This window comes from Treponema vincentii F0403, assembly GCF_000412995.1.
In the GTDB taxonomy this organism is placed as follows: Bacteria; Spirochaetota; Spirochaetia; order Treponematales; family Treponemataceae; genus Treponema; species Treponema vincentii.
On sequence record NZ_KE332512.1, the window covers coordinates 1,491,707 to 1,607,049 of the forward strand.

96 protein-coding genes and 2 tRNA genes (2 of these 98 running past the window's edge) are annotated in these 115,343 nt (G+C 45.5%); 41 read left to right on the forward strand and 57 right to left on the reverse strand.

Features of this window, described 5'->3' with window-relative positions; genetic code table 11:
• Nucleotides 1–1,037, reverse strand: the 5' portion of a protein-coding gene (locus HMPREF1222_RS06550) for a hypothetical protein (RefSeq protein WP_016518734.1). The gene continues 427 nt to the left of window position 1, outside the view; the window shows 1,037 of its 1,464 coding nt (coding positions 1–1,037); it begins with the start codon at nt 1,035–1,037; its stop codon lies off the left edge, out of view.
• Nucleotides 1,038–1,304: 267 nt separating this feature from the next.
• Complete coding sequence (locus HMPREF1222_RS06555) at nt 1,305–1,844, reverse strand: flavin reductase (RefSeq protein WP_016518735.1); 540 nt, start codon at nt 1,842–1,844, stop codon at nt 1,305–1,307.
• Between the two features lie 190 nt (nt 1,845–2,034).
• Between HMPREF1222_RS06555 and HMPREF1222_RS06560 the strand changes: the two genes are divergently transcribed.
• From HMPREF1222_RS06560 to xdh, 6 genes are all read left to right on the forward strand, one after another.
• The gene (locus HMPREF1222_RS06560; RefSeq protein WP_016518736.1) at nt 2,035–3,513 is read left to right on the forward strand and encodes a C69 family dipeptidase; all 1,479 of its coding nucleotides are present in this window, start codon (nt 2,035–2,037) and stop codon (nt 3,511–3,513) included.
• Nucleotides 3,514–3,894: 381 nt separating this feature from the next.
• Nucleotides 3,895–4,107, forward strand: coding sequence for a GNAT family N-acetyltransferase (locus HMPREF1222_RS06565; protein WP_244870127.1), 213 nt, complete (start codon nt 3,895–3,897; stop codon nt 4,105–4,107).
• Between the two features lie 255 nt (nt 4,108–4,362).
• Nucleotides 4,363–6,894, forward strand: a complete 2,532-nt coding sequence (locus HMPREF1222_RS06570; RefSeq protein ID WP_016518737.1) for a hypothetical protein — start codon at nt 4,363–4,365, stop codon at nt 6,892–6,894.
• 649 nt (nt 6,895–7,543) lie between these two features.
• The gene (locus tag HMPREF1222_RS06575; protein ID WP_016518739.1) at nt 7,544–7,915 is read left to right on the forward strand and encodes an ArsR/SmtB family transcription factor; all 372 of its coding nucleotides are present in this window, start codon (nt 7,544–7,546) and stop codon (nt 7,913–7,915) included.
• Nucleotides 7,916–8,159: 244 nt separating this feature from the next.
• Nucleotides 8,160–10,442 (forward strand): heavy metal translocating P-type ATPase, encoded by a 2,283-nt coding sequence (locus HMPREF1222_RS06580; RefSeq protein WP_016518740.1) that lies wholly within the window; start codon nt 8,160–8,162, stop codon nt 10,440–10,442.
• A gap of 207 nt (nt 10,443–10,649) precedes the next feature.
• The gene (gene xdh, locus HMPREF1222_RS06585; RefSeq protein WP_006187677.1) at nt 10,650–13,265 is read left to right on the forward strand and encodes a selenium-dependent xanthine dehydrogenase; all 2,616 of its coding nucleotides are present in this window, start codon (nt 10,650–10,652) and stop codon (nt 13,263–13,265) included.
• A gap of 114 nt (nt 13,266–13,379) precedes the next feature.
• Here the strand turns inward: xdh and HMPREF1222_RS06590 are convergent, their stop codons facing one another.
• The 8 genes from HMPREF1222_RS06590 to HMPREF1222_RS06625 form a co-directional block, all read right to left on the reverse strand.
• Nucleotides 13,380–15,158, reverse strand: a complete 1,779-nt coding sequence (locus tag HMPREF1222_RS06590) for a P83/100 family protein (protein ID WP_016518741.1) — start codon at nt 15,156–15,158, stop codon at nt 13,380–13,382.
• A gap of 127 nt (nt 15,159–15,285) precedes the next feature.
• Nucleotides 15,286–17,058 (reverse strand): outer membrane protein assembly factor BamB family protein, encoded by a 1,773-nt coding sequence (locus HMPREF1222_RS06595; protein ID WP_016518742.1) that lies wholly within the window; start codon nt 17,056–17,058, stop codon nt 15,286–15,288.
• On the reverse strand, nt 17,055–18,197 hold the full coding sequence (locus HMPREF1222_RS06600; protein WP_016518743.1) for a class I SAM-dependent RNA methyltransferase: 1,143 nt from the start codon (nt 18,195–18,197) through the stop codon (nt 17,055–17,057). The genes HMPREF1222_RS06595 and HMPREF1222_RS06600 overlap by 4 nt, the downstream gene beginning before the upstream one ends.
• Before the next feature lie 127 nt (nt 18,198–18,324).
• Nucleotides 18,325–19,251, reverse strand: coding sequence for an NAD(+)/NADH kinase (locus HMPREF1222_RS06605; protein WP_016518744.1), 927 nt, complete (start codon nt 19,249–19,251; stop codon nt 18,325–18,327).
• Nucleotides 19,251–20,261, reverse strand: a complete 1,011-nt coding sequence (locus tag HMPREF1222_RS06610; RefSeq protein WP_016518745.1) for an SPFH domain-containing protein — start codon at nt 20,259–20,261, stop codon at nt 19,251–19,253. The genes HMPREF1222_RS06605 and HMPREF1222_RS06610 overlap by 1 nt, the downstream gene beginning before the upstream one ends.
• Nucleotides 20,262–20,312: 51 nt before the next feature.
• Nucleotides 20,313–21,251, reverse strand: coding sequence for a hypothetical protein (locus HMPREF1222_RS06615; protein ID WP_016518746.1), 939 nt, complete (start codon nt 21,249–21,251; stop codon nt 20,313–20,315).
• A 195-nt stretch (nt 21,252–21,446) separates the two neighbouring features.
• On the reverse strand, nt 21,447–22,637 hold the full coding sequence (locus HMPREF1222_RS06620; RefSeq protein WP_006187670.1) for a glycine C-acetyltransferase: 1,191 nt from the start codon (nt 22,635–22,637) through the stop codon (nt 21,447–21,449).
• A gap of 76 nt (nt 22,638–22,713) precedes the next feature.
• Nucleotides 22,714–23,688 (reverse strand): L-threonine 3-dehydrogenase, encoded by a 975-nt coding sequence (locus tag HMPREF1222_RS06625; RefSeq protein WP_006187669.1) that lies wholly within the window; start codon nt 23,686–23,688, stop codon nt 22,714–22,716.
• A 379-nt stretch (nt 23,689–24,067) separates the two neighbouring features.
• Between HMPREF1222_RS06625 and HMPREF1222_RS06630 the strand changes: the two genes are divergently transcribed.
• Nucleotides 24,068–24,769: a queuosine precursor transporter gene (locus tag HMPREF1222_RS06630; RefSeq protein ID WP_016518747.1), complete on the forward strand. Its 702-nt coding sequence runs from the start codon at nt 24,068–24,070 to the stop codon at nt 24,767–24,769.
• A gap of 582 nt (nt 24,770–25,351) precedes the next feature.
• Here the strand turns inward: HMPREF1222_RS06630 and HMPREF1222_RS06640 are convergent.
• The 5 genes from HMPREF1222_RS06640 to HMPREF1222_RS06660 all read right to left on the reverse strand — a co-directional run bounded on the left by HMPREF1222_RS06640 (nt 25,352) and on the right by HMPREF1222_RS06660 (nt 31,476).
• Complete coding sequence (locus HMPREF1222_RS06640; RefSeq protein ID WP_016518749.1) at nt 25,352–26,407, reverse strand: lipoprotein TP_1001-related protein; 1,056 nt, start codon at nt 26,405–26,407, stop codon at nt 25,352–25,354.
• Nucleotides 26,408–26,540: 133 nt separating this feature from the next.
• Entirely contained in the window at nt 26,541–27,368 is an 828-nt protein-coding gene (locus HMPREF1222_RS06645; RefSeq protein ID WP_425314953.1) for a hypothetical protein, read from the reverse strand.
• 82 nt (nt 27,369–27,450) lie between these two features.
• Nucleotides 27,451–28,950, reverse strand: a complete 1,500-nt coding sequence (rpoN, locus tag HMPREF1222_RS06650; protein WP_016518751.1) for an RNA polymerase factor sigma-54 — start codon at nt 28,948–28,950, stop codon at nt 27,451–27,453.
• 2 nt (nt 28,951–28,952) lie between these two features.
• Nucleotides 28,953–29,990, reverse strand: coding sequence for an omptin family outer membrane protease (locus HMPREF1222_RS06655; protein WP_016518752.1), 1,038 nt, complete (start codon nt 29,988–29,990; stop codon nt 28,953–28,955).
• A gap of 46 nt (nt 29,991–30,036) precedes the next feature.
• The gene (locus HMPREF1222_RS06660) at nt 30,037–31,476 is read right to left on the reverse strand and encodes a small ribosomal subunit Rsm22 family protein (RefSeq protein WP_016518753.1); all 1,440 of its coding nucleotides are present in this window, start codon (nt 31,474–31,476) and stop codon (nt 30,037–30,039) included.
• A 238-nt stretch (nt 31,477–31,714) separates the two neighbouring features.
• Between HMPREF1222_RS06660 and HMPREF1222_RS06665 the strand changes: the two genes are divergently transcribed.
• Nucleotides 31,715–32,455, forward strand: a complete 741-nt coding sequence (locus HMPREF1222_RS06665; protein WP_016518754.1) for a rhodanese-like domain-containing protein — start codon at nt 31,715–31,717, stop codon at nt 32,453–32,455.
• A gap of 21 nt (nt 32,456–32,476) precedes the next feature.
• On the opposite strand, the gene map is transcribed toward HMPREF1222_RS06665, so the two are convergent.
• From map to HMPREF1222_RS06680, 3 genes are all read right to left on the reverse strand, one after another.
• Nucleotides 32,477–33,241 (reverse strand): type I methionyl aminopeptidase, encoded by a 765-nt coding sequence (gene map / locus HMPREF1222_RS06670; protein ID WP_016518755.1) that lies wholly within the window; start codon nt 33,239–33,241, stop codon nt 32,477–32,479.
• 78 nt (nt 33,242–33,319) lie between these two features.
• Nucleotides 33,320–34,237: a J domain-containing protein gene (locus HMPREF1222_RS06675; protein WP_051122494.1), complete on the reverse strand. Its 918-nt coding sequence runs from the start codon at nt 34,235–34,237 to the stop codon at nt 33,320–33,322.
• Nucleotides 34,206–34,616, reverse strand: coding sequence for a hypothetical protein (locus HMPREF1222_RS06680; RefSeq protein ID WP_016518757.1), 411 nt, complete (start codon nt 34,614–34,616; stop codon nt 34,206–34,208). The genes HMPREF1222_RS06675 and HMPREF1222_RS06680 overlap by 32 nt, the downstream gene beginning before the upstream one ends.
• Nucleotides 34,617–34,930: 314 nt before the next feature.
• Between HMPREF1222_RS06680 and HMPREF1222_RS06685 the strand changes: the two genes are divergently transcribed.
• The 13 genes from HMPREF1222_RS06685 (at nt 34,931) to HMPREF1222_RS06745 (ending at nt 46,770) form a co-directional block, all read left to right on the forward strand.
• Nucleotides 34,931–35,929 carry a VWA domain-containing protein gene (locus HMPREF1222_RS06685; protein ID WP_016518758.1) on the forward strand — a complete coding sequence of 333 codons (999 nt, stop codon included), beginning with the start codon at nt 34,931–34,933 and terminating at the stop codon, nt 35,927–35,929.
• A complete protein-coding gene (locus HMPREF1222_RS06690) occupies nt 35,929–36,891 on the forward strand; it encodes a vWA domain-containing protein (RefSeq protein WP_016518759.1) in 963 nt (320 codons plus the stop codon). Before HMPREF1222_RS06685 ends, HMPREF1222_RS06690 begins: the two co-directional genes overlap by 1 nt.
• Nucleotides 36,892–37,000: 109 nt before the next feature.
• Nucleotides 37,001–37,570 (forward strand): tetratricopeptide repeat protein, encoded by a 570-nt coding sequence (locus tag HMPREF1222_RS06695; protein ID WP_244870168.1) that lies wholly within the window; start codon nt 37,001–37,003, stop codon nt 37,568–37,570.
• Complete coding sequence (locus HMPREF1222_RS06700; RefSeq protein WP_016518761.1) at nt 37,522–39,192, forward strand: SH3 domain-containing protein; 1,671 nt, start codon at nt 37,522–37,524, stop codon at nt 39,190–39,192. Before HMPREF1222_RS06695 ends, HMPREF1222_RS06700 begins: the two co-directional genes overlap by 49 nt.
• 88 nt (nt 39,193–39,280) lie before the next feature.
• Entirely contained in the window at nt 39,281–40,279 is a 999-nt protein-coding gene (yedE, locus tag HMPREF1222_RS06705) for a YedE family putative selenium transporter (protein WP_016518762.1), read from the forward strand.
• Nucleotides 40,280–40,422: 143 nt separating this feature from the next.
• Nucleotides 40,423–40,632: a sulfurtransferase TusA family protein gene (locus tag HMPREF1222_RS06710; protein ID WP_016518763.1), complete on the forward strand. Its 210-nt coding sequence runs from the start codon at nt 40,423–40,425 to the stop codon at nt 40,630–40,632.
• Entirely contained in the window at nt 40,629–40,898 is a 270-nt protein-coding gene (locus HMPREF1222_RS06715; protein ID WP_016518764.1) for a putative Se/S carrier protein, read from the forward strand. The genes HMPREF1222_RS06710 and HMPREF1222_RS06715 overlap by 4 nt, the downstream gene beginning before the upstream one ends.
• Before the next feature lie 22 nt (nt 40,899–40,920).
• Nucleotides 40,921–41,988, forward strand: a complete 1,068-nt coding sequence (gene selD, locus HMPREF1222_RS06720) for a selenide, water dikinase SelD (RefSeq protein ID WP_081636883.1) — start codon at nt 40,921–40,923, stop codon at nt 41,986–41,988.
• Nucleotides 41,989–42,040: 52 nt separating this feature from the next.
• The gene (locus tag HMPREF1222_RS06725; protein ID WP_016518766.1) at nt 42,041–43,111 is read left to right on the forward strand and encodes an ABC transporter ATP-binding protein; all 1,071 of its coding nucleotides are present in this window, start codon (nt 42,041–42,043) and stop codon (nt 43,109–43,111) included.
• Nucleotides 43,112–43,124: 13 nt separating this feature from the next.
• A complete protein-coding gene (locus HMPREF1222_RS06730; RefSeq protein ID WP_016518767.1) occupies nt 43,125–44,018 on the forward strand; it encodes a carbohydrate ABC transporter permease in 894 nt (297 codons plus the stop codon).
• Nucleotides 44,019–44,085: 67 nt separating this feature from the next.
• Nucleotides 44,086–44,841 carry a carbohydrate ABC transporter permease gene (locus HMPREF1222_RS06735; RefSeq protein ID WP_244870129.1) on the forward strand — a complete coding sequence of 252 codons (756 nt, stop codon included), beginning with the start codon at nt 44,086–44,088 and terminating at the stop codon, nt 44,839–44,841.
• 18 nt (nt 44,842–44,859) lie between these two features.
• Complete coding sequence (locus HMPREF1222_RS06740) at nt 44,860–46,221, forward strand: ABC transporter substrate-binding protein (protein WP_016518769.1); 1,362 nt, start codon at nt 44,860–44,862, stop codon at nt 46,219–46,221.
• A gap of 3 nt (nt 46,222–46,224) precedes the next feature.
• Nucleotides 46,225–46,770, forward strand: coding sequence for a CD3072 family TudS-related putative desulfidase (locus tag HMPREF1222_RS06745; protein ID WP_016518770.1), 546 nt, complete (start codon nt 46,225–46,227; stop codon nt 46,768–46,770).
• Here HMPREF1222_RS06745 and HMPREF1222_RS06750 read toward each other — a convergent pair.
• Nucleotides 46,767–48,521, reverse strand: a complete 1,755-nt coding sequence (locus HMPREF1222_RS06750; RefSeq protein WP_196799924.1) for a hypothetical protein — start codon at nt 48,519–48,521, stop codon at nt 46,767–46,769. The genes HMPREF1222_RS06745 and HMPREF1222_RS06750 overlap by 4 nt on opposite strands.
• An 89-nt stretch (nt 48,522–48,610) precedes the next feature.
• Here HMPREF1222_RS06750 and HMPREF1222_RS06755 point away from each other — a divergent pair, with 89 nt between their 5' ends.
• Both HMPREF1222_RS06755 and HMPREF1222_RS06760 read left to right on the forward strand, forming a co-directional pair.
• Nucleotides 48,611–49,909 carry a glycosyltransferase gene (locus tag HMPREF1222_RS06755; protein ID WP_244870130.1) on the forward strand — a complete coding sequence of 433 codons (1,299 nt, stop codon included), beginning with the start codon at nt 48,611–48,613 and terminating at the stop codon, nt 49,907–49,909.
• Nucleotides 49,910–50,099: 190 nt separating this feature from the next.
• Nucleotides 50,100–51,299, forward strand: a complete 1,200-nt coding sequence (locus HMPREF1222_RS06760) for a glycosyltransferase (RefSeq protein ID WP_016518772.1) — start codon at nt 50,100–50,102, stop codon at nt 51,297–51,299.
• Nucleotides 51,300–51,338: 39 nt separating this feature from the next.
• Here the strand turns inward: HMPREF1222_RS06760 and HMPREF1222_RS06765 are convergent, their stop codons facing one another.
• The gene (locus tag HMPREF1222_RS06765; protein ID WP_016518773.1) at nt 51,339–52,349 is read right to left on the reverse strand and encodes a M23 family metallopeptidase; all 1,011 of its coding nucleotides are present in this window, start codon (nt 52,347–52,349) and stop codon (nt 51,339–51,341) included.
• Between the two features lie 234 nt (nt 52,350–52,583).
• Here HMPREF1222_RS06765 and HMPREF1222_RS06770 point away from each other — a divergent pair, with 234 nt between their 5' ends.
• Complete coding sequence (locus HMPREF1222_RS06770) at nt 52,584–54,155, forward strand: phosphohexomutase domain-containing protein (RefSeq protein ID WP_016518774.1); 1,572 nt, start codon at nt 52,584–52,586, stop codon at nt 54,153–54,155.
• A 184-nt stretch (nt 54,156–54,339) separates the two neighbouring features.
• Here the strand turns inward: HMPREF1222_RS06770 and HMPREF1222_RS06775 are convergent.
• The 5 genes from HMPREF1222_RS06775 to HMPREF1222_RS06795 all read right to left on the reverse strand — a co-directional run bounded on the left by HMPREF1222_RS06775 (nt 54,340) and on the right by HMPREF1222_RS06795 (nt 57,935).
• Nucleotides 54,340–54,411, reverse strand: a tRNA-Pro gene (locus HMPREF1222_RS06775).
• 64 nt (nt 54,412–54,475) lie between these two features.
• Nucleotides 54,476–54,550 (reverse strand) — tRNA-Asp (locus tag HMPREF1222_RS06780).
• Nucleotides 54,551–54,574: 24 nt separating this feature from the next.
• The gene (locus HMPREF1222_RS06785) at nt 54,575–55,600 is read right to left on the reverse strand and encodes a permease (RefSeq protein ID WP_006187637.1); all 1,026 of its coding nucleotides are present in this window, start codon (nt 55,598–55,600) and stop codon (nt 54,575–54,577) included.
• A gap of 11 nt (nt 55,601–55,611) precedes the next feature.
• Complete coding sequence (locus tag HMPREF1222_RS06790) at nt 55,612–56,802, reverse strand: THUMP domain-containing class I SAM-dependent RNA methyltransferase (RefSeq protein ID WP_006187636.1); 1,191 nt, start codon at nt 56,800–56,802, stop codon at nt 55,612–55,614.
• Between the two features lie 812 nt (nt 56,803–57,614).
• Complete coding sequence (locus tag HMPREF1222_RS06795; protein ID WP_155997591.1) at nt 57,615–57,935, reverse strand: lipocalin family protein; 321 nt, start codon at nt 57,933–57,935, stop codon at nt 57,615–57,617.
• 209 nt (nt 57,936–58,144) lie between these two features.
• Between HMPREF1222_RS06795 and HMPREF1222_RS06800 the strand changes: the two genes are divergently transcribed.
• Nucleotides 58,145–59,737: an ATP-binding protein gene (locus HMPREF1222_RS06800; RefSeq protein ID WP_006187632.1), complete on the forward strand. Its 1,593-nt coding sequence runs from the start codon at nt 58,145–58,147 to the stop codon at nt 59,735–59,737.
• A gap of 192 nt (nt 59,738–59,929) precedes the next feature.
• Here the strand turns inward: HMPREF1222_RS06800 and HMPREF1222_RS06805 are convergent, their stop codons facing one another.
• The 3 genes from HMPREF1222_RS06805 to HMPREF1222_RS06815 form a co-directional block, all read right to left on the reverse strand.
• Nucleotides 59,930–60,817, reverse strand: a complete 888-nt coding sequence (locus tag HMPREF1222_RS06805; protein WP_016518775.1) for a DUF368 domain-containing protein — start codon at nt 60,815–60,817, stop codon at nt 59,930–59,932.
• Between the two features lie 116 nt (nt 60,818–60,933).
• Nucleotides 60,934–61,896, reverse strand: coding sequence for a GGDEF domain-containing protein (locus HMPREF1222_RS06810; protein WP_016518776.1), 963 nt, complete (start codon nt 61,894–61,896; stop codon nt 60,934–60,936).
• Nucleotides 61,896–62,885 (reverse strand): GGDEF domain-containing protein, encoded by a 990-nt coding sequence (locus HMPREF1222_RS06815; RefSeq protein ID WP_244870131.1) that lies wholly within the window; start codon nt 62,883–62,885, stop codon nt 61,896–61,898. Before HMPREF1222_RS06815 ends, HMPREF1222_RS06810 begins: the two co-directional genes overlap by 1 nt.
• A 177-nt stretch (nt 62,886–63,062) precedes the next feature.
• Here HMPREF1222_RS06815 and ychF point away from each other — a divergent pair, with 177 nt between their 5' ends.
• Nucleotides 63,063–64,169 carry a redox-regulated ATPase YchF gene (ychF, locus tag HMPREF1222_RS06820; protein WP_006187627.1) on the forward strand — a complete coding sequence of 369 codons (1,107 nt, stop codon included), beginning with the start codon at nt 63,063–63,065 and terminating at the stop codon, nt 64,167–64,169.
• A 149-nt stretch (nt 64,170–64,318) separates the two neighbouring features.
• Here the strand turns inward: ychF and HMPREF1222_RS06825 are convergent, their stop codons facing one another.
• Nucleotides 64,319–64,552, reverse strand: coding sequence for a response regulator (locus HMPREF1222_RS06825; RefSeq protein ID WP_016518778.1), 234 nt, complete (start codon nt 64,550–64,552; stop codon nt 64,319–64,321).
• A gap of 183 nt (nt 64,553–64,735) precedes the next feature.
• Between HMPREF1222_RS06825 and HMPREF1222_RS06830 the strand changes: the two genes are divergently transcribed.
• A complete protein-coding gene (locus HMPREF1222_RS06830; protein ID WP_425314948.1) occupies nt 64,736–66,121 on the forward strand; it encodes an MATE family efflux transporter in 1,386 nt (461 codons plus the stop codon).
• Nucleotides 66,122–66,188: 67 nt separating this feature from the next.
• On the opposite strand, the gene HMPREF1222_RS06835 is transcribed toward HMPREF1222_RS06830, so the two are convergent.
• A complete protein-coding gene (locus HMPREF1222_RS06835; RefSeq protein ID WP_016518780.1) occupies nt 66,189–68,027 on the reverse strand; it encodes an ABC transporter ATP-binding protein in 1,839 nt (612 codons plus the stop codon).
• A gap of 345 nt (nt 68,028–68,372) precedes the next feature.
• Entirely contained in the window at nt 68,373–70,286 is a 1,914-nt protein-coding gene (htpG, locus tag HMPREF1222_RS06840; RefSeq protein WP_016518781.1) for a molecular chaperone HtpG, read from the reverse strand.
• A gap of 234 nt (nt 70,287–70,520) precedes the next feature.
• Between htpG and HMPREF1222_RS06845 the strand changes: the two genes are divergently transcribed.
• Both HMPREF1222_RS06845 and HMPREF1222_RS06850 read left to right on the forward strand, forming a co-directional pair.
• Nucleotides 70,521–71,453 carry a 2-dehydropantoate 2-reductase gene (locus HMPREF1222_RS06845; RefSeq protein WP_016518782.1) on the forward strand — a complete coding sequence of 311 codons (933 nt, stop codon included), beginning with the start codon at nt 70,521–70,523 and terminating at the stop codon, nt 71,451–71,453.
• Between the two features lie 65 nt (nt 71,454–71,518).
• Nucleotides 71,519–72,577 (forward strand): PTS sugar transporter subunit IIC, encoded by a 1,059-nt coding sequence (locus HMPREF1222_RS06850; RefSeq protein WP_006187619.1) that lies wholly within the window; start codon nt 71,519–71,521, stop codon nt 72,575–72,577.
• Between the two features lie 301 nt (nt 72,578–72,878).
• Here the strand turns inward: HMPREF1222_RS06850 and coaD are convergent, their stop codons facing one another.
• The 3 genes from coaD to HMPREF1222_RS12740 all read right to left on the reverse strand — a co-directional run bounded on the left by coaD (nt 72,879) and on the right by HMPREF1222_RS12740 (nt 75,775).
• Nucleotides 72,879–73,364 (reverse strand): pantetheine-phosphate adenylyltransferase, encoded by a 486-nt coding sequence (gene coaD / locus HMPREF1222_RS06855; protein WP_016518783.1) that lies wholly within the window; start codon nt 73,362–73,364, stop codon nt 72,879–72,881.
• A 769-nt stretch (nt 73,365–74,133) separates the two neighbouring features.
• The gene (locus HMPREF1222_RS06865) at nt 74,134–75,522 is read right to left on the reverse strand and encodes a tyrosine-type recombinase/integrase (RefSeq protein ID WP_016518784.1); all 1,389 of its coding nucleotides are present in this window, start codon (nt 75,520–75,522) and stop codon (nt 74,134–74,136) included.
• 94 nt (nt 75,523–75,616) lie between these two features.
• Nucleotides 75,617–75,775, reverse strand: a complete 159-nt coding sequence (locus tag HMPREF1222_RS12740; protein ID WP_155997593.1) for a hypothetical protein — start codon at nt 75,773–75,775, stop codon at nt 75,617–75,619.
• 160 nt (nt 75,776–75,935) lie between these two features.
• Between HMPREF1222_RS12740 and HMPREF1222_RS06870 the strand changes: the two genes are divergently transcribed.
• From HMPREF1222_RS06870 to HMPREF1222_RS06885, 4 genes are read left to right on the forward strand one after another with little or no spacing between them, the layout of a single operon-like run.
• Nucleotides 75,936–76,187, forward strand: a complete 252-nt coding sequence (locus HMPREF1222_RS06870; protein ID WP_016518785.1) for a hypothetical protein — start codon at nt 75,936–75,938, stop codon at nt 76,185–76,187.
• Nucleotides 76,169–76,783: an ImmA/IrrE family metallo-endopeptidase gene (locus tag HMPREF1222_RS06875; RefSeq protein WP_016518786.1), complete on the forward strand. Its 615-nt coding sequence runs from the start codon at nt 76,169–76,171 to the stop codon at nt 76,781–76,783. The genes HMPREF1222_RS06870 and HMPREF1222_RS06875 overlap by 19 nt, the downstream gene beginning before the upstream one ends.
• A gap of 38 nt (nt 76,784–76,821) precedes the next feature.
• Nucleotides 76,822–77,493: a hypothetical protein gene (locus tag HMPREF1222_RS06880; protein WP_016518787.1), complete on the forward strand. Its 672-nt coding sequence runs from the start codon at nt 76,822–76,824 to the stop codon at nt 77,491–77,493.
• Between the two features lie 20 nt (nt 77,494–77,513).
• The gene (locus HMPREF1222_RS06885; RefSeq protein ID WP_016518788.1) at nt 77,514–78,107 is read left to right on the forward strand and encodes a hypothetical protein; all 594 of its coding nucleotides are present in this window, start codon (nt 77,514–77,516) and stop codon (nt 78,105–78,107) included.
• Nucleotides 78,108–78,197: 90 nt separating this feature from the next.
• On the opposite strand, the gene HMPREF1222_RS06890 is transcribed toward HMPREF1222_RS06885, so the two are convergent.
• The 7 genes from HMPREF1222_RS06890 to HMPREF1222_RS06920 form a co-directional block, all read right to left on the reverse strand.
• Nucleotides 78,198–78,416 carry a hypothetical protein gene (locus HMPREF1222_RS06890; protein WP_016518789.1) on the reverse strand — a complete coding sequence of 73 codons (219 nt, stop codon included), beginning with the start codon at nt 78,414–78,416 and terminating at the stop codon, nt 78,198–78,200.
• Nucleotides 78,417–78,422: 6 nt separating this feature from the next.
• A complete protein-coding gene (locus HMPREF1222_RS06895) occupies nt 78,423–78,716 on the reverse strand; it encodes a hypothetical protein (protein ID WP_016518790.1) in 294 nt (97 codons plus the stop codon).
• 223 nt (nt 78,717–78,939) lie between these two features.
• Nucleotides 78,940–79,518 (reverse strand): GIY-YIG nuclease family protein, encoded by a 579-nt coding sequence (locus HMPREF1222_RS06900; RefSeq protein WP_016518791.1) that lies wholly within the window; start codon nt 79,516–79,518, stop codon nt 78,940–78,942.
• Entirely contained in the window at nt 79,487–79,957 is a 471-nt protein-coding gene (locus HMPREF1222_RS06905; protein ID WP_016518792.1) for a DUF6884 domain-containing protein, read from the reverse strand. Before HMPREF1222_RS06905 ends, HMPREF1222_RS06900 begins: the two co-directional genes overlap by 32 nt.
• A 93-nt stretch (nt 79,958–80,050) precedes the next feature.
• Nucleotides 80,051–80,788, reverse strand: a complete 738-nt coding sequence (locus HMPREF1222_RS06910; protein WP_016518793.1) for a hypothetical protein — start codon at nt 80,786–80,788, stop codon at nt 80,051–80,053.
• A 510-nt stretch (nt 80,789–81,298) separates the two neighbouring features.
• Nucleotides 81,299–81,850, reverse strand: a complete 552-nt coding sequence (locus tag HMPREF1222_RS06915) for a hypothetical protein (protein WP_038076956.1) — start codon at nt 81,848–81,850, stop codon at nt 81,299–81,301.
• An 18-nt stretch (nt 81,851–81,868) separates the two neighbouring features.
• Nucleotides 81,869–82,270 (reverse strand): hypothetical protein, encoded by a 402-nt coding sequence (locus tag HMPREF1222_RS06920; RefSeq protein WP_016518796.1) that lies wholly within the window; start codon nt 82,268–82,270, stop codon nt 81,869–81,871.
• 271 nt (nt 82,271–82,541) lie between these two features.
• Here HMPREF1222_RS06920 and HMPREF1222_RS06925 point away from each other — a divergent pair, with 271 nt between their 5' ends.
• Both HMPREF1222_RS06925 and HMPREF1222_RS06930 read left to right on the forward strand, forming a co-directional pair.
• On the forward strand, nt 82,542–82,799 hold the full coding sequence (locus HMPREF1222_RS06925; RefSeq protein WP_016518797.1) for a type II toxin-antitoxin system Phd/YefM family antitoxin: 258 nt from the start codon (nt 82,542–82,544) through the stop codon (nt 82,797–82,799).
• Nucleotides 82,792–83,052, forward strand: a complete 261-nt coding sequence (locus tag HMPREF1222_RS06930) for a Txe/YoeB family addiction module toxin (protein ID WP_016518798.1) — start codon at nt 82,792–82,794, stop codon at nt 83,050–83,052. The genes HMPREF1222_RS06925 and HMPREF1222_RS06930 overlap by 8 nt, the downstream gene beginning before the upstream one ends.
• A 130-nt stretch (nt 83,053–83,182) precedes the next feature.
• Here HMPREF1222_RS06930 and HMPREF1222_RS06935 read toward each other — a convergent pair whose 3' ends face one another.
• Nucleotides 83,183–86,665, reverse strand: coding sequence for a UvrD-helicase domain-containing protein (locus HMPREF1222_RS06935; RefSeq protein WP_016518799.1), 3,483 nt, complete (start codon nt 86,663–86,665; stop codon nt 83,183–83,185).
• A 93-nt stretch (nt 86,666–86,758) separates the two neighbouring features.
• On the opposite strand from HMPREF1222_RS06935, the gene HMPREF1222_RS06940 reads away from it, so the two are divergent.
• On the forward strand, nt 86,759–88,537 hold the full coding sequence (locus HMPREF1222_RS06940) for an ABC transporter transmembrane domain-containing protein (protein ID WP_038076959.1): 1,779 nt from the start codon (nt 86,759–86,761) through the stop codon (nt 88,535–88,537).
• Between the two features lie 134 nt (nt 88,538–88,671).
• On the opposite strand, the gene HMPREF1222_RS06945 is transcribed toward HMPREF1222_RS06940, so the two are convergent.
• The 7 genes from HMPREF1222_RS06945 to HMPREF1222_RS06975 all read right to left on the reverse strand — a co-directional run bounded on the left by HMPREF1222_RS06945 (nt 88,672) and on the right by HMPREF1222_RS06975 (nt 100,545).
• On the reverse strand, nt 88,672–89,505 hold the full coding sequence (locus HMPREF1222_RS06945; protein WP_016518801.1) for an SPOR domain-containing protein: 834 nt from the start codon (nt 89,503–89,505) through the stop codon (nt 88,672–88,674).
• Nucleotides 89,506–89,513: 8 nt separating this feature from the next.
• Nucleotides 89,514–90,146, reverse strand: a complete 633-nt coding sequence (gene coaE, locus HMPREF1222_RS06950; protein ID WP_016518802.1) for a dephospho-CoA kinase — start codon at nt 90,144–90,146, stop codon at nt 89,514–89,516.
• 70 nt (nt 90,147–90,216) lie between these two features.
• Nucleotides 90,217–94,284 carry a FlgD immunoglobulin-like domain containing protein gene (locus HMPREF1222_RS06955; protein WP_016518803.1) on the reverse strand — a complete coding sequence of 1,356 codons (4,068 nt, stop codon included), beginning with the start codon at nt 94,282–94,284 and terminating at the stop codon, nt 90,217–90,219.
• Between the two features lie 74 nt (nt 94,285–94,358).
• Complete coding sequence (locus HMPREF1222_RS06960) at nt 94,359–95,516, reverse strand: LysM peptidoglycan-binding domain-containing M23 family metallopeptidase (protein ID WP_016518804.1); 1,158 nt, start codon at nt 95,514–95,516, stop codon at nt 94,359–94,361.
• A gap of 37 nt (nt 95,517–95,553) precedes the next feature.
• On the reverse strand, nt 95,554–97,404 hold the full coding sequence (locus HMPREF1222_RS06965; RefSeq protein ID WP_016518805.1) for a methyl-accepting chemotaxis protein: 1,851 nt from the start codon (nt 97,402–97,404) through the stop codon (nt 95,554–95,556).
• Nucleotides 97,405–97,464: 60 nt separating this feature from the next.
• Nucleotides 97,465–98,805 (reverse strand): branched-chain amino acid transport system II carrier protein, encoded by a 1,341-nt coding sequence (gene brnQ / locus HMPREF1222_RS06970; protein ID WP_016518806.1) that lies wholly within the window; start codon nt 98,803–98,805, stop codon nt 97,465–97,467.
• Between the two features lie 75 nt (nt 98,806–98,880).
• Nucleotides 98,881–100,545 carry a formate--tetrahydrofolate ligase gene (locus HMPREF1222_RS06975; RefSeq protein ID WP_016518807.1) on the reverse strand — a complete coding sequence of 555 codons (1,665 nt, stop codon included), beginning with the start codon at nt 100,543–100,545 and terminating at the stop codon, nt 98,881–98,883.
• 220 nt (nt 100,546–100,765) lie between these two features.
• On the opposite strand from HMPREF1222_RS06975, the gene HMPREF1222_RS06980 reads away from it, so the two are divergent.
• Nucleotides 100,766–102,604, forward strand: coding sequence for a phosphotransferase (locus HMPREF1222_RS06980; protein ID WP_081636901.1), 1,839 nt, complete (start codon nt 100,766–100,768; stop codon nt 102,602–102,604).
• The gene (locus HMPREF1222_RS06985; RefSeq protein ID WP_038076581.1) at nt 102,582–104,129 is read left to right on the forward strand and encodes a BCCT family transporter; all 1,548 of its coding nucleotides are present in this window, start codon (nt 102,582–102,584) and stop codon (nt 104,127–104,129) included. Before HMPREF1222_RS06980 ends, HMPREF1222_RS06985 begins: the two co-directional genes overlap by 23 nt.
• A 31-nt stretch (nt 104,130–104,160) precedes the next feature.
• Here HMPREF1222_RS06985 and HMPREF1222_RS06990 read toward each other — a convergent pair whose 3' ends face one another.
• Nucleotides 104,161–105,351 carry a MalY/PatB family protein gene (locus tag HMPREF1222_RS06990; protein WP_016518810.1) on the reverse strand — a complete coding sequence of 397 codons (1,191 nt, stop codon included), beginning with the start codon at nt 105,349–105,351 and terminating at the stop codon, nt 104,161–104,163.
• Nucleotides 105,352–105,469: 118 nt separating this feature from the next.
• Here HMPREF1222_RS06990 and dnaA point away from each other — a divergent pair, with 118 nt between their 5' ends.
• Together dnaA and HMPREF1222_RS07000 are read left to right on the forward strand one after the other, a co-directional pair.
• The gene (gene dnaA / locus HMPREF1222_RS06995) at nt 105,470–106,864 is read left to right on the forward strand and encodes a chromosomal replication initiator protein DnaA (RefSeq protein WP_016518811.1); all 1,395 of its coding nucleotides are present in this window, start codon (nt 105,470–105,472) and stop codon (nt 106,862–106,864) included.
• Nucleotides 106,865–106,998: 134 nt separating this feature from the next.
• On the forward strand, nt 106,999–108,033 hold the full coding sequence (locus HMPREF1222_RS07000) for a hypothetical protein (protein WP_016518812.1): 1,035 nt from the start codon (nt 106,999–107,001) through the stop codon (nt 108,031–108,033).
• A gap of 52 nt (nt 108,034–108,085) precedes the next feature.
• Here HMPREF1222_RS07000 and HMPREF1222_RS07005 read toward each other — a convergent pair whose 3' ends face one another.
• The gene (locus tag HMPREF1222_RS07005) at nt 108,086–109,117 is read right to left on the reverse strand and encodes a PTS sugar transporter subunit IIC (protein WP_016518813.1); all 1,032 of its coding nucleotides are present in this window, start codon (nt 109,115–109,117) and stop codon (nt 108,086–108,088) included.
• A gap of 466 nt (nt 109,118–109,583) precedes the next feature.
• Between HMPREF1222_RS07005 and HMPREF1222_RS07010 the strand changes: the two genes are divergently transcribed.
• Nucleotides 109,584–111,212: a malolactic enzyme gene (locus HMPREF1222_RS07010; protein ID WP_016518814.1), complete on the forward strand. Its 1,629-nt coding sequence runs from the start codon at nt 109,584–109,586 to the stop codon at nt 111,210–111,212.
• Between the two features lie 172 nt (nt 111,213–111,384).
• On the opposite strand, the gene HMPREF1222_RS07015 is transcribed toward HMPREF1222_RS07010, so the two are convergent.
• The 6 genes from HMPREF1222_RS07015 to HMPREF1222_RS07040 all read right to left on the reverse strand — a co-directional run.
• Nucleotides 111,385–112,134: a YfcE family phosphodiesterase gene (locus HMPREF1222_RS07015; RefSeq protein ID WP_016518815.1), complete on the reverse strand. Its 750-nt coding sequence runs from the start codon at nt 112,132–112,134 to the stop codon at nt 111,385–111,387.
• Complete coding sequence (locus HMPREF1222_RS07020; protein WP_016518816.1) at nt 112,131–113,003, reverse strand: hypothetical protein; 873 nt, start codon at nt 113,001–113,003, stop codon at nt 112,131–112,133. The genes HMPREF1222_RS07015 and HMPREF1222_RS07020 overlap by 4 nt, the downstream gene beginning before the upstream one ends.
• Nucleotides 113,004–113,020: 17 nt before the next feature.
• Nucleotides 113,021–113,953, reverse strand: a complete 933-nt coding sequence (locus tag HMPREF1222_RS07025; RefSeq protein ID WP_016518817.1) for an ABC transporter permease — start codon at nt 113,951–113,953, stop codon at nt 113,021–113,023.
• A gap of 17 nt (nt 113,954–113,970) precedes the next feature.
• Entirely contained in the window at nt 113,971–114,387 is a 417-nt protein-coding gene (locus tag HMPREF1222_RS07030) for a PIN domain-containing protein (protein ID WP_006187596.1), read from the reverse strand.
• Nucleotides 114,371–114,604, reverse strand: a complete 234-nt coding sequence (locus HMPREF1222_RS07035) for a hypothetical protein (protein ID WP_006187595.1) — start codon at nt 114,602–114,604, stop codon at nt 114,371–114,373. The genes HMPREF1222_RS07030 and HMPREF1222_RS07035 overlap by 17 nt, the downstream gene beginning before the upstream one ends.
• A gap of 81 nt (nt 114,605–114,685) precedes the next feature.
• Nucleotides 114,686–115,343: the 3' portion of an ABC transporter permease gene (locus HMPREF1222_RS07040; RefSeq protein ID WP_016518818.1), read on the reverse strand. Its footprint extends 200 nt past the window's final position; only the last 658 of its 858 coding nucleotides appear in the window; its start codon lies beyond the right edge, outside the window — the gene reads right to left on this strand; it ends in the stop codon at nt 114,686–114,688.

Sequence of the window (115,343 nt, forward strand, 5' to 3'; positions counted from 1 at the left end):
GAATAGGAGCCGCCGAGCGTCGCTTGGAAGAAGGGCTTATTCTTTACCGTATAGGACGTCAGTGCCGCATCATCCTTATAATACGTATAATCGCTGCCCCATGCAAACACCCCTTCGGCAAAGACGGCGACTTTACCTGCAATACTACCGGAAAGTGTGGAGATAAGCCGCGGCGCTTTTTCGTAACGGTACCAGCCGCCGATTCCCCACTCCCAGTCGCCGAATACAAACTCCGCCTTTGCAGCTCCCGCCGTATACTGCGGTTTAAAGGTTGTTGTGTCGGGCAGCAGGTACAGCCAAATATTGTACTGCGTATTGGGAATAACGATATGCGTCCGCAGCGATACCGGCCCTTCGCGATCTTCGGTCGGTTTTTCGGGATCTATCCGCGAAATATTGATAACATCCGCCGGACTGTAAAAATAGCCGGTACCCCATTTAACCGTATGTTTCCCGAAACGAAAAAAAGCAATATCCTTCGTCGAAAAATCGGTATACATCTCCCAAATTTTGAAGTTCGGTGAACCGTTTACGCTTACAGGGATATCCGCACCGTTTGGAGGAAGAAGCGATTTAGGTACGGTGAGTGCTCCGTTCAAGCTCTTTTCAAATGGAAACTCGAACAAAAACTTTCCGTACAGCTTTAAATCCTGCACCGGACGTGCGTCAAAAAAGAGATTTGCCCCGATTGTCGGCTGCAGCTGCGCAACGGCAGGATTTAAAAATGCCTCTTTTGGATTGCTTTTCTTTGTGTACGGATCCGTCCACACATATTTAAGCCCCAGTTCGGCATTTAACGAACCGCCGATACGCAATTTGTTGCTTTCAAGTGATAATGATGCAGTATTAAGATCTCCCGTTAAAGAAATGCCCTTTTTTTGAGATTCGGCATTTGCCTGCTCCGGCGTTACAAGCATTTCGGTATCGCTGTCGCTGCCGAAAAGTTCATCTTCAAGGCTGCTGCTTTCAGCCGCTTCCTGCGCAAATCCGGCGCTCAACAGTAGTACCATAAAAACTAATGCACTTATTTTTTTCATATATACCTCTCATGGGGTTAAACGCATCAGGCGATTTCTTTAGCAGCCCCGCAGAAAAATTGAGTCTGCTCGACCAGAGTTGAACCACTTTGCGGTTCAAATGGTCTCGCAGTCTCAATTTTTCTGCGATTTTTATCTACTCTGCCTGATGCGTTTGCCCTTCTTTGAATAAACTGTGCGAAATTTTATTCAAAATTTCGCACAAAAGGGAAGGTAACCTCTTAACAAACGTCTGAGACGGTTACCTTATTATTGTATATCAGTGTTCTATTTGCTGCGAAGGTAGGCGTCGCGGATTTCGCAGAAATAGACGTAGTGAAAATCTTTTTTGGGGTAGCAGTCGATGATAACCTGCGGATCTAAAAACAAATCCATATCGAATTGGCTCCGGTAGAGCTTCCGGCACGATACGGTGAGCACGGCTTCTTCAAATCCGATAACGGTATTGTCATGGTAGACCGGCGTAATCCCTGCACGGGTGGCTTTATCCTCATCCCTACCCGACACGGTACCGCAAATTTTGAGAGCTTCGCGCATTTTTTCATCGGCAGTATCCAAGAAAGACACGCTCAAATAGTCTTCTTCTTCGGCAAATAGGGCGGTATGCCGCTGCGGTCTGATAAATAACGCCGCCATCGGCCGGTTCCATAAATGTCCCATCAGCGCCCACGATGCAGTCATCGTATTCCACTCGCCGCGTTCCGTTCCGTGTCCGGCGCTTACCAGCACGCCGTGTTCCGCCAATGCGGAAAAAGGTTTTATCACCTTGTCTACTAATTCCGGTGTTACTTGCAAAGATTCAAACATACATTCCTCCCATTGACGGCCTATTATATCAAATCTCTCTAAAAAAAACAAAGACTCGTACGGCTGTAGTTTCTTTTGACAGGTGTCAAATCGCATGATATAATCCTTTTCATATTTATTGCCTCTTTTAAGGCAAGTGTGATTTTATCCGGTAGTGTTTGCCGGATTATTTTTTACAGGGAGTACATTTATGAAAAAAATGTGTCTGTTTTTATTGGTTGCCGCAGCCGGAGTATGGGCAGGAATGTCTAATGCCTTCGGCTGTACGGGATTTGTTGCAGGAAAGGATGCAACAGCTGACGGCTTTCGTATCATTGCACGAACGGAAGATTTAAGCGGCGCCCATAACAAAACCTTTAAGGTATATCCGCATCAAAAAAACAGAAAGCCGGTACAGTTTACCGACTCAATCGGCTTTAAAATCGAATTACCGAAAGAAAGCTATCGGTATACGGCAATTTGCGATGCCGAACAATCGGAAGGTATTTACGACGAAGTCGGTTTTAACGAGCATGGCGTCGCAATGAGTGCGACCGTGTCGGCATCTCCGGGAAAAGCCGCGGAAGAAGCCGATCCGCTTGTTGAAAACGGACTTTCGGAAGCGTCCATGACAACGGTTGTGCTTCCGTATATCACCACTGCACGGGAAGGCGTTCAACGTATTGCGGACATCGTAGATAAATACGGCTCTGCGGAAGGAAATGTTATTTTTATCGCAGACGATAAAGAAAGCTGGTACATGGAAATTTATTCCGGTCATCAGTATGCGGCGGTAAAAGTACCCGATGATATGTATGCGGTAGTGCCCAATCACTTTTTGCTCGGATATGTTGATACGGCAAGCAAAGATGTTATCGCCTCAAAGGACTTAATCAATTTAGCTAAAGCAAAAGGCTTTTACAAAGAAGTTGACGGCAAATTCCATGCGGCACTGACTTATGGAGAAGAAATGACCGACTACGACCGTGTACGGCTTTGGGGAGGTCAAAACAAACTGTCGCCGTCCGCTAAGGTCGCTTACGACACCGAATTATTCTCTCTGTGGAGAAAGGCCGATAAGAAGATTACGCTCGAAGATGTCATGGAACTGCAGCGCTACCGCTATGAAGATACCGATAAAAATGCAAACTTACCGGAAAATGCAGGAGTTCGTGCAATCGGTACACCGACTTCTATGGAGTGCCATATTATTCAAATGAAAGATACCTTGCCTAAATCAATCGGCGGGGTGATGTGGATGGCGATGGCAAATGCAGAACATTCGGTGTATCTGCCTTTCTATGGCAACATTACGGACACCTACTCTGCGTATAAAGTAAACAATGAAATGTATACCCCCGATTCGTTTTACTGGCTGATGCGGACTATCAATGTCTTTTCGGCTTTAAACAGGGATATGTACGGAAAAAATGTCCGCAGCTATTGGAAAGCGTATGAGCAAAAGCTGATTAAAGAGCAGAAAGACAAAGATGCTGAAATCGCACGGCTCTATAATCAAAAAGGTGAATCCGCTGCGGCAAAATATGCAACCAAATTAGGAACTGACCAAGCAGCCGATGTGTTTGCAAAAGCACAGAAAATATATACGGAGCTGGTCGGTTTTGCGGCACAGAACGAAGGTAGAACTCCTAAAAAAGCTTTTGAACCGTCTGTAGCAAAAGAAAAATAAAAGTGTATTTTAAGCGACTTAAATATCGCCGCTTAAAAACACACCGAGTTTGCCGTCCGGTAAACATCGCTTATTGACGTGTGCGCTTTTCGCGCACTAATGCAACAGTTTCCAAAGTGCATACTTTGTTCAACTGTTGCATTTTAAGGAAATCAACACCCCCGACGCAAGCGTCGGGGTATTAAAACCTCCGCACGAATAAAATTTCGCACATTTTTCCAGCAAGGGGTAAATGCATCAGGCAAAGTAGATATAAATCGCGGAAAAATTGAGACTGTGAGACCATTTGAACCGCGAAGAGGTTCAACTCTGGTCGAATAGTTTCAATTTTTCCGCGGGGATATAAAAAAATCAGACTGATGCGTTTACCATGGTGCCATATTGGCAGGAAATGACGGAAGACGCGGATATATATACCATACAGCCGTCCATCCGGAATATCGGAGACAACACATAGGTTCTCAACTGATTACAACGGCGATGAATGCCCTAAAACGGCTTGGAATACACAAAGTTGCATTGGTGGTATTTGCTAAAAATAAAAGCGGTAATAACTTTTGGGAAAACGAAGGTATAACTTCGGCAACCAAATAAGGCTGCCTCGTTAACCGATGAGTTTGCCACAAGGCAAACTCACTTATTGACGTGTGCGCTACCGCGCACGAATTGAACAACTTCCAAAGTTGATACTTTGTTCAGTTGTTCAATTTTAAGGAAGGTTTTTCCGCTAGAGACGATTTAGTTTATCGCAATAAAGCGCTTACGGAAATGAAAAGAATAGACACCTAGGACAGCTTTTAATTTAATACAGAATATTTTACAGAACTTCAGTATTTAAAGGAGGATTTTATGAAAGGAACCGAGAGAACGGCAAACGTGTTGTGTTTTGCAGCAGTGCTGATGTGTGCTGCCGCGGTAATGTGGAGCGGCTGTCAGGGAGCAAATGATCTGAAAAAGGATATAGAACACGGAAACACCGGCACAAAAATCCTTCTCAAGTATGATGAGACAGTAATGTGGGTATGGCATGAAACTGAACCGCATCGCTATTCTCAACTATCTCCCAATTCTGAAGTTTTAGAAGGTACATCGTTACTCTTTGAGTCTAAAAATCTTCCTGATGGAAAACAAGTTGACAAATGGCAGGTAAACACAAAAGAGCTTACAGATGATAAATATACGGTTAATTCTGCCGACGCAGTTACCGAAGGTGGACAAAAAGTTATTACAGTAGCGTATACAACCAAAGCGGCGGAAGCAATCGTGATACGGTTTAACGAAAGCACTATTACAGTACAGAAGAGCGGCGGCAAAAGGATAAATTCCGGCGATACTGTTTACGAAGGGCACTGGATGAGATTCCGTGCTGTAAATCTTCCTGCAGGACAACAAGTTGACAAATGGAAGATAAACGATAGGGAACTGAATGGGAGCAGGTATACGATTAATTCTGCCGACGCAGTTACCGAAGGCGGGCAAAAAGTTATTACGTTAGCGTATACAACCAAACCTGCGGAAGCAATCGTGATACGGTTTAATGAAAACGAACTTGAAGTGCATAGGAGCGGCAGCAGTGAATTTATCTATGACAGAGATACTATTTACGAAGGAGCCGGCATCTGGTTCAATGCTATCAATCTTCTCCCAGGACAGCAAGTTGACAAATGGAAGATAAACGATAAGGAACTTAATGATGCTTGGTATACGATTAATTCTGCCGACGCAGTTACCGAAGGCGGACAAAAAGTTATCACGGTAACGTATACAACCAAGGCAGCCGAAGCAATTGTGATAAAGTTTGATAAAAATAAGATTGAAGTGCATAAGAGTATCAGCGATGAATCTATCCATAATGGAGACATTATTTACGAAGGAACCAAGATTTGGTTCCGTGCTGTAAATCTTCCTGCAGGACAGCAAGTTGATAAATGGAAAATAAACGATAGGGAACTTAATGATGCTTGGTATACGATTAATTCTGCCGACGCAATTCCCGAAGGTGGGCAAAAAGTTATTACGTTAGCGTATACAACCAAACCTGCGGAAGCAATCGTGATACGGTTTAATGAAAACGAACTTGAAGTGCATAGGAGCGGCAGCAGTGAATTTATCCATAACGGAGATACTATGTACGAAGGTGCCGATATCTGGTTCCGTGCCGTAAATCTTCCTGCAGGGCAGCAAGTTGACAAATGGACAGTAAACGATAAGAAACTTAATGGGTATAGATATACAATCGATATTGCCGATACAGTTACCGAAGGCGGACAAAAAGTTATTACAGTAACGTATACAACCAAAGCTGCGGAAGCAATCGTGGTACGGTTTAATGAAAACGATATTAAGGTATATAAGAATGGCAGCGGCTCCATCAAGAACGGAGCTTCCGTTGACGAAGGGTCAAGGTTATTGTTCTATACTGTAAATCTTCCTGCAGGACAGCAAGTTGATAAATGGAAGATAAACGATCGGAAACTTAATTATGATTGGTATACGGTTAATTCTGCCGACACAGTTACCGAAGGTGGGCAAAAAGTTATTACGGTAGCGTATACAACCAAAGCGGCGGAAGCAATCGTGATAAAGTTTGATAAAAATAAGATTGAGGTATATAAAGAAGGTGAAGATACCTCCATCCAAGATGGAGACACCGTATATGAAGGGACTCCTATATGGTTCGGCCTGGCAAATCTTGCTGAAGGGATTCCTGCAGGACAGACATTTAACGGCTGGACGATAAACGGCAAGGAATACAATGACAGTGCTTATACGGTAACACTTGCCGACGCAGTTACCGAAGGTTCTCAGAAAGTTATCACGATTGCATATACTGCAAAACCCGGCACCGATCCTGTAGTTATTAAATTTGACCCTGCCTTTGTTAGGGTATACCATCGGGATGCTAACACTCCCGTACAGAACGGACAAACGCTTTATGCGGGAACAGAATTACGGATTCGCAAACGCAAGGTAAATGCCATCAATAAATGGCTTATCAATACGAAAGAATATTGGGGAAAATCTTCTGCATATAGCATAAATTCTGCCCATGCAATCGAAGAAAACGGGCAAAAGGTTATCCGCATAAGTTTTACCGTTTCCCCTGTTCAGATGATGACCGTTCAATTTGATCCGGCTTTAATCGAATGTAAAACCGTTACCGGCAAAACCATAACCTCCGGCTATGAAGGGCCTGCCTATTTGTACGCAATACTCACGGCAAAACTACCGTCCGGTAAGAAGGTAAAGCATTGGGAGATAAACGGACGGAAAATCCCCGGCTCGGAAGGGCAGAAAACGCTTGAAGGGCAGGCAGATCCTGATTTTGCCGTAGAGGAAAACGGTAAGAAAGTTGTAAAAGTGAATCTTGTTGTAGAATAAGCGTCTTCCGCTTAATTTCACGGACATCCTCGCCCCAAAATACACCTCCTTGCACATCTTTGGGCTGCAAGTTTACACAGCAAACTTTTATTCAGCGAAGTACATAGACGTACTTCGCTGAGCAAGCAACGCCGTAGATGTGCTGTATATTTCAAAAGGGCACCTTTTGAAAATAGGCGGTGCAGATACAAGGAGTTAGCGGAAAATAAAGCGGAGACGTACTTGTTGTACGTTGAGCATTTATTTTCCGCGTGCGACGCAGTAGATGTGCCGCATACTGTACAACCATCCCTTTTGAAAATACCTCTTCCGTAAGCCTTTTGAAATAGACAGTACAGATACAAGGCGCTTAGCAAATTCCAACCGCAGGCGTATCTATGATACGTTGAGGATTGGAATTTGCGTAGCAACGCCGTAGATGTGCTGTATATTTCAAAAGGACTTGACATAGCGTTTAGTTGCTCATATACTCAAATAAACAATTGAACATCTGTTCATATGTTTGTTTAAGCATAAAACTATACGGCTGTTCTGCGAAGGCAGAACTGCAAAGTATGGCAGGGATATCCTACAAGTAATCAACGTTTGGGGCATCATCAGTTAAGGAATTGCCCATGAGATTAATTCCTTGACGCAAGGAGGCAGCGTAATGGAAAATCAAGTCGAACCGATCAATGAAGAGACAACGGAATATTTTGACCCCGATGCCGTAGCGCATGCACGTTCAAAGATCCCCGATGAGGACACGATGACCGCATTGAGTGATTTTTTTAAGAACTTCGGCGATTCAACCCGTATTAAGATTGTGTCTGCGCTGATGGCTGGCGAGCTGTGTGTTGCCGACATTGCGGAGGTACTCGAAATATCCGCATCGGCAATTTCCCACCAACTGCGCATCCTAAGGCAGGCAAAAATGGTGCGGTCACGGCGAGTAGGAAAGCAAATCTACTATTCTATAGAAGACAATCACGTTGGCATCTTGTATACCGTCGGCATGGAACATATTCAGGAAGGGCGCTAGACCAAAGGAGAGGTGACAAAAAGCGCTGTCTAAAATATCGCCCTCATCAACTGATGAACGTCCTTGTCCATCAGTTGATGGCGAATTTTGACAAAGCAAAATATCGCTTCTGCTATAACAACCGCCTTCCGTGGCGGTCAAGTTTGCGCTGCAAACTTGTTTATTTACGTGTACGCGTAACGCGCACGACTAAAAACTTTTTCGGATGTTTAAACATCCTGCAAAAGTTTTTATAGGAGGTAAAATGGCTTGTAGTTGTATGGCATGTAATCATATACACGAAACGCATAATCATGATGAACATCATCACGACAGTTTGTGGGATAAACACGATATTATCCGATTTAGCGTAGCGGCGGTGTTTTTTATCGCCGGGATCGTATTAAAAATTGCTTCCGAACCTTTCAAAATGACCGTTCAGTTCAACAGCGCTTCTTACTCCATTGCACTTTCATCACTGCTTTTTGTCGGTTCGTGGCTTGCTGCGGGATTGGAAGTTATCCAAACCTTGCTGAAAACCATCGGCAAAGGAACCGTTTTTGATGAAAACTTTCTGATGACTTTTGCAACACTCGGCGCATTCATACTTGGAGAGTGGTCGGAAGGTGCCGCTGTTATGCTGTTCTATAACTTGGGTGAATTGCTGCAAGCCGCTGCCGTTCAACAATCACGGCGTTCGATTACCAACTTAATGGACTTACGGCCTGAATTTGTCCGGCTCTACCGTAATCCTGCCGATTCCGAATTGGAACACGGCGGTACACACGATTGCTGCGAGCATCACCATGAAGAAGAGGACGAAGATTGCGACCATCATCATGAACATCACCATGACCATTCGGAAATGTGTGAATGTGGCCATGACCATGAAGGCCGGCACGAACATCACCATGAAGAATGTGATTGCGCCGAACATGAACATGCCCATGAGCATGAACACCATCACGATCATGAAGAATGCGGGTGCGGGCATCATCATGCGGGAAATGATGCAAGTCTTGTTGCCCCGGAAGACGTGCCGGTCGGTACGCTGATCCTTGTAAAAGCGGGAGAGAAAGTTCCGCTGGATGGAATATTGGTCGAAGGAGCCTGCTCTTTTGATACGTCGTCGATGACGGGAGAGAGTATTCCCCGCTTTATCGAAGCAGGCGGTACGGTGCTTGCTGGCTTCGTCAATACGGACGGGCTTGCGGTGATTAAAACCACCGTCGCGGCGGAAAATACCGCTGCGGCTAAAATGCTGCAGTTGGTGGAAAATGCGCAAGACCGCAAGGCAAAAACGGAACGGCTCATTTCGAGCTTTGCCCGGGTATATACGCCGATTGTAACTATCGGCGCCGTAGTGCTGGCGCTTTTGCCGCCGCTACTGCTTTCGGCCGTGCATGGAAATCCGCTTTCGTGGAATGCGTTTGTGCCGTGGATTTCGCGCGGCTTGGTATTCCTTGTCATATCCTGCCCCTGTGCCTTTGTCATCTCCGTTCCGCTCGGCTACTTCGGCGGACTCGGCGGTGCGGCAAAAAAGGGTATATTGATTAAAGGCGCGGATTTTATCGACTCGCTGGCTAAAACGGACAGTGTTGTATTCGACAAAACAGGAACGCTGACGGCAGGTGTCTTAACGGTACAGCAGGTTCTTCCGGCCGAGCAGTTTGCTACGGAAGAGTTCCTTGAACTTGCCTATATCGCCGAATATCATTCAGGCCATCCGATTGCCAATGCAGTAAAAGACCATATTCAGGGACAGCTCGGTAAAGAGAAAACAGCCGCTTTTGAAAAAGCAGCCGCCGAACTTAAACAATACACGGAAAAGGCAGGTTCAGGCGTTGAAATGCTCCATAACGGACGGGAACTTGCAGCAGGTTCCGCGCTGTTTATTCTCGGCGATGCTGAAAAGCAGCCTGCATCTATTGCGCAGGCTGAAGGAATAAAGGTGTTCCTTTCCTACGGCGGGCGCTATGCGGGATGCATTATATGCAGCGACAGCATTAAACCGCAATCCGCAGAAGCTATACGGGAACTGCGAAGAGCCGGCGTCGGCTATCTTGAAATGCTTACCGGCGATACCAAACGCACGGGCGAAAAGATCGCTGCGGACTTGCAGCTTGACCGCTGCAGCAGCGAGCTTTTGCCGCACGAAAAGGTTGCCCGTTTTGAAGAAATCAGCGCAGAGCGGAAAAAGGTTAACGCCGGCGCCGTATGCGTATTTGTCGGAGACGGAATCAACGATGCGCCTGTTCTTGCCCGTGCGGATGTGGGTATCGCGATGGGCGGAATCGGCAGCGACGCCGCAATCGAAGCCGCCGACGTCGTGCTTATGACCGACAACCCGCAGCTGATCCCGCAAGCAATCAAGTCGGCACGCTTTACACGGCAAATCGTTAAGCAGAATATCGCTATGTCATTTGCCGTTAAAATCGCCTTTTTAGCAGGCGGCGCACTCGGTATTATCGGTTTATGGGCTGCAGTGTTCGCCGATGTCGGCGTCGCGCTTCTTGCAGTGTGCAATTCGCTGCGGGCACGGCGGTAGAACGGTGTATTTGACAGGTAAAGGCCGTGTGCAGGATTATTCTTGCACACGGTTTAAAATATTTTCTGTTGATTTTTCCCCTTTTATCCCTTATACTAAAGCTAAATAGTTTTAAGGGAACCTCTAAAAACTTTAGATTTTAGACGCCCTAAGGTGTCGATAAGATACCGACAATTAACATTGATATCCTTCCGGATGGAGTATGCTATGATATCATTAACCGTTAACGGCCGGATTGTTGAAGCCGAAGAAAATCAAAAACTTATCTATTTTTTACGCGATTCACTGCGCTTAACTTCCGTTAAAAACGGTTGTATGGAAGGCGCCTGCGGAACTTGTACCGTTTTAATAGACGGAAAACCGATGAAGGCCTGTGTTCAAGTGACCGGAAAATTAGCAGGAAAGACAATTACAACGCTTGAAGGCTTCCCTGAGCGTGAGCTTGCCGTGTATCAATATGCGTTCGCTCATTGCGGCGCGGTGCAATGCGGATTTTGTATTCCCGGTATGATTATTTGTGCAAAAGCGTTGATAGACGGAAATCCCAATCCCTCATCCGCGGATGTAAAACAAGCCATTCGTAATAATATTTGCCGGTGTACCGGTTATGTAAAAATTGAAGAAGCTATCTTGTTAGCAGCAAAGATGCTGCGCGAAAATATACCCGTGCCGGAAGCAAAAACCGAAGCCGCTGTAGGAAGCAGCGCGCTCCGTGTCGATTCATACGCGAAAGCCGCAGGTACAGCCGAATATGCCGACGATATATATCTGGACGGAATGCTGTACGGAAGTGCCGTACGCACGGCATATCCGCGGGCAAAAGTGCTGTCAATCGACACCTCAGAGGCGGAAAAAATGCCGGGCGTCCATATCGTCATGACAGCAAAAGATCTCCCCGGTATGCAAAAAATCGGACACTTAAAAAAGGACTGGGATGTCCTTATTCCGCTCGGCAAAGGAACACATTATTTAGGAGATGCCATCGTTCTGATTGCCGCCGAAACCCGCGAAATTTTGGAAGCTGCAAAAAAAGCGGTAAAAATCGAATATGAAGAATTAGCGCCCGTATGCTCCATAGCGGAAGCAATGGCGGAAGATGCGCCTCATGTCCATGAAAGCGGCAATCTTCTTTCAAAAGAACATCTCGTGCGTGGCAATGCCGATGAGAAGTTGAAAAATTCAAAATATGTCGTTTCTCACCACTATTCCGTACCGCCGACCGAGCATGCCTTTTTAGAGCCTGAAACGGCAGTGGCTATGCCGGACGGAGAAGATGGTGTCATTATTTATTCGGGGGATCAAGGTATATATCAAACAAAACGGGAATGTTCGGAAGCGACCGGCTTACCCATCGATAAGGTGCGGGTTATCGCCAAGATGGTCGGCGGCGGCTTCGGCGGCAAAGAAGATATGAGCGTGCAACACCATGCGGCTATCCTTGCGTTAAAGACCGGACGCCCCGTCAAGGTGAGTTTAAGCAGAAAAGAGAGTATGATTATCCATCCGAAGCGGCACGCGATGGAAATGGATTTTACCCTCGGCTGCGACGAAAACGGCTACCTAACCGGCTTAAAAGCGGTGCTCCATTCGGACACCGGCGCCTATGCCTCCCTCGGCGGGCCGGTACTGCAGCGAGCCTGTACCCATGCAGCAGGGCCGTATAACTATCAGGATATCGACATACTCGGCTGCGCGTGGTACACCAATAACCCGCCGGCCGGTGCATTCAGAGGATTCGGCGTAACGCAAAGCTGCTTTGCCGTTGAATCGTGTATCAATCTATTGGCGGAAAAGGTTGGTATCAGTCCGTGGGAAATCCGCTACCGGAATGCAATCCGTCCCGGGCAGGTTCTGCCGAACGGTCAGTATGCCGACGATTCAACCGCTCTTGTACAAACCCTCGAAGCGGTAAAGCCGTATTACGATGCGCACCCGAAAGCAGGTATTGCCTGCGCCATTAAAAATTCCGGACTAGGAGTAGGCATCCCCGACTTTGGGCGGACAACCCTGCGGCTTCAAGCAGATGGCGTGCATATCTATTCCAGCGCAGCTTGTATCGGGCAGGGGGTTGGAACAATCCTCTTGCAGATTGTCAGCGAGGTGCTTAATCTGCCGCGCAGTCTTTTACACTACGAAACACCCGACACCAAGTTTGCTCCCGATGCGGGAGAAACAACCGCCTCGCGTCAGACCGTATTTACCGGTGAAAGTGCTCGTATGGCTGCTACCGATGTCAAAAGAGCGCTTGAAGAAGAACTACAAAAGCGCGGCAAAACCGGTTGCCTTTCCGAACACATAGATATACTGCCCGAGCTGTTTACTGCTCTGAGTACCAAAGAATTTTTTGCGGAATATACCTATCCGACGGACAAACTGGGTTCCGACAAGCCTCATCCGGTAAGTCATGTCGCTTACGGCTATGCAACGCACCTCATCGATTTGGATGAAGAAGGAAAACTCGCGTATGTGGAAGCTGCACACGATGTCGGCCGCGCGCTTAATCCGATTTCGCTGCAAGGGCAGATCGAAGGCGGCGTCGTGATGAGCCTCGGATATGCGCTAACGGAGGACTATCCGCTGCAAAAGAGTGTTCCGACCGCTAAATTCGGTACGCTCGGCTTGTTTAAAGCGCCGCAAGTACCGCCGATAAAGGTCGATATTATCGAACACAACGACAATGAACTTGCATGCGGCGCTAAGGGCATCGGCGAAATTGCCAGTATTCCCACCGCCCCTGCGGTAGCGCTTGCGTATTACAACCGCGACGGTATCTTTAGAACAAAGCTGCCGCTGGAAAATACACCGTACAGCCGGAAAAAATAAACTAAAAAAGCCGATTAAACACACTGTTGTGCTTAATCGGCTTTTTGTCATTTTAAAAGGAGACCTCTAAAAACCTGCGTTTTTCAAGGTTCCCCTGAGATTTATTTGTACTTTTTACTTTATCGCTTCTGCAAGATTATCCACATTCAAAAGACGGATATTGTTTGCGGTGTCTTGTACCAGCACACCTTTTTCCGTAACGCTGATTGCCGTATATGGAAGAACATCGACCGCGGATGTTGCCTGCACTTCAAGGTTATCATTGAAACGTGCAAGATGATACTTACCGGATTGTTCGATAACCGCGTAGTAGCTGTCGTCAACCTGTATTAAAAGGCTTTGTTCCGCAACGGGAACCGTCGCCTGTTTGGTCATTTCAAGCGTGCGGGGATTAATAGCAACCAACGTAATCATCTGGTTCCCGGATTTTGAACCGGCAATTGCGATAAGCGAATCAGTTCCTTCGATAAGAACACGCCCGCGTACCGTATTGAGTAACGATGTTTTCAGCGTCTTTTCCGTTTTAAGATCGAGCAAAACCACTTCCGAAAGCATCGCCCCGGAGTCAACTACTTTCAGCATAGCACCGGGTAACGCGGAAGCAAACGCAGCCTCGTCTTGAGCCTTCCGCTCAGCCCGTTTCTCCTCGATGATTTTCCGCGTATCCGCAGCGACATCCTTCCGGTCACTCTGGGCTTCCTGCTCTTTTGCGTCGGCAAACTGCTTTTCTGAAGTGGCTTCCCGCTCCTTATCTTGAGCCTGCTTTGCAGCTGCGTCTGCAGCCTTCTGCTTTTCTTCCGCTTCTTTTTGCTTTGCCGCAGCTTCCTGATCGCTTTTTTTAGCTTCGTTTGCTTTTTCGGCGGCAGCCTTATCTTTATCGCTTGCTTCCTGTCTGTTTCGTGCAGCTTCCTGCTGTTTTTGTGCGGCTTCTTCGGCGGCTTTGCGGTCATTAGGATTTCTTTGAGCCTGCTGTCTTGCGGCTGCCGCATCTTTTTCGGATTGAGCAGCTTGTTTCTTTGCATCTTCCGCATCTTTCCGGGCTTTTTCCGCATCCTGCTTAGATTGAGCTGCAGCTGCTTTTGATTTGTCGGCTTCTCTTTGTACGGCGGCCGCTTCATTTTGTCTTGTACCGGCATTTTGCCGAGCCGCATCCGCATCCTGTTGTGCAACGTTCGCACGGTCGCGGGCAGCACTGCTTTCACGCTCTTTTAGGTCGATCATGTCTTTACGGGTGGCTATGTCTTTATCATCCTGCTCGCGCATCTTATCGACAACGTTTTTATCGGAAAGAGAGCTTGTGTCTATCGTACTGAGCGTACCGCTGTATTTCTGATCGGAAAGCGGTATGACAATCTGCGTATTTCCCGGCCATTGGTCGTAGCGCAACGCAAGGCCTGCTTTATCGGCGGTTAAATTTCTAACGACAACAGCCTTATATTTACTCCGGAACATATTCATGTCGCCGCGGTATACTGCGTTGTAAATCGTTACGAAATGCGCAAGCGTATTCGCATCCCTTTCGGAATATGCGTAGGCGCGGCGTAAATAAGCGGCAATAATGACCCGTAAATTGTTGATATGGTCTACGCGCGCTCCGCTTCCGATAATCATAATATCCGCATCAAGGCCGGTATTTACCGACGGATCGACGGCATGGATAACGGCATAGCGGTTCATATCGCCTGCACGTCCCCGTTCGGCAGCTCCGGCAAGCGATTCACCGATTTCGGCGATGGCGCGCAATGTATCGATTTTGGCGTGAGGCCCGGTATAGTTGATAAATTCAATCGGCGTATTTTCGGCCTGCCTTAACTCATCCTGATCGACTTCTATCGCGAAAGCCGCACCGATAAAGGCAAGCGTACAGAGGCATACAAGCGCTATTCTTTTCATTAGACAACCCCTTTCTATGAAAATGATACGGAGAAATTCCTAACCAGTAAAACGTTCCTAAAACTTGGTTAGAGTTTGAGAGAACGTCTACATAGAAGAAAACTTCCCGGTAAAACAAAGTTCGGCCTTATTCTACTATAGTTTTTATTTTTTGTCTTGCATACTGCTTAATATTTTCGGGAAAGGCGCTGGCAGCGATTGCAAAAAGAGCCTTAACGGCGGATCCGGCAATCTGTTTATCCCCGTATTTTGCAATTTCGGTAAGGGCATCGCAGGAAGCATACGCGGGACCATACTCACGCACTCCGCAGCGCTGTAACAGCAATTGAATTGCCTCAATCGAACGTCCATCCGGATCGGCTGCAATAAAACCCAATGCACGGATGATTGCAACGGCTAAAGTAGGTTCGGAGGTTTTTACCGCCTCATCCAGCAGAATGGTACGGTATTCCAGCGATTCCAATAAACCCAACAATTCTGCCGCCCGAGCCCGCTCGTAAACCGTAAAATCGTAGGGAAAATACGCCGCCCTCTGATTATTCGTTAAGATGGTTTGCAAGGTAAGCGCATAGGAAGCTTCGTCCGTACCGACTGTGCCTTTCGTAATGGCTTCATCGATACCTGTTAACAATATGGCGGTATCCCCGTAAGGGACAAAGAAGGGGAGCGTTTGTGTTTTTTCTTGTGTCTTTAAAATTTGATACTGCGGCGGAGCTTCCGGCTGCGGGTTGGCTTGCATAATTTTTGTATCTAAGCGCCAGCTGTTGATAACCCAATCATCGATAGCGATAAGGATGCCGCTCGGAGTGATAACAGGCAGAAAAGCGGATGAGGTTATCTTTTGCTCCCGTTTCACGGTTCCCGTTCCGCTGATAATTGCCGCTATACTTTTACAAGCGATGTAATACTCTCCGTCCGTTTTTGAACAATATAACGGAAGCGTGATGCGGCTATTCAGCTTTGCCGTCCAGTTGATTTTATTCGAGGTAATATTCCGTGCCGAAACGGTTCCGTCGGCGTACACGCATACCAGCTCATCTCCGGAAGTCTGCATAAACAGCGGCGTCGTTTCCGCTGATTGCCAAACCGCAAAGCCCTCGGCTGTTTCCTCCTGCTGTGCCCCGTGTGCCGTTCCGGCATCGGGCGCGTGCTGTTCGGCTGTCACTGCACTATTAGCTTGTCCAACACTGTGTGTTTGCTTTCCGGCAGGGTTCGTTTCGCCTCGGTAATAGGCGAGAATACCGTCGCCGGTACACATCACATATCCGGCAGGAGCGGCCGAAAGCGCGGCAATATCTTTTTTTAAGGTCTTTGTGTTTAACAATTGCCCGGTAAGCGAAACGGTTAAAAAGTCTTTGTTTGTCAGCGCCAATAATAACGATGCCGTCCCCGTTTCGCACAGCTGCCGCGCCGGCGGAGATGATAATTTAAGCTGCCATTTAAGTTTGCCTTTTACGGAAAAGCAGTAAAGGTTTGATTTGGTAAGTACGCATATTCTGCCGTCGGTTGTGCTATAAGGCGCATACAGAGCCGGCTCCGGCAGCTGTACCGACCATAGATAAATCCCCTGACTTGAAACCGCCTGCAGCATCCGCAATGCATCAGCAATAATCAAGATTCCCGAATTGGATACGGTCAAAAACGGTTTTATTGTCCGCGTGATATTCCGCCGCCATACAAAGGAGCCGGTGTAATCGATACAGTTGAGCGCCTGATCCGAACTCAGCGTGTAGAGATATTCTCCGTGTAAAACCGGATCGCAGAGAGTTTCGCCCGCCATTACCGCCGACCACTGCGCTTGTTCGGTTTGTGCGGTTAGGAATCCTGCCGGAATGAACAGAAAAACAAAGGAGGAGAGTGCCGTAAATAGAATGGCCAAAAGACGCTTTGTTTTCTTCATAGGATAAAAATTCCTAAAAGCTCGCAGTGATGTGTCTGAGGATAAAAATCGAATAACCGGTATTCGGCAAAGCGATACCCCAATGAGGTTAGTTTTTTCGCATCGCGGACAAAGGTTGCAGGGTTGCAGGAAACATAGTGAATACGAGGGATTTTTGCTTGCCCCAGATAGGTAAGCACTCTGCTATGAACACCCTGCCGAGGGGGATCGATGATTACGGCATCATACTTCAGCTTCGCGGCGGGGATATCCGGCCAGCCGGCATCGGAAACCGTATGGAAAAAGCAGCGGCAAGAACTGTTCTTTTCCGCAATAATACGATCCAGATTTTGCTGTGCCGCAAGAAGTGCCCGCTCGTTGTGTTCCACTAAGTGAAGTTCGGCTGCTTTTTCCGTTAAAAACGCGGAGAACGTACCGACGCCGGCATAAAAATCGAGTATCCGCGTACAGGAGGGTAAATCGGCTACGGGCTCAATCAGTTTTTCAAGCACTGCAATATTCGACTGAAAAAAGCCGAATACGCTAAAATTCAGTACGGTATCTTTTACCCGTGCCGAAGCGCCGGGAAGGATAGGACTATATACGGCATCTTGCGCAAAAACGTGATACCGGTCTTTGTCAATCTTTTTACTGTGGGGAAAAAGTTTTTGCAGCCCGCCTTGCTGCAAAACGGAACGCAGCGCAGGCACGGCAATAGGGCAATCACGCACGGGGACAACCGTATTGCTTGCAAATCCGTGCATTCCGATTGTGCCGTTTTTATCAACATGAAACTGAAACCTGTTCCGGTATTCCCATGAAGGCCCCGCGGTAAAAACCGGCGGGCGTTCGGGAGTAACATGAGCCCTCGTAAAAAGCTCCGCAACCATTGCCTGCCGGAGCGATTGCTGATAGGCATCATCGGCCATTTGCAAATTACATCCGCCGCATTGTCCGAAATACGGACAGGGCGGTTCAATCCGGTGCGGAGAAGGCGTAACGACTTTTTTAATAACGGCCTCGCTGTAATCGCGCCGGTTTTCCGTAACGGTAATGTCGAGTTCTTCATCGGGGAGCGCAAAAGGGATAAACACCGTTTTTCCGTCTATCCGCGCAAGGGCTTTTCCTCCGAATACGATTTTTTCCGCAATAACTCGCATGAAATGCAGTATATAGGAAACCGGAGATTTTATAAAGACGGTCGGCTATAGGTGAAGTATAGAAGGAGCTGCACAGTTGGTCTCCAATGTAGACTTGGTTCCTAAGGTCCGAAAGGGAACCGCCACTCTATTTCACTACGATATTGCCCTTGGAATCCGCGATGGAAATACGCGCCACAACCGAATAATTAAAATCAAGATAATCATCTTGAATGCCATCGGAAAAGATGATGCCGTTTTCGCCCATCCTCGATTCAACGCAGAAATCCGTACCGGGGGTGATAGAACCGAAAATAATCTTTGTACCGGTGTTGACGCTCGGGAACGGTTCCCTCACGGCAAAGGTGAGCTGTTCTTTGCCCCAATCGATGACGGACTTTGCTTTAATTGCGAGCGATTGTTTTGATAAGCGGCCGGTAATTCCCGAAGCGCCTGCCAATACGCTTTTCATCCAACCGGAGCGTCCGAGCGGCGTAGAAACGATAATGCCGCTTGAAGATTGGTTTTCTACGGCTCCGTCAATCGTAATAGCATACCGCGCCGACGCATGATTTTTAACACCGATAAAAAAATCGTTGACGGCATACAGCACCTGATTATCGGAAAGCTGTACTTTTGCTTTGGTAACCTGCTTTACGGTTGCCTCGTCATTCAACGCCTGCCTGATAACCGTTCCGGCCTCATCTACCGAAAACTGAGACAGGATGCCGTCCCACCTGCTTGAATCGGGATTGATGCCGATCAGTTTTTGCGCTTCCAGATATTTCAGAGTATTGGCGATAAGACCGTCCTGTCCGACGGTAATAACCGTATCATTTTTGCCGAATATAAAATTCGGTAAAAATTTCCAGTCGATAACTTGTACGTTGCCGATACCTTGCGCGGTTTTTACCAGCCTATCCAATACCGCATAGTACGTTTCGTGTTCCGCTTCATAATCCTTAAAATCCGCATTCAGATGTTCGATGTAAAATTGAGCCTGCTGCTTTGTATTAAACCGCGCGACAAGCGCATCTAAACGAGTCGGACGGCGGATAATAATCAGCCTGTCCATTATTTTTTCATCAGCTGCTGTAACAGTTCGGAACTGATATTCAGTTCGCCGATTTTACCGGCATTTTCCGCGAGTCCGGTAAATGCATTTGCGATCAGCTTTTCGGGCGCCATACCGATTGAAGAAAGCGCTTTGATAATTTCGGGATTGATCTTGGACATCGGCTCCAGAACGGCATTCAGCGAATAGGCTTTAATATCCGCCTCGGTCTTCTTGTTCTTAACGGAAATTTCAATAAGCTTCGCATTTTCCTGCTCCTGCTTAATTTTGAATGCCATATCTTCCTGTAAAATAACCCGTTTCTTTTCTTGAACCGCTCGTTTTCCCTCCATGTGCGCTTCCATAATTTGCCGTTGTTTTTCTTCAACTGCAATCTGCGTGTTCAATTCGTTTTCTTTTATTTTCCGCTCCTGCTCTACCGCTGCATTACGCCGTTTGTACACCGCATCATCCGCTTCGCGCAGAATATTTTCTCGCGTTTCCGCTTCCAACGCCCGCGCTGTTTCTTTGTTCGGCAAGATTGAAAGAATATTGATATTTGTGATTGTAATTCCCAAATTTTGCAGATATTCGTTGTGCTGCACCGCTTCTTTTAATGCCCCTGCAATTCGATCAATTGATTGTATCGCTTCCCGCAAAGGCAGCTTGGAAACTTCGGTTTTGGTCATCGTATTTACCAGATTGATAATAATCCTGCTCAATTTTTCAGGATCGTCCGAGAGGTACGCATAATTTTTAAGATCAACGGAGAAATTAACTTGATCGATAATTTTTTCGGTATCGGTTATTTTATAGATCAAATCACCTTGTATGGTCAGCGTTTGATAATCACTCGAAAGCTCTTCAAACATGAACGGTACGTTTTTTGTTTCAAGCGGAACGGTAATAATCGAAGTCGAAGGTTTATAAAACCAAAACGAAAGCCCGCGTCCTTTTTTTACCACACGTCCTTTTTTAATTACGTGAATATACTCATTTGGTTCAAATTTTACAAATCGCAATCCGAACATATCGGCTCTCCTCTGGTAACTGATACAGCATAATGCAATGACTTTTTACACCTAATCCAATCTTTTTATTTTGATAAACCGTACTTCTTGCCTGTAAGCGCTTACCATTGTAAGAATTGAGGACAGTATTAAGACTCCGCCGTTTATCAATAGATCTCTTCTAACCAGCTTTGCGATGTCCGGTTCAGTGAATATAAGCTCCGGCGTTTCTTTTAAAACATCAAAGAAACTAATAAGTTCATTCTCGGGGTTCTCGTGTACTACCTCGTAGATACGCCAGCCGTATTCCAATACGGTTGCCGCTGCGAGCGCGATGCACAACACAATAAAAATCATAACGATGGCTTTTATAGTTGTTTTTTTCCCCAGTCGTTTATATACAGCATAGGATATTGCGCTGAGCAGAGCAGGAATCGCCCAAACATAGAGGTTCATTTTTCCGACGATAACATAGAGTAAGATTCCCGCTAATGCAACGCCGATAACGCCCAATGTACCGAGTAAAAAATTTTCTTGCGTGTTTTTGTCTTTTTCTTTTTGATCGGTAAGATCGGCTTCTTTTTCCGCCCGCTCTGCCTCGGTTAGGTACAGGTACTGTTGTCCTATTTGAAACAACCGTATCGTTCCGTCATTTTTACCATAGATAAATCCGCCGGATTTATACTTATTCTCTATCAGGAATGGGATAACGGTATCATTCAGTAAATCAAATGTTTTCTTATAATTGCCTAATGCCGGCGTAGGATATTCAAAGATTAATGTTGCGTTATCGATACGCGTTTTTACTTTTTTTATTTCGCAAAGCCGCGATTGCAAAAGGGCGAACAAGTCTTCTCCATTTTCTGCCTTAGAAGCGCCGATGGTAAGGATACATTTCTTCGCATTGGCATCTACGTGAAAAATCGTATAAAACCCTTGCAGCATTCCTGCGTATACATTCTTATATTTTTTAAATTGATAATCTTTAGATAAAAAGTCTAAACTTCCCATGAGTGTTCCTCTTTGAGTAAATGAGTTGCGCCGCAAATAATTCGACAGCTGTCGAGTTTATTCTTTTTTTATATAAAGATAAAGAGGCCGACTCAGAGTAAACGCATCAGGCTATTTATTCGTGCGGAGGGTTTAATACCCCGACGCTTGCGTCGGGGTTGTTGATTTAACACCCCCGCAGAAAAAAAGGAAATATTACGCGATAATGCCCATTTCTTTTCCGACTTTTTCAAAGATAGCGATAGCGCGGTCAAGCTGCTCGGTGGTATGTCCTGCCGTTACCATGCAGCGGACCCGGCCGGTGCCCTTCGGTACGGTCGGGAACACAATCGGCCCGATGAATAAGCCGTTTTCAAACAGCTTCTTGGAAAATTCCAGCGTCTTTGCTTCTTCTCCGATGATGACCGGCGTAATGGGTGTTTCGCTGTGTCCGGTGTTAAAGCCGAGACGGGAAAGCTTCTCTTTGAAGTAGCGGGCATTTTTCCACAGCCGGTCGGTGTATTCGGTAGACTCCATCAGCATTTTGATGGCTTCGATACAAGCGCCGACAGCGGCGGGCGGAAGTCCGGTAGAGAACAAGAAGGGGCGTCCGCGGTTTTTCAGCCAGTCGATGCTGACCTGCTTACCGGCAACATAACCGCCGACAACACCGATCGCCTTGGACAGGGTACCGATTGCAAAGTCTACCCGGCCGTGCAGGTGGAAGTGGTCGACGGAGCCGCGTCCGCTTTCGCCTAATACGCCGCTCGCATGGGCGTCATCCACGTAGGTTAAGCACTCGTATTTTTCCGCAAGCGCAACAATCTCCGGCAGCTTTGCAATATCGCCGTCCATAGAGAACACGCCGTCGGTGATAATCAGAATATTGCGGTAGTTGGGGCGCTTCTCTTTCAAAACCCGCTCTAAATCCGCCATATCGGAATGCTTAAACACCGCCTTATCCGCTTTTGAAAGGCGGGAGCCGTCGATAATGGACGCATGGTTCAATTCATCCGAAAGGATAAGGTCGCCTTTGTCGGTAACCGCTTGGATAACGCCCGCATTGCAGTTAAAGCCCGACTGGAAGGTGAGTACCGCTTCTTCCCGCTTGAACTTTGCAAGCAGCTCTTCAAGCTCATCGTGAATTTTCATGTTACCGATGATGGGGCGAACCGCACCGGCTCCCGCTCCGTAGGTTTCGATTGCTTCAATCGCAGCCTTCTTGAGGCGGGGATGATTCGCAAAGCCGAGGTAGTTATTTGAAGAAAGATTGATAACTTTCTTTCCATTAATAACACATTCCGCCTCGTTCGGTCCGTCAAGCGTTACCGGAACTTTGTATAATCCTTGATCTTTTAATTCCTGTACTTTTTCCTTTAAAAAAGCCATTTCGTGAATGTTGCTCATCGTTTTATTCTCCTTGATTGAACATAATGCTCATCATTATATGTATGTAATGGACATACCGAAACAAGTGCACTGTTTATTTCTGTGCAGAGTGATACGCAACGCCGAGCCGCTTACTCAGTTTTTCCAGCATATCGACGGTCATTGTTTCCAGTGTGTATTCGGGCTTCCAGTTCCATTCATTCCGTGCACAGGTGTCATCGATGGAGTTCGGCCATGAATCGGCGATAGCCTGCCGCATGGGATCAACCTTGTAGGTCATCTGAAATTCCGGAATGTGCTTTTTGATTTCTGCAGCGATAATTTCCGGTGTAAAGCTCATGGAAGCGATATTAAAGGCGTTGCGGTGAATCAGTTTTGATTCATCAGCTTCCAAAAGCTGCTGAACCGCTTTTAAGGCATCGGGCATGTACATCATATCCATATAGGTGCCTTCCTTAATAAAGCAGTCGTATTTTTTGTTCTTGAGCGCTTCATAATAAATGTCGACGGCATAGTCGGTTGTGCCGCCGCCCGGCAAGGTTGTATACGAAATAAGCCCGGGAAAGCGGACGCCGCGGGTATCAAGTCCAAAGCGCTTGTGATAGTAGTCGCACAGCAGCTCACCGGAAACCTTGGTTACGCCGTACATCGATGTCGGCCGCTGAATGGTATCCTGCGGGGTCTTATCCTTAGGAGTTCCCGGCCCGAAAGCCGCGATGGAGCTGGGCACAAAGAACCGGTATTTATTTTCCCGCGCAATTTCCAGCATATTATACAATCCGTGGATATTGATATTGAACGCCATTTGCGGGTCTCGTTCCGCAACGGCAGATAAAAGCGCCGCTAAGTGTATAACAGTGTCTACTTTATATTTTTTACATACATCGGCAACCTTCTGCGGTTCCAATACGTTCAGCTGCTCAAAAGGTCCGGATTCAAGCACTTCCGGCATATCTTTTTTAACCACATCACTTGCAATAACATTGCTGCCGCCGTAGGTCTTACGCAGGTGCATGACTAACTCACTGCCGATCTGACCGAGGGCTCCCGTTACGAGTATCGTTTTCATTTTGATATTACCTCCTCAGATAATACACTTTTACCTTCGCACGAAATTTTAAATAAAATTTCGTGCATTTTATTTTAAGGAAGGGCAACCGCATCAGACAAATATGTAAAAACTCAGAATAAGAGTTTACCGCATAGAACCGACGCTTTTGAAAAGAGAGCGGTAGATACAAGGAGATAGGCAAAAAAGTACCGCAGGCGTATTTTTAATACGTTGAGGATACTTTTTTGCCGTACGACACAGTAGATACCCCTCTATTTTCAATAGAACAGGTTGAACAGCCCCAATTATTTTGCGGGGATATTAGGTAACCGTCTGATGCGGTTGCCCTGATATATTTAGTATATCACTGCTTTTTCGATTTTGCTATAATAAAATAATGAATAACCCAATTTTTGAAGATGAAGCCAAAGGCTTCATGAAGAAAAAGAATTTCTTGCCGGTTCTTTCCGGACTCTTTGTCGGTGTATTGGTTCTGTCGAATATTTTGGCAGTAAAGATGGTGCAAATCGGCCCGTTTGTATTTGACGGCGGTACGCTGCTTTTTCCCTTTTCCTACATCTTCGGTGATGTTCTAACTGAGGTGTACGGATATCGGGATTCCCGGAAAGTGATTTGGACGGGCTTTGCCGCACTTGTCTTTATGACCTGCAATATCTGGCTGGTCAGTATTCTCCCCGCGGAGAGCAGCTGGAACCTCCAAAACGATTTTAACAATATTTTGCTGCAAATGCCCCGGATCAGCGCAGGCAGCATCTGCGGCTATTTTATCGGCGAGTACAGCAATTCTGTCGTTCTTTCCAAGATGAAAGTAATGAGCGGCGGTAAACACTTATGGATGCGCACCATCGGCTCTACCCTAGTAGGAGAGCTGCTCGACAGCGTTGTTTTCGTTGCGATTGCCTTTTCCGGGATGTATGCTTCTTCGGTTTTAGTTGTGATGGCTTTTTCCAACTATCTTTTTAAGACGATGATAGAAGTTATCTGCACCCCGTTTACCTATCTGGTTGTAAACTTTTTTAAAAAACACGAACAGATTGATACGTTTGATTATGGGGTTCACTATAATCCGCTCCCATAGTCCTTTTGAGACCTTTTGAAATATGCGGGCATCTACTGCGTTGCCACACAACTTCCAATCCTCAACGTATCATAGATACGCCTCCGGTTGGAATTTGTGTGGCGCCTTGTATCTGCTCCACCTATTTCAAAAGGCTTACGGAGGGCTATATACCGTGTGCCGTTACTGAAACCCTCAACGTATCAGGAGCGGCACGGATGCCGCTGGTTCCATGCAGCAACGAGTTTAGACGTAAGGCTAAACTCGCAGGTAAAAATGTACATGGATGTACATTTTTACCGTGCCTCCGGTTAATTTTTTCTCGCGCCTCGGATCTGCTCCACCTATTTCAAAAGGCTTACGGAGGGGTTCTGTATTCAAAATCAGCTGGATAAAATGCATCAGGCCGATAGTCTTTATATCGCAGTCCTTTTGAAACCAACAGCGCATCTACTGCTCCGTGTATTGTAAAATCAACACTTTTGAAAATAGACGGTGTAGATACAAGGAGATAGGCAAAAAAGTACCGCAGGCGTACTTTTTGTACGTTGAGGACACTTTTTTGCCGTACGACGCCGTAGATACACCGTATATTTCCAAAAGTTAGTAGGGTTGCCCTAAAGTAACCTCCTTTGCATTGCGGAGTGTCCAGCTGCCGGCTTTATTGACGCCTGCCTTTGCATCGCGTACCAATGATTTTGAAGCGGTTATCGGTGCGATCACTGCTGATTTTAAAACGGCTCCGCCGCGCCATGCGCCGCTTGTAACGGCAGCTTCCGCTTCCCGTACCAACTCTTCGTCATTCCATGCAGGCGTTGTGCCGCGCTTGGCAAATTCTTTTTCGGTACAGTAAAGAATTGCATCTTGCATCTCTCCATCTACTCCGGCTTTTATCAAGATAACGTTGGCGTTCCGTTTGGGAAGACTGGTGTACGGCCCCCAAAAATCGCGTGCGGTAGGACACGATTGCGTCCCTCCCGAAATAATTTTAGCGGTTAATTCATCGCGGATACCTTCTTCGACGGAGCGCCAGTGGTAGACAACGGTCTCACCTGCAGAAACTTCCGCTGCGGGGAAACAATAGTGCGGATTTTGCTTATCCCCGACATTCGTGATGGTAATGCCGGAGAGGTTTCCGCTTTCCATCACGATGAACTCGATAAATTCGCTCTTAGGCTTACTGCTGTACAGCGGACGGATTTCGGTTATCCTCAGCTTTGCAGGGCGAGTATTGGCTCCTTCAAACGGCAGGGCAAAATCAAGAACACTGTGCTTTGTATCGGACACGGAACCGCGTAGTATAAAAGGCATTCCGACACCGATCGGGGCAGCCGGAGTAAGCGCAAAAGCTGTGTATGAATCCGCCTTCTCGGACTGCTCCTCGGAATCGGTAAAACCGTCGGGGATATCCATACTTTCGGCACTGCACGGCTGCGTTTCTCCCGTTTCGGGAATAAAAATTTCCGCTGAAAGAAATTCCGCTTTCCCTGCAAAGTACATCTGCACAGTGTTATCTTCCATCCGTGCGGTTTTTACTATTTTGACGGGCTCGGCTTCTCTTCCGATAATATCGGTAAAAACCGGCTGTTGAGAAAAGCCTGCACAGCCTGCTCCGCACAAAGCACAGATAACCGGCACAACGAAAAAGAGTTTTTTCATCGTTTAACCTCCTCAGAATCTGCAAACTAATCTATATATGCGACACGCGCGGCTTTTTGGCAGGAAATTTAAGGGAAAAAGTAAAATATCTACTTATGGACTTATACATATCGGATTCGATCCAATATGTATCCTACGGTCTATAAGGGGAGCGTACCGGTTTGGCGGCATCGCGGATTGTCCAATCTTCGAACGCGTCATCCGAAAGGCGCGGCATAAAACGCTTTTGTTTCACGGTCTTCATAGAAGAACCGGCGCCGACGGATTCGTTCCACCAGTCATACAAATATACATTCGTTTTTACGCCTAAAAAATCATAGCCCTTCTCAAGGGAAATAAAACCGATCGGATCGTACTCGTAAAATTTCAATTTTGCATCGGCCGTATTCGGATGGGTTTCGTACGGAAGCCAGTTCTGCGGAATATAGTTGTTCCCGATTATCTTTTTATAATCGCCGGGCATTCCATACGTGTATAGCAGTTTTGTATTGGTATCGAGCGCCCACATTAAATTATTAAGATAGTTTTCAAAATATCCGTCTTTTGCTGCATACGCAGTGAATTTAAAAAAGACAAACCGCTCAAGCATCGCCGCTTCGGCAGGTTCGTCATAAAGAGACAGATCAAAAGGATGAACTCCCTCTATGCGGTAATAGGTTACATCATCCAGTTTATTAGTAATGCTAAAAAACACAGGCGTGCCCGGGACTTCGTCTTCACGATACCGATAGGTTTTATCGTTCCTGCCCCAACCTTCATCAGGAGGGCACGGCTCCCATCGAAAATCGGAATCAAACAGCACTTCAACTGCCGGAGCCGACCCTTTTGAAGGATCGGTAATTTTTGCCATGTGGATAAAACATTGCCCCAGTTGCGCTTTCTCATATATGCAATCAGGATCGTTAGGGTCGGGCATAGCCGCGCTCTTCTCCTGTGCAAAAAGCAAGGAAGTAAAAAACATAAGACAAAAAAGTAACATGATGGATTTTAGCTTCATCCATAAACCTCGTAATTGAACCGTATCGGAAGATTAAAATGAGCTTTCATGTTCGGCTATATGATGAGCCGATGTCGAGCTCCTTTCTATATTTTGCAACCGTGCGGCGGGCAACGGAAATGCCGAATCGTGCCTGCAGCAAGTCGGAAATTTTTTGATCGGAAAGCTTTGCGTCTTTCGCCGCGTGCTCGGTAAGCAGCTCCTTAATACAATCTTTTACGCCTTCCCTCGTTGCAGGGGTAGCAGCCGGTGCAGAAGCATTAGGTTGTGAAGAACTGCCGGGCGGCGGCTGTACCGCCACGGAATTGGTAAAGAAGTATTGTATCTCAAACGTGCCCCATTGGCATTGGACATATTTTCCGGCGACCGTCCTCGATACAGTCGATTCATGGATATCCAGCTCCTTTGCTATCTGCTGCTGAGTAAGCGGAACAAGCCGCCGCTTATCTCCGGTTAAAAAAAAGGCTTCTTGTACCGCCACTATTTTACCCAGCACCGCGACAATCGTTTTTTCCCGCTGATTTAAGCTCCCGATAAAGGCCTTTGCTTTTTGCATCTGTTCTTTTATATAGGTTTTAGCGGCGGCATCTTTTGTATGACTTATTAAACTCTGAAATTCCGGTGAGACGGTTAAAAGCGGTATTTCAAGATTATTGATTCTCACGGTGAACTCCTGACCATTCCGTTCGATAAACGCAGTTGGAATGATATACTCATCCGGCGTTACATCTGCTGCAAGCGCCCGCCCCGGAAAAGGATTGAGCGAAGCAATCAGTGAAAGAATGTCTTCCGCATTTTCTTGGGTAAGCTTGTAGGGAATATCTGCATTCCCATTGACGGCGCGAACGAGTGAATACGGACGTGCTTTTTCCAAATACGCAAAATGATTTGTTAAGATATCGATTGTGTAAGCATAGACAGGATCGATAGCTATTTTATCGTGAAATAAAATCTTTGCTTGCACCAAAAGCGATTGCTTAAAATCCTGCGTTGCACAACCGATAGGATCAAGCCGGCGGACAATCGATAAGGCATGGGATATTTTATGCCGCGTAAGGGCAGAATCTTTATCAGCGGCTTTCGCGGAAAGTTCCGTTTTGAAAAGTTCATTCAGCGGCACCACATAAAAGCCGTCTGTTGTTAAGTTCCCGATAATCCGTTCGGCGAAAGAAGTTGTAAGCGGATCAAGCTTATGCACAAAGAGCTGCTCCAAAAGATGACTCTGCAAACTTCGCCGTTGGGGAGCCGGAATGTTTTCCAAAAAAGTTTGGAACGCATCGCTTGCTTCTAAGGAAACTGCTGACGGAGTCCGATCATCACGGTAATACGGCACATTTCGTTCCTTTTGCGGTGTGTGTTCGGCTTCCGGTACGGCCGGTTTCCCGCTGCTACGGATAAGCTCCAAGGCAGGATTTTCGACCAGTTCTTCCGCAATCCTTTCGCGCAACTCAAGGGTCGGCATTGCCAGTACATCTAATGATTGGATTTGACTTTGACTCATCCGCTGCTCAAGCCGCTGCCCGAGAGTTTGTCCCATCTGCTGCATACTTACCGCCCTATCGAAAAAGCAAGCCCGATTGAACAGGTGCAGCCGCGTAAAGATGTTCCTGCAGAGTTTAACGGCGTATAGGAATAGGGCTTAGTTGATGTGATACCGTTATAACGGATACTGCTGCCTTCCATAGTAATGCAGTATATATAAAAGAAGTTAAAAAACACCGAAAAAAACGGCAAACAGTTCCAGCTTAATCGGACATTACCGTGCATCCCCCAGCCGCCGTCCATAATATCAATAAATTTTATATTGCGGTTGTGGTGAATATCTTCTGCCGAAGCCATGATATCGGCAGTAAGGTGAAAATCCGATGAAAGCGTCAGTTTATGGGGAAAGGCGGCTACAAAACCAAGCCCTATTGCAGGTATCATTATCTGTTGTTGATATGATACCGCCGATCCGCTATGGAATATCTTAGGTAATGCGGCACTCCACGACTCATACGTTCCGTTAGGCCTCATTCTTGCATATTGCAAATATCCGCCGTAGGAATACCATCTGATATTCGAATAGTAAAAACTGAGCATCGGCTCTACTGTCAATGAAATGCCGGCAGCCCGCATAGCGGCGGTTTGCGGCATCGGCAACTGCAATCCGAGTTTAGCAGCCCATGAAAGCCCGCCGATAATGGTGCAGTTATGTTCTGAAAATTTTGTTATTCCTGTTTGGGGAGGTGTTGCTTGTATTCCCTCAAAATCGGTATCGGTCATCGGCGCTGTAGGCATCGGCTGCATAAATGAAAAAAAACCTTCAATATGAAAGCCTTTCGGAAAATGGAGCCCGCCATACAGCGTGTAGGAAACCGAAGGGGTAAGCGGCCACTTTAAGTCGCTCAAAATAGCATCGTAATAGCAGGCATATTCACGGCTTTCAGCAATTAGGGTATTTATCGAAAAAGCGACAAACCCGCTTACCGGAAAATTTTTTTTCTTTCCTTCGGTTTCCGGTATTTCTGCATCCTGTGCCGCAAGTCCGCGAAAAAAAATAAAAAAAATGATAAATGATGCTGATAAAAAGCGATGCAGCCGCATAGCGGCACTATAGCCTTAATTTTTAATCTACTCAATATCAGGGAGTTTACCGAATATGCGCCAACAGTGCATGCGTTTTTTTATCCCGTTGATGAAGATCGGCGGCATCTTCCGGCAGGATGAGCAGCGTTCCCGATACGGCGGTGTTGAGCACCGATTCTTTGTACGCAGGCGTAGTAATGAGCATAAAGCCTTTTTCCGAACAGGCGTATCTGCCGATGGTTTGAGGATCCGTTTTGATGATATCCGAGCATATACGCACCGGTATGCCGCCGGACTGTTTTGCATCGGCCGCTTTCCGATCGGAGAATGGAACTAATGAGCCGAATAAAAAACTTAAACTTGCCCGCTCTTTTCCCAAGCGGGAAGATTCGGAAAGACGGAGAAGATTGTCAGGTGAATCGTTCGTTTCAAACGTAAAATGGCACCATTTATGAATAGCTATCGGAATTTTTGCATTTCCGGCTTGCGGGTTCCTATTGGGAAAACAGCAGCTTCCGCGGTGGGGACAGGGTGCATACACGGAAGAACCGGTTTCTAAAAATTGCGTGCGCAAAAGGCTTAGAAATTCACCGGCAAGCGGTATACCCGGTTCAATAAAAAGAAAGGAACCGTCCGGTTTAAGATAGTGCATAACGGTGCGGTACGTTTTTTCCGCTTGGTCATCAAGGGAAAGCGGGCTATTCCAGAATATTTCGTTGAACATATTTGCTTCCGTTACTAATGAAACCTTTTCGGATAAGGCTGTACCGAATGCCCCGCACACCTTTTTAACAGTCCACGGAACTTCTTCTCCGGCGTCCTTTTTAGCAGTACTTTTACCGGTATATGCACAAAGCGCTAAAAAGAGTTCCTCCCCGAAATTGAGCGCCTTATTGGAAATATCCGTGCAATACCATGTCAGCCGCTTTTTCCGCAGCTCCGGTTTTGCAATCCATAAAGCGCAAATAAAAGTAAGCGGCCCGGAGCCGAAGTCCGCAGCATAATCGCCGTCATCAAGCCGGATATCAAGATTTTGCAGCAGCTTGGTAAGCCGTACTAAATTCCACCAGACATAATAGTGCGTATATGCCGACAGTTTTACCGGATCATTTAAATAGTGCGTCTTTCTGCTGCTGCGTTCATCAGTCAGCTCATGGAAGAGCGTATGAATATGCTGCGGCAGCAGCTGTTTTTTCTTTGCATCAAGCGGCAAAACCTGATCCAGCAGTGCGGGGAAATGTTCCAAGATGCTTTTTGCCTCGGCTGTCAGTGCCGAAAAAACCGGTTTGCCGAAAGAGTAAGACGTATTGCTTCGGTTTTCACGCAGGTTTTTACCTTTTCGGTTTGCACGCTGCGGTGATTGTTTTCGATACGACTCTTCATCTTTGGATTGACGCCTTGGGCGGGTTTCCTCCGGTTGAGAGCGATTGGATTTATCCTGCGTCCGAGAGGCGGATGCTGCGGACGGTTTTTTAACGAATTTTTCGTAGAACGGTTTTTGCATACTCATTATCGGTATATTATAGAAAAAATAAGATTGTTTTGCAAACGGGCGGACAATGGACGGACATTCCCCTTCTTTTATCATTTTATTCGTGCGGAGGGGTTAATACCCCGACGCCTCGCGTCGGGGTTGTTGATTGACTATATCCGTTTTTTTCCGTATAGTTCCGCGCCGTATAAAAGTGAGGATTGTCTTTTTGAGATATCCCCTAAGTTTTAGCATGTTCAAGGAGTTTAAAATGTTCAATTGGAAAAGAAGCCTAAAAAAAGTAAGCGTACTTATATTTACACTGGCGTGTATTGCGTTGACGGAAAGCGCCTGTACCACACGGGAAGGTAAAAGCGATACACAAGGTTCGGCTGTTATCATGAATATGAAAGGAGCCGAGCTTGACAACATTATGAACGATAGGGCGGAAAAAGAGCAGTATCTCGTTATCGATGTACGCGAAAAAAATGAGTATGATGCAGGGCATGTCCGCTATGCAATCAATATCAGCCTCAACGATATTGAAGGCCGATTGGATGATATCGCCGACCTCAAGGATAAAAACATCATTGTTATTTGCAGAAGCGGAAGACGAAGCAGGGCTGCAGCCGAAATATTACAAAAAAACGGATTTACAAAAGTGTTCAATGCGGACGGTGTCGCCGCGTATTCCTACAAGTCGCTCACAAAAGTTGCAAACGTACGCGGAAAGCAAATGCAGGCGCTGGTGAATACCGGGAACTATTCCGTCGTCGATGCCCGGGAGCCGGCGGATTATGCCGTATCGCATTTAAAAGGCGCGCTATCGGGAAATGCGGATACCGTTGCCGAAATACTGCCCCGGCTGCCTAAGGATAAACCGGTGCTGACCTACTGCTATTCCGGAAACCGCTCTTTTGCTGTTGCGGAAAAATTGGCAGCCGCAGGGTACACGGTGATAAACAGTTTAGACGGCATCAACGAATACCCTGACTTTGAATTGATAAAATAAACAAACCCGTGCTGTCTTTTTTTAAACCTCGCCGGGATTAAGCTGCGTTAAAATTTCGGTGTGGTCTTCAAAAATGGCAACGGTGTGCTCCATGTGGCAGGAACAGGACTTGTCGGCGCTGACGACCGTCCATCCGTCGGCACGGGTTTTAACATCCGCCGTACCGAGGTTGATCATCGGTTCTATCGCAATAACCATGCCGGGTACCAGCCTCGGATTCGGCGCGCCCCGCTCCGGTACATTCGGAATATTCGGATCTTCGTGGACTTTAAGCCCGACCCCGTGGCCGCAGTATTCATACACGACGCCGTAGTTATACTGCCGCGCCAAATCGTATACCGCGCGCGATATTGCGTTTACACGCTTACCTGCCTGACAGGCAGCAATACCTGCATAGAGGCAGTCGGTAGTAACCTTTAACAGCTGCGCGCGTTCGGGGCTTACGTTACCAACCGGTACCGTTACGCATGAATCGCTGATGTATCCGTTGAGGTCAATGCCGATATCCAGCGAGACGAGATCCCCGTCCTGTACGATTTTCTTTTTGCTGGGAATACCGTGAATAACTTCTTCGTTGATGGAGATACAAGCTGCCCCCGGAAAATCTTCCGCATACCATGCGGGAACGCCCCCGATCCTCTTAATGTACGAAACGCAGAAATCGTCCAGTTCCTTCGTACTTACACCGGGCTGCACTCGCGGTGTTAATTCTTTAAAAAGTCGAGCCAACGCTTTACAGGATAGGCGGATACCGTCTATCTGTTCCTTTGTCTTAATCCGTATCATATAATCCCTTACCTTTTCGCACAGTCTTACCGTCTCAGGCTATGCCGGCTAATCAATGGTTAGGTTAACCGGAGCGTCTTAACGCCAAAGCTGCTGCTGATAGTTTTTCTTTAATTTCGTAATACCTCGAATGCGGGGATTCATCCGTAACGAAGCCGCTGCGCACCCGTCGCCGGTACTAAAATCGCCCATCCGGTAATAAATTTCCGCCATTTTTTTTAATATTTCCGCATTATCCGTTTTGCTCAGCCCAAAATCCAACGCGGCTTCGCAGCAGTCAAGCATTAAATCATCCGGAAGAGTGTAAATGAGCTTTTCACGGATAAGCTTACGGGCTAAGATAAGCACTTCGGGGAAAAAATGGCGGAAATAAGACTGCTTCTGTTCTTCGCGGATAATTTGTTCAAGCAGCAAAAAGGCTTCATAATAGTGATCGCGGAAATAGAGTTCTTCTGCAAGAACAAAACCGCAATCCATAAAGTCGCCTCTACTAAAGTAGCGGCGCAGCGAAAACGTAGGCTGTACCGACCGGAGCCGTAAAAACTCCTGCACAGCCTCATCTTCCGCATTATGAAAAAGGTCAAAAAAGATCAGCGTTGCCCTGCTTTCAGGATCCGTCCGCTCCTTTAACCACGTACGGTAATCAAAACCTTCGCCTTTTTGAGCGGTCTTATTATAGAAAAAATCGAATTCCGCCCGGCGCTTTACATCAAGCAAGGCTTCATACGCGCGGATAAGCCGCATCAGCGCCTGTTCGTTTGCTTTTTTACCTTCAGTATTCCGGACATTATGCGGAATATCGGGATGCAGTTCCTTAGCTTTTTTCCGAAATGCCCGTTTAATTTCGGAGGTAGATGCAGAGGGGGGAATATTTAAAACTTTGTAATAATCTTCGATTACATGTTGACTATATGAATACGCCTTACGCCCTTCTTCGCTATCCTGCCTGCCGTTTTCCGCCCTGTTAGCCAATATTTGCCCCCGCACGGCGGGCATCCGCTGCATTCTGTAAAACGCTAAAGTAGTCGATAATAAAACCGCAGCTTTCCAATCCGTTCATTACATTTCGGGTAAATTTTTCCGAAAACAGTCCATTCTTCACAGTCAGCACACAGCCCTTACAGCCTTCTTTTAGGCCGTGATCTTTCAGTATAGTTATAACGGCAGAATCGGGTTTTGAAGTAAAAAACGGTTTTTCGGCATAGAAAACGGCGATATACCCAAACATATTGAGCCTGTCCGTATCGGTCAGCGCATATCCGTCAAGGACACGGAGCTCCTCACACCGGTTCCGGGCAGCTTCTTTTAAGGCCTCCAGAAAAATCCGCGTTTGAGGCTTTTTCCCTTTATCAAAATAAACCAAAACTGCTGTCATGGAGATATAATAGAAAAAATGTAGCTCTTTTGCAACCCAACACCTTTTGAAATATATGGCGTATCTACTGCAAGTACGTTTAACTATAATTGAATTGTAAAAGCTTTTTCCAATCGGAAGGAAATGCAATATGCTGTAAATCAATGTCTTGTTCGTTGAGAGGTGCGGGAGATCCTGTTGCGTTAATAAAACATATAATGGACTTGATTGCAATCCATAATCTGCGTATATAAAACTCCGACATGGATGCAATGCGAACCCTTGCACAAACAAGTGCAGACCCGTAAAATTAAAAGGCTGATAAGGATACCTGTGTGCTGAATTTTCAACGACCGCTTTTTTTTCTCCTCCTGTTTTTGCTGCCGGCTTTTGTGCTGCTCCGGCGGGCGGGGAAACTACAAGCGGTATCGATAGTGCTGCCGCTCGGAAACTGGAACGGCTTTATGCCGGAAAAAAATCTGCAGGTTTATTTCATACACCGCCTCTCCCAGTACGTCCTTGCTGCGGCATTCGTATTCGCCGTCGCAGCGCTTGCGGAACCGGTACGGCAAACCTCGGAAGCGATGTATTCAAGTTCGGGGCAGGCGCTGATGTTTGTAATCGACACGAGCCCCTCGATGGCCGCACAGGATATGGGAACCGAAACACGGCTTGAGGCGGCGAAACGTATTATCAAGTCTTTTGCGGAAAAGTATGAAGGCGATTCGCTGGGGCTTACCGCGTTGGGCAGTTCCGCCGCCGTGCTTATTCCGCCGACAATCGACAGGCACACTTTTCTGACCCGTTTGGATCAGCTGCAAGTCGGAGAATTAGGCGACGGAACCGCAATCGGCATGGGGCTTGCTTCCGCAGTTCTGCATCTTACGCAATATTCTACATTACCCTCTCATATCATCCTTTTTACCGATGGGGATAACAACACCGGCGAGGTACATCCCCGCGCCGCGGCCGATATCATCAAGCATAAGAAAATCGGTTTTTACATTATCGGGTTGGGAAAATCGGGATATGCACCGGTCAAGTATATCGAGCCTATACAAAAAAAAGAAATTTCCGGCACATTGAACACCGTGTTTAACGAAACCGAGCTGCAAAAAATCGCCAGATACGGCAACGGCCGCTATTTTTCGGCAAAGTCCCCCGAATTGCTGACGGACATTTTTAACCGGTTTATTCAAAAAATACCGGCGACCCCGCCCGCGATGACGATGCGCAAACAGGTTTATTTGGACAACTTGTTTTTACTGATTGCAATGGGTTGTGCGGCGGGCGCATGGCTGCTCCGCAGGTTTGGAATGCAGGCGGTGTCATAATGGTTGAATTTGAAAAACCGCTTTTTCTTTTACTGCTCCTCTGCATTCCACCCGCCTGTGCCGTTACGTTATATCGTATAAAAAAATTACAAAGAAGCTATGCAGCGGCGGAAGGAATACAGCGGATGATACGGACATTGCGGATCCGGACGGCACTTTGGAGCGCCGGTTGGCTATTCCTCTGTCTTGCTGCGGCCGTACCGCTCTGGGGTACCAAGCAGACCACCGTAATAAAGCACGGAAATGCCGTAATCTTTGCCGTCGATATTTCACGCAGCATGACCGTTGCCGACGTTGCGCCGAACCGCCTTGAATTTGCAAAGCAATATGTTGCCTTTTTAATAGAACGTTTACCGGAAACCGCATGCGGATTGGTTACGATAAAAGGGCAGGGAACACTTGCCGTGCCGTTGAGCTTTAACCATCAAAGCGTGCTTACCGCAGCGGAAACGCTGTCTCCTTTTAATGCTACGTCGGCAGGCAGCAATCTTGAGCACGGTTTGCGGATTGCGTTGGAGTCCTTTCCCGAAAACCGCTTAACCGGAAAAACAGTTGTCCTCTGCACCGACGGCGATGAGACGGCAGGTTCGGTTTCTCGTATCCTTCCGCGATTTAGGCAAGACAATGTTCAATTGATTATCATCGGATTCGGAACGGAAACGGGCGGTACGCTTTCCATCCTCAATGAGAAACACGAATCGGTATTGCAAAAAAGCCGTTTGGAGGAAGCGGCTCTCAAGCGCTATGTGGAACAGACTTTAAACGGAAGTTTTTATGTTTCCGCCATAGAGCTCGGTTCGGCACAAAAGGTATTACAATCATTGACGGGAGGAGATGCCGAAAGTGAAAAAATCCGGTATGTGCAAAAACCGGTACGGCGGACGTTTGAATGCACAGCCGTAGCGCTTCTCTTTTTTTGCGCAGGCCTTTGGGCGGGAGGTTTTCGTGCTAAAAAAAAGTAGACACTCATCTGCCGCCGGATCACCCATATCATCACTATCAACATTATTATCATCGTTGTTTTTATCGTCATCATTTTTATCGATATATCTTATTTTTATACCGATATTGGTGCTAAGCATATCGGGCTGCAGCGGAGAACAACAAACTAAACTCGCATACATAAAAGGAACGCTCGCATGGAGACAGGGAAATTGGAATAATGCGGTGCTGTATTTTTATGAAGCTGAAAGTTTGGCGGCGAAACTGCCCGATGAGAACATGGCACAGTACACGGATTCCGCGCTCGCTTCCGCATATCTCATGCAGGGAGAAGATACGGCCGCGTCAAGAAAATTAGAAAATATTTCTGAAACGGCGCCGGATATTTTACGGGCGCACCGTTTTTATCAACAGGGCATTATCGCATTCCGTGCAAAAGAATATGCACAAGCGGCTGCGCTGTTCCGAAAATCGCTGGAACTTTCCGGCAGCGATATGGCAGCCAAAATTAATTATGAACTGAGCAAAAAACTCAGCGATACACAGCGGGAGATGCAGCATCAAGCTCCGCAAAATGCCGCGGAAGATCCTGAGTCCGATTTGACGGATTCGATTATCTTGGATATTATCCGCAAAAGAGAGCAAAACGAATGGGAAAAAATGCAACACGAATCGGAACCGGCGATAAACGACTATTAGCATTCAGGCGGCTAATAAAGCCGGCAATACTCTTTCTTTTTTGCCGGGCGGCTGCAATCTTTTTGTTTTGCTGTGAAGAGACAGCGCTCTACGGGCAACAAAGCGATAATTTTATTGAGCTTAAAATAGACAGTACCGAATTTTCAATCGATCGTGAGCTGGAAATAGAAATCATCATCAACAGTGATGCTCCCTATCTACAAGCTTATAGCGATACGCCGCGGTTTTACCTTGCCGTTGAAGGCGATGCTGCGGCCGTGCCGGTACAGCTTGTGCAAAGCAGTGCAATCCCCGAACGGGACAGCCTGCACCTTCGGTACCGCTATCGGTTTAACGGAACAGGCACATTTAGATTCGTTCCTACGCTGCAGTGGAGAAAGCAAACGCTTGAGCTTGCACCGCTGGATATAACCGTACACAGCCGGCCGCTTTCGGAAAGCACGCCGTTTTTGTGGAAGCTGTATGCTGCGGACGGGCGTCCGATTCCGGAAGATGCCGCTATCGAACAAGGCAGGGAATATATTCTGTGTCTAGCTGCGGCTTTTTATTCTGCCGGATATGCCGAACGTTATCTGCAAGTTTTACAAACCGCCTCTGTGCAACTCGAAGCCGCCCGCTCCGAAATTTCCCATTCCAAAGCCCTCCGCTCCCAAGAGAACCAAAGCGGCGCGGATAGTCAGGCTATAGGTGATGAACTGCCGCTGCCGACCGAGATACTCCACATCGATTGTTCTCCTTCCGAAAGCGCCGCATTAAAACCGCTCGCACTCGGCGAACTACCGTTTGATGCGGCTGTTTTACTCGATGCGGCGGGAAATCCTGACGCGGTGGATGGTTCCGATACGGCCGTTTCACCCAATGCCGTTTTTTCCCATGCCAACAGCGAACACTATCTGCTTGCGATATTCAGTATAATACCGCTGCGCATAGGTGCCCAGAGTCTACCCCAAGCGCAGATATTTTTTGCATCGGGCGGAACGGCATTCAGCGTACCTGCATCATACCGCGCCAATCGGCAGGCTGCAGCTCAAGCCACCGGCAAAGGCGGCGCGGACGGCTTTACCGCCGCTGCGTTTCAGGCGCTCCCGAATGAAACGCAGTACAGCGGCAGCAGTATGACCGGCCAAGAAAAAAACGCTGCGGCGGTCCAAATTGCCGAATACCGCAAACAGGAAGCGGCATCGCTTTTTGCTCCTACAATCAGCCGTGAACGGAAAAAGCTGGAAACCGCTTTAGAAATTGCACAGCCGCTGCCACTGTATCCGCGCCTTCTCGGCGTTTTAACGGCGGTAATTTCAATCCTGCTGCTGATAGGCACGGCGGTATGCGGATTACGCAATAAAAAATTGTTGATGCTCATCCTACTCACCGGTGCGCTGTGCAGCGGCGGCTTCACCGTTGTAATGTTCCGGCGCATACTGCAGCCGCAGGGAGTATACACCGGCGTCAGCGGAGACCCTGCGGTGCGGCGTATACCGGAAAACAGCGGCGGTACCGTATACCGGCTTTCGGCAGGGGAAAGCTTCATTATCGTACGCCAAACGCCTCAATGGTACTACATCAAAACTGCCGGCGGCGCTGCAGGCTGGATATCCCCGCAATCGGTTATACGGTACAATTAATTCTTGACAGTGCCATCAACTCGCTGTATCATACCATATATAAAAATTTTTATATTTTTATTTAAAATATTTCAATAGGAGGAATGAAATGAAAAAACATTTCATGGTGGCACTGACAGGCGCATTCATCGGTATTGCGGCTGTCGTATTGGTTAAGTTCGGAAACCCGGGAAACATGGGCTTCTGTATTGCCTGTTTCTTGCGGGACATTGCAGGTTCTTTAAAACTGCACAATGCAGCCGTGGTACAGTATATGCGCCCCGAAATCATCGGTCTTATCGTCGGCGCTTTTGCAATCGCACTTGTAAAAAAAGAGTTTAAACCGCGCGGCGGGTCGGCTCCCTTTACCCGCTTTGTATTGGGCTTTTTCGTAATGATCGGCGCGCTGATGTTCTTGGGCTGCCCCTTGCGTATGTTTTTACGTTTAGGTGCAGGCGACTTGAACGCACTGTTCGGGCTTGTCGGATTTGTCATCGGGATCAGTATCGGGGTTGTATTCCTCAACAAGAATTTCTCGCTGAACCGTGCATATACGCAATCAAAACAGGAAGGTATGCTGCCTCCCATCGTGATGATCGTGTTCTTTGTTTTACTTGTTGCGTTCCCCGCCGTCCTTGCCTTTAGCGAAAAAGGCCCCGGTTCAATGCACGCTCCGATCGCGCTTGCCCTCGGTATCGGCCTTGTAGGCGGAGCATTGGCACAGCGCAGCCGCCTTTGTACTGCAGGCGGTATCCGTGATGCAATCATGTTAAAGGATTTCCATCTTTTAACCGGAAGCATCTCCATTTTAGTTGTCGTGCTTATCGGCTCGTTGATTACCGGACAGTTTAAACTCGGCTTTGCCGGACAGGCAGTTGCACACACCGACGGATTGTGGAATGCGCTCGGTATGGTATTGGTCGGATGGGCAAGTGTTCTGCTCGGCGGCTGCCCCTTACGCCAGCTCATTTTAACCGGCGAAGGCAATACCGATTCGGCTGTAACCGTAACCGGTTTAGTTGCAGGCGCTGCGTTTGCTCACAACTTCGGCCTTGCCTCTTCCGGTAAAGGCCCGACAAGCGCCGGTATGATTGCCGTCGTTATCTGATTAGTCGTAACAGCCTGCGTCAGCGTATACTACGCGGCAAAAAATAAATAATGTTTTTAACGGCATCTTTCATCATCGACCTCATGAGGGATGCCGTTTTCTAAATTAGGGTATCTCTAATTTTTTAGCTAAGGAGACGGAAAATGGAAGATTATACGGTAGATGCGCGGGGACTTTCCTGCCCCGAACCTGTGGTACGGACAAAGAAAGCATTTGATGCTCATCAAAATTTTACCGTACTGGTCGATAACGAAACTTCAAAAGAAAACGTTATCCGCTTTTGTGATAAGATGAAGGCAAAGACCGCTATCTCTGCCGACGGCAGCGATTGGAAAATCAGCGTTTCCAAATGATCAGCGGCTACGTAATCACGTTTCATACGCATTACGAAGCGCTTGTCTGTATGCGCAGTCTTGAAAAAAGCGAAGCCGCGCAGAACGGAGCGATTGCCGTTAAACTTATTCCCGTGCCGCGCGAACTCAGCTCCGCCTGCGGTACGGCGGTTAAAGTTACGATAAAAGACGGCGGTATTTTCGGTGCGGAAAACTTTACGAACATCGAACGCGATGAGGTTTTCACTTTTGACGCCGCCGGAAAATATACCGCCGTGGGCAAGTAAGGGTTAAATCTTTGGAGAGGCTATGAGTTGTGCAATTCCGGATAAAAATTTCAGCTTGATTAAATCTTCATCCTATTCCGGATGAGGGGCAAAATTAAGTGCGGGTGCACTGGACGGCTTACTCAAAAGCTTTTCTATTTGCTCCGATCCCCGGTTATTGGTGGGCTTCGACACATCGGACGATGCGGCTGTTTATAAAATCAATGACGAAACAGCTTTAATCTTTACGGCCGATTTTTTCCCTGCGATTACGGACGACCCGTATATGTTCGGGCAAATTGCAGCAGCGAATGCGCTCAGCGATATTTATGCAATGGGCGGAACCCCTAAACTGGCCTTGAATCTTTTTTGTATTTCTGAAAAAATGCCCGAACCCGTTATAAAAGAAATACTCAGGGGCGGTGCGGATAAGGCTTTTGAGGCAGGTGCAATTATCTGCGGCGGGCACACCATTTACGACAGTATCCCGAAATACGGGTTAGCGGTAACGGGTTTTGTGCATCCGGATAAAATACTGCGCAATTCCGCTTGTAAAGAAGGCGATGTGCTGATTTTAACCAAACCGATCGGTTCCGGTATTTTAACGACGGCAGCGAAGGCAGATATGATCGGTGCGGAAGACTTAAAAAATGTCTATCAAGTGATGGCCTTTTTAAATGCCGCCGCCTGCGGCATAATGACAAAATACGAAGTCCATGCTTGCACCGACATTACCGGCTTCGGGCTTTTAGGGCACTTATATGAAATGGGAAAGGGGAGCGGCGTCAGCATTGAACTTGCCTATCAATCGCTGCCGATTTTTGACGCTGCCGTCGAATATGCCGAAATGGGTTTTATCCCGGCCGGTGCATATTCAAATAGAAACTTTGTCGGTGATAATGCAGCGCTGGACGAAGTGCCCCGCGCCTATCAGGATATCTTATTTGACCCGCAGACATCAGGCGGTCTTGTTATTTCGGTAGCACAGAAGGACGCCCAAAGTTTATACACGGAGCTTTGTGCCGCACTGGAACCTACCGTTTGCGGGAAACCGGCAATTATCGGCACGGTTGCAGCACGTAATGATAAGATTGTGCGGGTAAAAGCTTAGTGTCCGCTGCCGCAACGGCACGGCCTTGTTAAACCTTATTTGCGAGGATATTTTGAACATTACACTAGAGCACCTGCATAAAAGTTTCGAGGACAAGAAGGCTGTCATTAAAGATATCAATTTGGAAATTGACAGCGGTACGCTTATTTCCCTTTTAGGGCCGAGCGGATGCGGAAAAACAACCGTCTTAAATATTATCGCAGGCCTCATAAAACAATCCGAAGGAACCGTTTATTTTGACGGTAAAAATATGAATAACATTCCTGTGGAGAAAAGAAACATCGGTATGGTTTTTCAAAACTATGCGTTGTACCCTCATTTATCCGCTTTTGATAATTTGGCCTTTCCTCTGCAAATGCAAAAATTGAATAAAACCGAAATTAAAGCGCGAGTACATAAAACTGCGGCATTCTTGGAAATAGACAAACTTTTACACAAAAAACCGGCAGTTCTTTCCGGCGGCGAGCAGCAACGGGTAGCCATAGGCAGAGCACTCGTTAAAGAACCTGCCGTATTGCTGATGGATGAGCCGTTATCGAATCTGGATAAAAAACTTAGAATCCAAACCCGCGAGGAAATACGAAGAATACAACAAGAACTTAAAATTACGACTATTTTTGTCACTCATGATCAAGAAGAAGCTTCGGCAATTTCGGATAAAATTGTACTGCTCCATAACGGTGAAATTGCGCAATACGGTACCTCGTATGAGTTATATCATAATCCTGCAAACTTATTTACTGCAAAATTTATCGGAGCAATCGACATCAATATTCTTGAAGCGGTTAAAAAAGATTCAGCCTATTTTATACCTTCTCTTAATGTGCACCTTTCCATGTCAGAAGAAGTTATATCCGGCAGCAGCGAGCCGCTCTATATTGCAATACGTCCGGAGGATATCGCTATCGTAAAAGAAGACCCCGATATTACGGCAAAAATTGTTATGATTGAAAACTTGGGAAAAGACACCATTGCAACAATGGAATACAATAACAATAATTTTAAAATATATATCCCAACCAACGGATTATATGTGACAGGAGGTTTTCTCGGTTTACGATTTAATAGGGATCGGATATTCATATTCGATAAGAGTGGTAACCGGCTCATCAATTCTAAATAAAAGGATTGAACACATGAAACAAAATAATTTTTCAAGAGCTATTCTTTATTTAGCCCCTGCCTTGATCATATTGGTTACCTTTAATTTATATCCTGCAGTTAAAGTTTTCTTAATGAGCTTTTACACAAAATACAATTATTTTAAACACCATGTATATGAGTATGGATTGGATAACTATCTTGCACTGGCTAAAGACGAACAATTTATTGCCGCTTGTATCAATACATTAAAATTCGTATTAATCAGCGTACCTATTTCAATTATATTATCATTATTGATCTCCGTTTCGTTGGTAAAAAATAATAAAATCAATACCATTATCCGCAACATATACTTTCTGCCTTTTATAACCAGTACGGTTGCCGTAGCTGTGGTATTCCGATGGATATTTCATTCGCGTTTCGGATTGCTTAACTATGCACTAGGAATAGTCGGAATAAAACCAATCGCATGGCTCACCGATTCCCGATACGCTATGACGGCATTGATTATTTTATGCGTATGGAAAACATTAGGCTATAATATTCTGATTATTCTTACCGGATTGCGGAATATTCCTCAACATTATTATTCGGCTGCAAGAATAGACGGAGCCGTACCATATAAGATATTTTTTAGAATAACGCTTCCGTTGTTAATGCCTACGGTATTTTTTGTGTCTGTCACTTCGCTTATAGGAGCGTTTAAAACATTTTCGGAAGTGTATGCATTATTCCATAGATCGGCAGGGCCTCTAAATGCATGTATGACCATCGTTTACTTTATTTATGACAAATTGGTAAATCAATTTTCGTATGGAATATCCGCGGCGGCATCGTTTATTTTATTCTTCGTTATTCTCCTGTTGACCGTATTAAGTTTTGCCGTTGCAAGATTATTAAATAAGCATTATGGACTAAAAAGGTAAAAAGATGGGAAAGTTCCGTAATACTGTTGTACTATTTATTATTGCTGTTGGCGCCGGAATTTCTCTTATGCCGTTTGTATGGATGCTTGTTACATCATTAAGCGACGGAGCGGCAATTTATAAACTGCCGCCGCAATTTATTTTGCGGAAATATCATTTTGAAAATTATGCGTTTGTATTCGGAAAGATACCGTTTAAAACCTATTTTTTAAACAGCGTACTTGTTTCCTTTGCCGTAACGGTGGGAACGTTACTCACTACTATTCCGGCGGCATTTGCTTTTACGTACCTAAAATTTAAAGGACGCGATTTTTTATTCGTCGTTATCATCTCCACGATGATGATTCCCAGCGAAATATTGTTAGCGCCGAACTTCGTTTTACTGACACGGCTTAAACTAATCAATACGCTCCCTGCATTATATATTCCGTGGATAGCTTCGGCCTTTTCTATTTTTATGCTCCGGCAATACTTTCTGGATATTCCGAAAGAACTGTATCAGTCGGCAAAGGTGGACGGTTGCAGCGATTTTAAATATTTATGGAAGGTTGCCGTGCCATACTCAAAACCTGCTTTGATAAGTATCGCACTCTTGCGTATTATCAATAGTTGGAACGAATTCTTATGGCCGCTGTTGATGATAAACAGACCGAGTAAAAGAACGCTGCCGGTCGGTTTAACAACCTTTATGACGGAAGCGGGACCGAACTATAATTATTTAATGGCATATTCGGCAATGGTCATTGTCCCTGTTATTATTGTGTATATAATTTTACAAAAGCATTTAATCGAAGGCTTTTGTAAAAACGGTATAAAAGGTTAAAACAAAAGGAGTCCTAAAATGAAAAAGCAAATGTTTCATTTTTCTGTAATTGGGATATTGATTGTATCAATATGTATTTTAGTCACCGCTTGTTCGGGTAAAGAGAAAACCGAAACGTCCGGCACGGAGACTGCTGCTCTGCAATCGGGCAAGGCGGTGTATGTTCCTAAGGAAAAACAAGTTTTGGAATTTTGGCATGCAATGGCCGGAGAAAACGGTACAACGCTTGAAGCGCTGGTAAAAAAATTTAACGAAACGCATACCAATATCGAAGTCGTTCCGGTGTTTCAAGGTCATTACAGAGAATTATTTGAAAAGCTCAATGGGGCAGCGCAAGCGCACACCCTTCCGGCATTGTCTATGATTTATTGCAATAGATTAACCGCATACGTGATGAACGATCTGGTTGAAGATTTAAACCCTCGTATTGAAGATGCAACCTACGGTTTTGATCCTGCCGTTTGGAATGATATCCCTGTCGGTTTGCGTGATAACGGTATGTGGGACGGAATACACCGCTCATTACCGTTTAATAAAGGCGCATATTTTATGTATTATAATGAAGATGCGTTAAAAGAAAAGAATATTGCCGTCCCCACTACATGGGATGAATTAAGAGGAGCTGCCCGGCAATTAACGGGTAACGGTGCTGTCGGCTTAGTATTTAACAAAAGCGTCGGTATTGATTTTAGCTTCTGGGTAGAACAGGCAGGCGGCCATATCTATGACGAAGCAACCGAAACAGTGCTGATCGATACTCCTGAGGTAAAGGAAGCATATAAATTTATTGTATCGATGATTCAAGAGAATATTGCAAAAATAGAATTTGAGGAAGGCTATATAACAGGTCCGATTTCCAGACGCGAAGCGTTTATCGGTTTTGCATCTTCTTCAAATATTCCGCAAATAAAAGAGGCGTGCAAAGCCACCGGTGTTAACTGGAAGGTAGCGGAATTGCCGCGCGGAAAGAAAGCGGCTGCCTTATTTTCCGGTACGGATATAACAATGTTCAACACAATTCCTGAAGAAACAAAACGGGCAGCGTTTGAATTTATGAAATACTGGTTTGAAACCGATACGCAGATTGTATGGGGAAAGGGAAGCGGATATTTACCGTTGACCAATGCAGCGTCGCAGTCAAAAGAATTCCAAGAATTCCTTGCTACGGAAGACCCGAGTAAACAGGTCGCTGCTAATATGTTCCCTTATGCGTATCAAGACCCCAAAGGGTTAAACGGTTATGCAATCCATGCAAATATGCAAAAAGCGTTAGAAGAAATCGTTGCAGGAAAAAAGACGATCGATCAAGCTTTAAAAGATGCGCAGATGCAAGCGACAAAAGAAATTGAAGAGGCAAAAAATAATTTCCGGAAGCAATAAATAATGAAAGATATTGTACTATTGAGTCATTGTCTTTTAAATCCGTTCAGTAAAGTGAACAACAATAAAGAACCGGATGACGTGAGCGCTTTAATTGAATGGCTGATGAAAAACAAAATCGGCATTATTCAATTAAAGTGCCCCGAAACGGAGATGTACGGCCTTAAAAGATGGGGGCATGTTCGGGAACAATTCGATACGCCGCATTACCGGCATGTTTCCCGAACACTCATTTCCCAAACTATCGATGAAGTAAAAGAGTATATCCGAAACGGCTATAAACTTTCGGCCGTTATCGGAATAGACGGAAGCCCCAGCTGCGGTGTGCATTGTTCATGCAGTTCAAAGCGTTGGGGCGGTGAAATTTCAATCATCCAAGATTTGAAAGAAGTAAAACAAATCGACTATTGCAACCTGCCCGGCATTTTTATGGAAGAACTGCAAATGCAGCTGGAACAAAACGGCATACACACCGCTTTCTTGGCTTATAAAGGCAAAGCGCTCGATGCCTTAATTAAAGAAGCGGAGTTATTGATACGCTCCGTCTAATATGCAACTTCTGCGCTTAACCGGATATAGTGGTTAAATTGCGTTCCCTTCGCTTTAGTGCGCCAATCATCCAACTGTCGCGCAGCTTCCGCTCGAATATTTTCTTCCCCGATAGTATCGATAGATTTTTCATACCATCCCTTTGTCGTATCGTTCGGTGAATAGATATTCCGCCGCACGCCCGGATTGATATTCGCCTCGAATATATAGCCGATTTTAAACAGCATATATCCACCCGACTTTACAATCGGCAAATGGCAGCTGACATCAAGCGCAAGCTGATTCACGTACTGGATGGTTTGCTGGCGCATAAAGGGGGTCGTATACAGGAACGCGTGATTTTTCCATCCGGTGCTGCCGTCTGCTTCTCTACTTGTAATCGTAGGATGATTGAATACAGAGCCGTCTGTCGTATACTGCCTTGCAAGGTAGTCTTTTATCATACTTATATCCGTAATACTTTCTGTTGTATTAGCATGGCGGATAAAAGTATTGGAGAGATTTACATCAAGCCCGTAAAGAGGGCGGAATTTTACCTTCAATTGGATACGGTCTGAATTAGGATCCAAATTGGTGCCAAGCGGAGAACCGCGGTGTGTATAATTTTGATAATTCGGTTTATTCTGATCATGGTTATCGACGTGTGTATACATATACGGCATTACAAGTGTATAGTTTAAGTCAACAAAAGAGAACCAATGAGTCTTCGGCATGGTATACGATGCCCCGAATTCTCCGGATATACGCCATTTTGCATCTTTAAACTTTAGTATTTCATTTAAGCCGATATCATCAACATAAAACGCTGAATCAATACGCAACCCTTTTATCGGCTTTACGGTTGCGCTTAAGCCGATTAATGAATTATCAGGAAAGTGATATACGCTTTGTCCGAGAAAAAAGGCTGAAAAAGGGATGAGATACATCGGCTCAAAGCGTCCGCCGTACATCATACTGTCGATAATGGAAAATGAAAGCCACGGTAACGGACGGATATCTATAGAATGGGAGGCTATAAACTTTTCAGGACCGATAGAAGATCTATAATCATTTGTTGCCGAAAGTAATAAAAGAACTTGATTATATGCCCATTTTGCCTTATTAACCGTAAAAATAAACTGTCCTGCATGAAATGCATCACGGGAAATAAAAATACCGCTATCGTGGAAGGGACCGTAAGAGGTACGCCCCAATCCTGCCGTAAAATAATATTCAGGAGTACCGAATGTTGCCGAAGTATTAAACATAGGTAGTAGTTTTAGTTTACCGATGTTTCCGGCATCATCGGCAATATCTTTTTGCGAATAAGAATATGCCGGTAACAGATTTTCGTTATCCAAGGTATTCATAAGGCTAACGTTCAAGTAAGCGGAAATGGTCAAAAGCTTCGCGAGCGAATAATTAAGTTTGCCGAATGGTGCTACGAAAAACTGTTTTTGAGAATTGCGTGAAGCAAAATTAAACTCTGTTTTTCCTCCGAAATGAAATGCTCGTTGAAAAAAACGCGCTTGATACTCTGCCGCTTTCCGCTGCTGTCCTGCATCGCCTTTTTCTGCAACTATCCGTAAGAGTCTCTCTATTTCCTGCAACGGATACGGACGAATGCTGGGAGCGTCATTGATAAGCCCGCTTCCTTCCCAAATCGCTAAATCCTCATAAAAGGGATCGAATAAATCTACCGGAGCTTGCGCATAACTATTGAAACAGAATCCGATAACTAAGAGACCGATATACCAAATCTTTTTCATCATAACCTCGTTCTTTCATATTTTTATATAAATTCATAAGAAATTACCAAAAATCAGCAATATACTCAACAGGGTATTGAAATTACCGGAGATTGTCTATTTATTTTCTTTCAAGATGTTGCTTTTTAAGGTCTTACTGTGTTAGGATACCGCATAGGAAAGCTTTAAAAATTGAGGTTTTTAAAGGGATCCATAGATTTATTAAGGTTTTATGTATGAGAATTGCCATAATTGCAGAATACTACCTTCCCGAAATAAACGGTGTTGTGTACCACATGGAAGCCTTGAGAAAAGGTTTGATAGAAGCCGGACATGAAGTGCTAATTTTAAAACCTGATTTTAAAGCAAAACACTACCATATTACTGATGGTATTTTATATAGCCCTGCATTAAAATTGCCCAATCTCTATGATTATTCTGTTTCTTATCCGTACAGCAAAATCGAATTAAAACTCTTGCAGGAATGGAAGCCTGATATTCTTCACATCCATACGGAATTCAGTCAGGGCATATTTGCTTTGTATGCAGCACGTCAGCTCAATGTACCGATCGTGTATACTTGTCATACCATGTATTACGACTATATGCATTATTTAGGTGTATTTAAAAATTTTAAAGCGGCAAAAAGTTTTATCAATAAGAGCATTTTAAAATATACCAATGCCGCCAAAGCAGTTATCTGTGCGTCTACAAAGATGGAGGATTTTCTCAAACAATGTAACGTAACAACACCGATTTATAAAATTCCCAACGCTTGTATTACAACCGATTTTGCCGAGGAAACACTGAATCAAGATCAATTACATGCACTAAAGACTCAATACAATATAAAACCGGATAGTTTTGCGGCTTGCTTTTGTGGAAGATTGGCTGCAGAGAAAAATCTTTCTTTGACATTAGATTTTTGGAAAGATTTTACGGCCGATATGCCGAATTGTAAACTATTTATAATCGGAGACGGGCCATCCAAAGATGAACTTGAACGGAAGGCAAAAGATTATGGCCTTGAAAATTCGGTTGTTTTTACAGGAAAGACCCCGCACGAAACCGTTAAATACTATTATCACCTATGTGATACATATATTATGACGTCCCTTTCCGAAAACCATTCGGTTTCAGCTTTGGAAGCAATTGCTTGCGGTATTCCCGTAGTACATCTGTACGATAAAGAGAACGAAGATCAATATATTGAAGGTGTAACGGGATTTGCCTTTAAAGATTCAGAGTCATTCAATAAAATTCTGCACACCATTTATGATAAAAAGCAACGTACCGGCGAGAGTAAAACCCTTAAAGAGGAAATAAATACAGCGGTAGCAAAAGATAATTATCAAACGATGGCGCAAAAAATTTTAGCTGTTTACAAACACGTACTTGCTGAATCGGCGTAAACAAACAGAGATAAGGTAGCCTCCCAATGCGCCCGCCCGCCGAAATAAGTATGAAAAATTATCATACAAGATATTGCTTTTTTAAACTATGTCGTGTTAGATGCCCTATAGTTCTGAGAATTTTAAATTACCGGTTGCTTTTACCGCCTTGCTGTGTTAGGATAAATCCGTAAATGTAGAGGTTGCCGATATGCGAATTGCTATTATTACCGAATGCTATCTGCCGGAAATCAACGGCGCTGTGTATCATATTGAAGCGCTAAGAAAAGGCTTAATTGAATTAGGGCATGATGTTCTTATCGTTAAACCTGACGCAAACACAAAACACCATCATATTACCGACGGTATCCTATATAGTCCCGCCGTAAAATTACATAATCTGTATAATTATTCCGTTTCCTATCCGCACAGCAGAATCAGATTAAGACTACTGAAAGAATGGAGACCCGATATTATCCATATCCACCATGAGTTCAGCCAAGGGTTATTCGCTCTCTATGCAGGGCGTAAACTTAATATACCGATTGTATACACCTGCCATAGTATGTACTATGACTATATTCACTATTTCGGCGCACTACAAAATTTTCAAGCGGTAAAAGATTTTATCGACCATGGAATTTTACGGTATACCAATGCCGCTAAAGCGGTTATCTGTGCATCCACAAAACTGGAAGATTTCTTAAAGCAGTGCAAAGTAACAACGCCGATTTATAAAATCCCGAATGCTTGTATTACAACCGATTTTGCCGAAGAAACGCTTAATCAGGATGTAGTGCATAATCTTAAAATACAATACAACATAAAACCGGACGATTTTATTGCCTGCTTTTGCGGACGGCTGGCAGCAGAAAAAAATCTTTCCCTCACGTTAGAATACTGGAAAAATTTTACGGCCGATATGTCGAATGCTAAATTATTTATAATAGGAAACGGTCCCGCAAGAGCTGAACTGGAACAGCAAGCAAAAGATTACGGCCTTACAAATTCCGTTATTTTTACCGGCGCCGTACTGCATGAAAATATCAAGTACTATTATCATCTTTGTGATGCATATATTATGACATCCTTGTCCGAAAACCATTCGGTTTCGGCTTTGGAAGCAATTGCCTGCGGTATTCCCGTAGTACACCTTTACGACAAGGAAAACGAAGATCAATATATTGAAGGTGTAACCGGTTTTGCCTTTAAGGATGCCGGTGAGTTCAATAAAATTCTGCATGACATTTATAATAGAAAACAACGTGCTAAGGATGATAAAGCCCTTAAAGAAGAAATAAGTGCGGCAGCCATAAAAGACAATTATCAAACGATGACGAAAAAAATTGTGGATGTTTACCGGCAGGTGCTTGCCGAAACCGGGCGCACAGATACCGGCAGCAGCGAATAACCGCGTTTACTAGAGAAATAAGGGCAGGGATTCTCTTTTCTAAAAACTAAAATCCTTTAAAAAGAATTCGGGATTTACCGCTTCCATATTCAGCCTTATTTCCCAATGCAGATGCGGACCGGTTGCAAGTCCCGTTGCACCGGAACGCCCAAGCTTTTCCCCCTGTTTGACGTATTGCCCTTCGTGCACATTCAGCGAATCCAGATGGTAATAAAGGCTGTACAGTCCGGGCAAGTGCTCTATCACAACGCTCCAGCCGGTGGAAATACGGCTTTCCGCCAGCATAACTTTCCCAGCCGCACATGCGTGAACCGGAGTCCCTGTCGGCACACCGTAATCTATTCCGTAATGCAGCGATATGCTTGTCGTTTTGTCGGTATATTCAAAGATACGCCGGTCTCCAAATCCGGACGTGATACGTTTTGACTCCACCGGAAGCGTAAAAGGCTTCAATGCATACACATCCTGCGGGGTAACGGCTGCAAGAATGTTATTGAGCTTTTCAATTTGTGCGGCGCGCTCAGGACTTGTATCTCGCCTAATCCCCGTATTCCGTGCATCAAGCGGAATACGTTCGGAAATAAATTGCTTTTCCGGAATAGCAAGGGGGAGCAACACCTCTTTTTCCGGTGCTCCCGCAGCGGAAATAATTACCTTAAGCAAATAGGTATCTTTGTCGGAAAGCCATGTCGAAAGTGGAATGCCCGCCAGCATATCAGCTGTTCCCGCCGCGAGTTTTTGAGAATTTGAACTTTTAGGATTTGTCAAGAAAAACTGCGCGGAAGCAATATTCTTTTTCCCATTAAAAAACTGTAGAACTGCAGCAGGATTTTGCAAAGCTCCGTTGCGCACTGTGGGGGAAAGCTTAATCGAAAGCCTCGCAAACACCGCATCACCGGGCTGAGCTTTTTCGTTATAGGTTATAGAGCCGCTGTAAGCCTGCTCTTGGAACAGTACCGTCTCAACCGCAGACAACTGTGCCGCAGCAGCCGCAATGTACACAATGCAAATAATGAACCCGTACAAAAATCTTTTATGCATATCTGTCATATTCGACTTTCCCAATTATTCCCTGATGGTACCGAAGTCTGCTAGATCAATCAAGGTATAAGGCGGGGGAAGTCTCCCCCTACGCTCCATAAAAGCGCACCTTTTCTGTACTATGCTGCACAACGTTTTTCCGCTGCGCTTCAAAAGTTGTTGCTGCAAAACTCGAACGGTGCGCTTGTTATTGCGCTACCCCCTCTCTCCACGCATACATTTTTTCGGTATAATAAACGCACTATGACTGAACATGATGTTTTAAAGCTGCAAAACGGCAGCGATATCCGCGGCGTTGCGCTTGAAGGCGTTGACGGCGAACACGTTAATTTAACACCGGACGTATGCCGGAGCATCGGCGCAGCGTTTGCCTCATGGCTTGCTGCGAAAATAGGACGGAACACGGAAGCGCTTATTATCGGCATCGGGAGAGATTCCCGGCTTTCAGGCGAGGCTCTCGAACAGGCGCTTGTCGAAGGGCTTGCGCCGCAGCAGGTTACGATTGTGCGCTGCTCACTTGCTACTACGCCGGCAATGTTTATGGGTACGGTCTTTGAAGAGACAAACTTTGACGGCTCCATTATGATTACCGCGAGCCACCTGCCGTTCAACCGGAACGGATTTAAGTTTTTCGACAAATCGGGCGGACTGGAACGCAGCGATATAACGGAGATTTTACGCGCCGCCGCCGCGCTGCATCACTCCGGCGTTCCGGAAATTGCCGGCGATACACCTGCATATACCGAAAGTCCTGCTGTTCAAGTAGGGCACGCCAGTTCGCCTCAATGCCGTTCGTTCGATTTAATCGCGCTGTATTCGGAGCATCTGCGCAATGCAATCCGGAAGGGTCTCAACTTCCAAGCCGAAAAACCGCTTGCCGGTCTTAAAATCGCCGTCGACGCCGGAAACGGTGCCGGCGGCTTTTTTGCAGAGCAGGTATTAAAACCGCTCGGCGCCGACATAAGCGGCAGCCGCTTCCTTGAGCCGGACGGAACCTTTCCCAATCATATTCCCAATCCTGAAAACAAGGCGGCGATGGAAGCGGCTCAAGCAGCCGTCATCCAAAGCGGTTCCGATTTAGGCTTGATTTTCGACACCGATGTCGACCGTATGTCGGCTGTGCTGTCTGACGGAACAGAGGTCAACCGCGACGCAATCATTGCGATGACGGCGGCGATTCTCGCGCCTGCTTACCCGCACAGCACCATCGTTACCGATTCGGTTACTTCAGACCGGCTCACCTTTTTCCTTGAACGGGAACTCGGTCTTACTCACCTACGGTACATGCGCGGGTACAAAAACGTGATCAATAAATGCCGCGAGCTGAATGAGCACGGCATTACGAGCCCTCTTGCGATGGAAACGTCCGGGCACGGCGCGCTGAAAGAGAATTACTACCTTGATGACGGCGCATTTCTTGCGGTAAAACTCGTTACCGCGCTTGCAAACGCAAAACATACAGGCAAAAATATCGAAAGCCTGATTGAAAAGCTCCCGCCGCTTGTAGAAGAAGCCGAGCTGCGTTTTAAGATAGGCGGCGAAGATTTTAAAGACTACGGTACGGCGGTACTGCAAACGTTTAAGGAACGCGCCGAAAAAGCAGGCTTTGAGTTACCGCAGTCGTATGAAGGGGTGCGTATTTCGTTTAACAGCGCGGAAGCGCAGGGCTGGATGCTCCTCCGCTTATCTCTGCATGATCCCGTCATGCCGCTGAACATCGAAAGCACGCGAAAAGGCGGCCTTGCAAAGTTGAAAGCCATCGCCCGCACCTTGCTGGACGGCTTTGACCGGCTGGATATCAGCCCGCTGAACTGAGAAATGTACAGGGACATTTTTAAGAACCGTCCATGACGTTGTTGAAAGCCGCTGCCGTTCGCAACAGGGCGGTTATGCCTTTAGAAATATTTGTAGACTTCTTCTGCCCGTTTTGGTATTGCGATTTGTGTAGAAGGTTTAAAATGCTTGCGTTTTGAACCGACTCCGTTGATTTGAGAAAAGATCGGGCAGGGGGGATTTGAACCCCCGACTTCTTGGTCCCGAACCAAGCGCGCTACCCCTGCGCTACTGCCCGTTTGCGTGATTGTATCTTAACGAGATATAAAAATAAAGCTCACCACTTGCGCGGTGAGCTTCTTCGGGAGCGACGGGGCTCGAACCCGCGATCTCCGGCGTGACAGGCCAGCGCGATAAACCAGCTTCGCTACGCCCCCGTAATGGCGGTAATAATATACCTATTAAAATAAAAAGTCAAGAGGAATATTGCTCAGAACTGAAATACCGATAAAATTTACTACCGTGATAATAATCGTCAATTCTATGACAAACCGTTTTTTGAAGAGAGAAAACAGCATAAACAGATTTTTTATGTCCATCATCGGGCCATATACTAAAAAGCCGAGGATTGAACCTAAGGAGAACCGGTTTAAAAAGCTGCGGGCGATAAAAGCATCGGAGGTTGAACAAGCGGAAAATACAAAGGCGAACAGCATCATCAAAATAAGAGAAACAGCTGCACTGCCGCCCGTTATGCTGAAAAACTCCTGCGGAACGGCAGCCCGTATTAAGGCTGTGATAAAAGCGCCGAGTATTAAAAACGGCCCTGCGGTAAAAAATTCCGAACAGGTGTGCATCAGCAGCGTGTATAGTTTTGCTTGCACCCACCGCACTCGTCCGCCGGCGGCGGCATTGTTGAAAAAGTCCGGTTGAGAACCGCTATATACGTTTTGTGGAGCCGCTCTGCCTGTTGCAAGGCGGAGCGTTGTATCCGCACCGGCAAGGGTGTACGGCTGCGTGGCCGGTTCCGCATCAAAATCTTCCTTTTCTTCTTTTAGATATTTTTCTTCCGGGTAGAACAGCAGTAGCAGCCCGATCCCGAATGCAATTGTTAATCCGAAGTATAAGCGTAAGAGCGCAACGGAAGGCTGCTGCGGAAAGGCATACAGCGTAGAAATAATCGAAATAGGGTTAACGATGGGCGAAGCAAGCATAAACGTTACCGCGATGGGCATTGCAACGCCTTTTTTTATAAGGCTCCGCATCAGCGGAACCGCAGCACATTCGCAGACGGGGAACAGTACCCCTGCAAAAAGCGCCGTTACAAATCCGAGCCCGTATTTTTTAGGGAAAATCCTGACAAGAAGTCGGTCGGGAACAAAAACATATAAGGCCGAAGATAAAAGCGCTCCCAGCAGCATAAACGGTACCGCTTGCAACACGATACCGGTAAATACGGTATGTATGGTAGAAAAAAATGACGGCATATCAGGCCTTGCTACAGTCCGTAGTAATACAGGCAGGTGTCGAGATTGCCGCTTTTTAACGGCCGCTTTTTGAGCGTGATGCCTGCACGCAGGAATATGTCCGCAAAGGCCGGTTTGTCGGTAATAAAACCGAGGCGCCAGTTTTGGAAGTCTTGGGGAATGGCCGTCATTTTTTCGTAAAGTTCGATTGCGTCCTGTTCATCGCCAAGGCGGTCTCCGTAAGGCGGATTGGAGAGCAGCACCCCTTCGGGATACGGTGCGGAAAGTTCGCTAAAATCGGCTTGGATAAATTCGGGACGCGGTATGCGGTTATCCTTTCCAATCCGCTGCAGGGCTTTGCCTGCCAGCATACAGGCGCGCTCCGCATTGGTCTGCGCAAGCCGCACTGCCTCCGGATCGTTGTCGGAACCGCTCACCCGCACCAAGCAGTCCGTGCGGATATTGAGCGCGCCGCGCCGGCGTTCTTCCTCGATGAGCTGCCGGTCTTTTTTAGATGAATAACAAGCAAATGTTTCAAACGCAAAGCTGCGGCCGATTCCGGGCGGAATATTGTAGGCATACCACACCGCTTCAATCGGGATAGTTCCCGAACCGCAAAAAGCATCGTGCAGTGGCAGCTTCCGTTTCCATTGCATACACTGCAAAAGGACAGCCGCCAGCGTTTCTCTCATCGGCGCGGCGCCTCCGCTTAAACGGTATCCCCGCCGGTGCAGCGGTTCCCCCGAAAGATCGAGCAGCAGATATACACGGTTATGTTCTATATATATGCGTATCGTGTACTCCCTTCCGGTTTCAGGTAACACATCCATCTTCCATGCAGAACAAAGCGACGAGCATACCGCCTTATGGACAGCCCGCTGTACCGCATGTTCGGAAGCGAGCTTGCTTTTAAAGGTTCTCACCTTATCGACCGTTATCTTAGAATCCTTGGAAAAAAAACGCTGCCAATCTACTGCGGCAACGGTGTCATACAGCGTGTCAAAATTATCCGCCGTAAATTCTTTGAGGACAAGGTACATTCTGTCGGCAGTGCGGAGGTAAAAGTTTGCACGCATAACGCTTACCACCTCCGGATCCGCCGTTGCAGGCGTAAAGAAAACACGTCCCGGCAATCGGTTTACCGGTTTAAAGTTTAACAGTTTTAATTCATTTGACAGGATCGGCTCGGCGCCGACTGCGCAAAGCGCTAAAAATTCAAGCATGAAAGAACTATACTCGTTTTAACGGGTTTACACAATCGGAATATTCTATCTGCTAATTTTTTACAGGAATTTTCCGAATTTTCTTAGCCAAGAATCTCCGAAAGTCATATAAGGATTGTAGGAGGTGTGAATGAAACCACATAACCGTCAGTATAAGGACTCGGTATTCTAAAAAAAATCCCCATACCCGAGTTCTACGTCTTTTACAATTGGAAAGAAGATATTGAAATAAATCAAACGCTTAAACTTTCCGATGCCTTTATAGCACGAACAGAAGCCCCCAAGTTAGAACTGATTGTACAACTACTGAAATTTGCCTTATGACCGGACTTACTCAGGAAGAAGTGGAAGGGCTAAAATAATTATGAATTAAATCACCCGATGGGGAAAAATAATTATGTTTGTAAAAATTTGATAAAAACCTATCTAAACGAGGTTCGCCTGTGAGCTGTGAGAATTATGTCGGAAATTATCGGTATGTCAATCCCTACACGCATATTTTTTACTAGGGAATACGTTTCGGGGAGAGACTTTTTATGCTGCGGTAATCCGATGCTTCGGTTCAACATGGGTATAATTATAAGGGCAAAAATACGAGACTGCAAGAGGGAAAATAATCCCTGTCAGAACGATAGCATATAATAGCGAGTAAAAAGAAAGAACAGCTGCAAATATACGGATAAAAAAAACCGGATATGTCTTAAAAGAGTACTTCTTTTTGACAAATCCGCTTCCGATAGAAAGACTTTCTTCCTATCGGAATTATCTTCAACTGCTGAAAACGGCACTCAAAAATGACCTGCCGTATATTTTTATGTTTCAGGCTTGTACGCTGCTTTTATTTGGGCTTCAGTATAGTCTGATGACTTTTGCAGTTCTACCACCACCCCATTTGCTTTAAGGGTCATTTTATTACCGCTTATAGCACAGTCGTAAGGTTCTCCATCAATTGTTAGTTTTTTGCCTTTAATAGTATATCGACCTATTTGACTAGCACGCAGTGTTCCCTTTTCATCTTTATTAGCAGCATAAACATTCCCATCAGTATGAAAGCAGTAATACACACCATCCGCAGTTTCGGTCTTTCCGTCTTCAATTATTTTTGTAATCTTCCATACCCAACTAACGAATATCTCTCAAGCTGTATTTTTAGCAGGCAACAGAAATATTCAGCGAACTTATTTATACGGTAAACTTTCTTCCATAATACCCCCCCCTCAAAGTGTCAAGAGGAAAAATATGTTTTTTATTTTTTAAGACGGTTGCGGTGCTGCGGCGGTTAAGAGGAACATGGTATAATTGATTACTTTGCCCGAACCGATCTTTATGCTATACTACTACCATGAACAGCGCACGGAAACTTCCGGTAGGCATACAGAGCTTTGAAAAACTCCGCAGTGAAGCGTATCTTTATGTGGATAAAACCGCCTTTGTGTGGAATTTAGTGCAAACATCCTCCCCCTATTTTTTAAGTCGCCCAAGACGGTTCGGCAAGAGCTTACTGCTTTCTACAATCGAAGCCTATTTTTTAGGCAAAAAAGAATTATTCGCCGGCTTAAAAATTGCGGAATTGGAAGCTTCTCAAAAAACGGTTTGGAAGTCGTACCCGGTAATACGCCTTGATTTCAATGCAGGGCAATACGACACGGTAGAAGCGCTTATCAACACCTTGGATTTCCAACTCGCCGAATACGAAAAAAAATACGGCGCTTCTTCCGCAAAAGATATCCCCTCACGATTTTCCGCGCTGATAAACTCCGCATACTCTATGACGGGAGAACATGTTGTTGTTCTTGTTGATGAATACGATAAGCCGCTGCTTTCTACACAATACATAAACGAGGCACTGAATGAAAAATACCGCACTATCTTAAAAGGCCTTTACGGTGTTTTAAAAACGGATGATGCTCATTTACGGTTTGTTTTTTTGACGGGAGTAAGCCAATTTTCGCGGCTGAGCATTTTCAGCGATATGAATCAATTCAGAAATATCAGTATGGAAGAAGGATTTTCTGAAATCTGTGGCATCACGGAAGCAGAAGTGACGCAGTATTTTGAGCCCGAAATTAAAAACTTCGCAGAAAAAAATAATTTCAGTTTTGATGAATCCGTATCAGCTTTGCGTATTCAATATGACGGTTACCGATTTGCCGAAAACGGAAAACATCTGTACAATCCGTTCAGTTTGCTGAATTGTTTAGCGACGGGAAGGATAGAAAATTATTGGTATCAAACGGGAACGCCGACCTTTTTAATCAATGTAATTAAAAGCGGAAACTTCGATATCCGTACCTTAGACCACACGGAAGAAATCGGCGAAGACACCTTACGCAACTCGGAAGCAAATCCCGAAAATCCGATACCGATTTTGTTCCAAAGCGGATATTTGACTTTAAAAGAATTCAACAGTGAGTTCAGATCCTATTCTTTAGGCTTCCCGAATGCGGAAGTAAAGTATGCGTTTTTAAATAACCTTTTACCTGAATATCTGGATAAAAAAAGCGGCAGTACTTTTTTTGTAGGCACGTTTGTAAAAGATCTCCGCGAGGGTAATATCGAATCATTTATGAAGCGGATAACTGCGATGATTTCAAAACTGCCGTACAGCACCGAAGCAAAGACCGATAGAGAAATGCGCGAAAGAGATTATCACTTGGTTTTTTACCTTGTGTTTACGCTGATGGGACAGTACACACTGACGGAGGTACACAGCTTAAAAGGCAGAGCAGACTGCATCGTTGAAACGCTCGACTGCGTATATATTTTTGAATTTAAGCTCTTGCAAGCAGGAACACCCGAAGACGCAATCCGGCAGATAAAAGAAAAAGGCTATGCAGAACCATACCGGATGAATGGAAAAGCGATAAAGCTTATCGGCGTTGCCTTTGACGAAAAAACCGAAAACTTGAGTGACTGGAAAGTCGAAAAGGTATAGAAGCTTTTCGTAGGGAGATGAAAAAAAGAGATGACGGCAAAGAAAAACCGCAAAGCGACATTACAAAAGATTGCCGAAGCTATGAATATCGATTACTTGCAGTTGAAAATATAAGATGGAAATATTCAAGGCGTATAAAGAAAGCGGTGATATACCACACATCAATTAGATCTACAGAGGGTTCACTAAATCTTATTCCTCATCCACAGCATCTTCTTGCCGTTCCGGGGCTTCCCTATTTGAAAAGAACGAAACCGCCGCATAGCCGATAAGCAGCACTGTTCCTGAAACAATACGCATCGCAAAAGGTTGTCCGGTTGTATGCGGATAAAGATAGAATAGAGACCCTGCAACTAAGCCAAGTATAAAGGCATACATCGGCGCTGGAAACCGTTCCAGCAAAAATGCAATGATTCGTGCACCGGCAACGAGGCCTGCGCCGACTCCGAGTGCGATAGGAATCAGCAGCGGTATATTCAAATCCGCAACCGCTTGCAATACCGTTTGATATGCGCCGAGTATCAACAGCACAAATGATCCTGAAATACCCGGGATCAGCATGGCGATAGCGGCAATAGCCCCCATCACTGCGAGTTTTAGTGCAAGCAGCGGCGAAAAAGCGGTAACAACGGTAGCCGTTTGTATACCGCGGCGCTGTAACAAAAACATTCCCACCATCAGTATGAAACCTACCGCCCCGCACCCCAGCGTTCTATACAGCCGGCCGGAATCAATAGAACCGTCCTTTGCGGAGGGAAGCGCTGCGCGGGCCTTGCGGAACAAAAACGGAATGCTTCCTACTACAATTCCGATAAAAAAGGAACTCGTTTGCGCAGGATAGGAATCGTAGAGCAGGGTAATTACCTTTGCAAAAAGAAGAACACCCGCACCGATTCCCAGTGCCAGAGAGAGAATATCCTTCCAGTTTTGCTTCATCCGCTTAAAATTAAGTGAACTCAATATAATTAATTTATCGTATACATTGCAAATAACGGCAATCGTACCGCCGGAAACTCCCGGCACAACATTTGCAATACCGATGAACACACCGATACCGAAAAGTTTTAAAAGCAAAAACATAGCCCTATTATCCATAAATCAATGGGAATTGCTAGGGTATTGGATATGTGATTTTTTCCTAAAGAACCCAACCTAGAAGATGCCTTGTATTACCATGTTCGATTGCAGCTCCGCATTTAGCCGACGGTACACACCCTGTTCCTGCCTGCCTCTTTTGCACGGTACAGAGCCTCGTCGGAATGCTTGAGTATATCCTGTGCATTATCGTTATGAGCACACGGGACTAGGCCGATTGAACACGAAACAGCCATATCGGGATGTTCACTAAATCTAAGGGAATTAACCGTCTTGCAAACAGTAGTGCAAAGCGTTTCGGCACGCTCAAATTTTCCCCCGATGATAAAGCAAAATTCATCGCCGCCGTACCGGATCAGCGTATCCTGATGGTCAAAGGTTTTCTTAAACGCATCGGTAATAGCCAGCAAGATGGTATCGCAGAACACGCTGCCATACGTTTTATTCAAAGTTCCGAAGCGGTCGACGTCCACCATTGCAAAGCTGGCGCCGGTTGTTTCCGCATTACGGCGGATAAGGTTTCCGATATTATCATCCAGATAACGCCGGTTAAACAGCCCCGTAAAGGGATCGGTAATGGCGCGTTTTTTTGCTTCATCGCCCCACTGGATAACCTGCGTTAAAAAGCTGTTCGTCCGTAAGAGGCGGGAAACCGTACTTGAAAGCATTTGATGTAATATAGAGACGGCAATAATCGGGTCATTGACAATGATCTGCGAAAAATCACGCGCTTTAAACATAAAACATGATGTATTTTCTACCGCCGTACACGAAGCGGAACGGGCTGTTTGTTCAAGCAGCGACATTTCGCCGAAGAAATCGCCGGAACGCAACCGCCCCAATTCAATATTTTCTTCTCCGGATTTTACCGAAACCGATATACATCCTTGGACTATAATAAAAAGCTCTGAACCTATTTCGCCTTCATATACGAGGGTTTGCCCTGCTTCCAGCTCGCAATAAAAGAGAGAGGAAAGAACGACTGCCATTTGGTCGGTTGTTAAGCGAGAAAAAAGAGAAGTTTTCCGCAAAACTTCAAGCCACCGCTGTTTTACTTCGAGCATTAGATATCCTCCGGAAATAAAATCATCGAACCTCCGCGTTGTCTGCCTATCAACGGCATACCGGAACACCGTGTTACAATATCCGTATAAATTTTACCGTGCTGCGGAAAAAGAATGACGCCAAGGCTCATACTTAAAAAGATCTTCTCTCCGTTAAAAATATGAGAAAGATCCAATGTTTCGAGTTCTTTCTTTATTTTTTCCGCAAAAGCTCGCGCGGATTCCTTATCGGTATACAGATGAGTAAGAACCGCAAATTCATTTCCCTCATAACGCACTAAAACGGTATTTTCCGAAAATGTTTTTTTTAAGTGACCGGCCATAAAGATGAGTGCGGTATCGCCTGCTTCGTGCCCGAAACTGTCGTTAATCAATTTGAAGTTGTCAGGCTTCATCATGATGAGCGCAAAAGGCGCTTTGCAAAATTCTCCAAACGACTCCTCCAAATAGGTGCGGTTAAACAGACCGGAAAGCTTGTCGCTGTATACCTGATTCCGCAATTCGCGTACAACCGGAGAGTTTTCTTTGATGAGCATATTTGCGGCTCTGGTACGTTGGGACGTAAAAATCAATAATGACTGAAAGAGATGTGCAAGGATCCGCGGCTTATCGTGGAACAGCGTTTCAAGCGGCACTCCGCCCTTAGGAAATTCCAAGACGCTCGCTTGCTTACGCGCTATGGCATACGCATCATGCGGCTTACCGGTTAACAAAGCAATTTCACCGAACAATTCACCGGCAACAAATTCGGCCAGAGCGGTCTTTTTATCGGGAGAAAGGACTTCCGCACTGCCGTTTAGCAGCAGATACACCCGCGAGCCGTTCTCTTCGGGGGTAAAGATTGTACTGCCATCCTCAAATTCATTCACCTGACAATGCAGCATAATTTCGTCAAGCTCTCCGTCTGTCCAGCCGGAAAAGAAAGAGGTCTTTTGTAAAAACGTTTTTGCTTGAACAGCCAAGTCCGCTGATAATGGTATTTCTTGCATACCCTGTACTATATCATAAAACAGGCAGGTAGTCATTAAAAGGAACGCAATTTTTTATAGGAAACGTATAACCTTTGACTTTTCATCTACTTCGGTATACAATTCGATAAAAGAAAGTTGGAACAGAGTGTTTTAACGGTATTTCTATTTGATAAAATCGATTAAAGAGGTTATTCCATGGCTATAAACTGCGGTATTGTCGGGCTGCCGAATGTCGGCAAATCCACCATCTTTTCGGCATTGACGCGCGCGCCCGCGGAGGCGGCAAACTATCCGTTCTGCACTATCAATCCCAATATCGGCATTGTCGATCTGCCCGATGAACGGCTTACAAAACTTTCTCAGGCTTTTGAACCGAAAAAGACCATTCCTGCTACCGTTGAATTTGTAGATATTGCAGGCCTTGTAAAGGGAGCGTCAAAGGGCGAAGGGCTCGGCAATCAGTTCCTATCCCATATCCGCGAGGTCGGCGTTATTGCACACGTTGTACGATGCTTTGACGATCCCGACATCGTGCATGTAAACAATAAAGTTGATCCTGCCTCGGATATCGAAACCATCAATATTGAACTTGCACTTGCCGACCTTGCATCGCTGGAAAAGCGGGCGGAGCGCGCAGATAAGGCAACCCGTATGGGCAAAGAGATGCAGAAGGAAGCGGCGATTGCGATGAGTGCTATTGCAAAGATTAAGCCGCTGCTGCAGGACGGAAAAGGAGCCCGAAATGCCGACCTAACCGATGAAGAGCGGGCGGTGATGTACGATACCCACCTTATCACCATGAAGCCGCAGCTTTACGTTTGTAACGTTGATGAAGACGGAATCAAAAACGGCAATGCGTATATCGAAACGGTAAAAAAAATCGCAGAGCAAGAAGGCGCCGAAACCGTCGTTATCTGCGGAAAGTTTGAAGCGGAGCTTGCCGATATCGACGATGCCGAAGAACGCGCTGCCTTTCTGGAAGAAATCGGACTGAAAGTTTCCGGCTTATCGGTTCTTGCTCATGCAGCCTACCATTTAATCGGACTGCGTACCTTCTTTACCGCCGGAAAAGACGAATGCCGCGCATGGACAATCCACGCAGGAGACACCGCACCCAAGGCGGCAGGCGTTATCCACACCGATTTTGAACGGGGCTTTATCAAGGCGGAGGTCTACAGTTTTGACGACTTCCTCAAGTACGGTTCGGAACAAAAAATCAAAGAAGCCGGCCGCTACCGCCAAGAAGGTAAGGAATACGTTGTTCAAGACGGGGATATAATGTTTTTTAAATTCAACGTCTAAGTCCTTTTGAAATATGCGGGCATCTCCTTCGTTGCTGCGAAAAAATTAATCCTCAACGTATCAGAACGGACATGGACGTCCGTGGGGTTAAGCAGAAGCAAGTTTTTCGTGTCGTTGAGCAGTTGTACATGGACGTACAACTCCGAATTTTAATTTTTGGAAAGTGCAATCAGAATATCTACAATGGCGATACAACCGCTTTGCGCTGCGCCGGGATTGTTGATTGGCGCAATCGTGGAAGCAATACAATCTGCTAGTCTTTTACATTCCGCCCACGTACCGATTTCGTGCCTCACTTTGTATTTTGAATGCGTTTCTATCCAATTTTTTATTCCGTTCCGCAAAAGCGCGTGGTCATCGCACAGAATGATATTTTGAGTCATGTATATATTTTACAGGGAAAAGCTGTAATTCATAGGGAGGTTACTCCCGAAAATGTAAAACACAGCAGCACAGAAGTAAGACAGGTAGAAAAGCCCTATCGAAAAACGGCAAAAGCTGATAGACTGACCATACCTTTTATTCTGCATTAGTTGCTTCTTGCATCTGATGCATTAAACCTCAGGATGGGTATGCAATTAAAAAGATTTTCGTTGGGACCGCTCCATTTTTACCGGAGAGCGCTCGGCTTTGCCGTGCCGGTTATGATTCAAACCTTTGTGCAAAGCCTTATTTCGCTGATCGATAATTTTATGGTCGGCGGCTTGGGCGACATAAAGATGAGCGCGGTCAATATCACCAATCAATTTACCTTCCTCTTTTTAACGACAATAGGCACATTTTCCGAAACGGGCGGTATGTTTATGTCCCAGTTTAACGGCGCAAAAGATGCCGATGGAATGCAGCAGGTGTACCGGTTTAAACAGATTATGATGCTTGTCTGCGCCGCGCTCTTTACGCTTTTTTCGTTCTTCTTTTCGGGATATATCCTCGGCTTTCTGGTACATGGCAACCAACAAGCGCCCGCAATTGTTGCGGAAGGACAGCGGTATCTGCATATCATCCTTTTAACCTTTATTCCCATCGCCTTTTCTACGGCTATTACCTCTTCTTTACGCGACATCGGCAGCGTAAAGATTATTATGTACTGTGCAATTATCTCCACCCTCGTGAATACCGTCGGTAACTATATTTTGATTTACGGCAATTTCGGTGCGCCGCGGTTAGAAGTTAGAGGAGCGGCTTATGCGACGCTGATAGCCCGCTGTGCCGAAGTTGTTCTCCTGCTTATCTACGTACATGTCAAAAAACCTGCGTTCTACGTGCGGATTACCGCGCTGTGGAAGGTGCATTGGCCGCTGTTTATGCAGATGTTTAAAAAACTCGGACTTGTGTTTGCTTCCGATATTTCGTGGGTGGGAACCGAAACGATTGTTGCCGCGCTGTATAATAGCCGCGGCGGAGCGGAGGTGGTCGCCGGTATGGCTGCCGGTTGGACGATTGCAAATATTTTCTTTTTAATCTTTCCGGTGATTTTTACCTGCGTACGTATTATTGTCGGCAGTTCGCTCGGCCAGAATAAATTGGACGAAGCCCGCAAGCAAGCACGGTGGTTCCTTTCAGGCTTTTTTATCTTCGGTATTTTTGTCGGCATTTGTGAAGCTCTGACGGTGTTCCTTATTCCCGTTGTGTTTATTCGGCTTTCGCCTGCCTCGCATATCATCACGCGGAATCTTATATGGGTCATCGCGCTTTATATGCCGTTGTGGTCATATCTTAACACGCAGCTCGCAATTTCCCGCGCCGGCGGCGATGCGCAGCTCGGCGCATGGGTGGATATCAGCGTCAACTCAATCGTGTTCCTGCCGGTGATGATTATTTTTACCTACTTTACCGCGCTTTCGCCGGTCGCGATGTTCGGCCTTGCAAAACTGAGTGATTTTTTTAAGTTGTTCATCGCCGGTCATCAATTAAAAAAAGAGCGGTGGGTAAAGAATTTAACCGTTGCGTAAGGGTTTATAAAAAAGCAATACAACACTGCGCAGAGTACAAAGGGATTATGCCTTGCACACAGAGCAATCACGCTCTATCACTGTCGGTTCGCAGCACCCCTTCTTTTTCCTGTAGGAACTGCATTGAATAGAGCTGATAATAGTGTTCTTTTTTCTGCAGCAGTTCTTCGTGGGTGCCCGCTTCTATCATGCGGCCTTTTTCGATAACGATGATTTTGTCGGCATTGCGGATAGTGGAAAGGCGGTGTGCAACCACAAACGAGGTTCTGTTTTTAAGCACGGCGGCAATGGCTTTTTGGATTTTTTGTTCCGTTTCCGCATCGACGGAAGAAGTCGCCTCGTCCAGCACGAATAGGCGCGGGTTCCTTACAAGTGTACGCGCAAACGAGATAAGCTGTTTTTGTCCCGTCGAAAGTAAGCCGCCGCCTTCTCCTACCTGTGTCTTGTATCCGTCCGGCATTGCCGAAATAAATTCGTGGGCATCGACAAGCTTTGCCGCCGCGATAATTTCTTCTTCCGTTGCATCGAGCTTGCCGTAGCGGATGTTCGCTTCGATAGTGCCCGAAAACAAATGCGGCGATTGCAGTACATAGCCGAGGTTTTCATGGATCCATGTTTCAGGCATTTCGGTGTAGTCGATGCCGTCGATTAAAATACGTCCCCGCTTCGGCTCGTAAAACCGGCAAAATAAATTGACGATGGTAGACTTCCCTGCTCCGGTGGAACCGACTAATGCAAGCGTTTCTCCTGCCTGCACCATCAAATTAAAATCGGTTAAAACGGGTTCGCTCTCTTTATACCAAAATGATACATGGTCAAATTGTACCGTTCCTTTTATCGCAGGCCGCGGCGCTTCCGTCGGATTGAGCGCAGTACCGTATTTTCGGATAACCTCCTCGGTATCCCGGATATCAGGCTTTTCTTCCAGCAGCGCAAAAATACGCTCTGCCGCCGCTTGCGCCGACATCAGCTCCGCAAACAGAGAAGCCGCTCCTGCGAGCGGAGCATTGAATTGCGTAATATATGAAAGAAATGCAACCAGCAGCCCTAAGCTGATTGCCTGTGAGATAACGGCGCTTCCGCCGTAAAAGACAATCAACCCCGTACCGAGCGACCCGATAATCTGTACCGCAGGCATCAGAATGGAAGAAAGCAAAATACCGCGTATGGAAGCGGCTTTCATATTCTCCGTTTTAGAGAAAAACTCCTGCGCATTCAGCGCCTCGCGTACCAGCGTTTTTGTAGTCTTTGCGCCCTGAATATCTTCGTTGTATGCTGCCGTAAGTTGTGCATTTACCGCCCGCACTCTCCGCTGAGCCTTTAATATCTTTGCACGCAGATAGATGCTCAAGACAATAATCAGCGGGAAAGTCAGCAATACGATACAGGCCAATTTGATATTGTCGTGGAACATCGTAAAAATGAGCGCAAACAGCATAAAAAAGCCCCACAGCAAATCGGATACACCCCACGATACCAGCTCCGATAATTTATTGATATCCGAGGTTATTCTCGACATAAGAGAGCCGACCGAATTAGTGTCGTAAAACGAGAGAGAAAGACTTTGAAGGTGATTAAAGCAGCGGATGCGTAAACGATGGCACATCTTTACTTCGACCGTGCCGATTGTCATAATATAGAAAAAGGTAACGGCAACTGCAAACAAGATAAAGCCGGCGGTAAAAAGCACAACCGGAATAAAATTATGGAGATTCCGTTCCTTTACAAAAACATCGATGACATAGTTCGTTATCTTAGGCTGTACGATTGTACAAACGCCCTCAAGTCCCGCAAAGATGAAGCCTGATATAAAGAGGAATTTAAAAAATGCAAATTCTTTTAAAATCCGCTTCCACACTCCGCCGTTAAATTTTCGGTTATAATCGTTTTCCTGCTCTTCTTCCATACCATTGCCTCATTATTATCTTACTATAATCGATAATGAGCGCTTCGTCATCAGTGGCATGGTCCCGGTAGAAAAAAACTTTCTATCGGGATGTTTTTATTCTTGCGGAGGTTGGAAGGGTTTAGTTCAAAATTATTTGCTTACAAAAAAACCTTGATCGCGATTTAGGATAGAAAGAGGTTTTACCACATTGAAAATTGTGCATTGATAATGACATTGCTTTTTCTATCAAAATATGTGTACAATTACACAGTAATATACACATAGGGGTTTATGGGGTTCGCACTGATATCTAAGGGAACTGTCCAAAAACTTCAGTTTTTGGACAGCCCCGTGTCTTTAGATTTATCTTGCAAGCAGCTTGTTCAAGCGTTTTACAAAGTCGGCGGTGTCTTTTAAGGTACTGCCTTCAAGCAGCAGCGCCTGATCCAGCAGCACAAAGGCCGTGTCGGCAATAAGTGCTTCGTCATCGGTATCCTTAAGCCGCTGCAGAATGGGATGTTCCGCATTGATTTCCAGAATGGGCTTTACCTCGCCGCGGAGCTGCTGCCCCATTGCCCGCATCATGCGTTCCATCTGCAGGCTGGGATCGTTTTCGTCAACGACAATACACGAAGGAGAGTCCGCAAGCCGTTTGGAAAGGCGTACTTCTTTTACCGCATCGCCGAGCGCGTTTTTAATCTTTTCGACAATCGGCTTAAAGTCCTTTTCTTTCTGCTTTGCTTCTTTCTTTTCTTCGTCGGTGCTCAACTCTTCGTCGGAGCCGGCGCGGTTGGCAGCCTTGAGTTCCCAGTCCTTGTACTTGCCGATGGACGGGATAACAATGTCGTCGATTTCATCCGGCATAATCAGCACTTCCAAGCCCTTCGCCTTGTATGCTTCCAAGTGCGGAGACTGTCTGAGCGCCTTTTCATCGCCGCCGGTGATGTAGTAAATCGCCTTTTGTCCTTCCTTCATCCGCTGCACATAGTCGGCAAGGCTCGTCCATGTATTTTCCGCATTCGTCGTTCTAAAGCGGATCAATTCCAAAAGCTCATCGCGGTGCTCATAGTCGCTGTACAAACCTTCTTTTAACGGGCGGTTGTATTCGGTGATGAACGTTTCGTACTTTTCCTTATCGGTTTCGGCGAGCTTTTTAAATTCGCTCAAAAGCTTTTTTACCGATGCCGACCGGATATTATTCAAAATACGGTTCTGCTGCAGAATTTCGCGGCTGACATTGAGCGGTAAGTCTTCACTGTCGATAATACCGCGTACAAACCGCAGGTACACCGGCAGCAGTTCTTTTTCGTCCTCGGTGATAAACACCCGCTTTACAAAGAGCTTAACGCCGGGCTTATAGTCGGCATGATACATGTCGAAGGGCGCCTTTGCGGGCACATAAAAGAGCGTGGTGTACTCCTGCGTGCCTTCCGCCTTGGTGTGAATGTACAAGAGCGGATCGGTAGAATCATGCGAGAGCGACTTGTAAAAATTCTTGTAATCCTCGTCCTTCAATTCAGACTTGGGCTTTTGCCACAGCGCGCTCGCATCGTTGATCTGTTCGGACTTTGCCTCCTGCGACTTTTCGTTTCCCTTATCATCATATTCTTTGTGAATATAATGGAGATAAATCGGGAATGCGATATGGTCGGAATAGCGTTTGATAATATCTTCGATCTTCCAGCGGGAAGCAAACTCGGAATCTTCGTTGTTCAGATACAGGGTGATGCAGGTACCGTTGGCGCCTTCGGGAACATCATCGATAAGCGGGAAAGCCGAATCATCGGTTTGCTCCAGCTCATATTCACCCTTGCCGTCGGACACCCACTTCCACACAGCGCTTTCGCCTGCTTTTTTAGAGACAACCTCGATTTTGGATGCAACCATAAAGGCGGAATAAAAACCGACGCCGAATTGACCGATCAGGTTGGAATCTTTTTTATCCTCGGCGGCAAGCTGCTCCAAAAACGCCTTGGTTCCGGAGCGGGCAATCGTCCCGAGGTTGTTTTTGATGTCTTCATCGTTCATACCGATACCGGTGTCGCGGATAGTCAGCGTCGGCGTTGCGGCATCTTCGTTAAACGTAATATCGATACGGGGATTAAACTGCAAATTTTTTAATGCGGCGTCCGACACGGTCAGATATTTCAGCTTATCAAGCGCATCCGACGCGTTGGACACCAGCTCCCGCAGGAATATTTCCTTATTTGAATACAGAGAATGGATAATCAGGTGGAGCAGCTGATTAACTTCCGTTTGAAACTCATACTTTGCCATACTATAACCTCAATCTACATAAATGATTTTTAGCAGATTAAATGTACTCAAAATAGTGAAAAACGGCAAATCGCTGTTTCACTCCCTGTTATATATTTCCTTGGATATTTTATAGACACCGTATATAAAAAACGATAAAATATGTCCTATTAGGATGGGCTGAGCTATCATTCTATTTTTTAGATAAAGCTCCTTATCCCGTTTACGATATGCTATCCTAATAGAGGAGTTTATATGAAGGTTGTTATTGCCGGTTCAGGTGCAATGGGCTGTAGCTTTGGATTTATGCTGCAAAAAAGCGGTAATGATGTAACGCTGCTGGACGGTTGGCAGAATAATATCGACGCAATTCGAAAAGACGGGTTGCACTTGCAGGATGGTACTGCGGAATTATCGACAAAAATCGATATTTATAAGCCGGAAGAGTTTAAAGATTCTGCGGATTTTGTCATTGTATTCACAAAATCAATGCAGCTGGAAAATATGCTGAGCAGTATTAAGCATGTGTTGCGGGATGATACTAAAATACTCTGTCTCTTAAATGGACTGGGGCATACAGAAACCCTGAAAAAATTTATCGAGCCTAAGAATATTTTTATGGGGGTTACGGTGGTAACTGCCGGAATGAAGGGTCCGGGAAGTGCAGTGCTATCAAGTCACGGTAAAACGGAGATTCAGAATATTGTACCGGAAGGAAAAGCCGGTGCAGAACTCATTGTAGAAACGCTGAATAAAGCAACCATGCCTGCAGTATATTCTGATAATATTCTGTGGTCTATTTGGCGAAAAGCTGCTCTTAACGGAGCCATGAATAGTACTTGTACAATTATGGAATGCAATATGCTGGAGCTTGGCAGCATTGCAGGCTGTAAAGATATGATGCGTTGTATTATCTCCGAGTTTGCCGCTATCGCAAGAACGCAAGGGGTTACGCTGGACGTTGATTCCGTAACTGATTATGTATATGGGTTTACACAGCCCGATTTTGTCGGTGCAAAGCACTACCCTTCGATGCACCAAGATTTAATCAAAAATCACCGTTTAACCGAAATTGATTTCTTAAACGGATATATTTCCCGCAAGGGTAAGGAGCTGCATATTCCTACCCCATATTGCGATCTGATTACTACCTTTGTACACGGCAAAGAGAAATTATTCGGTCTATAAAAGAAAGCAGGGCGATTATTTTGAGATACTCCTGCATTTAATATTATGAGGATATATAAAACACTATGGTTGAACAAACAAAAAAAATAACTGTTAAGTTTTTTATCAATACGCTTTTAAACGGTATGGCTGCTGGGATTGTTGTTGCGCTGATTGCTAATGCTGTGTTAGGGCAGATATTTAAAGCTCTTATGCCGTACGGTGCCATATTCGGTATGCTGTACCAGTCAGTGGCAGATGTACAATACTTAGTGTCCGCTGTTATCGGATTTATTGTCGGAATACAGCTTGGTTTTGTGCCGATTAAGGCTTCTATGGTCGGACTCGCGGGGTTTATCGCTTCCGGTGCAGTACGCCATGTAGATGGTATTGTTAAGCTTGCCGGTATCGGTGACTTAATCAATGTGATGATTATTGTTGCATTAGCTGCCCTTGTTACCCTGTGGTTGGGCAACAAGCTCGGCTCTCTTACGATTATTGTGCAGCCAATTATTGTTGCCGGCGGACTTGGGGCATTGGGGCTGTTTATCTTACCGTATGTAGCAGAAGTAAGTGCCATTATCGGCCGCGGTATCAATTCATTTACTGTGTTGCAGCCGGTACTGATGTGCATCCTTATTGCAGCATCTTTCTCGATTGTGATTATTTCCCCTATTTCGACTGTAGCAATCGGTATCGCGATTGGACTTGCCGGACTAGCATCCGGGGCAGCAAACTTAGGTGTTGCAGCTTGTACAGCTGTATTGATTGTTGGCTCGTGGCGTGTAAATAAGGCGGGAATTACTGCAGCTATTGCCCTTGGTGGTATGAAACTAATGATTCCAAACTTGGTACGGTATCCGATTATGGCATTGCCGGTTGTATTAACTGCTGCTGCATCGGGAATTGCCGGACGCTTTTTAGGTATCATGGGAGATAAGGTCAGTGCCGGGTTCGGTATTGCCGGGCTTGTTGGTCCGATTAAGGCATATGAGTTTTTATCAGGATCTCCCGCTGTACGGATTAGCGCATTACTGATTGCGTACTTAGTTGTACCATTCGGCTGTGCCTTGCTACTGCATATTTTATTTACCAAAATTATTAAGTTATACAAGCCGGAGATTTATAAGTCTGAAGCCGTGTAGGTTGGATGAGTTAAGATGCAACAACCGCAGTGGAATACTTCCAGTACGATTGCTGCATTACCGGCATTAGTCCGTACAAATCAAAATATTTTTTTGGCATTATCATTTTCTTTTTTTTATTGTTGATTTTCCATTTTTATCTTTTATACTCACAATATAGTAGAGTCAGGTAGTTTAAAGAGATAAGGGGAAATCAAAAGTGGGTTACTTTTTCGCCATCCTCGGCGAGTTTAAGCGTAAGTTTTTATACAGTAATGACTTAATCTTAACCATCGCACTTAAATCTCAGCAAAATAAGCGGCTATTTTTTAGGTAGAAATTTCTTTTTCAGTATGTCTTCTACGATTGGCGGTACCATAGTCGACACATCACCGCCGAAAGCGGCGAGTTCTTTAATTGAGCTGGAACGCAGTACAAAGAACTTAGGATCAGGCACTAAAAACAGGGTCTCGATCTGAGGATTCAAACTCTTGTTCATCATCGCTAAATCGAATTCATATAAAAAATCATTATCGTTCCGGACGCCTCTGATCAAAACATCCGCTTTAATTTTCTTTGCATAATCGACAATGGGCGAATCCCACAAATGCACCGAAACATTGCTCCAGCGGGATACCAACTTTTGTATAACCTCTAACCGCTCCTCTCCGGAAAAACAATAATTCTTATTTTTATTTACGGCAATGACAACGTGTATTTCGGAAAAGAGCTTTTGGGCACGCTCAATAATATTTAAATGTCCAAACGTAGGGGGGTCAAAAGAACCTGCAAAGATTGCTTTTATCATAGTAAAGTATCTTCCTTGATTTTATATAATGGGGGCGTCTAAAAAATTGAAATTTTCAAACGCATCCGACAGTCCATTGTATCGTATAATGGCGTAAACCGCAAATAGTTTTTCAGTCCTTTTGAAATAGGCGGTGCATCTACGCCAAAAGTGTACATCCTTGTACACTTTTGGCGCGTTTCGTGCCCAGCACGAAACATCGCTTCTGTGTAATACGAGCGGCATCCATGCCGCTACTGAAAAACAATCCTCAACGTATCAGAACGGACATGGATGTCCGTGGAATTAAGCAGAAGCGAGATTTGTGTTATGCACAAATCTCGTCGTTAAAAAGCGTACATGGAGGTACGCTTTTTAACAGGCCTGCGGTTAATTTTTTCTCGCGCCTCGGATCTACCGCGCCTATTTCAAAAGGCTTACGGAGGGGGCGTATCGGAATTCTTAATTCTTAATTGTGCACCAAGGAAAAATGCTAAAAGATAGGCAAAAACGCTCATTTTAGGGCGTTTTTAGTACATATTTTTAACTCGTTATCTTACACTTTGTCTTACAAAAACATTGTGCCCTCTAACTGTCTTTATACTAAGCTATGCACGCGCTCTTGTCAAACATGATTTTGTGTTTTTGGCATCTTTTTGATAATTTTTATCGGTTTTTAGGCCTTTTTAGCTTCTTTTGCAAACTGTTTGCATATATCTTGCCTGTCAGGCGTATCCGGTGCCGTTCAGTAGGTGAGAACTTTGTATGTGTTAAGCCGTTCTATAGCTGCCTACGCTGCAAGACGCTCAATATCGGCAGCCGCCTGATACTTCAACCGCTCCATATCAGGGGTGTAGTGGTCGGTATAGCGGTGTACTTCTACTATGCTGTCATGCCGCGTCAGAAACCGGAGTTGCTCTTCAGAATATCCAGCCATGCGTAAAAAAGTCGCGAATGTATGCCGATAGCTATGAATGGTTAAGTTCGTTTTTTTTATGCCGAGCTTAACCATTGTCTTGTTAAAATCCTTGCTGATACTTTCGTAGCAGAGCGGGGTATGGGCACTTTTTGCGGAGCTAAAAACAAACGCCGTCGGTATGTCTTTAAAAGGGCTTTTTGTGATGTGCACTAACAGCTTTGCCGCAAGGTCGGCAGATATTGGCACAAAGTCGCGCCGTTCCGTTTTAGTGCTCTTAATCCGCTTTCCCAATCTGCAATAGTTCTTATCAATCTTGAGTACATAGCCTTGCTCTGTTTTAATAACATCCTGCATCTGGAGAGCTTGCAATTCCCCGATACGGCAACCGGTTTTAAAAAGTAGTTCATTTATCAGCCGGAATGTTTCCGAACCGAACGGGTTATCATCGGCATTAAAAAGCCGCTGTATCTCTTCTGTTTTGAAAATTACTTTTTCTGCTTCTTTCTTCGCTTTCTTTCGTGTGTTTTTTGAAACAGGGGTTATCTGCTGCGCAACGTCCCGGGCAAGCAGATTGTTCCTATAGGCAAAATGCAGAGGTTGAATAAAAATATAACTGATGTTTTTCATCGTTTGCTCTTTGAGCTTACCGGCATTTCTAATCGCGCCGAGCATAGCGTCAATCTTTGCGCCGGTGATTTCGATAAGCGGGCAAGAAGGTATATTAGCGGCATATTTTTTCAGTATTCCGGTTGACTGACGGAAACGTTCAGGGTTCGGTGGTGTTTCGCCTTTGCTGATGCGTTCTTTTATATCAGGACTTTCATCATAGTTCCAATACAGTAAGAGATAATCATAAAAAGTAAGCGTTGAAAGCTGATCAAGCAGCGGCTTGATTGTTTCGGGCACATCTTCGTAATCCGGTACGAACGGAAACGGTAGGGCTTGTTTGCTGTAGGGAATGTTTTGCAAGGCCTGATTAACAGCATTTTGACAAGCGGCCCGTACCAGTGCGGCTATTTCAGTAGTAAGCGATTGCCTGTCATTGGTGGGCGCTATTGTTGCAATGTTTTTAACCCATTCGGTGTATTCTGCTGCAATACCGCTATCAAATTCCATCGCCCACCGGTAAGCAATGAGATCCGCTCTATTCCGGTCTTTCGTGCCGGTACTCTTAGCAGTACGATACCGCTCATTTTTGTAATCATATAGCTGTGTTTGATAAATGCCGTTTCGTTTGTGAATGCTCCAAGGTTTACGCATAGGGGATACCTCCTAAAACTGATTATCCCCTCCCAGCAGCTCTATCGGCATGGAGTGCGCTATTCTTTATAAAAACCTCCGCAATAGCTAGATATTACCGGCAATACGCCGGTCGTACCGGTTCAGCATTATCGCCAATTACATGTATCGTTCTTTGCGGTTCCGAAACGGAAAGCGGAAGGGGCGCCGGTACGCATTGGGTTTGTGTAGGGATAAAAATAGGCCGCTGCATCAATGCAAATTCTTCGTTCATACCCCTATAGTCAGACTGGAGGGCTTGAAAAAGACTGGGGAATGCGTAAAATACTGAACAAGTGGAAAAAAGTAGGAAAAAGTCGCATTTTGTTGCTTTTTTGTGCAAAAATAAAATTTTGTGATATAATTTATAAAAATACGGATAAAGAGGGGGTAATATGGCTGCCTTAACTTATAATCAAGAAGCTGATTTAATGAAAAAATTGCTTTTATGTACAAAAGAAAGCGATATAGAAGCACTTTTCAATCAGTTTAATATTCAAAATCTCTCAAGTAAAGTTTCTTTTTTACGGCGGCGTATGGGTGTTGAAAAAATTTACGATGCCCCGCAACCCGGCCTCACTGAGCAAGACGACTATGAATTTGAATGCGAAGCCTTTACGGAGGGATCATGGAGACTGCTGAATTAGCTCTCGATATTGAAATACGCGATAAACTGCGAGATACCTTTAAGGTCTCGAAAGAAGATATTGATGCGATGCTATGCTTCTTCCGCGATAAATTAAAACCGGAAATAAAATATCGGTATTTATCTCATTTAGTCTCAACGCTTGAAGACATGATAAACACTCAAGAAAAGCGGCGCATTCTTGAGGAGGTTGCGAAAGCAAAAGAGCTTGAAGAAACAAAGGAAACACAATCGGCATTGCAAACACTTGAAGAGGCTATTAGCAGCAAGCATTATCGGCTTTTTGTTATTACTCTTGTACCGACTATAAAGACTCGTAAAAATGCAACTACACGTATTATCGAAAGCAATGCCCTAATTTATTATAATAGCAACTTGCCAGAAAAAGATAAACGGCTGCTTATAGCGCATGAATTAGGACATATCGTTGAACACTTTATTTTTAAGAAAGACGGTTCAGAAGGGATTGCTTCGCTGTTTGCTTATATTGCAATGCTTGATAAAAATAATTTTTATAAAGATGAATGCAGTAGCTATGTATTTAAAAGTGATGTAACAATTTTTAACGAGCTGACGAAGGTGCTGAATTATAACTAATCAGTTCTCGCGCTATACTATCAAATGAGGTGCGTTGTATGAAAAAGAGTGTTGTTTTGTTCTGTATTATCCTTTGCGCTTTTGCCGCACCTGCGTTTGCAGATGATTATTTATATTTTGGCTTTAACTATAGCAATACTCTAGCTAATGGTAATTTTTCTCACGGAATAGGTGGTAATTTTTCCGCTATTGGTGATTACGGCGGGGCTAAAAAGGTATATGCTGCTTTTGGCTTTACTGCTGATGTATCTAGTAAACGAGCTATAAACAGCAATGATTTAAAACAGCTCGGAGTAAAAGATGTTAACACACGCTTTTATTCTATTCCACTTCGGATCGGCTATCCGTTTATGTTCAATGTTGTAAATGAAAATAATCGCTTTTTACTTATCCCTGCGCTTGCTTTTGACATTCATTTCTTCCATGCTGATTTTATGCAGGAACTATCCGGATACAAAATTAAATATGACCTGTCCGGCTGGGGCTTCTCGCTCGGGTCGTCGCTTGATATAGGCATGGATCATAAATTCAATAAAATATATTTACGCTATGGGCTTGATTTTGATATACGGTTCCTTACATTGCTGCTGCTTGATATAAAATACACAGGAGATATTAAAGGCTCTACATCAACTTCTTCAACCGATACAATAGCGAATAGTTTTATGCTTACTACTTCTCCCTATATTTGCATAGGGTTTAAATTATAATTTACCTAATGGAGTTTACCATGAAAAAGATTGCTGTTTTATTGGTGCTGGTCTTGGTACTGGCGGGGTGTGGAAAAAAAGAAAGCGGTATATTTACTGTTCAAAATGACTCAAGCTATCCTGTGACATTTAGTATTGGGCAAGATTATAAGACTGAAAAATATACCCTTGAAAGCGGAAAGACTAAAGATGTAGCGTGGAAACAATATGTCCTTTTTCATTCCGTTAGTCCTAGCGGTATTATCACATGGCAAGAAAGTTCTAATAAAGTTGTTATAACTAACAATACCCCAGCTTATAAATATCAAGTTCGCAATTCGGTTACTCCTATTACAATGCTTGACAGCAATCAAAATATTCTATCTGAAAACGACGAGAAAGCAGATAGTCTCCCTATTCCGGAAGGTGAATCAGAAATAGAATGCTTTAAACCTATGACGCAGCAATCTATCATTCTTGATAAGGGAACACCGTTTACTATAGGAACTAAGCAATATACTCCAATCGAAAAGATAGAAAGTTCATACTATTTTAATGAAAATGACGGCGGCAAAATAAAAACATCTAAAATCAATATAGTGATTGAAAATAATCTTATCATTATCTATAAGTAACATGAGAAATGTTTAAAGAGCTTTTTAAAATTATATCATTGCTTGTAAGCATCTTCTTTTACAAGCAATTCATAATTATGAATTCATAATTTAATTAATCGCTTCGACTTCTGCTGAGGTAAGGCCGGTCGCTTGAACTATCTTTTGTACGGAATCGCCTAATTGTTTTAAGATACATGCCGTCTCGAGTGCTTTTTGGCGGGAACCATTGGAAAAACCTTGCTGAATACCTTGTTGGATACCAATCATGAGACTTTCCTGTCTCTGTACTGCAATATCCGTATCATAATCATATTCGGCTATTAACAATATTGATTACCTCCTCTTTTGCAAATATGCGGGCATCTGCGTTGTCACATTGCCAAAAGCGTACATTCGTGTACACTTTTGGCAGCGAGTTTCAGCTGTGCCGAAACATCGCTTCTGCATAATACGAGCGGCATCCGTGCCGCTGCTGAAAATGCTCGACGTATCAATACCGCCATGGACGGCGGTGGTTCTATGCAGTAGCAAGTTTGCATTGCAAACTCGAAGTCCCAAAATATACATGGACGTACATTGCTTAGCGATATCGTCAGCTATGGTTAGCTCGTCAAAACCTTTTTCCATAGGGCATTTGCTCCTGCTGTCTCGCTATTATTATAACAAAAAGATAGATGGCTGCAAGCTGTTTTATGTTGAAGTCAAATCAATGAGCAGATTATGGCACACTCTTACGCTGAGCGCTTCCTCGCACAGCAAAGGCTCCATCGGCTATAACCTCAGCTTTAAGCTTGGCGGCGGCAAGTTCTAGCGTCGGCAATTCATTCGTAGGGAAAGTTGAGGGCATCTTTCAAACCGAGAAAACATTTGCTTGATCTCTTATCGTATTCTTACTTATCTTTCTCAGCCGTTTTAACTCTTTTTTTATTTCTTTTGCATAAGGATGGTTGTTGTCTCTAATATTTAAAATTCTTAAATATTCTTGTAATAACGCCTTTTCAATACCGGTCAATTCATTTTTTGCATTAGCAGATTTTATCGGCTGCTCATTAAAAAAATATTCGACTTCCAATTTATCAATAAAATCATCTGTCGCTTTCTTGTCATACTGATCATGCGCAACTATACTGGCTATGCTTTGTCTAAGGGTAGATAATGTCCCATATTTTACGCGGGTCTCCGTATGTGTATCGTTAATATGCCAATTCAATCGGTCTCTAATAGATTCTTTTACGGCAATACCGACATATATACAAAACTTATCCGACTGCGTTTCAATTGAGGACTTTATATCATCAAACTTAACATTCAGCTCATTTAAAATCACATCTAATTCAGCTCGATTTGCCCACCATTTATAATATCCCGGCGCTTTTTTTATCTTTTGTAAATTTTCTTTATCTCTTAATTCTATCGCTTTTACTATCATAGACCTTCCCGTTTCGATATTCGGTCGGTTTATTTAAGTCAATACAATTACTGTTTTTATAGGCAAAAACGATGCAATGTAAATGAGGTATTAAATGCTCATAGTAGGATTTACCGCCAAAAATATAAAATATATCATTTTTTAAATCATACTTTGACTTTAATGTATTCAATACGTCTTCCGCCCATTTCTTTTTATGTTCTGCCGATTGTTTTCCTAAATACAAATTATAATATGAAATACCTTCGTCTTTATCTAATAATCCGTATTTCCCTGATAGAATATACCATTCTTCGCAGTTATATTTTTTTAATCCTTCTTCTTTTGACTTTATAAAAGTATTACCTGTGTATAAATCTTTTGCTAAATATTTCTTAGCGGGGGTATCCTTTCCCTGTTTACGGCTGCTGCAAGCAATTAAGCCTATTATTTTACTCATAATTTAATTTCCTCCTGACATCAAAAATCATCTCTAAATAGTATGCCGTATACTTTTTGAGATTTCCATCTTTGTCATAGTCATACTATTTACTCATTGTATCCACTCCAATGGAACAACTTTATTATATTCTTTTACTGTAGGGTATATATCTTTATACCACGCATTACGTGCATAATAATTATTTGTATTTTGAGGTTCTATATATAACCATCCATCATCGGTATGAACTCTAATAAACACGTGTCCACTATCCCCGATATACTTGTTGTAAACAATTTGGGCAGTTGAATAATAATCACAAAATAACAAGCAATAATCTTGACAGTTTATCTCTCCATCTCTATTAACATCTCGTATATTATCATGAACCTTATAAAGCACCCGTTGCACCTCACGTTCTACGTTCTTTAATGACGTATTTGATTTACCTTTTTTAATAGATTGAACTTGCTTATTATAGGTACTCGCCGGTGCACTATAAGGATATCGAGTAGTATCAATGTTGTTCTTAACTGCTAAAATAATGATAAGTAAACCGGCACACAGTGCAAGAAATTTTAAAAAAGCTTCACCTCTAGAAGGTTCACTATGTTCCCCAGCAGAGGGCTTACTATGGTATCCAATACGCTCTTGATTTTTAATATAAAAGGCTGTGCGGAGCATCTTTGCTCTATTAAATTCAACAAATTGAGCCGGATTGAATTGACAGTTGGTACAATAAGAACACCCAAAATCTCTTGCACAGCTTGCACATCGTCTAGCAATTGTTTTGATATATTCGTCATCAATATGGTCTTCGCCTTCATAAAAATATGCTTGTCGGATCATACTTCACTCTCCAATAAATGAGCTTTCCGAATAATATTCGATCATCATAAATTGTAAATATCTTGTATTACGGCTTTCGCACATTTGCATCCGTTTTTAAAGCCGAAAAGCTTAAATGTTTTCCACACAAATACTGCACCGTAGTATATGAGTTTAAGGCGATTCCACACTCTTCTACAAGCGTATGATAATGCGAATATTGCAGTATGGTATATACGTCTAAGGCGTTTCCGCACTCTTCGACAAACGTATGATAGTCTCGGGGCGACAAACGGATAGAAAAGGGCGAGGCATAGTATGAACCCTAGTTTTTTCATCAAATACTCCTGTATGTATTCATAGCATTTTTTGCTCAAGGTATAACTTCGGCTGCTAATATTACGCAGCCTCTTAACCGTCGAGTTTCGCGCTGCCGCGAAACATCGCTGATTGTATGCCGTTTCTCATTTTATTCCGAAATGGCGTAATGCAACCGTTTTCAGAAAGTGATGTTTCTTCAACTGTTATATTTTAAGGAAACTTAACCGGCAGTAACCCTTTCGGTGTTAATCCGTGGTTCAGCCACATTTTCCGTGCTGCAACTTGGCAGTCCAATAGCTCATTGGTTATTTTGGCAGTCGTTGTGTTACCGATCGGACGAGAGCTGCATCCCATTTCAAATACGGTGGATAAAAAATGCTCCTCGGCAAATCGCAACAGAAATACGCCGTTCGAAAAATAAAACCAGATGTCATAATCATGGTTGGCAGAGCCTGCTTTAGATTGCCTCATAATCCGTATCTCCCAGTTATTATGCTGTTTATACGCTTCATCATAGACCATCCACTCGTAAGCGCACTGGGAAGATATTTTGAGATACTCATTCATCTTTTGATTAAACAGTGCGAGCATTTGTGTTTCGGTGATTGTTTTGACATTTCGTGTTGAAAATATTTGTTCATATTTAAACCCGTCCCCTTCAGATGAAAAATCGTCTTCTTCCCACCAGTATTGCTCGGCAAAAAGCAGAGTGCCAAGTAATACGGCAAACAGTGTGCACAGATATTTTTTGTATATATTCATCATATTAAGCTCCTTTTTTTATTGTTCTTTCTCTACGAATGCCCACCACTTAAAAAAACGACCTTGCTCCGTAATTGTGAGAAAAACACTAACACTCTGATATGGTACAGAAGCAGAACGGCATATAACTACATATGATTCACCTTCTTTAAAATCATACTCATCAAGTGCTTGATTACAAAGCCATACAGTCATTTTTGATAATTTTTCAATTACTGTTGCATTCTCCTTGTTGCTTAATATTTTTTCAAAGAATTCAGGGGTAAGGGGCGTTTTACTAAGAAAGCCTATGCTGGCAGAGCCAACTTCATCCAGCTCTGCATTATAATAGCGCTTACTTTTAAGTTCTTGCGCATAGCCCACAGCAAAAAGCGAGCAAATAAAAATGATGGCGAGTATAATCGTTTTTTTGCTCTTCATAAAAAACTCCTTTTAATGTTCCCTCTTTGCTGCGTTTCTATACCGGAATAAGCACTTAAAAAACTATGCTGTATAAAAACAATACAAGGGGCAGTTCAAATGAAACCTTTCTTCCATAATACCCCCCCCCCCCCCCAAGAAGTCAAGGGTGCGGTTTGTAAAATTTTGCTGACAGATGCTCCGCTCCATTGTTTTGCAGTTTTTAGAGGTTCTCCGATTGCTTTTTTACAAAGAGTACAATATACTGTACTTATATAACGGAGGCGATATTATGGATGTAATTACATACTCGGATTTACGGCGGAATCTGAAAACATATATGGACAAAGTGTATTATGATTATGAACCGTTACTGATTGCACGGAAAAATTCTGAAAACCTCGTGCTGTTATCGGTACATGAATACAATAGCCTTATTGAAACCGATTATCTGCTGCGTGACGAAGCAAATGCCAAACACTTAAAAAAATCGGTTGAGCAGCATAAAAACGGACATCTGCAAAAACATGAGCTTTTAGAAAATGAATAAACTGTTTACGGATGAGGCATGGGATGATTATACCTTTTGGTTTAACACGGATAAAAAGATTTTAAAAAAAATAAATGATCTGATAAAAGAAATAGAAAGAACGCCTTTTACGGGAAAAGGAAAACCGGAACCGTTGAAGTATTCTCTATCAGGGTATTGGTCAAGAAGAATAAACCATGAGCATAGAATAGTGTATCAAGTAGACAATGACCAATTAGTATTTATTTCCTTCAGGTATCACTATAAAAAATGATATGAAGAAGCGGCCTTCAAGGACGGCGCATTTTTCGGTGTTTTATTCGTGCGGAGAGTTTAATACCCCGATGCTTGCGTCGGGGTTGTTGATTTGTTTTTTTTACAAAATGAATATGATTGTCGGCTCCCTACACTACCTCTACGGCGGTCTTGCTGCGGAGATAGAAAATATAGGCTTTAACCGGCTTGGGTTGCGACCCACCGGTACCTTGCCCGAATCCTTCCATTTTATAAAAGTTTTCCACCGCCGTTTTGTAGATTAAAAGCTGTTTTCGATGTTTTTCCGGATAGATTTTTTGGTCGGTTTTATAGTCGATGATATATGCGGTGTCTTCATATTCAAAGAGTAGATCGATTTGTCCGATGATGAGCTTTCCTTCGTAGAGGGTTAAAAAGCCGTATTCGGTTTTTCTGAACGAAGCCTCTGCAGCTTTTTGTCCGAGCGGAGATGACAAGAAAGCAGCGCAAAGTTTTTCCACTTCCCGGGCGTACTTTGCAGGCAATATACACGGACGATCTAAAAAACGGGCTTCCATCGCTTTGTGTACCAAGGTTCCGAACTCCGTGGAGGAAAGTTCATCTTCCCCCTGCTCGGCGCCGATATTACCGTCCACCGGTTTCGCCGCAGAAGCGGCATCGGTTGCGGATATGGCATCAGCGGAGAATGCGGTCTCTTTTTCCGTATGTTCGGTACTCGGGAGCGGTGCTTCGCTTAACCGGAGCCACTGCGTGTCCTTCTCGAATTGAGTTGCGGGGATGACGCGCGGTTCCGCAAGCGGGAAGTTTTTTTCCGCAGCTTGCCGGTATAGGGCACGGGTTTCATCAAGATTGAAGCGCTGCCGGTCTTCTGCGGTGTGCTGTACGGTCGACGCGGGGAGCGGTAACACTTCCGTAAAATGCACGCAGTTGATATCGCCGGATAGTGCTGGTAATAAGAGCTGAAAAAAACTTCGGTTATTTTCTTCCTTCTGAGGTTGTACAAGCTGTTGCCGGATTTCGTCCAAAGTTCGAGGCGTTTCCGGTAATTCCTCAATAGCGCAGCCGGTCTCCTGCACGCCGCTCATTACGAGCCGTACCTTGGCGCGCGTAACGGCAACATAGAGGAGCCGTTTGGTTTCGGCAAGGTGCTTGGCGTTCGCTTCCTGCCGCAGCTCCTCAAAAAAGATATTGGCGGAAGGATCGTTCTTTGTCTCCGGCGGCAAATGGATAACCGGCCCCAAATCCTTGTGCAAAAAGACCATACCTTCTTTTGTTTCAGACTTCCCCGCATTGCCGCAGTCGGGAATACAGACAATCGGGAATTCCAACCCCTTGCTTTTATGCACCGTCATAATCTTAACCGCATCGCCGCCGTGTTCAAGCGGAATTTCCATATCTTCAACCCGCTCTTCCGCGTGAATATACGAAATCAGCGTATCGATAAAAGCCGAAAGACTTTGCTTGGCTTCATCCGCTTTTACGGCAAGGGCAAAAAGGTAATCGTACAGCTCAAGATAGCGGTGGTAGCGCGGTTCCGTGAGCAGTATGTACCGATACCCTTCATCGTACCACAGCGCAGTAATCAGTTCGGCATTACTCTTTTTTTTGATATAGCCTTGTATCCGCTCAAAGAGCGCGCACGCAGTTAAAAAATATTGCCGGTCTTCCGCTTCAAGTTCTTCAGCGGCGGCAGGATTAAAGGGCTGCCCTTCATGTTCAAGACTGTACAGCATCAGTCGGGTAAAAGAGCGGTCGCTGAGGCGCACAAACGGAGAACGGAGCGTCTGCGCGTAAACGGCCCTATCGTTGGGATACACCACCAAGCGGAGCAAAGCGCAGATGTCGTTTAACGGCGCATCATGGAACAACCCTTTCTGCTGTACGGAAATATACGGGATTTTAAATGCACGGAAAAACCGTTCATAAACTGCTTGGTGTGTCGAAGCGCGCAGCAGCACCGCAAAATCCGACCATGTACACGGACGGGTCGCGTGTAAGGTTTCGTCATATACAAGATACCGCTCCGCATGGATATCGGCTATTTTTTGCGCAAGCGTATATGCCTCGCATTCGATAGGGGTAAACATGACTGTATCGGTATCGCTTGGGTTGGCGAACCGTTTTTTGTCGATAAATAAAATATCCGTCTGCGGCACCAAATTTGGAACGGCGTCCCTGCTGAAAATAGGGATAAATTCCGCTTCAAACGCGGGTACGCCGCCGGTAAGGGGCTGATTGACTTCGGAATAAAAGACCTGCATAAACGCCGTATTAAAAAAGTTGAGCAGGTCTGGTTCGGTTCGGTAATTTGTTTGCAGGTTAATCGACGCGGAACTGCCCCCTTGCCGCAAGTCCTGCGACAGCATCCGGAATACCGAAACATCGGCTCCTCTGAACGCATAGATCGATTGTTTTTCGTCTCCGACAAAAAAGAGTTTGTCCGGCACCAGTTCATCCGGTTTCGGTATCGATTGCTCGATGCGCGCTTCGTGTTCCGCAAGCAGGAACAAGAGATCGCGCTGCAGGCTGTTATTATCCTGAAATTCATCGATCATAATCCGATGGGTTTGTTTTTTGTAAAAAAGCCGCAGGTCGGGATCGGTGATGAGCGCATCGACGGCAAGCTGCGCAATGTCGCCGAAATGAAGGAGGCTTCTCCGCTTTTTTTCGGCAATGAAGCGTTCCTGCAAAACACTGCAAAGCGCGTATATCTTTTGCATCTGCTCTTTGTGTGCATAAAAATGATACAGACTTTGCAAGCGGACGGAGCTTTCGATCAGTTCACCGCAGAGCGCCTTGCATGCTTTTACTTCTTCATCTGTTCTTGAACCGATAGTTTTTTTAACACCGTATATCGCTTTCAGCCGCTCAAAAAAAACCGGTAGCTGCGGATCGTTCAGCATCAGCGGAAATTCCGGAAGCTGTCTATATGCCTCTTTTACCGCGCTGATAAATTTATCGTTCTTATCAAGATACGGAGCGATACCTTCGAGTATCCGCTCGGTTTGCGTGCGGTATTCGGTAAATAACCGTTCTGCTGCAGACAACTGATTCTGCAAGGCGGCAGAAAAATCAATCGGACGGGAAACCGTAACGTAATCGTTTAATATTTTTACAAAGAAGCCGTTGATAAAATCGGTAATCGCTTGATTGCCGAGCAGATATTGCAGACTGTTGTCCGCGCGGTGTTCAAGGAAAAAATCCAGCGAGAGGTTATAGGCGAGCCGTTTCGATTCTGTAAGGTCGATCGTGAAATCGGGACTGATGCCGAAGCGCCGACATGCTGTAACGGCAATCTTATGACAGAATGCGTCGATGGTCATAATTTGCGCCTTAAAAAAAGAATCCAATGCAGCGCCGGCGCGGTTCCGCTGCATCGCATCATCGGTTTCCGCATACATCTTTTGCAGCTCGCGGTAGATACGCCGGTGCATTTCCGCCGCAGCCTTGTCCGTGAATGTGAGGGCAAGAATATTTTCAACCTGATAGTTTTTTTCCGTAATCAGATATACATAACGGCTTGCCAGTACCTTTGTCTTGCCCGAACCGGCGCCCGCCGCTACGACGGCATTTTCATTTATTTTTACCGCTTGCTTTTGATGCTCGTTTAAATCTTTGCAAATATCAATCATGTTCCGTACTCGTATTTCCATAATTATAAATTATGCATTATTCTTGAGCAAGGCACGTAGAATACAAAAGCTGCTCCTGTTATAATGAATGCCGTGAAAAATTTCCTTAGGCTCTTCTCGTATTTAAAAGGACACCGCCTCTTATATCTGCTTGCGCTTATGTTCGCGCTGCTTGCACAAACCGCCGCAGCCTTACAGCCGGGCTTGATTAAAATCACCGTCGATTCGGTACTGGGCAATGAGCCGCTTACTCATAGTTCACTTGAACGGCTTGTTGCGTTGTTCGGGCCGGCAGTTAAAGGAATGAACGGGCTGCTCATTATGGCGGCGCTTATCCTTGCAGCAGCTCTCTGCCGCAGCGTATTAACTTTTTTACAAATGAATACGGCCAATGCGGCAACCGAGCGGGTAATTCAAAACGTACGGAACCGGCTCTATAATCACATTCAACTGTTGCCGTATACCTATCATGCAAATGCACAAACGGGAGGTCTTATCCAGCGGTGCACCTCCGATGTGGATACCATCCGCGTAGCATTATATTCTCAAATCCCCGAAACGGTCGGCTCGGTGTTTTTAATTATATACACAGCCGTTTTGATGATGCGGTCAAATATCAAGCTGACACTCGTATCGTGCGCAGTCGTTCCCGTTATGGCAGTTTTTTCCGGTATTTTCTTTTATATCATCGAAAAACAGTTTGAAGCTTCTGCCGAGAAGGAAGCAACAATGACCGCAGTGATTCAAGAAAGCCTTACCGGTATCAGGGTAATCAAAGCCTTTACCCGCCAGCACTATGAGATGGAAAAATTCAAAACGTGCAGCGAAGCATATATGCGGCGGAATTTGATATTGATACGCTGCTTTGCGTTTTTTTGGTCAGGGTCGGATTTCTTATCGTACGTACAGATTTTTACCGTTATCCTCTACGGAAGTTTTTTGGCATATCAAGGCGGCATTTCGGCGGGTATGCTGATAGCCTTTATTTCGTATATCGGTATATTGATACAGCCGGTACGGCAACTCGGCCGGATCCTCGGCAATATCGGCAAGGCCTGTGTGTCGGTCGGCCGTATTGAAGAAATATTCCGAGAGGAGCCCGAACAGTTGTTCCCGTCCGGTAAAAAGCCGGAGATTAAAGGAGACATCGTTTTTGATTCCGTGTCGTTTGCATATCCGGGCTCCGATAACACCCCGGTACTGGATAATGTGTCGTTCAATATTAAACGGGGACAAACCGCGGCGATTTTAGGCCCGACCGGTTCGGGAAAAAGCTCGTTGGTGCATCTGCTCGACCGGCTTTACGACTACACGTCCGGTTCCGTCACAATAGACGGAATAGAATTACGTTCAATAGATAAAGGCTGGATACGGTCGCAGATTGGATTGATTTTACAGGAACCGTTCCTCTACGCTAAAACTATTATGGAAAATATCAAACTCGCCGCCCCCGGCGCCAGCGATTCTGCCGCGCGGCGGTATGCCCGTATAGCAGCCTTAGACGGAGAAATCGGATATTTCGCAGACGGCTACTCAACCGTGGTCGGAGAACGCGGCGTATCTCTTTCCGGCGGACAGAAGCAGCGGCTTGCAATCGCACGTACGCTGATTAAGGATTCCCCTATTTTGATCTTTGACGATTCGCTTTCCGCAGTTGATATGGAAACCGATGCCGCAATCAGAGCCGCGCTAAAAAACGAAAACAAACATAAAACAGTGATTATCATTTCGCACCGTATCGCTACCGTCAAGGATGCCGACACCATCATCGTATTGGAAAAAGGAAAAATTACCGAGCAGGGTACGCACCGCGAACTGCTGGAAAAAGACGGCTTATACAAGCGCATTTATGATATTCAGAGCGCGGAGTAAAACGAGATATTTATTCCGGCAACCTCTTATTCGGAACCTCTAAAAACTGCAAGCCTATCGGCTTGTTCTGTAAGGAAATTCATTAAGTTATCCGCTTTGCGGATTGCGAATCAGTTTTTAGAGGTTCCTATATGTTAATTATTTGTTTTTACCTTTTCTTCCGTAACATAACTGCCTTCAAAGCCTTCAATTTTTTTGATGCTGTTAAGCCAGTATTTTGCTTCGGTATTGTTGGTAAAGGGTCCGACTCTTACGCGGTGTGTTAATCCGGCTGGAGTTTCTTTGGTAAAAATTTCTACCTTCATGTGCTGTGCAGCCAGGTTATCCCGTGCACGTTCGGCATTAATTCTGCTTGCAAGCGAAGCGGTCTGCACCCAATAGAGGGTTTGAACCTGCGGTGCAGCAGGTTTAGCAGAGGCAGCTGCTTGCGTCTTAGGTTTAACGGTAACGACCGCTGCCTGCGCGGGCTTTTGTGATACGGCAGGTTTCGGCTGCGCTTGCACTGCAGGAGCTTCGCGCGGCGGTACGGGGGCTTCTTCTTTCTTTACAGCAGGCTGCTCTGCCGGCTGTTCAGGGGTATCAATCCCTATTTGTTCCGCCAATTCCTTCGGCAATCCGGAAACTTCAGCATCCCCCGCCTGCGCAGTTAAATCGGAAACGTCTATGCCGTTTGTTTGACCGCCCTGCCCGTCGGTTGAAATGATGTTCAGATTATTCAAATTGATAATATTTCCTGCAGCTGCCGGTGCATTTCTGTCTAAGCCGGCCACCCGATCGGGATCGCGTGCCCATAAATCGGGATCCACATTGGCGGCAGCTCCGGACATTTCATAGGGAATAGTTTCCCCGCCGGCCTGTGCCGCTGCGCTGTTCCGCGACGGTGAATATAAAAACAGTGCGATACCGAAAATAATCAATACGAATAAGCTTACCGAAAGGATAACCCATAAAATTTTCTTTTGTTCCATAGTTTTCCTCAAAAACCCTTTTCGCGCAGTATATGCTCGATTTTCTTCCGTAAAGCCTGTACGGAACCGGCATTCACTACGCTTACAATATCGGCATTTTGTAAAAGGTATTGAGTAAAGAAATCTCTTTGTTGCAAAAAACGGGCAATTAACCGGCAAAGAGAAATGTTGTCGCGCCTTTTTCCCCGGATAAGTCTGATAAAAAACGGCGCTTTGATATAAAGGATAAACGAGCATTCCGGCGTTAAAGAGGTTTTATGCAGCGTAGGTGCGTTAAGAATAATAGGCCTGTTCGGCTGTTCAAGTAAAGCGTCCGCGATAAGAATGCGGATCCGTTCTTCAATTTTAGGAAGAATAAAAGCCTCGTGTTCTGCCAGCAGCGCCGGTTCCGAAAAAAGCAAAACGCTCAATGCTTTCCTGTCCAATAAACCGTCCTGCCCTCGCAACCGTAGACCGCGCTTTTCGGCATGAGCAGCAAACCGTTCAATTATCGCTTCGCCCTGCTCCTGCAAGACGGCATGAGCAACCTTATCGGCATCGATAACGGCATATCCTTTTTCTGCAAGCAAATCCGCAACGATGTTTTTCCCCGCGCAGGACTGCCCTGCAAGCCCGATAAGGTTGGCTATTTTTTTTGCCATCACCGCTCCTTAGGTCAAAAAAAATCCGCAAGCAGCTTACGCCGCCTGCGGATTTTCACACCGATTAAAGTTATTTAATCAAAACAAATTCTACTCGGCGGTTTTTCCACCAGTTGTCCTTGTCGGAAAGCGATGCAATCGGCTTTGTACCGCCAATACCAACGGACGAAAGTCTACTGCGTGAAACGCCTCTCTCAATCAGGAATCTGCGAACGGCATCGGCACGTGCTGCCGAAAGCGGTATCAGATCCTCTTTCTCTTCACGCTCCGTTCCACTCACATTATTTGCATGCCCTTCAACCTGAACCTTATATTCGGGAAACTTATTCAAGATCTCCGCGATACGGGTTAACACCTTAATGTTTCGATCAACGACATTTTGCTCAAGTCCGTCAAAGTCCGCGGCATTCTTTCTAAAGATAATAGAAGGAACGGCTATCTTCAGTTTATCACCGTCGCGGATAACCAAAACGTCGATCGGAACATAACCCTTTACGACAGAGGTAAGGCCGATTTCATCGGTTACGGTAAAGGTATACGGATAGTCGGTAGCAGATTGTACGGTTTCGCCTTTTAACGAACGCCCATCCCAGATAATCTGCTCGGTTATCTTATCCTTTCCTCCGGTACTCCAGAACAGCTTATTACCGGTATCTTCCGGTTCGCGGATTTCAAACGACCACTGCTTTACCTGGGTATCCGACTTTGCAGACAGATTAATAAAGAGTTCGTCTTCGTTACCGTCATTATCCGGGCTGAAATACTTAGGTGACAGCTTAACACCAAGCTCAGGAGCCTTTGTCGAAGATATGAACGGAGCGGTACTGACAACCAACTCATCCCCTTTTGTGTAGCTCAAAGAAAGCTCAGCGATAAAGGTGCCGGACACAACCCTGCCTGAGTCGGCTTTGCCGTCCCACTGAATAGAAGGAGCAAGTGTGTCGCCTTTTTCGGACGACCACGTCTTTACCGGAGCGGCATTACTGTTATCCGCCGGTTTTATCGCAACCGACCATGAGGCCAGTCCGTCTTTCAGCGTTGTATGGACGGTCAAGTTTTGCGTATCTTTTACCCCGTCGCCGTTGGGCGAGAACGCCGGCAGTTCCGCAGTGATATAGGCTTTGGGTACGCGCGAATCAATCACGATATTGTCGAGAGACTTGATTGTCCTATTACCTGCCGGATCCTGTGCAAAAATAGTATAGCGATAGGTTCCGTCGGGAACTTTATTACCTGAAGCATCGGTTCCATCCCACACAAAATCGACAGCCTTTCCTTCCCAGGTAAAGTTCCGCACTTCCTTATTACCGGCTGCGGTAATACTGCCCGTCCAGAGATTTTCTGCAGAAGCTTTTTGCGTAACGGGTAAGTTCGGACGCTTTGCAGCGCTATCCGTCGAGAACACGAGGTACGGTGCAGAAATTTCCACTTCGGGATATTGCGTATCAAGCGTAATTCCGGAAACGGTTGATTTAGCCGTCTGTCCATTTGCAAGCGTTACATCGATCGAGGCGGAGTACGTGCCGTCTGAGCAAAGTTGTCCCTTTGCATCGCCCGCATCCGCGATACCGTCCCAGCTGATTGAAGCGGAAGGCGTACCGTTTCCTGAAAGTGTTTTTACGGCAGCACCTGATTTATCGTAGATTCCGAAAGTATAAGCAGCCGCTGGGGTATTCGATTTCAGTTTGGGAGAGAATACAATCGTATCCTGTACACCATCTTTGTTGGGAGAGAATGCCAGCATATTTGCAGATAAAATGACATCGGCTTTTTCGGTGTTCAGCTCGACCGAAACGGGAGTAGAATATCCGGTATTGCCGGCATCGTTTTTACCTACTAACCGGTAAGCATATTTCCCGTCTGCAGCTAATGCCCCGGAGCTATTCCGTCCGTCCCATGCAAAGCTTGCAGCATTATCCTTGGTAATTGCAAAGCTGCGTATCGGGCTGCCGCTCATATTACCGGCACCGTCAAGCGCATAAATTTCTGCAGTCCAGCTATCACCGGCACTTACCTGCTGAGTAAAGGTAACCGTATCAAGCTTTCCGTCACCGTCCGGCGAGAAAATAGCAGTCGAAGCCGTTACCGTTGCTTTAGGAGCAGTAACATTGAGGGTGAAAACCGGCGAAGATTCGCTTGGGGCATATCCGTTTACATACCGTGCGGAAAGTATTGCTTTGTAGTCACCTTCCGGTAAAACTTTTCCGTCTTTATCTTTCCCGTCAAAGGTGATTGCAGCGATACGGCTATCGGTTAGCGTGCGTACCGTCGTTCCCCGTGCGTTTTGTATATCGATTTTCCATTCCTGCAAGCCGGTCTGAATCGGAATTGCCGGTGATAGGGTAATCGTATCTTTTACGCCGTCCCCGTTCGGAGAAAAGGCATTGGTGCTGATTGAAATACCAACCGACGGTTTAACGGTGTCTACGATAATATTGGGAACCGACTGCGATGCGCTGTTTCCTGCACGGTCGGTAGCGGCAATTTTATAGGTGTAAATACCATCGGGAATAAATTCCCCGGAATCGTTCTTTCCGTCCCATGCAAAGTCGGCAGGAGCGGCATTTATGGTATCAGCAGTACGCACAACCTTGTTAGCCGAATCGGTAATGGTTGCAACCCACTTATCTTCAACGGAGCCGCTCTGCCTGATAAGGAATGTATCCTTGTTCCCATCTCCGTCGGGGCTGAAAATCAACGCATTTTGACCGGAAGGCGGAGTAACGGTAATAACCGGCGGCGTATTATCGATAACTACGGCATAGCGTTCGGTTTTTGCCGTGTTATTATTATCGTCGGAAGCGGTAATGGTAAAATAGTAAGTTCCGTCGGGAGCGACCGAACCGGAATCAAGCATGCCGTCCCACCGCAGCGTTTCCGGTATTTCAACACCGGACTTCGCCTTTGTCAGGAGTTTCCAGAAAGACTTTCCGCTCAGCTGTGGACGAGCTTCTTTATTCGCAATGGTACGGACAACTTCGCCTTTTTCGTTTTCAAAAGCACATTCCCATGCCATCACATAGCGCTGGTCGGTAATCGAAAGCGGAAATTCCAGCACATCCTGCACACCGTCGTTATTGGGAGAAATATATTTTGTTTCGGGATAATCGATACTGATAACAGGCGCTGCGGTATCGGTCTTACCGACCTTTACATTAACGCCTGCACCGATTGCCCAAATGTTATTATAAAGAGGCTTAACGGCAAGCTGCGGGGTAATGTCGCTCTGTTCCCAGGCATTTGCTTCATTCGCATTTTTTGCTTTAATTTTAATCGAACAGGCAAGTCCGAATGAAGGAATATAGGTTTGCCGGTGATACAACGTTTCTACAAGATTGAAATTCCAGCCTGCTTTAAAGGTAACCATGTCGGCAAACTTTAGATGTAAACCGGTGTCAAACACAAGGTTCTGAAAGGTCGGGAACGACAGATCAAAAGCCATACCAAGCTTAAAGTTCTTTACCGATATGAAAGTCGTTGCAAAACCGACACGCGGAGTAAACATACCGGTAAAACCGCTCGTATTTGAGGAACCCCTCACCCCGCCGAATCCGGCATTATACGGTTTACCCATACCGGTAATCGAAGCGCCGACTTTTGAATCCTTCGCAAATCCGAGGTCGCCGAATCGGTAGAGCACACCGAGATCGGCGCCGACACCCCAGCCGGTACCGACAATGCCGTATAAACCGACACCGAGTGCCAGATTATCGGTTAAATCTTTTGAATACGAAAGCCGCATCGAACCGGCCGTACCCCATTGCAGCGAATCAAACGATGAAGTAAAGAAATGAACATCGGTAGCAATAACACCCCATCGTGCGGGATACAAGAAGTCTATGTTTGCCAAATGTCCTTTCCATCCATAATCATTAACGGTGTTCTTATTGAACCCGATAACGGCGGCATACGAAAGGTCAAAGATAATCCGCTGCTCATACGCGGAAAGAGCAGGGTTTGTCGCCAATTCGGCAGGGTTTCCATCCCCAAACGGACCGCCGGTAACGCTTGCCTGACCGCCCAGTAAGTCGGAGGAAAAGAACGTATTAGCGGACTCTCCTCCAACGGGCGGGTTATAAGCAAACAAGAATGTATATGCGCTGAATAATGCGCATAAAGTGAATACAACTCGTTTCACAAAATCCTCCTCAATAGGGTATCTCAAAAAACTTTTGTTTCTTAGAGATGGCTAAATATATACGATATAACTACTTATTTTAGAACGGAGAACGGATTGATGAGGCTCCCGTTTTTATAAATAGACAAATGTAAATGCGGCCCTGTGGAATATCCCGTATTGCCGACCGCGCCGACGATAGCTCCTTGCGTAACATACTGCCCCCGTTTTACAGAGACAGCCGATAAATGACCGTAGAGAGACTGATACCCCCGGTCATGGGTGATAATCACATAGTTGCCGAAAATACGGTTAAATCCCGTTTCTGCAATTCTCCCGTCTAACGTTGCCTTAACCGGCGTACCGATAGGTGCAGCCAAGTCAACCCCCGTATGGAAGCTCCGCGCACCGGTAAAAGGGTCGCTCCGATATCCGAACGGCGAAGTAAGTCTCCCCTGTATCGGATAGATAAACAGCTCACCGAGAGCTTTCCGCAGCTCAAACGACGAAAGCGATGCGCCGGGGATAAACAGTTTTTGCCCGACGGACAGGGTTTCCTGCGTTAAATCGTTGGCGTCAAGCAAAGCCGTAACGGTTACTTTATGCGCCGCCGCAATACCTGCAAGCGTTTCGTTCTTTTTAACCGTATACAAAAGACCGTCCGCCGAAGGTATCCGCAGCGCCTGCCCTGCGCTAATCCGGCGCGCATTATCGATATTATTAACCGATAGCAGCGTACCGAAATTCCGCAGCCCCGCACGGGAGGCAATACCGCTGACCGTATCTCCTTTCCTTACCGTATAATCCGTAAACGTTACCGTCGAAACATAATCGTTCGCGGCAGGTACGGAGAGTTGATCGGTAAAACCGTCCTGTTCCGGGAACACGTATGAATGCAAAGCACGGCTGAACGAAGGTTCCTCGCTAAAGGTCATCCTACGGATAGAATACGCGCCTGCACCGCCGCGCAATAATGAACCGGCCAGCACTGCATATACAATACTCAAAACCAATAGAAAAGGCAAAGGGTTGAATCGTATCCGCGGTACTGCACGGCTGGAAACCGTGCGGTGCTTTGTATATGATGATCCGCCGCCGTTAAAACCGGAAAGAAGACGCATATCTGCTGCTACGGCTGCCTGACCGGCTGAGCCGCCTGTATAACCGCTTCTATGCTTTACTTGAACCGCAAACGACATAGCATCGCTTTGTAACAGATCCATATCGGATGCATGATACGTTATTATATCCATAGTTACACTATCGGCAAAAAAACGGAAGACAAAAGACCTACTTAATTTGGAATTTGTTTACCGCATTTGTCAAATTTTCGACTAATGTTTTACCTTGTTGTGCAACCGTATTGACTTCCTGTACTGACCGGTTTATTTGCACCGCACCGCTTGCCATTTCGTTCATATTGTTGGTAATAAACCGTGTGAGGTCGTCAAGTTTGTGCATCTCTCCAGCAACCTGTTCTCCGCCCTTGAGCATCTCCGAAGAACCGCTTTTAACCTCTGCGGTAACCGCATTGATATCTTTAATGGCCGCTAAGACTTCCCCGCTTCCTTTTTCCTGCTCTTTCATTGAATCCATAAGAGCGGCACTCATGGTGTTAACTTGTCCGGAAAGATCAAAAATAGTAGTGAATTTTTCTTCGACACTCTTTGAAGAATCCGTTAAGCTATCGATTTCGCCGCCAAGGGCTTTAAGCGTTGAGGTAATATTTTTACCTTGTGCAGAAGATTCTTCTGCAAGCTTTCTAATTTCGTCTGCGACAACCGCAAAACCTTTACCTGCTTCTCCCGCATGTGCCGCCTCAATCGCGGCGTTCATTGCAAGAAGGTTTGTCTGGCTTGCAATATTTTGTATAACATTGCTTGCATCGATAAGCCCGCCCGAAGCCTCTGCGATCTTCTGTGTTACCTCAGCTGAATTTACGATTGTCCGCTTACCGTCAGCTGTTGCGGCGGCAAGCTGTTTAACGATATCATCAGTCTTTTCCAGTGTTTGAGTAATCGAAACAATATTCGCCGTCATCTGCTCGATAGAGGATGAAGACTGTGCGACGCTTTCAGCCTGGACCTCAATACCGGAATTCAGCTGTTTAATTGTTCTCACGATTTCTTCGATAGTGGCAGCCATTTCGCTCACGCTTGCCGCCTGCGCTATGATCTGCTGCTTTACCCCTTCAATATTCGCACTGACGTGATTAACGGAACTTGCGCTTTCCGTTGTATTTGACGACAAGACGCCGATAGCCTCGCCCATCGCTTGAGTATCCGTTTTTACACCGGCAAGCAATGCTACCGTATTATCATAGAATCGGTTCAGCCGCGTAACGAGCAGTCCGAATATATCGCGCCGGTTGATTTCAAGATGCTCGGCAATAAAGTTTCCCTCTGCCAGCTTATCCGTAAATTGAAGTATAGACTCTATTTCGTCATTGGTACCCTTGTAAAGCGTGTAGTTGATAAAAACGGCACCCCCGATCGTAATAACCGATAAGGGCAGCATAGTATGCGTCAACGTAAAAACAATATCGCGGCCGTTATACAAAGTTGCGATAAAAGGAGCTACGCAAAGAAAAAAAATCCCGGTAAAAAGCGCAAATCCTACGGCAACCCCACGCCCCGTATACGACATTGTAATATGTTTTTTTTCGAGCGGTAAAAATTTTACGTATCTTTCAAGCCGTTGTAGCCACACTACATAAAAGAAGAGCGAGACAAAAAACATACTGCCCATTGCCGCTAAGGCGGTTGCAACAAACCTGACCCAATCCCGTTCACCTATCCATAACAATGCCAGTACCGGTACGGAGCCCGAAAGCAGGAACGGCACGATGACACTCGCAATCGAATACACGGCTACGGCTTTATTTGCCCTGTCGATGCCGTTATGCTCCGAATAACAGTTTTTAATACACGGCATACATTTCCGATACAGCAGCACCGGAACCGATAAGGTAGTACAAAGCCCAAATAGTGCCGGCGGACTCATAAAAATACGAGCCAGCTCTTCATCAGGTACTATCTTTGCAAACCATCCATATAGAAACGTTAAGCCGAAAAGGCCGTTAAAAATTAAAAAATTTAATATAAAAAGCGACTTCGACGTTTTAGAAACTGAATAATCCATATATTTACTTCTCCTATTACTAACAATTATCGGGGCATCGCTTAGTTAATTTTACGGTTTTTATGCGGTCTGTTTTACCGCCTTGCCTTTGCCACCAAGCGATCCGAATAAGAATGCGCCGATAATCGCAGGGATAAGCCACGCAACACCGATATTCGCAAGCGGGAGTTTTTGCAGTGCTGCTGCCAACCCTTCAAACGACACGGTTTTTGTACCGAATAAACCTAAAAAATCGTTTACAATACCTTCGGTTGAAGCAAAGGCTTGCAAACAGCTGACTATCAGCGTACCGACCGTCCCACCGACATAGTAGTACCGGTTAGGAATATAGTCATCCAAAAGATTCATAACCGTTAACAGAATACAAACGGGATACAGCGCTTCCAAGAGCGGCACCGAATAGCGGATGATGTTTTCTACCCCGTAGTTGGCAAGCCAGCAGCTGAATACCGACACAACAATGACTATCGCCTCATAAGACACTTTATTGTGGAATAGTTTTTTAAAGAAATGCCCGGCGGTAGCCGTTAAACCGATTGCAGTGGTAAGGCAGGCAAAGGCAATCGAAAGTGAAAGAATCACTTTTCCGGTATGACCCCATAAACTTGCGCAAATATTGATCAAAAGCGCGGTACGGCTGATATCCTTCGGAAACACCTGAGAAGCCGAAGCCCCTGCATGCAGCAATCCGCCGTATACCAGCAACAACCCCACCGCAGCGATTAAGCCGGCGGAAAGGTTGATCTTTAAGAGCGATTTCCTGTCGGAATACCCGCGCTCCTTAATATTATTGATGATAATCGTTGCAAACAGCATAGCTGCAAGCGCATCCATCGTTTGATATCCCTCTAAGAAGCCTTTTAAGAAAAAATTCTGCGGAGGAGGATTTTCAAGCGGCCCGAGCGGGACAATAAAGGCACGGATAACAATAGCGGCAAGCACGATAATAAGCACCGGCGTTAAATATTTACCGATGGTATCGATAACCTTTGACGGTTTAATCGAAAAGATCAATACGATTGTAAAGAAAATAATAGAACTGACTAAGGGGCTTATCGACGTAGTGAAAGGGAGTACTCCAATCTCATACGTGGTTGCCGCCGTCCGCGGCAGGGCTAACAGCGGGCCGATCCCCAACATAATGACGGTACCGAACACAACTGCAAAAACGGGATGAACCTTGCCGGCAAAGTGCTGCACATCGCCGCCTGCTTTTCCCATTGCAAAAATACCCAAAATCGGAATACAAATGCCGGTAATAGAGAAGGCGATAAATGTAATAAACCATTCACTGCCTGTCATAAAGCCGAGCAGCGGCGGAAAGATAAGATTCCCGGCGCCGAAAAACATTGCAAAAAGCGCAAAACCGACAATGATACAGTCTCTAAAGCCTTTCTTCATCGTTAAACCCCTCATATATTGGATTGGGGATGCCGCAAAAACAGGTTGTTTTTCGGACAATCCCAGCCCTATTATCTACGCTAATCCATCGATATAACCGTTTACAAGATCGATGCGGAGAGCCTGCGGTTCTTTAGGAAGTCCCGGCATCCGCATCATGTCCCCCATAACGGCAACAATCATTTCCGCACCGTTGTTCACGACAATCTCACGAACTGTCATGTCGAACTGCTCCGGGACGCCGAGTTTTTTCGGGTCGTCGGAAAAAGAATACTGTGTTTTTGCAATACATACCGGATAGGAATCCGCACCCCACGTGCTTATCCGCTTGAGTGTTTTTTCCGCTTCCGGTTGGTAAGTAACGGTTTTTGCGCCGTATACTTGTTTACATATTTTTTCGATTTTTGTCTTGATTCCGTCGCTATCCTGATAGGTAAAGACAAGCGGCTTTGACGGTTCGGTTTCAATCAAGCCGGAAACGGTGCGGGCAAAATCCGCTGCACCGGCGCCCCCCTCGTAAAAAGCGCTGCTTACCGCAAACGGTACGCCGGTATTCCGGCAATAGGCGCGGAGGCACTCGACTTCTTCTTCGGTATCGTAATCGTATTTATTCAATACCACCAACACCGTCTGTCCGAACTTCCGCATATTCTCTACATGCTTGTCCATATTTTTAAACCCGTGGGCAAGCGCTTCTCTATTAGGCTTAGCGAGCTCCGCTTCAGGAACGCCGCCGTGCAGCTTTAGTCCGCCGGTCGTAACGGCAAGCACGGTTAAGGCCGGAGCAAGTCCTGCTTTGCGGCATTTAATATCAAAAAACTTTTCGGCGCCTAAATCTGCCCCGAACCCTGCTTCGGTAATAACATAATCGCCATACGTAAGCGCCGTTTCGGTCGCGATAACGGAATTGCAGCCGTGTGCGATATTTGCAAACGGCCCGCCGTGTACGAATGCAGGGGTGTTTTCGGTGGTTTGCACCAAATTCGGGTCGAGCGCTTTTTTAAGTAATACGGTAATTGCTCCGGCAACGCCGAGGTCTTTAACCGTAAACGGCGTATTATCCGGCCGGTAACCGAGGATAATCTTTTCTATACGGCGGCGCAGGTCGTCCATGTCCGAAGCAAGGCACAAAATCGCCATAATTTCAGAAGCGGCGGTTATGTCAAACCCCGACTCTGCGGGAACACCGTTTCCGTCCCCAAGGCCGGTAACAATCGAGCGGAGTGCCCGGTCATTAACGTCGAGCACTCTTTTCCAAATAACTTTTTTTAACCCTTGGGGTGTATTTTGCGTCCTAAACACGTAGTTATCCAGCAACGCGCTGATCATATTGTGTGCGGAGGTAATAGCGTGAAAGTCGCCCGTAAAATGCAAATTGATGTCTTCCATGGGAAGCACCTGTGCATAACCGCCGCCGGCCGCCCCGCCTTTCATCCCGAAACAGGGACCGAGCGAAGGTTCCCGCAGCGCCAATACCGCATTTTTACCGATTTTCTGTAACCCAAGTGCAAGCCCAATCGAAACCGTTGTCTTACCGATACCCGCCTTTGTCGGTGTCATGGATGTAACAAGGATGAGTTTATGCTCTTTTACACGGGAAGGACGGATAGCTGTATACGGAATTTTTGCCATATAAAAGCCGTAAGGAATTACGGAATCGGAATCTATCCCCAGTTCCGCAGCAATTTCTCGGATCGGTTTAAGAGGAGTCTCGCGCGCTATCTGAATATCGGTTTTCATGCGGGCGAGTGTACTATAAACGTATAAAAAAAACAAGCAGAAGTTAAGGCAGGGGCAGGGCTAACGGCATCTTAGCCTCCAATTTACAATCAACAACCCCGACGCAAGCGTCGGGGTATTAAACCCTCCGCACGAATAAAGAAAGAAGATCTCTTTTGTTCACTTTTTATCGTTAATACTATTGACAGTGAACAAAAAACCGGCATATACTCCGGTTTATATGAAAAGGCGATATTTCCAAATTATTGAGTTAATGAAAAAAAATCCGGCTGTTACGCAGCGGGAAATTGCCGGTACATTAAAGATATCGCTCGCTTACGTCAATCAGATTCTCTTTGCTATGGAACAGGACGGCTTTCTTAAAACGAACGGATTACCGGCCATCGGCAAACGGGTGTTAACGATTAAAGCGCATACCGAATACGATTCGTGCAAGGTTGACAATGCCATTATCATGGCAGCGGGCTTCGGTTCGCGGTTTATTCCGCTCACGTATGCCATACCCAAAGGGCTGCTTGAAGTTTTTGGGGAGCGGATGATTGAACGCCAGATTAAGCAGCTGCAGGAAGCGGGTATCACCGATATTACGGTTGTCGTCGGTTATCTGAAAGATACTTTTGAATACCTCATCGATAAATACAATGTAAAACTCGTGTATAATCCCGATTTTCAAAGCAAAAACAATCTTTCAACGCTATATCATGTCCGCGACAGGCTTAAAAACACCTATATTCTTTCCAGCGATAATTGGCTGCGGAAAAATATGTATCATGCTTATGAGTACGATTCATGGTATTCGGCCGTTAAAGTCAATGAGAAGACCAAGGAATGGGTGCTGCAGCTCGGTTTACACGATAAAATAATGAAGGTAAAAGTCGGCGGCAGAAACGCATGGGTAATGTACGGGCCGGTTTATTTTTCGCGCGCTTTTTCCGATACCATCAGGCCGATGATCGAAGAAGCATATCACCGTAACGACACCGACGATTGGTACTGGGAAGACGTATTAAGCCGCCATTTAAATACGCTGACGATGTTTGCCAATAAACAGCCTGCCAATCAGGTCTATGAATTTGAATCGTTGGAAGAGCTGCGCCAATTCGACACATCGTACATGGTATCTACACAAAACAAATGGATGGAACTGATTTCCCGCGTATTCGGACAGCCCGAAATGAAAATTAAAAACTTACGTCCCTTACGCCTTGGTATGACAAATAAATCCTTTATATTTGAATTGAATAACAATAAATATATTTTCCGCATTCCGGGTGCAGGCACGGATATTCTTATCAATCGGAAGCAGGAATATACGGTGTATAAAGCGATTGAACCGCTCGGCATCTCCGATAAGATTATTTATTTTGATCAAAATACCGGCGTCAAAATCACTCAATTTGAAGAAAATAAACACGTAGCCGATCCGCATAACCCGGATGATCTGGAAGCGTGTATGTGGATAGCCCGCAAATTGCATACCTCCGGTATTACGGTTCGGCACCGCTTCGATTTTAGGGAGCGGATTAACTTTTATGAGCAGCAGGCGGAAGCACGGCACGGTATTCTTTTTTACGACTATGCCGAAGTCCGGGCAAAGATGAATACCCTGCTGGACTTACTCGACACGCTAAAAAAACCGGAAGTGCTGACCCATATCGATTTAATCTGTGATAATTTTATTATCAGCGAAGGTGATGTTAAACTGATCGACTGGGAATACGCAGCGATGTGCGATCCGCTTGTCGACCTTGCAATGTTTTCCATCTATTCTTATTTTTCCGAGGCTCAAATAAACGATCTTATGCAGCGCTACTTCCGCCGCGCCCCGGAGAATGCAGAAAAACTGCGCGTCTTTATCTATGTCGCACTCGCCGGCTTTTTATGGGCGCTGTGGACATGCTATAAACAGGCGCTTGGTGAGAACTTCGGCGAATACGGATTAAAAATGTACCGATACGCAAAAGATTATTATAAACACGTTACGCAGATGACGGAGCTTCCTGCCCAGCAGGATGAAGAAAATGAAGGAACAAGAAATGAAGAATCCGAAGCCCAATAAAAAACGACGCGGTTCCAATGAAATCGATTGGATTATTACGCTTTTACCGCTCATTATTGTAACCGGTATTGCGGCGCTGCTGCTCACCTTTCCGCAGCAATCAATGAAAACCATCGATACGTTATGGAGCATCTTTGTCAATAAGCTCGGATTCTTCTATATATTACTCGGCTCCGGATTAGTCTGCACTGCTTTCTATCTTGCATTTTCAAAATACGGCGCGATACGCTTAGGTTCTCTTGAAAAACCTCGCTATAGTAATTTTGCATGGGGCGCCATGATTTTTACCTCTACGATGGCCGCCGATATTTTATACTGGTCGCTTATCGAGTGGGGCTACTACTATGCTGCTTCTCCATTCGGACAGCGGGCTCTTACAATAGCCGAAAGACAGGATTGGGCGGCAACATATCCGCTATTCCACTGGGGTATTACCCCGTGGAGTTTTCATATTGTTTGCGCCGTTGCCTTCGGTTACATGCTCCATGTACGGCAGCGGAAAAAACAAAAACTTTCCGAAGCGTGTCGCCCCCTTTTCGGCAATAAAATCGACGGAGTGCTCGGCACCGTAATCGATGTGTTTTCAGTTGTCGGCCTTTTAGCGGGAACAGCAACAACGTTTTCGCTGGCAACGCCGCTTTTGTCGCTCGCTATTTCCACCATTTCCGGCATCCCCGAATCGCGGGAACTGACATTGGTTGTGCTCTGTATCATTGCGGCGGTATATACCTCGGCTGTTCTGCTGGGGATAAAAGGCATTTCTCATCTGGCAAAAATTTCGGTTGTGTGTTTTTCAAGCCTTATTTTATTCGTATTTTTGCTGAGCCCCAAACTCTATATTATCGAAACGAGCATAACCGGAATCGGGAAGATGCTGCAAAACTTTATTTCGCTTTCTACTTGGATGGATCCCTTACGGATTTCCGGTACGAACGGAAACGGCGCAGGGTTCCCGCAGCAGTGGACGATTTTTTATTGGGCGTACTGGATTGCATGGTTCGTTGCCACGCCGTTCTTTATCGGTACTATTTCGGAGGGACGAACGGTACGGAATACCGTACTGGGCGGCCTTATATGCGGTATTTCAGGCACCTATTGTTCGTTTATCGTACTGGGAAACTACGGGCTCTATTTGGAAACGCACCGATTATTACCGGCAGCCGAACGGCTCGCAGCGGGCATCGCTCCCGCAGAGATTATCCTCAGCATTTTGGAAACGCTGCCGCTTGCGAAAGTCGTTTTGGTGCTGCTTATCATAACGATGATTGCGCTCTATGCGAGCACCTTCGATGCAATTACGATGGTTATCGCTTCTTATTCGCAGCGGCAGCTGGAAGGCCGAGAGCCTAAAAAAAGCCTACGGGCGTTTTGGTCTCTTGTCTTTATTTTGCTTCCGGCCGCGCTCATCCTTACCGGCAGCAACCTCAGTCAACTGCAAAGCTTATCGGTTATCGCCGCCTTTCCGCTCGGCATCATTATGATCTGCATTGTTGTCAGCTTTTTAAAAGACGCAAAGAACGGGTAAAACGGCAAACGTCTCTCTCTAATATAGAACGTTATTTTGTTTTCAAGTTCCGCAATGCGCCGCTTAGCCGTTCAAGGGTTTCGCTAATCACCGGGGCGGGAGCGGCGAGGTTAATCCGCTCAAAACCGCGGCCTTCTTCCCCGAAGATATACCCTTCATCAAAAAACACCTGAGCAGTCTGCGTCATAAACGTTTCCAAAGCTTTGTGTTCCATCCCGAGCGCTCTAAAATCGAGCCATTGCAGATATGTCCCTTCGATGAGCGGCGCTTTGATTTCGGGGTGGCGCGTTTGGAAAAATTGCTGCACAAGGCGCTGGTTGGAATCGATGACGGTCAAAAATTCATCGAACCATGCCGCGCACTGCGTATAGCAAATTTCACAGGCCTTATAGCTGAGCGCCGTAAACAATGCTCCCGCCCCAAGCTCGTGGGCTTTTACAAAGGTTTTGCGCATTTCTTCATTTTTAATGATGATATTGCTGATTCCCAAACCGGCAATATTGAACGTCTTTGAAGGCGCGGTAAAGGAGATTGTCCTGTTCGCAAGCTCGTCTCCCAACGATTGAAAAACGGTATGTGTATATCCCGGCATGACGATATCGAAGTGAATTTCGTCCGAAAACAGCCAGAGGTTGTGCTTTAATACGATTTCTTCTATTTTATGCAGTTCTTCTTTTGTCCACACTCTACCGACGGGGTTATGCGGCGAACAAAAGAGCAGCGCTTTATTGTGCGGATCCGCAGCCAGTCGCTCCAAGTCTTCAAAATCGATCGTGTAGCGCCCGCCGTTTTCCTGCAGTGAGCACGCCGCAACAGTCCGCCCCTGCAAGCGTACCGCCCTAAAAAATGGATAATAGACCGGCGATAGCAGAATAACGCCGTCCCCCGGTTCGGTAAACGCTCTAACCGCATTAAAAATTGCAGGTACAATACCCGCCGTGGGGACAATCCAATCGGGCTCAATCGACCAGTTATGCCGTACCTTCATCCAGTTCCGTACCGCATCATTATACGAAGCAGTCTGCTCGGTATAGCCCAGTACGGCGCTGTCAAGATAACGTTTTAGCCCCTCCGTTAATTCAGGAGGCATCTTAAATTCCATATCGGCAACCGAAAGCGGCACAACGGATGAATCGACACTTGGGTTCACCTTATACATTGCATCCCATTTACGCGAGCCTGAACCGGCTCTATTTATTCTTGTCGTAAAATCATATTTCATAGCAATCTTCCTCTTTTACTGCATGATATTAAAGTAAACCTATACCGAGAATGCTTTTTATACAAGCCCTGAAATTTTATATTGTCAAGAAAAGGGAAGTAGTAGTATAATAAACGCCATGAATAGTTGCGATTATCGTATTTTTTGGGAAGAAACCGTTAAACAATTAAAGGATGAAATAGGTGAACAGGAAATATCCATGTGGTTTTCTCGTATTGTCTACGAGAGGGCGTCGGATTCCGTCATCGTTTTATCGGTTCCTTCCGGATTTTATCGCGATAATGTGCGGCAACGCTACGAACTCCTCATCGAAAAAAAACTATTGGAGCTGCTCGGCTCCCGTATCAGTATTGAATTTGAAATAAAAGCGCCGCAAACAATGAATACGCAACCGGTGTCCACTAAAAACACCCTTACATCGGCAACATCGTCCCCAGCGGCTTTCCATGCATCACAAAAATCGGTACCTGTGGAAGAAAAAAAGAAACATCCCCTGCTGAATGAACGCTATACCTTCGATAAATTTGTTATCGATGCAGACAATCCGCTCCCGGCAAATGCAGCGATTGCCGTTTCGAAGAATCCGGGAACGGCGTATAATCCGCTGCTAATTTACGGCGGCGTAGGATTGGGTAAAACACACTTAATGCAAGCAATCGGCAATGCTCTATACCAAAACACCAACTTGAAGATTTTGTATGCCCCTGCCGAGACTTTTACGAATGAATACATCGCTCATGTAAATAAAAACAAAATGCATGAATTTAAAAATAAGTACCGCAATGCGGATGTATTGTTGCTTGACGATATCCACTTTTTGGAAAAAAAAGAGGGAACGCAGGAGGAGTTGTTCCATACTTTTAACGCTCTCTATGAAAGCAATAAACAGATCGTATTTACCTGTGACCGTCCGGTCGAGGAACTCAAGAATTTAACAGACCGTCTCCGCTCCCGCTTTACCCGCGGTTTGAGCATCGACTTAAAAATTCCTTCATACGAAACCCGATGTGCAATTTTATTCAAAAAGCTTCAAGATGAACATTTTTCCATCCCCGATGAAGTGGTACATCTGATTGCAAAAAATGTTTCGTCCAATGTCCGTGATCTGGAAAGCGCACTCACGAAATTGGAAGCATATTCCGAACTTACCGGCCCCATTACCCTCGAAAATGCCCAGAGGCTTTTACAGGATACGTTCGGTTCACCCCGTCAGCACAATATTTCCATTGACACTATTTTGAAAATTGTTGCGGACTATTTCGGAATTTCTTACATCGATTTAAAAGGGAAAAAACGGACAAAGAATATCTCATTTCCGCGGCAAGTTGCCATGTACCTTGCACGGGAAATGACCGAGTTTTCCACTACGGAAATCGGCATGGAATTGGGCGGACGCGACCATACGACGATTATGCACGGGCACCAAAAAATAGAGACCCAGACCGCAATCGAACCTTCGTTAGAAGTTACCATCGCCGAACTGAAAAAACGCATCACCAACGCAAATAAATAACACCAATGCAAATGGTACTATTTGAGCAGCCTCTTTATTCTGCGGGGAATACTGCAAAGTGTTTGATGCGTTTGCCCTGACATTCGCAAGAAAATGTTTGGCAGAATCCGGATTTTGTGGTATACTGATAAGGTATGACTTATGCATCTTTGTCTGCAACGCTCTCAATGCCATACACAACTGAAGATGGAAGCGCATCATCCGATATTGTGGTGTTCGATAAAGACGAACACGCGGTAATCGAACAGATTTTAAAAAGCTTACAAGCTTATGCTCCTGGGGTACTGAGCAACATTGCAAACTGTATTACAACATTAGAACAAGTGGCGGTAGCTGTCTCCCGCTATCCCTCAATACAACGCAGCACAGTCCTTGCCGGTGAACATCGGTCGGCAGACACATTGATCGACACACTCTGCAGCAGCGCTCCTTCTTCACGTTTACTGACCTTACCCACAAAAGTTGTTCTCGGTAAAAGCTTTCTGATTGCAAAATTTCAAACTTTTTCCGCACTTACCAAAATAGCGATGAACGCTTTTTTTGAAGAAAAAGATATCCAAGCGTTGCGGCGGATTACACTTCGCGCTATGTTTGCACTCATGGTTGAAGACGTATATACGATGCTCCTTGACAATGCAGATCTCCGGCATGAAACACGGAAAGAAATAGCGGAATTATTAACCGAACTATGGGAGCATCGGCTGGATGAGCACTCCTCATCTTTTGCACCTGTTTTACACAAAGTCTGGACAGCGCGGAACAAACTTGCACCGAACTTCGGCAGTATGCTCGGTGTAAGCGAACTCTTTCTCCTTTCAATGGAGCTGGATGAATCGTGGGAACGGTTTATGATTGCAAAATTGGCAGACCCTGAAATCGGTCAAGCATTGGAAGAATTCTTATTCGGCATCTCTTATGAAAAGATCAATTTTATTCGCACTGTTTTAAAAGAACGAAAAGTTTCTGCCCTCAGCAGAGACGAAGCATATAATCTACTCGGATTCAAAAGAGAATTTCCGAGTGATGATCCACGCGGCTTCTATGCTTCTTTTATTGACCGGAAAAACAACGCCGAATCGCGTCGGAGGCTCCAAGTCCCCGGCCCCAAGCGGACACTCGAAGACCTCTACATCCAGTTTATTTTTGAAGAAGGCTTAAGCGAGACATAAACCTGTTCGAAAACTTCCGTTTCGGAACAGGTTACCTTGAATAATACGGCTGTTACAGCGCAAGTTTTAAATCGCCGTCTTTAATCCATCCGATTTTCCGCAACGGCACGGTAAAAAGAATTGTGAGTACGGCGGGAGCGATAATGTGCAGCAACAAGATAGAAAGGTAGATGCTTGCGGTGCTGTGCCCGGTTCCACTCATCGCCGTCAGCGCGCCGATTTGACCGACCAACCCGCAAGTTCCCATTCCTGAGCCGATGGGGGTATTTTCCATTTTTAATAGCATCGTCGAAACCGGGCCCAATACGGCGGATGCGGCAATCGGCGGTATCCATATTCGGGGATTTTTAATAATATTCGGCATGTGGAGCATACTGGTGCCGATGCCGACTGCAAAGCTGCCGCCGAATCCGTTATCCCGATAGCTCATCACCGCAAAGCCGATCATCTGAGCGCAGCACCCCGCCGCCGCCGCGCCTCCTGCAAGCCCCGAAAGGGAAAGCATCATACAGAGCGCTGCACTGCTAATCGGCAGCGTAAGAATGATCCCAACCAATACCGCAAGACAAATTCCCATCAGGAACGGACGCAGAGTTGTCGCCGTCATAATAACCTCTCCGAGCCAATTCATGCACGCAGACATATACGGCCCGAAAAAGACGGCTATTACGCTGCCGGAAAGAATGGTTACCGTCGGCGTCACAATCAGGTCAATCTTTGTTTCTTTTGAAACCAGTTTCCCCAACTCGGTACCGACAATGGCGGAAATAAAGGCGCCGACTGCACCGCCGAACATATTACCGGCATACCCGACAATAGAGGCGGAGAACAAGACAAAGGTGTGCGCTTTAAGCGAGTGCGCAACGGCAATACCGATGGCGGCACCTGTCATATCACGGCATATCGGCCAGATGGTATCGGCCAAAAAGGTGATATGCAGCTGCTGCCCTATGGTTCTCAGGATTGTTCCGACAAGCAAGGATGAAAAAAGCCCCATCGCCATAGCGCTCATCGCATCAATAAAATACCGCTTACCGGAAATCTCTATATCTTTCTTTTTTAAGAAAAGCTGTAATTTGTTCATATCGAGACAAATCTCCTTATATTCGTGCGGAGAGTTTAATCCCCTGCACTATTTTTTACAAGAGGGAACCTCTAAAAATCTAACCGAGTTTTTAGAGATACCCAAAACTCAAAAATGCTGATGCTTCTTACTCTGAAGTGAAAGCATTCAGAATGTATATCCGTTCAATAAATGCGATGTTCACACATCGTGCTATTTGTACGATTTAGAACTCGTAGACCTATTCGGAAACGCAGTTATCGAATAGATCGATTATAACGAAACTTATTACAGAAGAAAAAATTAAGCATAATAATACAAAAATAAAAAAGTTGAGACAATAGACAAAAAAATTGATTGATTAAGCTAGAAAATTTATAAAAACACGATAAACTGTGTATCGGTACTAAAAGTACATTTGAGAGTTTCCATTGAGATTTGGAAGGATATCCGCAATCCTGCAAACGGACAGTATGGAGGAACCTTTATGGAAAAATATGGGTATGACATTATCCACGATGCGTTTTTGAACAAGGGAACAGCATTTTCTGCCGAAGAAAGAAAAAAATATCATCTGGAAGGGCTGCTTCCGCCGTGTATTGACGATATTGAAACACAGGCAAATAGAATTTACCGGCAGATGGAGCGAAAAAATTCCGGCATAGAAAAAAGAAGATTTCTTATGGATGTCTTCAATCACAACCGGCGACTTTTCTATTATGTATTTCATGAACACATTGTTGAACTAATGCCGATTGTTTATGATCCGGTTATTGCAGAAAGTATTGAGCAGTACAGCGAACAGTTTGTCGATACACAAGGTGCAGCGTTTTTGTCGATTGATGCTCCGGAGCAAATCGAAGAGACGCTTCGGCATGCCGCAGGCGGAAGACACATCAGACTTATCGTTGCGACGGATGCGGAAGGAATTCTCGGTATCGGCGACTGGGGGACAAATGGCGTTGACATCTCCGTGGGTAAACTGATGGTCTATACTGCGGCCGCAGGAATTGATCCGCAAACGGTATTGCCGGTTGTACTGGATTGCGGAACAAACAGGCAAACACTGCTTGATGACCCGCTCTATCTCGGAAATCACCACAAGAGAATATACGGCGACAGATATTATCGCTTCATCGATCGATTTGTAACAGCGGCGGAAAAATTGTTTCCTGATTTATATCTCCACTTTGAAGATTTCGGCAGATCGAACGCCGCAAAGGTTTTGCAAACATACCAGAAGACTTTTCCCGTATTCAATGATGACTGCCAAGGAACCGGTATCATTACGCTTGCGGGAATCCTCGGCGCTATGAAAATCAACGGGCAAAAGCTTACGGATCAGGTATATCTGTGCTTTGGAGCAGGAACTGCCGGAGCCGGAATTACCGATCGTATTTTTAGAGAAATGGTTGCCCAAGGGCTTTCTGAAGACGAAGCTCGCAGTCATTTTTATATGGTTGATAAGCAAGGACTTTTGTTCGATGACATGGACGATCTAACGCCAGAGCAAAAACCGTTTGCGCGAAAACGTCGCGAATTTTCCGATGCGGCAAGTCTCACCTCACTTACAAAAGCGGTGATGGCAATTCGTCCGACGATTCTAGTAGGAACATCAACAACACCGGGAACCTTTACGGAAGAGATTGTCCGCGCTATGGCATCATGGTGCGAACACCCGATTATTTTCCCGCTCAGTAACCCAACGGAACTGGCGGAAGCTACGGCTTCGGATTTGATTCATTGGTCGGACAGCCGCGCCATGGTGGCAACCGGAATTCCTGCCGATCCGGTAGAATACAAGGGCGTTACATACACAATCGGACAGGCGAACAATGCACTGATTTATCCGGGATTGGGCTTAGGCAGTATCGCGGTAAATTCAAAACTCGTAACCGATGAAATGATTTCTGCAGCCGCCCACTCGCTTGGTGCATTTATCGAAACCGGTAAACCGGGCGCGGCGGTTTTGCCACCGGTAGCACGGCTAACGGAATTTTCCGAAGCGGTTGCCGTCGCGGTTGCTTCGTGTGCCGTTCGTCAAAAATTAAACCGTGTTGCAACGGATAATGTAGAAAAAACGGTCAAAGACTGTATCTGGAAACCGGAATATTAAAATAGGAGAAAGGCAAGGCTGATACAAGTGCGGCTTATACGAGCACACGGGAGCGGTTAGTACCCCGACGCTTGCGTCGGGGTATGTTGATCCGTGTGGAGAAGATAATCTCTGACACTCTCCATCGAGGTTCCTTTTTTGGAACAGTTCCGTGTTGATTCATACCCAAGGACTAATCCCCTGCACTCTGGCGTATCGGGATAGGATAGACTGCGTGTGCGGAGGCAGAAAAAGCACCGTCGGTTTTCCGTATAAGCTGATAAAATTGCACCTTACTAAATAGCCCCGTAGCTGAACCGTCTCCGGTGGCTGTATCTTCAGGGCTTCCCGCTTGCCCTGTGCGGAGCGATAAAAGCGCAAAACCGCCGTAGGATTTACCGCGGGGACGCAAGGGGCTGCCCGGATTGACAGCCGTAACGCCGCCGAAACCTTCGATACTTTGAATATGCGTATGCCCGTATACGGCGATTATACAGCCGAGGTTTTCGGCTGTCATGCTCAATTTACGCCCGTCAAGTTCAACATGGTGCAGATGCCCGTGCGCCAATAAAATCTGCTGTCCGGCTATCATCTTTTGCTGATATACCGGCAGCCCGAACGGTTTTTGGTTTTCGCTATCTGTAAAAACCGGCGGATAGAGCTGGCAGTCGCAATTTCCTTGTGCCATAATAATCACCGGCGGAATGGTGAGCTTGCCGGCAGCAGCTTCGCGCACAACAGTCATTATATCTTGAGCGCCGTCTCCGGCAAAAAGGCAAGCTTGGCATTCCTCGCTAAACGCTGCTAAAATCCACCGCACTGCATCCACTGCTCCGTGCGTGTCGGACAGCAGCAAGACGGAAGCGGTATCCGCATACTGCAGCCGGTTATAGGCCGCAGTATCGGCAATAACGCCGTTTTCGCAACGGGTAAAGCTGTTCATTGCTTTTCTCCCGCGGCGACTTCGCCCGTATCAGTACCTTGAACCTGCCCTTCGGCTGAGGGCTGCGACAAAATAAGATAATTATACGAACGGATATTCAGTTCAGGGTCTTTATACGGCTGCAGCGTATACTGCGTGCCGCCCCATGCGGTGATACCGTGTTTTTCTAAAAGGGCGGCTGCCGTTGCAACAGCCCGCGTAAAGCGAGGAAACGGCTCCTGTCCGGGCAGTTCATCGATTTGCTCCGCAGCAGTTACTGCGCACAGCACCAGCGTTTGCACATCATGCGCAGGAATGTTCACCGCTCTATCCGATTTCGTAAACGAATCGGGAAGCTCAAAATCTATAACGACATCGCTGTACGCTTCGAGCGGCAAAATTTCTTCCACCGGCAACAAGGAGAAAATATGCAATGCCGGATGGGTTTCTTTAACGGTACGCAATATCCGTGCGCCGCCCTCGGGGATGCCGAGAGAAATCAGCGCTTCGACCGGCTGTGCTGCAAGCCGTTCGGAAATCATCGAAAGCCGAGGCTGCCGTGTCTTAGCAGTCATCTCGCTATAGCTCAAAATATGCATATTTGCCTTGAGACTTTCAGTATCATAAATATCAGAAAGGTATGTAAAAAGATTGGAATACTGATAAAAATCCTTTCCCAACACAAAAAGCAGACTATGAGTAAGTTCTTTTTTTTGATGAGATCGGGTAGATGAATCGGTATTTTTAGTGCACGAAGTCGTCCCTGCAATCATTACGGCAATAAGAAGCGCCGTAACAAGCCGAACACAAGGCCGTACAAAACGGAGCCATAACAAACTATGCCCCGAATGCGCTGCAACCGGAATATCGGAATCATTCTTTTTTTTCATAATAAATTCGCGGTCATTTAATTTGAAGCCGCTATCCCTTTTAAAAAATTACGTAAAACAAAAGCGATCAGCATTGTCCCTAAAATCATAATGAGGGAAAGTGCATTGATCACCGGCGAGATGCCGTACCGCACCATCGAAAACACATAGAGCGGTAGCGTCGTAGACCCCGGCCCGGATACAAAAAAGGTAATAACAAAGTCTTCGAGCGATAAGGTAACCGACATAAAAAAGCCGGATAAAATTGCAGGAAAAATTGCAGGGATTACCACCTTGAATAAGGTCTGCCGCTCCGTTGCACCGAGGTCGTGGGCAGCCTCTACAATCGAAAAATCGAATTCTTCCAAACGAGCCAATACCAATAAAAACGCAAAGGGCAAACAGAACGTAATATGTGCGATAATAATGGAAAGAAAGCCGAGCGGAATGTTTATGGCCGAAAAGAAAATCAGCGTAGACATTCCGATAACAACCTCCGGCAGCACCATCGGTAGAATACTCACAACCTGTACATCCCCCCGGCCCCGGAACCGGTACCATTGCACACCAAGCCCCGCAAAGGTTCCGATGACAACGGAACAAAACGCGGAAACAAACGCAATGAATACGCTGTTCCAAAAGGAAGTCCACAATTTTTCGGATTCCAAGAACAGTGCGGCATACCACTTGAGCGAAAAGCCCGACCATACAATCGCCTTGCCTTCGTTAAAAGAAAATACTGCAATAATCGCAAGAGGTAAAAACAAAAACAGCAATACACAAACCAGCACCGTAGTGGAAAACCATGCGCTGTTGAGATTCTTATAAGCGCGGCGGGCATGACGCGCCGGCTCGGACTCCCGTTTACGCTTTCCGAATTTTTGAATCAGCCGTCGGTACGGACTTTTTTCCGAACTATGCCGGTAAGGCGCCGGCAATTGCTGTTGTATATCTACTGGTATATCGGACACAGGTACTCCTTGTATATTTAATTTTTTGAAATGAATTGCAAAAAATCTTTCGGAGAAAGGATATTCACATTTGATTTTTTGAAATCGGCTGAATTACGTGTAATAATCGCATCAAAATTATGCGATTCTGCTACCGCATTTTGTACAGAATCCTCAAAATCATTCCAGTCAGAATTAAGTGCAAAAAGAATATCTTCTTCTGATATATCGGCAATATGAATAATAGAAAGCAGCCGTATTATAATATCCTTGACCTTCTGTTTATCCCGCAACTCCCTATAGGCTATATAATAAATATCGGTAACTGCAGAAGCTGAAATATATTTGTATGCGACCGATTCCGGAAGTTTAAAGATTGTGATAGCATCATGGGCAAACGGGTATCTATTCAGTAAGACATCAAGCACTACGTTCGTATCAATCAATACATGCATATTTTTTCAGTCTTTCCTCACGGTAGTCCGATAATTCTTTTTCTCTATTAGGAATTATGCCTATAAGGGAATCTACTGTAGACGCAACGATTTCCTGTTTTGAATCTGCCGGAAGAACTGTATAAGTAATAACAACCTCTTGCCCCTGCTGAAATTGAACAGGGGTATTCAGTACTATATGTGAACCATTGTAATACCCTTTAGCTGTTGCAAGCATATTCCCTCTCCCGAGATTGATATTGATGGCGTCAGCAGCCTGTTTATCGTACTATTTTTATCCCTCATTATCAATACGCGCTCATCTCCCCGCCTGCTTTTCCTGCTTAAAGCTGGCAAACATCATCCACAGTACGCCGACGGCGCTGAAAACGGTAATCAGAACCGAGAAGGCGGAAGCAAGCGGCCAGTTGCGGATCTTTGTTACCTGATCGACAATCAAATTACCGAGCATATAGGAATCCTTGCCGCCGACGAGGAGCGGTACGGTGTAAGAACCGAATACCGGGATAAAAGTAAAGATGACGGCGGTTAAGATTCCGGCGCGGATATTCGGCAACATCACCTTAAAGATGGCTTCCGTTTTTGTTGCCCCCAGATCGCGCGCAGCTTCCAAAAGTGAAAAATCAAATTTATCGATTGCCGAAAAAATCGGAAAAACCGCATACGGTATAAACATGTACACCAGCACGAGGATAACCGCCTGCTGATTGTACAAAAACGGAATGCTTTCCGTAATAAGATGCAGCTTTTTTAAAAGCCCGTTTAAAAAACCTTGATTGCCGAGTATCGAAATCCACGCATTAATTCTAATCAGCGAATTTGTCCAAAAGGGAATGATCATCAAAAACAAGAAGAACAGCTGATGTTTGCTGCGTGCTATCGCGTACCCTGCAGGCAAGGCAAGCACAATGCAAATCAACGTTACCGCGATACTAACGCAGAGTGTCCTAATAAAC

Bases quoted from the DNA above. Each gene is read 5' to 3' on its own strand.
- HMPREF1222_RS06555 (WP_016518735.1), bottom strand. From the start codon at position 1,844: ATGTTTGAATCTTTGCAAGTAACACCGGAATTAGTAGACAAGGTGATA.
- HMPREF1222_RS06560 (WP_016518736.1), top strand. From the start codon at position 2,035: ATGAAAAAAATGTGTCTGTTTTTATTGGTTGCCGCAGCCGGAGTATGG.
- HMPREF1222_RS06570 (WP_016518737.1), top strand. From the start codon at position 4,363: ATGAAAGGAACCGAGAGAACGGCAAACGTGTTGTGTTTTGCAGCAGTG.
- HMPREF1222_RS06575 (WP_016518739.1), top strand. From the start codon at position 7,544: ATGGAAAATCAAGTCGAACCGATCAATGAAGAGACAACGGAATATTTT.
- HMPREF1222_RS06580 (WP_016518740.1), top strand. From the start codon at position 8,160: ATGGCTTGTAGTTGTATGGCATGTAATCATATACACGAAACGCATAAT.
- xdh (WP_006187677.1), top strand. From the start codon at position 10,650: ATGATATCATTAACCGTTAACGGCCGGATTGTTGAAGCCGAAGAAAAT.
- HMPREF1222_RS06590 (WP_016518741.1), bottom strand. From the start codon at position 15,158: ATGAAAAGAATAGCGCTTGTATGCCTCTGTACGCTTGCCTTTATCGGT.
- HMPREF1222_RS06595 (WP_016518742.1), bottom strand. From the start codon at position 17,058: ATGAAGAAAACAAAGCGTCTTTTGGCCATTCTATTTACGGCACTCTCC.
- HMPREF1222_RS06600 (WP_016518743.1), bottom strand. From the start codon at position 18,197: ATGCGAGTTATTGCGGAAAAAATCGTATTCGGAGGAAAAGCCCTTGCG.
- HMPREF1222_RS06605 (WP_016518744.1), bottom strand. From the start codon at position 19,251: ATGGACAGGCTGATTATTATCCGCCGTCCGACTCGTTTAGATGCGCTT.
- HMPREF1222_RS06610 (WP_016518745.1), bottom strand. From the start codon at position 20,261: ATGTTCGGATTGCGATTTGTAAAATTTGAACCAAATGAGTATATTCAC.
- HMPREF1222_RS06615 (WP_016518746.1), bottom strand. From the start codon at position 21,251: ATGGGAAGTTTAGACTTTTTATCTAAAGATTATCAATTTAAAAAATAT.
- HMPREF1222_RS06620 (WP_006187670.1), bottom strand. From the start codon at position 22,637: ATGAGCAACATTCACGAAATGGCTTTTTTAAAGGAAAAAGTACAGGAA.
- HMPREF1222_RS06625 (WP_006187669.1), bottom strand. From the start codon at position 23,688: ATGAAAACGATACTCGTAACGGGAGCCCTCGGTCAGATCGGCAGTGAG.
- HMPREF1222_RS06630 (WP_016518747.1), top strand. From the start codon at position 24,068: ATGAATAACCCAATTTTTGAAGATGAAGCCAAAGGCTTCATGAAGAAA.
- HMPREF1222_RS06640 (WP_016518749.1), bottom strand. From the start codon at position 26,407: ATGAAAAAACTCTTTTTCGTTGTGCCGGTTATCTGTGCTTTGTGCGGA.
- HMPREF1222_RS06645 (WP_425314953.1), bottom strand. From the start codon at position 27,368: ATGTTTTTTACTTCCTTGCTTTTTGCACAGGAGAAGAGCGCGGCTATG.
- rpoN (WP_016518751.1), bottom strand. From the start codon at position 28,950: ATGCAGCAGATGGGACAAACTCTCGGGCAGCGGCTTGAGCAGCGGATG.
- HMPREF1222_RS06655 (WP_016518752.1), bottom strand. From the start codon at position 29,990: ATGCGGCTGCATCGCTTTTTATCAGCATCATTTATCATTTTTTTTATT.
- HMPREF1222_RS06660 (WP_016518753.1), bottom strand. From the start codon at position 31,476: ATGCAAAAACCGTTCTACGAAAAATTCGTTAAAAAACCGTCCGCAGCA.
- HMPREF1222_RS06665 (WP_016518754.1), top strand. From the start codon at position 31,715: ATGTTCAATTGGAAAAGAAGCCTAAAAAAAGTAAGCGTACTTATATTT.
- map (WP_016518755.1), bottom strand. From the start codon at position 33,241: ATGATACGGATTAAGACAAAGGAACAGATAGACGGTATCCGCCTATCC.
- HMPREF1222_RS06675 (WP_051122494.1), bottom strand. From the start codon at position 34,237: ATGCCCGCCGTGCGGGGGCAAATATTGGCTAACAGGGCGGAAAACGGC.
- HMPREF1222_RS06680 (WP_016518757.1), bottom strand. From the start codon at position 34,616: ATGACAGCAGTTTTGGTTTATTTTGATAAAGGGAAAAAGCCTCAAACG.
- HMPREF1222_RS06690 (WP_016518759.1), top strand. From the start codon at position 35,929: ATGGTTGAATTTGAAAAACCGCTTTTTCTTTTACTGCTCCTCTGCATT.
- HMPREF1222_RS06700 (WP_016518761.1), top strand. From the start codon at position 37,522: ATGGGAAAAAATGCAACACGAATCGGAACCGGCGATAAACGACTATTA.
- yedE (WP_016518762.1), top strand. From the start codon at position 39,281: ATGAAAAAACATTTCATGGTGGCACTGACAGGCGCATTCATCGGTATT.
- HMPREF1222_RS06710 (WP_016518763.1), top strand. From the start codon at position 40,423: ATGGAAGATTATACGGTAGATGCGCGGGGACTTTCCTGCCCCGAACCT.
- HMPREF1222_RS06715 (WP_016518764.1), top strand. From the start codon at position 40,629: ATGATCAGCGGCTACGTAATCACGTTTCATACGCATTACGAAGCGCTT.
- HMPREF1222_RS06730 (WP_016518767.1), top strand. From the start codon at position 43,125: ATGAAACAAAATAATTTTTCAAGAGCTATTCTTTATTTAGCCCCTGCC.
- HMPREF1222_RS06735 (WP_244870129.1), top strand. From the start codon at position 44,086: ATGCCGTTTGTATGGATGCTTGTTACATCATTAAGCGACGGAGCGGCA.
- HMPREF1222_RS06740 (WP_016518769.1), top strand. From the start codon at position 44,860: ATGAAAAAGCAAATGTTTCATTTTTCTGTAATTGGGATATTGATTGTA.
- HMPREF1222_RS06745 (WP_016518770.1), top strand. From the start codon at position 46,225: ATGAAAGATATTGTACTATTGAGTCATTGTCTTTTAAATCCGTTCAGT.
- HMPREF1222_RS06750 (WP_196799924.1), bottom strand. From the start codon at position 48,521: ATGATGAAAAAGATTTGGTATATCGGTCTCTTAGTTATCGGATTCTGT.
- HMPREF1222_RS06760 (WP_016518772.1), top strand. From the start codon at position 50,100: ATGCGAATTGCTATTATTACCGAATGCTATCTGCCGGAAATCAACGGC.
- HMPREF1222_RS06765 (WP_016518773.1), bottom strand. From the start codon at position 52,349: ATGACAGATATGCATAAAAGATTTTTGTACGGGTTCATTATTTGCATT.
- HMPREF1222_RS06770 (WP_016518774.1), top strand. From the start codon at position 52,584: ATGACTGAACATGATGTTTTAAAGCTGCAAAACGGCAGCGATATCCGC.
- HMPREF1222_RS06785 (WP_006187637.1), bottom strand. From the start codon at position 55,600: ATGCCGTCATTTTTTTCTACCATACATACCGTATTTACCGGTATCGTG.
- HMPREF1222_RS06790 (WP_006187636.1), bottom strand. From the start codon at position 56,802: ATGCTTGAATTTTTAGCGCTTTGCGCAGTCGGCGCCGAGCCGATCCTG.
- HMPREF1222_RS06800 (WP_006187632.1), top strand. From the start codon at position 58,145: ATGAACAGCGCACGGAAACTTCCGGTAGGCATACAGAGCTTTGAAAAA.
- HMPREF1222_RS06805 (WP_016518775.1), bottom strand. From the start codon at position 60,817: ATGTTTTTGCTTTTAAAACTTTTCGGTATCGGTGTGTTCATCGGTATT.
- HMPREF1222_RS06810 (WP_016518776.1), bottom strand. From the start codon at position 61,896: ATGCTCGAAGTAAAACAGCGGTGGCTTGAAGTTTTGCGGAAAACTTCT.
- HMPREF1222_RS06815 (WP_244870131.1), bottom strand. From the start codon at position 62,885: ATGCAAGAAATACCATTATCAGCGGACTTGGCTGTTCAAGCAAAAACG.
- ychF (WP_006187627.1), top strand. From the start codon at position 63,063: ATGGCTATAAACTGCGGTATTGTCGGGCTGCCGAATGTCGGCAAATCC.
- HMPREF1222_RS06825 (WP_016518778.1), bottom strand. From the start codon at position 64,552: ATGACTCAAAATATCATTCTGTGCGATGACCACGCGCTTTTGCGGAAC.
- HMPREF1222_RS06830 (WP_425314948.1), top strand. From the start codon at position 64,736: ATGGGTATGCAATTAAAAAGATTTTCGTTGGGACCGCTCCATTTTTAC.
- HMPREF1222_RS06835 (WP_016518780.1), bottom strand. From the start codon at position 68,027: ATGGAAGAAGAGCAGGAAAACGATTATAACCGAAAATTTAACGGCGGA.
- htpG (WP_016518781.1), bottom strand. From the start codon at position 70,286: ATGGCAAAGTATGAGTTTCAAACGGAAGTTAATCAGCTGCTCCACCTG.
- HMPREF1222_RS06845 (WP_016518782.1), top strand. From the start codon at position 70,521: ATGAAGGTTGTTATTGCCGGTTCAGGTGCAATGGGCTGTAGCTTTGGA.
- HMPREF1222_RS06850 (WP_006187619.1), top strand. From the start codon at position 71,519: ATGGTTGAACAAACAAAAAAAATAACTGTTAAGTTTTTTATCAATACG.
- coaD (WP_016518783.1), bottom strand. From the start codon at position 73,364: ATGATAAAAGCAATCTTTGCAGGTTCTTTTGACCCCCCTACGTTTGGA.
- HMPREF1222_RS06865 (WP_016518784.1), bottom strand. From the start codon at position 75,522: ATGCGTAAACCTTGGAGCATTCACAAACGAAACGGCATTTATCAAACA.
- HMPREF1222_RS12740 (WP_155997593.1), bottom strand. From the start codon at position 75,775: ATGAACGAAGAATTTGCATTGATGCAGCGGCCTATTTTTATCCCTACA.
- HMPREF1222_RS06870 (WP_016518785.1), top strand. From the start codon at position 75,936: ATGGCTGCCTTAACTTATAATCAAGAAGCTGATTTAATGAAAAAATTG.
- HMPREF1222_RS06875 (WP_016518786.1), top strand. From the start codon at position 76,169: ATGGAGACTGCTGAATTAGCTCTCGATATTGAAATACGCGATAAACTG.
- HMPREF1222_RS06880 (WP_016518787.1), top strand. From the start codon at position 76,822: ATGAAAAAGAGTGTTGTTTTGTTCTGTATTATCCTTTGCGCTTTTGCC.
- HMPREF1222_RS06885 (WP_016518788.1), top strand. From the start codon at position 77,514: ATGAAAAAGATTGCTGTTTTATTGGTGCTGGTCTTGGTACTGGCGGGG.
- HMPREF1222_RS06895 (WP_016518790.1), bottom strand. From the start codon at position 78,716: ATGGAAAAAGGTTTTGACGAGCTAACCATAGCTGACGATATCGCTAAG.
- HMPREF1222_RS06900 (WP_016518791.1), bottom strand. From the start codon at position 79,518: ATGATAGTAAAAGCGATAGAATTAAGAGATAAAGAAAATTTACAAAAG.
- HMPREF1222_RS06905 (WP_016518792.1), bottom strand. From the start codon at position 79,957: ATGAGTAAAATAATAGGCTTAATTGCTTGCAGCAGCCGTAAACAGGGA.
- HMPREF1222_RS06910 (WP_016518793.1), bottom strand. From the start codon at position 80,788: ATGATCCGACAAGCATATTTTTATGAAGGCGAAGACCATATTGATGAC.
- HMPREF1222_RS06915 (WP_038076956.1), bottom strand. From the start codon at position 81,850: ATGAATATATACAAAAAATATCTGTGCACACTGTTTGCCGTATTACTT.
- HMPREF1222_RS06920 (WP_016518796.1), bottom strand. From the start codon at position 82,270: ATGAAGAGCAAAAAAACGATTATACTCGCCATCATTTTTATTTGCTCG.
- HMPREF1222_RS06925 (WP_016518797.1), top strand. From the start codon at position 82,542: ATGGATGTAATTACATACTCGGATTTACGGCGGAATCTGAAAACATAT.
- HMPREF1222_RS06930 (WP_016518798.1), top strand. From the start codon at position 82,792: ATGAATAAACTGTTTACGGATGAGGCATGGGATGATTATACCTTTTGG.
- HMPREF1222_RS06935 (WP_016518799.1), bottom strand. From the start codon at position 86,665: ATGATTGATATTTGCAAAGATTTAAACGAGCATCAAAAGCAAGCGGTA.
- HMPREF1222_RS06945 (WP_016518801.1), bottom strand. From the start codon at position 89,505: ATGGAACAAAAGAAAATTTTATGGGTTATCCTTTCGGTAAGCTTATTC.
- coaE (WP_016518802.1), bottom strand. From the start codon at position 90,146: ATGGCAAAAAAAATAGCCAACCTTATCGGGCTTGCAGGGCAGTCCTGC.
- HMPREF1222_RS06960 (WP_016518804.1), bottom strand. From the start codon at position 95,516: ATGGATATAATAACGTATCATGCATCCGATATGGATCTGTTACAAAGC.
- HMPREF1222_RS06965 (WP_016518805.1), bottom strand. From the start codon at position 97,404: ATGGATTATTCAGTTTCTAAAACGTCGAAGTCGCTTTTTATATTAAAT.
- brnQ (WP_016518806.1), bottom strand. From the start codon at position 98,805: ATGAAGAAAGGCTTTAGAGACTGTATCATTGTCGGTTTTGCGCTTTTT.
- HMPREF1222_RS06975 (WP_016518807.1), bottom strand. From the start codon at position 100,545: ATGAAAACCGATATTCAGATAGCGCGCGAGACTCCTCTTAAACCGATC.
- HMPREF1222_RS06980 (WP_081636901.1), top strand. From the start codon at position 100,766: ATGAAAAGGCGATATTTCCAAATTATTGAGTTAATGAAAAAAAATCCG.
- HMPREF1222_RS06985 (WP_038076581.1), top strand. From the start codon at position 102,582: ATGAAGAATCCGAAGCCCAATAAAAAACGACGCGGTTCCAATGAAATC.
- HMPREF1222_RS06990 (WP_016518810.1), bottom strand. From the start codon at position 105,351: ATGAAATATGATTTTACGACAAGAATAAATAGAGCCGGTTCAGGCTCG.
- dnaA (WP_016518811.1), top strand. From the start codon at position 105,470: ATGAATAGTTGCGATTATCGTATTTTTTGGGAAGAAACCGTTAAACAA.
- HMPREF1222_RS07000 (WP_016518812.1), top strand. From the start codon at position 106,999: ATGACTTATGCATCTTTGTCTGCAACGCTCTCAATGCCATACACAACT.
- HMPREF1222_RS07005 (WP_016518813.1), bottom strand. From the start codon at position 109,117: ATGAACAAATTACAGCTTTTCTTAAAAAAGAAAGATATAGAGATTTCC.
- HMPREF1222_RS07010 (WP_016518814.1), top strand. From the start codon at position 109,584: ATGGAAAAATATGGGTATGACATTATCCACGATGCGTTTTTGAACAAG.
- HMPREF1222_RS07015 (WP_016518815.1), bottom strand. From the start codon at position 112,134: ATGAACAGCTTTACCCGTTGCGAAAACGGCGTTATTGCCGATACTGCG.
- HMPREF1222_RS07020 (WP_016518816.1), bottom strand. From the start codon at position 113,003: ATGAAAAAAAAGAATGATTCCGATATTCCGGTTGCAGCGCATTCGGGG.
- HMPREF1222_RS07030 (WP_006187596.1), bottom strand. From the start codon at position 114,387: ATGCATGTATTGATTGATACGAACGTAGTGCTTGATGTCTTACTGAAT.
- HMPREF1222_RS07035 (WP_006187595.1), bottom strand. From the start codon at position 114,604: ATGCTTGCAACAGCTAAAGGGTATTACAATGGTTCACATATAGTACTG.